We start from the raw sequence: 111,066 nt of genomic DNA on the forward strand, positions 1-111,066 counted from the left end.
CGACACATTCACCGCGACCACACCGCCGATGGTGCTTTCGCCGGAAACGCCCAGCAGCGCGCCCCACCGCGCGGGCTCAAACGGCAACCGCTGCCCCTCGGCGGCAATCGCGGCCTCGATCTCGGCCAAGGGCGTCCCCGCGCCGACCACCAGCGTCAAGGCACCCGGCTCATAGAGCGAGATGCCCGAAATCCCGACCTCCAGTACCTCGCCCACACCGCGACCGACCGGCCGCGTCCCACCACCGACCACATCCAGTGGCCCCGAGGCTGCACGGATCGCCTCAGCCAGTTGCCCCTCGCTCTCAACCTTCATCCTGCCCTGCCTTCAATGTGGTTCAAATATCCTCGGGGGTCCGGGGGCAGACAGCCCCCGGCTCTCTCAACCGGCGCGCCGCCCGGCACTCACATGCAGCGGAAACACCTTGGCGGCATTCAAAAGCCAATCCGGATCGAACACATCCTTGACGCACATCTGCGCCTCCAGATCGGGTGCGTCGAACTGCACCTCCATCAGGTCGCGCTTCTCGATGCCCACACCGTGCTCGCCGGTCAGACAACCGCCCGCCTCGACGCAAGCCTTCAGGATCTCGGCACCGAGACGCTCGCACTGCTCCTGCTGGCCGGGCTCGTTGGCATTATAGAGGATCAACGGATGCATATTGCCGTCCCCGGCGTGGAAGACATTGGCGACCTCCAGCCCGTATTCGACCGACAACTCACCGATCCGCCGCAACACCTGCGGCAGGGCCGAAACCGGGATCGTCCCGTCAAGGCACATGTAATCGCCAATCTGCCCCATCGCCCCAAAGGCCGACTTGCGGCCCAGCCAGATGCGCTTGGCCTCATCCTCGCTCTGCGCCTCGCGGAACTCGACCGGATCATGCCGCATCGCGATCTGCCGGATCAGACCCAGTTGCTCGGCAATCTCGGCCTCGGACCCCTCGCATTCGACAATCAAGAGCGCCTCGCAATCGGGATAGCCCGCATGGCAAAACGCTTCGGTCGCGACGATGCAGGGGCGATCCATGAACTCGATCGCCACCGGCAGGATCCCCGCGCGGATGATGTCGGCCACACAGGCCCCCGCGATCTCGTTCGAGGAAAACCCGATCAGCACCGGACGCGCGCCTTCGGGCTTGGGCAGAATGCGCAAAGTGGCCTCGGTCACGACACCCAACTGCCCTTCCGAGCCGCAGATCAGCCCGAGCAGATCGAGCCCCCCGGCATCGCAATAGGGCCCGCCGATCTCGACCACCTCTCCCGCCATGGTCACCAGCTTGACGCCCAGAAGGTTGTTCGTCGTCACCCCGTATTTCAGGCAATGCGCCCCGCCCGAGTTCATCCCGATATTGCCCGCAATCGCGCAGGCCAGCTGGCTCGACGGATCAGGGGCATAGAACCAGCCATCGGCCTCGATCGCTCCGGTCACCGACAGGTTGGTGCGCCCCGCCTCGACCCGCACGAAGCGGTTGTCGTAATCGACTTCAAGCACCCGGTTCATTCGCGCCAGACCCAGCACCACCGAATCCTCCGAGGGCATCGAGCCCCCCGCAAGGCTTGTGCCCGCCCCACGCGGCACGACCGGCACGCCCTCGGCCGCGCAGATCTTCAGCGTGGCGGCGACCTCTTCGGTCGTACGCGGCAAAACCACCGCCATCGGCTGGCAGCGATAGGCCGACAGCGCATCGCATTCATAGGCGCGGGTCTCGGCAGGATCGTCGATCACCGCATCTGCGGGAAGCACCGCGCGCAGCCGCGCAACGATTGCCGCCTTGCGGTCCAGAACGCGCCGGCTGGGAATGGGCATATCCATGGGCAACCTCCTCCGTCCGGTAAGAAATTATAACCAATTTTACTATATAGCAAGCATTGAGTCCGCCCGTGACGCCCTGCGCATGGAGAATCTGCTGTAAATCGGGCCACGCGAGCTTGCCGCCTTCGGGCTGCTCGTCGCGTCATGGCTCTGGATTGGCCCGGCGATCGAGCATTCCGCGCCGCTCCGCGCCTCGGTCGGCACGCTCACGGGGGCTACCGGCGCGAGCGGATACTCCAGCCGCGCATCTTCGACAGCGCCATGGTGGGCGGGCCGCAGAAGTCCACGACCTTCTTCGCCTCGACCGCACACATCGCCATCGGCGATGGGCTGGCGATGATCAAGAACCCGCCGGTCTGAGCCTCAGGAACGCGCGCGCCCGCGCCCCTCGCGCAGCCATGCCGCGACGCTGAGCAGAGCCGCCATCACAAGCCAGGCCCAGGCGGGCAGTAGTGGCACGACGCGGATATCGGTGGTTGCCGCAGCCTCGCGCGGGGTGATTCCGATCCAGCCGCGCCCGGTGGCGGGGCGGCCTGCGCGCACGGTCCGCACCGTCGGGATGCCGTCCGACAGACGCGTCACCGCGCCCCCCGAGGCCGCAAGCGCCGCCGCCAGAGGCTCGGGTGAGGCGATCGGCTCATCATATTCGCGCGGGCTTGCCGGGCCGAGGGCCGCCACGCGTTCCAGATCACCCTGTGCCAGCCGGTAAAGCCCCGCCTCGGGGGCCACAAATCGCGCGGTGAAGCGCCCCGGTGCGGTTTCCTGCAAGGCAATCTCGCGGGTGGAACCATCTGGCAGCGTCATCTGCACCGGATCGGCCTGCCCCTCCATCGTGCGCCGCACGACGGTCAGCGCCATGCTGCCCGGCTCGACCTCGGCAAATAGCGCCTCTTCCTCAAGCTCGGGTTCTTTCATTTCCCAGTGCGCGATGCGGCGCAGCAGTTCAAGCTGCGGCCCGCCTCCCTCATAGCCACGATCCCAGAGCCATGCGTGGTCCGACGCCAAGAGCGCCAGCCGCCCCTCGCCCGCCCGCGACAGCACCAGCAGCGGCGCACCGCGCGCGCCCTGCATGACCACCTCGCCGGTCGGGTCGGTCAACTCGATCTGGCGCAGCCAGCGCCCCCAATGCGGGCCATCGTCGCCTTCTACCCCCGGCGCGCCCTCCAGCCCGGCCGTCACCGGATGGCGCAGGCCAAGGTCGGTCGGGCGCGGCAGGAACGGCTCGGACAGCACGCGGCCCGTGGGACGCGCGGGCAGGATATCGGCGAGATCGGTCTGCCAGAGACTCTCGACCGTCGCATATTCGGGACCGGCGGCAACCAGAACGGCACCGCCGTTCAGAACATAGTCGCGGATGTTCTCGAAATAGGCCGAAGGCAGGATGCCCCGCTCGCCGTAGCGGTCGAAGATGATCAGGTCGAACTCATCGATCTTGTCGATGAACAGCTCTTGCGTGGGGAAGGCGATCAGCGACAGCTCGGCCACCGGCACACCATCCTGCTTTTCGGGCGGACGCAGGATGGTGAAATGCACGAGATCCACACCGGGGTCGGACTTGAGCAGGTTGCGCCAGGTGCGCTCGCCCGCGTGGGGCTCACCAGAGACCAGCAGCACCCGCAGCCGGTCGCGCACGCCGTTGATCTGCACCACCGCGTCATTGTTGCGCGTCGTCAACTCGCCCTCGACCGGCAGGACCGAGAATTGCACGACGTTCTGCCCACCATGGCGCAGGGTCAGCGGCAGTTCCAGATCGCGCCCGACGCTAACCTCGTATTCTTTCGGCTCCTCGCCCTCGATCGAGATCGACACGGTCGCGCGACCGCCCACCTCGGCGGGCACGGCACCGACATCCTCGACCCGCAGCCGGATCGAGACCGGCTCGCCGATGATACCGAAGGCGGGGGCGGTCTGGATCACCAGCCGACGGTCCCAGTCTTGCGGCGCACCGGTCAGCAGCAGGTGCAGGGGCGCGGGAAGGTCGGGGATCAGGGGTGCGTCATGCACCTGCCCGTCACTGATCACGACCGCCCCGGCCACGCGCGCGCGGGGTTCGGCGGCCAGTGCCTCGGCCAACGCCGCGCCAAGACGGGTGCCGCTGTTCTCTTCGCCATCGGGCACGGTGACGCGCCGCAACTCGGTTCCCGGCAAGGCGCCGATGCGCGCCTCCAGCGCCGCCACCGCCGCATCGGTCTGCGCAGCGCGCCCGCCAAGCCCCTGCGAGGCCGAGCGGTCATCCACAAGCAGCACGATATCGGACAGCGCCTCGGTCTCTTCGCGTTGCAGCGACGGCCCCGACAGCGCGGCCAGCAGTACCATGGCCGCCACCCCGCGCAGCGGCCAGCCGGGCAGCCCACGCCAGAGCGCGAGCGCCAGCAGCACAACCGCCAGCCCCGCCCCCGCACCAAGCACCGCCCAGGGCAGAAGCGGCGCGAAGATGACCGAAAGCCCGCTCATTGCCCAAGCCTTTCCAGCAGCGCAGGCACATGGACCTGGTCGGATTTGTAGTTCCCGGTCAGTACATGCATCACCAGGTTGACGCCGAAACGCAGCGCGATTTCGCGCTGGCGATCCCCGCCCGAGCCGCGCCCGATCGGGAACATCGGCAGGCCGCGCGCGTCCTCGGCCCAGGCGGCGGCCCAATCATTGCCACCGATCACCACTGGCGTGACGCCATCGTTGAGATTGCGAAACGGCATCCCCTCGGCACGCTCGGCATCTGGGGGCGCGGCCTCGACCCAGATCGGGCCGTCATAGCGGCCGGGGAAGGTTTGCAGCAGGTAGAACGTTCGCGTCAGGACATGATCGCCCGGAACCGGTTCAAGCGGCGGAATATCGAGCGGCGCGGCCAGCGCCTGCAACCGCCGCGCGGCGGGCGAGGCAGAGCCGACCCCCGACAGATCGGCATCGCGCGTGTCGAACAGGATCATCCCCCCGCCGCGCAGATAGCGGTTCAGCCGGGCATAGGCCTGCGGCGAGGGCGCGGGCTGATCGGCAGTGACGGGCCAGTAGATCAGCGTGAACAGCGCCAGATCGTCATGTTCGATATCCAGCGTCATTGGCGCAGACGGCTCGACGGCGGTGCGCGCAAAAAGCGTGTCCGAAAGGCCCTGCAGCCCCGCCAGCGCGATCCGGTCGACCTCGGGGTCACCCGTGGGCATATGCGCCAGCACGACGTTGGAGGCCGCCGCAATCGCGCGCTCGGGGTCCATCGTGGTTTCCTCGGCGCGCAGGCCCGTGCCGGGGGCCATACCAAGGCCAAGCGCCAGCAGAACCACCATCGCCCGCGCCATACGCTGCCCGCGCAACCGCCCCGAGACGGCAAGCGCGGCAAGGATATCCAGCGCCAACAGCCCAAGCGCCGCCAGCAGCAACCAGCCCTTGAGCGGCATGGCGCGCGGCGCCTCGCCCCCCTCGACCGGCACATCGAGCGGCCAGAGCGCGGGGGCAAGCTCCCGCCCCGGTGCAAGCGCATTCAGCGCGACCGAGCGATCCTCGGCCGCATAAAGCCCCGGCGGCAGGGCTGGCCCCGCACCGGCGCCCGCCAGCGCCTCGCCCAGATCCTCGCCGGGGATGCCCGCCCTTGCCTCGGCGCCCTCAAGCCGCCCGAACGCGTCGATCAGCTTGACCGCGCGCCATGTCGTTCCTGCCAGCTCGGCCTGCCCCGGCTGCGCCGGACGCGCCGAGATCGCCAGGCGTTCAAGCATCTGCGGGAAAAGGCCCGAGAGCGGCAGGCTGGACCATTCCGCATTGGCCGAGACGTGGAACAGCACAACCTCGCCCTGCCCGAAGCGCGCGCGGGTCACAAGCGGCGTGCCATCGGCCAGCGCGGCGATGGTGCGTTCGGCCAGTTCGGGGCCGGGCTCGGCCATGACCTGTGCGCGCACCGTCACATCGTCGGGCGGCGTCAGGCCGAAGAAGGGCGATGCCTCGGGGAAGGACGCAAGCTGACGCGGCTCGCCCCAGCTCATCGTGCCACCGACCGAGCGCCCGCCCGCCCGCAGCCGCACCGGCAGAAGCGGATCGTCACCGCTTTCGGCCGCCGCCATCCGGGGGCCAGCAAAGCGCAAGAGCAGACCGCCCTCCTCGACCCATTCGGCAAGGCGGTCGGGTTCGGCCAGCGTCGCGACATCGGCCAGTACGATCACATCGGGCTTGGCGATCAGGATATCGTCAAGCGTGCCTTCGATCAGATCCGCGCTCGGCGCCAGCGCCTGTTGCAGGTAGTGCAGCGGCGAGAGCAGCGCGAGCCCCTCGCGCGTGGGCGCGCCGCCGATCAGCGCAACCTTGCGGCGCTTGACGGCATCGTCGGTCAGGCTGACCGCCCCGGCGCTGCGCAGGGCTGTGACCTCGAAGCGCGTCACGCGATTGCGCAGCTCGGGCGGCAGATCGAAGACCGCCTCGGCCCGCGTCGCGGCGCTAAGCGAGATCTCCTGCCGCGCCAGTTCGCGTTCGATCCCGGCGGGGTCGAGGCCGACCGCCGTTACCTCGACCGGGAAGGGCACCGGCGCCGAGGCGAGAGCAGGCACATGCACCTCGGCCTCGACAATGCGGGCCACACCGAGTGCCAGAACCGGCACGGCGGGCTGCCACACACGCAGGGCACCGCGGTCGCGCAAGGCGTCGCTCAGCGCCTCGCGGCCGGGGCGCGCAAGCCCGTCGGACAGCCAGAGCGTCTCGAAACGCCCCTCGGGCAGCGGCGGCACATCGGCGCCCGGCTCCCACGGGGCGGGTTTCAGCCCGGCAAGACCCGGCACCAGATCACCCGGCGCTGAGAAGGGCAGCGGGCGCGGCGGCGGATCGCTGAGCATCAGGATCGCGGCCGGGCGGCCGGCACCTTCGGCCTCGCTCAGCGCCTCGTTCATCCGGGCCACCCGACGCGACCAGTCGCGCGCCGAGGCCCAGGAGCCATCCTCGACGATCAAGAGCGGTTCCTGCCCCGGCACGCTCACGACCGGGTTCAGAACCGGGCCGGCGAAGCCCACAATCGCGGCCGCCAGCGCCAGCATCCGCAGCGCCAGAAGCCACCAGGGCGTGCGCTCGGCCTGCACCTCGTCATCGGCCAGCCCCAGAAGCAGCGCGACGCCGGGAAAGCGGCGGCGGATCGGCGCGGGGGGCACGGCGCGCAGCAAGAACCACAGCACCGGCAAGGCCGCCAGCCCCAGCAAGAGCCAGGGCGCGGTAAAGCCGATGGGGCCGAGAATGGTCATCCCCGCCTCCGCTCAAGCGCGGCCCAAAGCCACAGCAGCGGCACCTGCGCGGGATGGCCGGTGTGATGCGTCGCGAATTGCCAGCCCGCCGCACGGGCAAGTCCTTCCAGCCGGTCGCGCCGCTCTGCCAGCCGCGCCAGATAGCGCGCGCGCAGATCGTCGGCCTTGCGGGTCTCGTGGCTCAGGCTGCCACCCATGCTTTCGAAAATGGTGCGGCCGTGGAACGGGAATTCCTCTTCGGCGGGGTCGAGCACCTGAAGCATCACGCCCGACACGCCACGATCGGCCAGCGCGGCAAGTGCGGCCTCAAGTGGGGCCAGATCGCCGAGGAAATCCGACAGCATCGCCACGCGGGCATAGGGCGCAACGCCCGCGATCTGCGGCATGCCATAATCGTCTTCGGACACGTCTTCGGACAGCAGCCCGGCCAGCGTCAGCAGTTGCGCGCGGCCGGGGCGCGGCGGCGCGAGCGGGCCGGTCAGGCCCACGCGTTCGCCCGCGCGCACCATCAGCACCGCCAGCGCCAGCGCCAGTAGTCGCGCCCGCGCGCCTTTCGTGGGACGCGACCGCGCGCCCTCGGGGGCACCGCTGAACCGCATCGAGGCCGCATCATCGACCCAAAGATGCACCGATTGCGCCAGTTGCCATTCCCGCTCGCGAACGAATTGCTGGTCCGAGCGGGCCGAACGGCGCCAGTCCACCCGTCGCGCTTCATCGCCCGAATGGGCGGGGCGGTATTGCCAGAATTCCTCGCCCGGGCCGACGCGGCGGCGGCCATGCCCGCCCATCTGAACCGTTGCGGCAAGCTGTTCGGCGGCCACCAGCAGCGGCGGCAGGGCCGAGGCGGCACCCTCGGCCGCGCGGCGCAACTCAAGCGCCGCGGTCTGGGGTTTGGCGTTCACTCGGCGGCCTCAGCCTGACCCGAGACCTGCGCGGCGACGCTGGCAATGACCGAGGCAAGGTTTTCGCCCCGCGCGCGGGCCGCGAAATTCAGCGCCATACGATGCGTCAGCACCGGGCGCGCCATGGCCAGAACATCCTCGACCGAAGGCGCAAGGCGGCCATTGATCAGCGCGCGCGCGCGCGCCGTCAGCATCAGCGCCTGCGCGGCGCGCGGCCCCGGCCCCCAGGCCAGCGCCTCATTGACGATGGCGGCGCTGTCGGCCTCGCCGGGACGGCAGGCGCGCACCAGATCGAGGATCAACTCCAGCACGCTCTCGCCCACCGGCATGCGGCGCACGATTTCCTGCGCGGTGATCAACTCATCTGGCGTAAAGACGGCATGGGCCTCGGCCATCGAGGCGCCGGTGGTCGCCAGAAGAATGTCGCGCTCGGTCGCGCGGTCGGGGTAATCCACGTCGATCTGCACAAGGAAGCGGTCTAGCTGCGCCTCGGGCAGCGGATATGTCCCTTCCTGCTCAATCGGGTTTTGCGTGGCAAGCACATGGAACGGGCGGCCAAGCGGGTGATGCACCCCGGCGATGGTCACCTCTTTTTCCTGCATGGCCTGCAACAGCGCCGATTGGGTGCGCGGGCTGGCGCGGTTGATTTCGTCCGCCATCAGAAGCTGGCAGAAGACAGGGCCGGGAATGAAGCGAAACGCCCGGCTGCCGTCGGCGGCGGTTTCCAGCACTTCCGAGCCAAGAATATCGGCAGGCATCAGGTCGGGCGTGAACTGGATCCGGCTGGAGCTGAGCCCCATCACGGTCGACAGCGTATCGACCAGCAGCGTCTTTCCCAGACCCGGCAGGCCCACCAAAAGCGCGTGCCCGCCCGACAAAAGCGCAGAGAGCACCAGCTCCACCACGCGCTCCTGCCCGATGAAGCGGCGGTTGATTGAGGCCCGCGCCAGACCGAGCTTTTCCCCCAGACGCTCGATTTCAGCGACAAGATCGGCAGGCTCGGACATGACAAAGGCTCCCCAGAGGTTATATCGTCAGGAAAACAGATATTTGTTCCGGACCCAAACGCAAAGCGACCATGACCGACGATCAGCCCCCACAAAATGCCGTGAAAGCCCCATCGGCCGAAGGGCTCGCCCAGGCGGCGGGCAAGGCCTCGAAAAAGGGGCCGCCGCCGGTGCACCTTTGGAACCCGCCCTTTTGCGGCGATCTGGATATGGAGATCCGCCGCGACGGCACATGGTTCTACCTTGGCACGCCCATTGGGCGGCAGCCTCTGGTGAAGCTGTTCGCCTCGATCCTCAAGCTTGAGGACGGCAAGTATTTCCTTGTGACCCCGGTCGAGAAGGTGGGCATCCGTGTTGTCGATGCGCCTTTCGTTGCGGTCGACTGCACCGTTTCGGGGGCGGGTGAGGCGCAGGATCTGACCTTCACCACCAACGTCGGCGATAGCGTCACCGCGGGCGCCGAGAACCCGATCCGCGTGGTGCGCGCACCCGATGGCGAGCCCTCTCCCTATGTCCATATCCGGCGCGGGCTTGAGGCGCTGATCGACCGCAAGACCTTCTACCGGCTGATAGACATCGCAGTTCCGGGCCCGCATGAGGGGCAGGACTGGCTCGGCCTGTGGTCAGGCGGGCAGTTCTTTCCGGTGATCCCGATGGCCGAGCTGTGACGTGCCGCGATTTGCCGCCAACCTGACATTCCTGTTCACCGAGAGGCCATTCCTTGATCGCTTCGCCGCCGCCCGCGCGGCCGGGTTCGACGCGGTCGAGGCGCTGTTTCCTTACGATCACCCGGCTGGGGATGTGCGCCGATGCCTTGACGCGGCCAGCCTGCACCTTGTGCTGATCAACACGCCTGCCGCAGACTGGGCCGATGGCGGGCGCGGCTGCGCGGCCATTCCGGGGCAGGAAGACCGCTTCCGGCGCGAGTTCGCGCAAGCCGTGGACTATGCCGAGGCGCTTGGCGCGGGGCTTGTGCATATCATGTCGGGGCTGGCCTCAGGCCCCGAGGCGCGGGAATTCTATCTGCGCAATCTCGAATGGGCGGCCGCGCAGGTACCTGCGCAGCGCCTGACCATCGAGCCGATCAACCCGATCGACATGCCGGGCTATTTCCTGAACGATTTCGCGCAGGCCGAGGCGATCCTGAATGAACTCGCCGCGCCGAACCTGCATCTGCAATTCGACGCCTACCACGCTCATCGGATCATCGGTGACGTGACCTCCGCCTAGCGGCGATACGGCCAGCGCGCCGCGCATATCCAGATCGCAGGTTATCCGGGGCGGCACGAACCGACGGGCGGTCTGATCGGCTATCCCGCCTTCTTCTCGCAGCTTGATGCCGAAGGTTACGTCGGCCATGTCAGCGCTGAGTATTTCCCTGCGGGCGATACTGCCGAGGGGCTTGGCTGGTTCAGTAAGGCGAAGGGCTAGGACAGGCGCCCTCGTGATCCGCGCAGCCGCGCGCGGGCGTTTCGGGTTCCAGCGTGACATGGGTCAGGCCCATCTCCTCGGCCAGCATCTGCTTGGCCCGCGCGATCACCTCGGCGAAATCCGCACCCTCGGTCAGCACCAGATGCGCCTCGAGCGAGCTGCGCTTCTCGTCGATCTGCCACAGGTGGACGTGATGCACGCTCTCGATACCCTCCAGCGCGGTCAGGCGGCGGGTGACGTCAGTCCCGTCGCGCCGCTCGGGCGCGCCCAGCATCAGGATGCGCAGCACCGGGCGCAGATCGCCCGCCACATGCCACAGGATGAACAGCGAAATCCCGATGGTCAGGAGCGGGTCCACCAAGCGCCAGTCGTAGAGAAGGATCAGCACGCCCCCCACGATCACCGCGACCGAGGCGCCGGCATCGGCCAGGTTATGCATGAAAGCCGCGCGGATATTCAGGCTGTCCTTCGAGAGCCGCCAGGTCAACGCCGCCGTGCCCAGGTCGATCACCAGCGCAAGACCCGCCAGCCAGACCACGATCCAGCCATCGACGCCGGGCGGATCGATCAGGCGCCCGGCGGCCTCGGTCATCAGCCAGATCGCAACAATGATCAGCGCGACGTAATTCACCAGCGCGGCGACCACCTCGGCGCGCGCCCAGCCAAAGCTCATGGCGGCATCGGCCCCGCGCCGTGCCAGCCGCCGCGCGCCGAAAGCCAGCACCAGCGCCGCCGCGTCCGAGAAGTTATGCACCCCGTCGGCAATCAGCGCCACCGATCCGGCAATCAGCCCACCCGCGATCTGCGCGAAGGTCAGCCCAACGTTGATCGCCACCGCCCAGGCAACCTGCCGGTCGCCCGCATCGGGGCTGATGTGATGGTGGTGGTGATGACCGTGGTGGTCATGATCGTGGGGCATAGGGTCACTCTACCGGGATCGGGGGCGAAGTCACCCGCAGCTTTGCCGCATCTGTGCACCGGTGAACAGGGGCCGATGCCGTGCCTGTTTTGGACGGGCCAACACGAATGCGCGATCACCCGGCCTTCCGCAAGCTCGGGCGCCCCGCGACGATCCTGTCAGTTACGCTTCCCCTTCAGTCTGATGCTGGCAGTGCGGACGACCCGCGCCTGACTGGCCCTCAGTGCGCCTCGGCCCAGCTGGCGCCGGTGCCGGCATCGACGACAAGCGGCACCGACAGATGAACTGCCGGATCGGCCGCCCCCTCCATCGTTGCACGCGCGGCCGCGATCAGCGCCTCGGTCGCGCCTTCCTCGACCTCGAAGATCAATTCGTCGTGCACCTGCAAGAGCATGGTCGCGGGCAGTCCGCGGATCGCGTCAGGCATACGCACCATGGCGCGGCGGATCACGTCAGCGGCGGCGCCCTGAATCGGCGCGTTGATCGCGGCGCGCTTGGCGAAACCCGCGCCTGGCCCCTTGGCGTTGATCTCGGGCGTGTGGACGCGGCGACCGAACAGCGTTTCTACAAAGCCGTTTTCCTTGGCGAAAGCCACGGTGTCGTCCATGTATTTGCGGATGCCGGGGAAACGCTCGAAATAGCGATCGATGAAGCCCTGCGCCTCGGCGCGCGGAATGCGCAGGTTGCGCGCTAGGCCAAAGCCCGAGATGCCGTAGATCACGCCGAAATTGATCGCCTTGGCCTGACGGCGGATCATCGGGTCCATGCCCTCGATCGGCACGTTGAACATCTCTGACGCCGTCATCGCGTGAATATCCAAGCCCTCGCGGAAGGCCTCTTTCATCGCAGGCAAGTCGGCGACATGGGCAAGGATGCGCAGCTCGATCTGGCTATAGTCGAGGCTGACGATCTTCATTCCCGGCCCGGCCACGAACGCCTCGCGGATGCGGCGGCCCTCATCGCTGCGCACGGGGATGTTTTGCAGGTTCGGATCGGTCGAGGCCAGACGCCCGGTGTTCGCGCCTGCGATGCTGTAGGACGTATGCACGCGCCCGGTTTCCGGGTTCACATGGCCCTGAAGCGCGTCCGTATAGGTCGATTTCAGCTTCGAGATCTGCCGCCAGTCGAGCACTTTCGAGGAAAGCGCGGCCGCCTTGGGCTGATCCTCCATCGTGGTGATGTCCTCAAGCACATCGGCGCCGGTGGAATAGGCGCCGGTCTTGCCCTTGGTCCCGCCCGGAACACCGATCTGGTCAAAGAGGATCTCGCCCAACTGCTTGGGCGAGCCCACGTTGAAGGGCTGGCCCGCAAGGTCCTGAATTTCAGCCTCCAGCCCGGCCATTTTCTGGGCAAAAGCGTTCGACATCCGCGCCAGAACCTGCGCATCGACGCGCACGCCCGCCATCTCCATATCGGCCAGAACGGGCACCAGCGGGCGCTCTTCGGTTTCGTAGATCGTGGTGGCGCGGGCGCGGTGCAGCATCGGCTTGAAGCGGGCCCACAGGCGCAGCGTGATGTCGGCATCCTCGGCCGCATAGGCCACGGCCTTGTCGATCTCGACCTTGTCGAAGGTGATCTGCGCCTTGCCCGTTCCCAGCAATTCCTTGATCGGGATCGGGCGATGATCGAGATAACGCTCCGACAGCTCATCCATACCGTGGTTATGCAGCCCCGAGAACATCGCGTAACTCATCAGCATTGTGTCGTCGAAAGGCGCAACGCGGATGCCGTGGCGAGCGAATATCTTGAGGTCATACTTCATGTTCTGCCCGATCTTGAGGATCGCTTCGTCCTCAAGCACAGGTTTGAGCAGCGCCAGCGCCGCATCCAGATCCATCTGCCCCGGCGCGCGGGCGGTGCCGCCGAAAAGATCGTCGCCCCCTGTGGTATGGCCAAGCGGGATATAGGCGGCCTTGCCTGCGACCGAGCAGATCGACACGCCGACCAGATCGGCACGCATCTCGTCAAGGCTGGTGGTTTCGGTATCGACGGCAAGCCAGCCCAGGGCGCGGGCCTCGCTCAGCCAGGCTTGCAGGGTTTCACCATCGCGGATGCAGACATAGGCCGAGGTATCGAAGGGCGCCTCAGGCACGGCCGTGGGTTCCAGGCGCGGCTGCGGGGCGGCACCTGCGGCCCAACGCGCGGCGGCATCGACCCCGGCGGGTTCCATCGGCGGCAGGGTCGGTGCCTCGACCCCGAAGCGATCCGCGACGCGCTTGGTCAGCGTGCGGAACTCCATGAGGTTGAGGAATGCCATCAGCTCTTCGGGGTTCGGATCCTTGACCTCAAGGCTCTCCAGCGTGAAATCGAGCGGCGCGTGATCGTCCAGCGTCACAAGGCGCTTCGAGACCCGGATCTGGTCGGCGAAGTCGATCAGTGTCTGGCGCCGCTTGGGCTGCTTGATCTCTTCGGCGCGGGCCAGAAGGGATTCCAGATCTCCGTATTCGTTGATCAGAAGCGCCGCCGTCTTGATCCCGATCCCCGGCGCGCCGGGCACGTTATCCACCGAGTCGCCCGCCAGCGCCTGCACGTCGATCACCCGATCGGGGCGCACGCCGAACTTGGCCTCGACCTCATCGGGGCCGATGCGCAGGTTCTTCATCGCATCGAGCATCTCGACCCCACCGCCGATCAGCTGCATCAGATCCTTGTCCGACGAGATGATGGTGACGCGCCCGCCGGCCTCGCGGGCCTCGCGCGCAAGGGTGGCGATAATGTCGTCGGCCTCGAAACCCTCGGTCTCGATACAGGGCAGGTTAAAGGCGCGCGTCGCGTCGCGGGTCAGGGGGAACTGCGGGCGCAGATCCTCGGGCGGCGGCGGGCGGTTGGCCTTGTATTCGGGGAAGATCTCGTTGCGGAAGGTCTTGGAGCTATAGTCGAAGATCACCGCCGCATGAGTCGGCGCATCGGGGCCCTTGGCCTCTTCGATATAGCGAAAGATCATGTTGGCAAAGCCCGCGACGGCCCCCACCGGCAGCCCGTCCGACTTGCGCGTCAGCGGCGGCAGCGCATGATAGGCGCGGAAGATGAAAGCCGAGCCGTCGATCAGATGCAGATGGCAGCCTTTGCCGAATGCCATGGGGTCCTCCGTGTCGCGTTGACCCGTTCTGCCATAGCCCGCGCCGGGCCGAAACCCGCAAACGAAAAGCGGCCCCGAAGGGCCGCCTGCGAACCGATCAAAGGCGATCAGTGATCGTCATGCGCGTGATCGCGGTCGATCACGAATTTCTTGTCGCAGTAGGGGCACTCGACCTCGCCGCTGTCATGCGGGATGGTCAGGTAGACGCGCGGATGGCCCAAGGCCCCCTCGCCGCCGTCACAGGCGACCTTCCAGGTGGTGACAACTTGGGTCTCGGGGGCGGCGATGGTCATGAGCTGGCTCCGGCAGTCTGGTTCGACCGCGCATATTAGCGATTGTGCCCTTCGGGGCAAGAGGGTGCGGCCGGTTCAGCCGCGCGAAAGCATCCGCCCCAGAACCCGACCGGCCAGAATATGCATGTGGAAATGCGGCACGTCCTGTACGCCATGCTCGCCCGAGTTGGTGATCGCGCGGAAGCCCATGCCACCCTCGCCAGGTTCAATCCCCAGCATTTTGCAGACCTGCCCGGCGGTGCGGTAGAAGTCGAGGACCTCCGCATCGCTTGCTTCGTTCGAGAAATGATCGAAGGTCGCGTAAGGCCCCTTGGGGATCACCAGCACATGATCGGGGGCCTGCGGAGCGATATCGCGGAACGCCAGCGTGTGCTCGGTCTCCAGAACGGTGTTGTTCGGGATCTCGCCGCGCAGGATGCGCGCGAAGATATTCGTCGGGTCATAGGCATAGGCCACGGGGGAATCTCCTCAGTCCAGAAACAGATATTCGGTTGCGGCGATCTCATGCGCAAGATCGCGATCGACACCCAGAAAGCGCGCGATCGGCAGGGCGTTTTCGCGCGGCGTGGCGCCCTGCCGAATGTGCTCAAACGCGGGGAAACCGGCATCGCGCATCCGGTCGCTTTCGAACTTCAGATCGAAGCGGATGGTCGGCAAGAGCCGCGCGATCACCCCGGCGGGCGATTGCTCTCCGGCAAGCCCCACGCGGCGGGCATGGCCGATCAGGTAATCGTCGGTGAAATCGCATTCAATCTCGAGGATACGCGCATCCACCCGGTCGGCGGAAAGATCGCGCAGCAGTTCGAACTCGGCCGGGTCCACGCAGATCAACAGGCGGTCGGTGCGGTGATAGTCGAACAGCATCCGCAACAGCGCCCTGCGATGACGGTTGCGCTTGGAAAGCGTAGTCTCGATCCCGCCAAGCGCCGGCAAGGGGCACAACTCGTTGAACAGGTATTCGACGCGCGGGATGCCCGCCCTGGCGCCCGCCTGTTCGACCAGCCGCTTGGCGACATGCCATTTCTTGCACACAACGACATAGAGCGTCCGCTCGCGACCAAGCGAGGATTCGACCTCCCAGAAGCGCGGCACGAACCGACGCCCGATGCGCCCGCGTCCGGTCAGGAAGGAATACAGTGCCCGCCCCTCGCCCGAGATCGAAAAGGCGCGCGCCGTCTCGTGCCACAGCGCCCCAAGCCGCGTCTTGAGATCAGCCGCATCCGGGCTGATTTTGCGGGCAAACAGAAAATCCTGCCCCAGCAGCAGATCGTAGTGATCGTTATAGAAGGTCACCGGCATCCCGTAGTCGGTGAACATAAGGAAGGTCGGCGTGCGGCTGCGGATCTCCCGGTCGGGCACGAGATGGCGCACGAGGGTCTGAAAGAAGGTCTCGTCCGGGATCCAGGTCGTCTTGAAGAACCGCATCACCGCAGGGCGGGCGCGGCAGAACTCCAGCACCGCCTCGACGGTCTGGCGGCGCAGGCACCACCATTGCGAGCCGATCATCATCTGAAGATCCTCAGGAACCTTGCGGGTCATCCCAAGCGCGCGCTGGATCTCGTAGGTCTTGTAGAACAGCCACTTGCTCTGGCGCTCGTTGAAGACGTGACGGTAGATCAGCCGGTCCTCGCGCATCCCGGTCTTGATCCAGCCCGAGGTGAAGAAATCGACGCTTTCGATGTAATCAACATCCTCGGCATCGAGGAAGTCATGCACATATTCCGCCGTCTTGATCGGCAGGCAATCGCCCGAGATCATGTAGAAATGCGTCGCCTGCGGGAAGGCATCGACCGCCGCCTTCAGCGCCTCAAGGGTCGCCGCGACAAGGCTCCACTCCCCCCAACCGCATTTGACCCTGCGGCGCGCGAAGGTGATCGCCGGATCGTCCGCCAGCGCCGTCTGAATACGCGCGAAATCGGCCTGACTCGCGCGGGCATCGAAGTGGATCGAGACAAAATCGCCCTCGGAGGACAGCCTGCGCGCCTGGGAAATGACCCCCTCGGGGTCCTTGTGGGTCAGCAGGATGAACGCGATCTTTGCCATATCGAACGTGGTCTGCGCCGGTTGATGAAGTTGCGGCGTCTAGATAATGCCAGTCACCGTTGAAATGACAGGGGTTCTCTGCTCTTTAGGGAAGTATTTACGACGTTCCACCATTGTCCGGACTCGGAACGCTTGAGGAGTGTATTGATGGGTTTTCCCGGCACCTGGATGACCGAAAGTGAAAGTGTGGTTTACCGGGTTGTCCCGAAATGCGCCTGCTCGACCATCGGTCAGATCATGTATTACTCGGATCACGGGCGCTTTTTCGACGGGGACATCCACGACTCGACGACCGGCCTGCACAAATGGGCGCAGGAGCACAGCCAGCCCCTGATCGAGGCGAATGTGCGCGCGCACAAGTCCTTTGCCTTCACCTGTGTACGCAATCCCTATGCACGCATCCTGAGCTCGTTCTTCGACAAGATTGCGGGCATTCAGCGCAATGGCAAACGCTACCGCGGCAACCTCGTGCCGCAACTCGCGCAGAAATACGGGATCGACGTCGGGGCGCCCGAGGATGGGTTCGAGTTCGACCAGATCAAATCCTTCCGCCGCTTCCTGCTGTTCGCCCGCGATACCATACGCTGGCGCAAGCCGATGGAGCCCGACATCCACTGGTCGGCGATGTCGGGCCATATCGCGACCTTCATCGCGAATGGCGGCCGCTACGATCAGATCATCTTCACCGAGAAGTTCAACGAGGGGATGCAACAGGTGCTCGACCGGATCGAGACGCCGGTCACCGTCGATCTGACGCACATACCGCGCTTCAACGAGTCCGAGGGACACGGCCCCAAGCGGGTGCATAAGGTCAGCGACTATTTCGACGATCTCTCGCGCCATCTGATCTGGGAAATCTACAAGAAAGACTTCCAGCTGTTCCGCTACGATTTCGACGATCCGGACAACAAGATGCCGACCGCAGAGGTCGACCTCGCCGAGGTGCACGCCAAACTGGGTCAGTAAGCTTGGGCTGGCCGAGGAAGGGGGGCTGTCTGCCCCCCTCTGCGCTGCGCGCATTCACCCCCCGAGGATATTTGCACAAAGCCGAAAAGGCGAAACGCCTCCTTAACCATTTCGCGCCAGTCTTGGGGTGCGGCACAGGCGGGGACGCCGATGACCGTCAAAGACGAAAGCACCTGACCTTCGGCAGTGCATAGCCGCAGGTCAGGTGAGCCCTCATCTCTTTCGGCTTTGTCGAAATATCCCGGGGGTGAGCGCGTTTCGCGCGAGGGGGCAGCGCCCCCTGGAACGCCATCAAACCGCGATATTGTCGATCAGGCGCACATCGCCAAGATAGGCAGCGACCAGCATCCGGCCCGGCGCAGAGAACGTCTCCATCGGGTGCAGGCCTTCGACCGAGCGAACCTCGAGATATTCGATATCGTGGAAACCCGCGGCGAGAATCTCGGACTTGGCCTGTTCAAGCGCCGATCCGATCGGAGCGCCCGCGCGGATCTGCTCGGCCGCCGCAGTCATGATCCGGTGCAGCGCCGGGGCTTGCGCGCGCTCGGCTTCCGACAGGCGAACATTGCGCGACGACATGGCAAGCCCGTCGGTTTCGCGGATGGTCGGGCAGCCTATGATGCGGATCGGGATGTTCAGATCCTCGACCAGCCGCCGCACGACCTGAAGCTGCTGCCAGTCTTTCTCTCCGAAGAAGGCACGGCCCGCCTGAGTCATGCCAAAGAGCTTGCTGACCACCGTCGCAACGCCATCGAAATGCCCGGGGCGGAAGGCGCCTTCCAGCGGCTCAGAAATCCCCGACACCGAGACCTTGGTGGCGAAGCCGTCGGGATAAACCTCATCCACGCCGGGCGCAAACAGGACATCCACGCCCTCAGCCTCCAGCATGGCCAGATCGTGTGCCTCATCGCGCGGATATTTGTCGAGATCCGAGGCGTTGTTGAACTGCATCGGGTTGACGAAGATCGTCACGATCACGCGGTCCGATTGCTTGCGCGCCTCGCGCACCAGGCTCATGTGGCCGTCATGCAGCGCCCCCATGGTCGGCACCACGCCGACCAGCATCCCAGAGCGTTTCCACGCCGCCACGCGGTCGCGCAGCTCAGCCGAGGTGCGGATAATCTGAGTCATTTCTTCACCTCGTCTGCAAAGACATGTTCGGGGGCAGGGAAGGCGCGGGAGCGCACCTCGGCGGCATAGGCGGCAATAGCGGCCTCGCCCTGCTCGCCGAGCGTTCCGTAGCGTTTGACGAATTTGGGTTTGAAGGCGGTGAAGAGGCCCAGCATGTCGTCCACCACCAGCACCTGACCGTCGCAGCCCGCGCTGGCGCCAATGCCCACGGTCGGGATCGAAATTTCGGCGGTGATCGCGTCGGCCAAGCTCGCAGGCACCTTTTCCAGCACGACAGCGAAAGCGCCAGCCTTCTCCACCGCGATGGCATCCTTCATCAGTCGTGCGCCATCTTCGCCCCGGCCCTGCACCTTGTAGCCGCCAAACACGTTCACCGACTGCGGCGTGAGGCCGATATGCGCCATCACCGGGATGCCACGCTGCACGAGAAACGCGATCGTCTCGGCCATATGCTGCCCGCCTTCCAGCTTGACCGCCCCCGCGCCAGTCTCGGACATCAGCCGGGCCGCGTTGCGGAAGGCCTGCGCGGGGCTTTCCTCATAGCTGCCGAAGGGCATGTCGATCACGAGACAGGCGTTTTGCAGCCCCCGCGCCACCGCCTTGCCGTGCAGGATCATCATCTCCATCGTCACGCCAAGCGTCGAGGGCAGCCCGTGCAGCACCATACCGACCGAGTCCCCCACCAGCACCAGATCGACATGAGCGTCCATCATGCGCGCCATCGGCGTCGTGTAGGCGGTCAGGCAGACAATCGGCGCCCCGCCCTTCATCGCAGCAATATCGGACGGCATCTTCTGCCGCGTGGTTCCCGTGGCACTCATGGCAGTCTCCCTCTCTCCCTTGACAGGCAGGCATAGCGCCCCTGCCCCCATATTGCAAAGATAGAAATGCCGCAGCGCAGCACCAACCGGGAGAATGCCGCCCTGTTTCCCCCTTGGCCGTGGGGCGGCAAACGCCTTGATCTGAAACGGGTTCGGACCGATCATCGCAAGCATCATCATGCCACAACCTTGGGAGTTTCGCATGACCAACCGTCTGCTTACCGCCGCCGCCGCGCTCGCGCTTTCGGCCAGCGGCGCGCTTGCCGCGCCCGATGCGATCACGCTTGGCATGGTGCTCGAGCCGCCGAACCTTGACCCGACCGCAGGGGCCGCAGCGGCAATCGACGAGGTGGTCTATGCCAATCTCTTCGAAGGGCTGACACGCTTTGCACCAGACGGATCGGTCCTGCCCGCGCTGGCACGCAGTTGGGATGTGTCGGAGGATGGCAGCAGCTATACCTTCCACCTTGCGCAGGGGGTGACCTTCCATGATGGCAGCGCCTTCGACGCGGAGGACGTGAAATTCTCGCTCGACCGCGCACGGGCCGAGGATAGCGCGAATGCGCAGAAGGCGCTCTTCAAGGGGATTGCCTCGGTCGAGGTAATTGACCCCGCGACGGTGAAGATCACGCTTTCCGCGCCGGACGGCGCGTTTCCCTTCAAGATGGCCTGGGGCGATGCGGTGATCCTCGCGCCCGAAAGCGCCGCCGAGGCCGCGACCCATCCGGTCGGCACCGGCCCCTTCCAATTCGGCGAATGGGCGCAGGGCGATCATGTCACCCTCACCGCCTATCCCGGCTATTGGGGCGACAAGCCTGCGCTGAATAGCGCGACCTTCCGCTTCATCTCGGACCCGACGGCGGCCTTCGCCGCGATGATGGCGGGCGACGTCGACGCCTTCCCGAACTTCCCCGCACCCGAGACGCTGATCCAGTTCCAGTCCGATCCGCGCTTCAAGGTCATCGTCGGCTCGACCGAGGGCGAGACGATCCTGGCGATGAACAACCGCAAGGCGCCGCTTGACGATATCCGCGTGCGCGAGGCGATCGCCCATGCGATCAATCGCCAGGACGTGATCGACGGCGCGATGTTCGGCTACGGCACGCCGATCGGCTCGCATTTCGCCCCGCACAATCCCGATTATCAGGATCTGACGGCCCTGTCGGCCTATGACCCGGAAAAGTCCAAGGCCCTGCTAGCCGAGGCCGGTGCTGACGATCTGACCCTGCGCCTTGCCCTGCCCCCGCCGACCTATGCCCGGCGAGGTGGTGAGATCATCGCCGCCCAGCTTGGCGCCGTCGGCATCAAGACCGAGATCAGCAACCTCGAATGGGCGCAATGGCTGGAGCAGGTTTTCAAGGGCAAGGATTTCGACCTGACCATCGTCAGTCACACCGAGCCCGCCGACATCAACATCTACGCCCGCGACGATTACTACTTCGGCTATGCCATCCCGGCGTTTCAAGAGCTGATGGCTGAACTCGACCGCACCACCGACGCGGGCGAGCGCAGCCGGATCAACCATGCCGCGCAGGAAATGATCGCCGCCGATTTCGTCAACGGCTATCTCTTCCAGCTTGCCAAGACCGGCGTCGCCAATGCCAAGATCGAGGGGCTGTGGGAGAACTCCCCCACCCAGGCCAACGACCTGACCGCCGTTCACTGGGTAGACTGACGCCCGCCAGATACGCCAACCTGCGCGGATTTCCCCCATCGAGGGGGAAGTCCGCGCGCCGGTGGGCCACCCTCGATGGGTGGCCCGCCGGCAACTCCCCTGACACCTGAAAGAAGAAACATGCTGATCGAAGCCCTGACCCCGAGCCTTGCCGAACCCGAAACCTCGCGCCCCGATGCCGAGAAAGTCCTTGCGGGCGACCCTGTGCATACCACCTGGAATGTCGAGGATGACCGCGGCCTGTACTGCGGCATCTGGCAATCGACCCCCGGCAAGTGGCGCATCAGCTACGACGAATGGGAATATTGCCGCATCCACGAGGGCCGCTCGATCATCGCGGGCGACGACGGCTCGCAGCTTGAGGTCGGGCCGGGCGACGCTTTCGTGATCCGTCCGGGCTTTACAGGCACCTGGGAGGTGCTGGAGACGACCCGGAAGGATTACGTCATCCTCGTGCGCTGATCAGTCGAGGCCCTGCAACTCGCGCTCGCGCGCGTCGATGCTCGAGAGCGTCAGCAGATAGGGCTCGGCTTCGACCCCGGAGGCCTGCGCCTCGGCAGCAGCAGCCGCGGCGGCATGGGCGTGCGCCTCGGCCAGGGCCGGATCGACGATCAGCCCCGCTTCCCAAGCTGCCTGATCGGCTGCAATCGCCGCGGTGTCCGAGGCCGACACAAGGTAGCCCGAGTGCAGCTCGACCATCGGGCCTTCCATCTCGAGGCTTTCCTCATAGGAGCGCACGCGCACCTTAGTGCCCAACTCCATCTCGTCATACATGTCGATGATGTCCTGGTTGAACAGCCGGATACAGCCCGCCGAAGTGGCCTTGCCGATCGAACTCGGGTCCATCGTGCCATGGATGCGATACATCGTGTCGCGCCCGCCGCGGTAAAGATACAGCGCCCGCGCACCGAGCGGATTGTCCAGCCCCCCCGGCAAACCACCCGCCAGCGGGCCGTAGATCTCGGGGTCTTGCCGGATCATGTTCTTGGTCGGCGTCCAGGAAGGGTATTCCTCCTTGCGCCGGATCACCGCATCGCCACGGAAGCCACGCCCCTCCTTGCCCACGGCGATGCCGAAACGCATGGCCTTGCCCGGCTCGACAACGTGGTAAAGCAGCCGCGCGAAGGGATCGACGACGAAGGTGCCGGGCTCTTCGGGGCCGTTATAGGCGACCCAACGGCGGCGGTTGCGTTCGTTCAGATAGGCGGGATTGACCGCGGGGATCACGCGCTCTCCGTCCTGACGCGCACGGTATTCAGGCGGTACGCCCGCGCTCGAAAGCGTTGTGCCAGAGGTGTTCGGCGCGCCGCAGGCGGCAAGGCCCACCACGGCCATGAGCAGTGCAAGCGGGCGCAAACTACGGGCGAAACTGCGGATCACGGCGGCATATCCCTCGAAACTGATTACGAATCCCGAACAGGATCCGACCAATCTGCGCAGATGGTCAAGCCCGCGTCTATGCGTCAACCCCCGCACAGGCCCGCGAACCCCGCCCGTGGCAAAAAAGCCCGCGCGAGGAATGCCTCGCGCGGGCCGACTTCAAACCGTGCCGGGATCAGTCGAGCTTGCCGATCGAGAAGAACAGCGTCTCGCCCGAGCTGTCATCGACCCCGTCGTTGTCGGAGACGATAAAGCCCTCGCCCGCCGCGTCGATGGCAAAGCCCTCGACCTTGTCCACGACATAGCCGCCGAAGGATTTCAGTTCCGGGATCAGGTCGCGCACTTCTTCCTTGGTCACCACGGGCAGTTCGCCGCCAAGCGCCGCAGGCTGCATCTCGGCCAGCTTCACGCGGAAGATCTTCTTCACCGCCGCCAGATCGCCCAGCTGGTTGTCGCGCTCGACGATATAGGCGTGATCGCCATGCAGGGTGATCTCGGACAGGCCCATCCAGCCCGCGCCCTTGGCTTCGAGCGGATAGCGCACCGCGCCCCACTCACCGCTGTCGGTGTTATAGGCCACCAGTTTGACCATACCTGCCGGATCGTCCTTCCACTCACGCTGAACGGCCATCCACAGCGTATCGCCGCGCTTGGCGATGCCTTCGAAGCCGAAGCGGACCTCGTTGGCCGACAGTTCGGCGGGCAGGCCGATCTGCTCCTTGATCTTGCCGTCCTGATCGACATGCACGATGCCATGCGGGATCATCTTGTCGCTGCGCCCTTCGGAGGCCAGCCAGAAGCCGCCTTCACCGTCAAGCGTGATGCCTTCAAGGTCCATCAGCTGCGCCGGAGCGCCATCGCGGGTGACCACGGTGGCCTTGGTGATGCGCGCGGGCTTGGTGGTCGCGTCGATGGTGAAGATCGAGGGCGCGGCCGAATAGAAGCTGTCCGACACACCATAAAGGATACCGGGCTTCTCGGCATCGGCGACGAGACCCGACAGCGCGCCCCAGCCGATCATCTGCTCGGCGCCAGCCGAGGTGATCGTGGGATAGGCCGCGGGGGCCTCGGTGCGTTCAAACAGCATGACATGGGCGCGCGCGCCGCCATCGGCGCCAAGGTCGGTCTCATTGGCCGAGACCAGCAGGTTGCGCGCGGGGATCGCGGCATAGCCTTCGGGGCCGATGCCCGAGGGCAGCAGTTGCAGCAGCTTCGGCGCCGCCAGATCGCTCACGTCATAGACACCGACGACCGAGCCGCGCTCGGATCCGATGAAGACCAGCGGCTTGCCGTCGAAGATGCCGAATTCGACCGACTCGGGCTCGACGCCCTTCTTGCCAGCGCGCTTGTCGGGGAAATGGCCGATCTCGGCCACGGCATGTTCAAAGGTGTTGCCGCTGTCGTAAACGACGGTGCCGTCCTTCTTGAAGATCGTCCAGCCGCGCGAGCCGCCTTTCCAGTCGCCCTCGTTGGCGGTGGCGAAGTGATCCTCGTCGATCCATTTCACCGCGTCGGGTTCACGCGGGATGTCGGTGAGGCTGCCGGTGAAGTCGATCTTGCCATCTTTCTTGGTGTCCACACCCTCAAGGCTGACGCTGCCTGCGCTGAAATGGCTGGCGACCTCGCCATCGGCGCCGATCACGATGATCGCGTTGTTTTCCTGCATGGTCACAACGATCTCGCCTGCGGCGTTGACGTCCACGAACTCGGGTTCGGGGTCATCACCGGCGACGGCGGCCAGACCGGTCACGTCGATCTTCTGCATCGCGTCGCAATCGGCCAGCCCGTCCTTGAGCGGAAGCTTGACCACATAGCCTGCCGGCATCTGCGGCAGTTCGCCGTCGTTCAGGTCCTCGTCGCGCTCGTTCTCGATCGCAACGGCCAGGAACGATCCGTCCTTCGCGCGCGCAATCGAATCCGGCTGACCGCCCAGATCGCAAGAGGCAACCTCGGCCCTGGTGCCCAGATCGACCATCGCCAGGCGGCCCGAGGGCGCCACGTAGCTTTCCGAGGTGTTGACGCCGACAAAGGCGGTATGGCCGATCACCGCGACCGAGGTCGGCTCGCCGTTCACGTCGATATTGCCAAGCGCCGTCGGAGCCTTGGGGTCGGCGATATCGACCAGACCGATCGCACCCAGCGGGCTGTCGGTGTAAACGAGCATCATCCCGTCTTCGGTCGCCGCGATGATCTCGGGCGAGGTTTCACGGGCGCGATCCTCGCCCTCGGCCATATTGGCCGGGGTCGCGAAAGCGGCGATGCGGTTGAAGTTCATCTCGGCCGCCGCAGGCATGGCGGCGCAAAGCGCGAGGGTCGAGCTGACGGCGAAAAGGCGTGGTGCGAACATTAATCGTCCTCCTGACGGAAATTGCGCGGACGATGGGACAGCGATGCGACAGATGCCTGACAGTGCCGCAAAGCTTTTGTGACACGCGCCCCGCAGAATCGGCCCGTTTCATGCTATGATCGCGCGTCCCCGGCCCGGCTGCGGGCATCCTGACCCGCTCGGTCGCGGACAGAGAGGGAGGAACCATGTCCAAATTCATCGTGACCGGCAGCTATTCCGCTGCCGCAATGAAAGGCATGATCGCCCATCCAAGCGATCGTGAAAGCGCCACCCGTGCCCTGGTCGAGGCTGCGGGCGGCAAGCTTGTGACCTACCTGCTGACGACCGGTGATCATGACTTCATGATGATCGTCGAGACCGATGACGTTCGGAAGATGCTGCCCGCCCTGATGGTCGCGGGGGCCTCGGGCTCGGTCAACGGGCTCAAGACCGTGCAAGCCTTCACCTCGGCCGAGTTTACCGCGGCGCAGAACGCCGCTGGTGATATCATGATGCGCTACTCGGCACCCGCGCAAAGCTGAACGGCCGGGTCCGCGGACCACCCGCGGACCCGAAGTTCTTACCCGACCACGTTGAACGCCGGACCATAGGGATATTTGGTGATGTCCTCGGCGCCGTCCTCGCCGATGACCAGAATGTCGTGCTCGCGGTAGCCGCCCGCGCCGGGCATGCCTTCGGGCAGGGTCAGCATCGGCTCCATCGAGATCACCATGCCGGGTTCCAGCACCGTGTCGATATCCTCGCGCAGCTCCAGCCCCGCCTCGCGGCCGTAGTAATGGCTGAGCACGCCGAAGCTGTGGCCGTAGCCGAAGGTGCGGTATTGCAGCAGGTCGCGCTCGGCGAAGAAATCGTTGATCTTGGCGGTAACCTCGTCGCAGCGCGCGCCCGGCACAAGCAGGCTCATGCCATATTCATGCGCCGCGACGTTGGCCTCCCAGATCTTCAGGCTGGCCGGGTCCACCTCGCCCACGAACATGGTGCGTTCCAGCGCGGTGTAATAGCCCGAAATCATCGGAAAGCAGTTGAGGCTGAGGATATCGCCGCGCCGCAGTTTGCGCCCGGTGACCGGGTTATGCGCGCCATCGGTATTGAGGCCGGACTGAAACCACACCCAGGTGTCGCGATACTCGGCGTCGGGGAAGCGTTTGGCGATCTCGGCCTCCATCGCGTCGCGGCCCGCCATGGCCACGTCGATCTCGCGCAGGCCCTCCTTGATCGTGTCGTGGATGGCAAAGCCGCCCACATCGGCCACCGCCGCGCCATGCTTGATCAACTCGATCTCGGCGGCGGATTTGACCAAGCGCTGCGCCATTGTCGCGGGGGCGATGTCCATGCCGCGCTTGGGCTTGAGGACGTGGTTGAACTTCTCTGCGTTCACCATGGTCAGGTGATCGGCCTCGACCCCCACTGCCTTGCCGGTGCCGATGATATGCGCCACTGCGCGCCAGTAGTTGTCGCGCGCCCAGTCGGTATAGGTCAGCGCCTCGCCATGGCAGCGCCGCCAGGGCTGGCCCGCGTCGATCCCCGCCGAGATCACGACCGAGCGGTCGCGCGTTACCACCAGCCCGTAGGGGCGGCCAAAGCTGCAATAGAGAAAGCCCGAGTAATAGGCGATGTTATGCATCGAGGTCATGAGGCAGGCGTCGAGGCTGTGCATCTCCATCAGGTCGCGCAGACCTTCCAGACGGGCCTCGTATTCCTCGGGGGCGAAGGGCAGCGGCGCCTTCTGGCCGTTCTCGCAGGTGTAGAATTCGGGTCTTTGCATTGTCGTCTCCGTAGGGGCCAGGGGACCCCGAAAGATCCCGGCGTACAGGACGTCCGGCGGTTGCCCGCAAGTCACCGGGCCCTTGGCCCTCTGGCGACGCCATCGCCGCGACTCGCGCAGATGCTGCCGCAAGCTGCGCCGCCGCGCAATCCCCTGCGAAATGGCCGGCCGCGCGCGAGGGGCCTTGACCATCCGGTCCGCTCGGCGGAACCTGCCCGCGATGGGCCGCTATATCCTGAAACGCATTGCCTCGTTGATTGCCTCGCTGATTGTGGCGAGCCTTGCGATTTTCGCGCTGATCGAGGTGACGCCGGGCGATCCTGCCGCCTTTATGTTGGGGCTGAACGCCGCGCCCGAGACGGTCGCCGCGCTGCGCGACCAGCTTGGCCTGAACGAGCCCCTGCCACTGCGCTACCTGCATTGGGTGGGCGGCATGCTGAGCGGCGATTTCGGGCTGAGCTATACCTACAAGGTGCCGGTGGCCGAACTGGTGGGCGACCGACTGAAGATCTCGCTGCCCTTGGCGCTGATCGCGCTCGCGCTGTCTACGGCACTGGCGCTACCAGCCGGGTTGATCGCCGCTGCGCGACGGGGCAAGGCGGCGGATGCGGCGGTGATGGGGGCTACGCAGCTTGGCATCGCCGTGCCGAACTTCTGGTTCGCGATGCTGCTGGTCTTGCTGCTCGCGGTGCGCTGGCGGCTGTTCCCGGCGGGGGGCTTTCCGGGCTGGTCCGACCCGCTCGCCGCGCTGCGCGCCCTGACCCTGCCCGCCATCGCGCTGGCGCTGCCACAAGCGGCGATCCTTGCGCGCGTGCTGCGTTCGGCCCTGATCGAGACATTGGGGCAGGACTATATCCGCACCGCCCGCGCCAAGGGCCTGAGCCGACAGGCCGCGCTGACCCGCCATGCGCTGCGCAATGCGCTGATCCCGGTGCTGACAATCCTCGGGATGCAGTTTTCGTTCCTCCTGGCAGGCGCGATCATCATCGAGAATGTCTTTTACCTGCCGGGCCTCGGGCGGCTGATCTTCCAGGCGATCACGCAGCGCGATCTGATCGTGGTTGAATCCGTCGTCATGCTGCTGGTCTTTGCCGTGATCGCGGTCACCTTCTTGACCGACCTCGCCTATGCCGCCGTGGACCCGCGGCTAAGGAGACCGGCATGAGACCCGCGCTTGTGCTTGGGGCGGCACTGTCCGCGCTCGCGTTGGTCGCGGCGCTGATCTCGCTGACCTGGACGCCCTATGACGTGACCGCGTTACAGATCGGGGCGCGACTGCAGCCGCCCTCAGAAGCGCATTGGTTGGGCACCGATCATTTCGGGCGTGACATCCTGTCGATGATCATGGCGGGGGCGCGCACCTCGCTTGCGGTGGCGCTGGTCGCGGTGGGGATCGGCATGGGGCTTGGCGTGCCCTTAGGCCTTGCCGCCGCCGCGCATCGGGGGCGCTGGCTTGATGAGGCGATCATGCGCGGGAACGACCTGATCTTTGCCTTCCCCTCGCTGGTGATCGCCATCCTGATCACCGCCGTTTTCGGCCCCTCGGCTCTGAACGCGATCATCGCCATCGGCATCTTCAACATACCCGTCTTTGCCCGTGTGGCGCGCGCGGGCGCGCTCAGCCTCTGGACGCTTGATTACATCCGCGCGGCGCGGGTGGCGGGCAAGCATCGCACCCGCATCTCGGTCGAGCATATCCTGCCCAATATCGCGAACCTCTTGATCGTGCAGGGGACGATCCAGTTCAGCCTTGGGATTCTGGCCGAGGCGGGGCTGAGCTACGTGGGCCTTGGCGCGCAGCCGCCGACGCCTAGCTGGGGCCGGATGCTGGCCGAGGCGCAGACCATGGTGGTGATGGCGCCGCATGTGGCGCTGTTTCCGGGCCTTGCGATCGTCGCCACCGTGCTCGGGCTGAACCTTCTGGGCGACGGGTTGCGCGACGCGCTTGACCCAAGGCTGCGGGGGCGCGTGGCATGAGCCTTTTGTCGCTCGAAACCCTCTCGGTCCAGATCGGCCCCACGGCGATCCTGCGCGAGGTCTCGCTGTCGCTGGCGCCGGGCGAAATCGTCGGGCTGGTGGGCGAGTCTGGTTCGGGCAAGTCGATGACCGCACTTGCGATCATGGGGCTTTTGCCGCCGGGCGCGCGGGTCTCGGGCGCCGTCCGGCTGGAGGGTCGCGAGATCACCACCCTGCCCGAACGCGCGCTTTGCCGTCTGCGCGGCAACGAGGTCGGCATGATCTTTCAAGAGCCGATGACCGCCCTCAACCCGCTGATGACCATCGGCGATCAGGTGGCCGAGACGCTGATGGTCCACCAAAAAATGCCACGCGCCGAGGCGCTGGCGGTGGCCCGCGACCGGCTGGATCGCGTGGGCCTGACTGCCCCGCGCTTCCCGCTCGATCTTTATCCGCATGAGCTCTCGGGCGGCCAGCGTCAGCGCGTGGCCATCGCGCTGGCCATCGCGCTGCGCCCGCGCCTGCTGATCGCGGACGAGCCCACGACCGCGCTCGACGTCACCACCCAAGCCGAGGTGCTAAGCCTGCTGCACGATCTTGCGCGGTCTGAAGGCATGGCGCTTTTGCTTATCACCCATGACCTTGCCGTGGTCGCCGGCATGGCGGACCGGGTGGCGGTGATGCAGGCGGGCCAAGTGGTCGAGACCGGCTTGACCGAGCGGCTCTTTCGCCGCCCCAAGGCACGCTATACCGCCGATCTGCTGGCGGCCTCGACCCACCATCCTGCCGCCGCCCGCGCACCCAAGACCGGCACGCCGCTGCTGACGGTCAGCGCCGCGACCCGCAGCTATCGCCTGCCGCGCCCCAAGCCCTTCGCCCCCCACCCCGAGCTGCGCGCCGTCGATAACGTCAGCTTCACACTGAACGCGGGGGAATCGCTCGGGCTCGTGGGCGAGTCCGGCTGCGGCAAATCCACCCTGACCCGCGCGATCCTTGGGCTTGATCCGCTGGCCTCTGGCGCGATCACGCTTTCGGGCCATCCGGTCAGCCCCGAAATGCCCAGCCATGCCCGCGCCGATGTGCAGGTGGTGTTTCAGGACCCCTACAGCTCGTTCAACCCGCGCCAACGGGTCGAGCGGCTGGTCGCCGAGCCTTTCCACCTGACCGGCCGCCCCGCCGACTGGCGCGACCGCGTGGCCGAGGCGCTGCGCGAGGTGGGCCTTTCGCCCGACGACCGCGGCAAGTTCATCCACGAATTTTCGGGCGGGCAGCGCCAGCGCATCGCCATCGCCCGCGCGCTGATCACCCGCCCCAAGCTGATCGTGCTGGACGAGGCGGTCTCGGCCCTCGACGTTCGGGTGCGCGCGCAGGTGCTTGATCTGCTGGCGGGGCTGCAACGCAGCCACGATCTGGCCTACCTGTTCATCTCGCATGACCTGTCTGTGGTGCGCGCGGTCACAACCCGCTGCCTTGTGATGCAGGCGGGCAAGATCGTCGAGCAGGGCCCGACCGAGGCGCTCTTTACCGCCCCGCAACACGCCTACACCGCGCGGCTTCTGGCCGCCGCGCCGCAAATTCCGCAAGCATGGACGGAGGAGAGACATGCAACCGCTCTGGTTTGACCCGGCCGAGATTCTGATTGGCGGGCAGTGGCTGCCCACCGCCGATCGCCTGCCGGTCGAGAACCCCTCGACCGGGGAGACCTTCGCCGAGATTGCGCGCGGCACGCCCGCTGATATCGACGCGGCCGTCGCGGCGGCCCAAGGCGCGCTTGCGGGCGATTGGGGCGCGCTAACGGCGGCTGAACGCGGGCGCGTTCTCATGCGCATGTCCAGCCTGGTGCTGGAGCACGCCGAGGCGCTGGCGCAGGCCGAGGCGCTTGACGTTGGCAAGCCGCTGAAACAGGCGCGCGCCGATGTGGTGGCGCTGGCGCGGTATCTGGAATTCTACGGCGGCGCGGCGGACAAGGTGATGGGCGAGACCATCCCCTATCTGAACGGCTACACCGCCTACACGCTGCGCGAACCCCATGGGGTGACGGCGCATATCGTGCCCTGGAACTACCCGATGCAGATCATTGGCCGCTCGGTCGGGGCGGCGCTGGCGATGGGCAATGCGGCGGTGCTGAAACCCGCCGAGGAGGCCTCGCTGACCGCGCTGGCCTTCGGGCGGATCGCCTGCGCGGCGGGGCTGCCCGCGGGCGCGCTGAATATCGTCACGGGTCTGGGCGAGGAAGCAGGGGCGGCGCTGTCCTCGCATTCCGGCATCAACCATCTCAGCTTTACCGGCTCGGTCGCCGTGGGGCAGATGATCCAGGCGGCGACGGCGGCGAATGTCGTGCCGGTGACGCTGGAACTGGGCGGCAAGTCGCCGCAACTGGTGTTTGCGGATGCGGATTTGGACCGGGCGCTGCCATTCCTGGTCAATGCAGGCATCCAGAACGCGGGTCAGACCTGCTCGGCCGCCTCGCGCATCCTGGTCGAGCGCAGCCGCTATGACGAGGTCGTCACCCGCATGGCCGAGGCCTATCGCGCCCTGCGCGTGGGGCCTGCGCTGGCCGATCTCGACCTCGGGCCACTGATCTCGGGGCGGCAAAAGCAGATCGTCGAGGGCTATCTGGCACTGGCCGCCGATCTTGAGATCGCGGCGCGCGGGCAGGTCGTGGCCGATGCGCCTGCGGGCGGGCATTACGTCGCGCCTACGCTGATCGCGGGCGGGCATGGCGCGCATCGCCTCGCGCAAGAGGAAATCTTTGGTCCGGCGCAGCTTGTCATCCCCTTCGAGGGTGAAGACGAAGCCACCGCCATCGCCAACTGCACCGATTACGGGCTGGTTGCTTCGGTTTGGTCCGAAAGCGGGCCGCGCGCGATGCGCATGGCCAGACGCTTGCGGGCGGGGCAGGTTTTCCTGAACAATTACGGCGCGGGCGGTGGGGTCGAACTACCCTTCGGCGGCACCGGCAAATCCGGCCATGGCCGCGAAAAGGGGTTCGAGGCGCTCTATGGTTTCTCGGCGCTGAAGACCGTCGCGGCGTGGCACGGCTGAGGGAGGATGACATGAGACTGGAAGGCAAGACGGCAATCGTGACGGGGGCGGCCTCGGGGTTCGGGGCGGGCATTGCGCGGCGCTTCGTGGCCGAGGGTGCGCAGGTGATGGTTGCCGACCTGAACGGCGCGGCGGCAACCGCGTTCGCCGCCGAGATCGGCGCGATCCATTGCGCGGTTGATGTAAGCCGGGGCGAGTCCGTCGCCGCGATGACCGAGACCGCGATGCAGGCCTGGGGGCGGATCGACATTCTGGTGAACAACGCGGGCACCACCCACCTGCCCGCCTTTATGGAGGAGGTCTCGGAGGCCGACTTCGACCGGGTCTTCGCGGTCAACGGCAAGTCGGTCTATCTGACCGCACGCAGCATCGTGCCACATATGAAAGCCGCCGGATGCGGGGCGATCCTGAACGTGGCCTCGACGGCGGGCGTGTCACCGCGCCCCCGGCTGAACTGGTACAACGCTTCGAAGGGCTGGATGATCACCGCGACCCGCGCCATGGCGATCGAGCTGGCCCCCTTCGGCGTGCGCGTGAACGCGATCAACCCGGTGGCCGGGGAAACGCCGCTGCTGAAGAGCTTCATGGGCGAGGACACCCCCGAGGTGCGCGCGAAGTTCTTGGCCACGATCCCGATCGGGCGCTTCTCGACGCCCGAGGACATGGCGAATGCGGCGCTCTTCCTGTGCTCGGACGAGGCGTCGATGATCACCGGCGTCGCGATGGAAGTGGACGGCGGACGCTGCATCTGAGGGGGACGCGATGAGACCGGGGCCAAGAAATCTGATCACCGATGTGGCGGGGCTGCGCGTGGGCAATGCGCAGGACGCGGGGCTGCGTTCGGGCTGCACCGTACTGGTGGGCGAGCGCCCCTTCGTCGCAGCCGTGCATGTGATGGGCGGCGCGCCCGGCACGCGCGAGACAGACCTGCTGGCCCCCGACAAGCTGGTGCAAGAGGTGGACGCGCTGGTGTTGTCTGGCGGGTCTGCCTTCGGGCTTGATGCGGCCTCGGGCGTGACCGAGGGGCTGCGGGCGATGGGGCGCGGCTTTGCCGTGGGCGACATGCGCGTGCCAATCGTGCCTGGCGCGATCCTGTTCGACCTGCTCAATGGCGGCGATAAGGGTTGGGCCGCCAACCCCTATGCGCCCCTTGGCCGCGCGGCGCTGGAGGCCAGCGGTTCTGATTTCGAGATCGGCACGGCGGGCGCGGGTTACGGCGCGATGACCGGAAACCTCAAGGGCGGGCTCGGCTCGACCTCGGCGGTGTTGGAGAACGGCATCACCGTCGGCGCGCTGGTGGCGGTCAATGCGCTTGGGCAGGCGACGGTTGGCGAGCAGCCGCAGTTCTGGGCCGCGCCATGGGAATTGCAGGGCGAATTCGGCGGGCTTGGCGCTGCGGCCTCCTACCCGGCGGCGCATGAGCCCGCACCGATGAAGCGGATGGGCGAGGCCACCACCATCGCCATCGTCGCGACCGACGCGATCCTGACGCAGGCGCAGGCGCAACGTATGGCGGTCGCGGCGCATGACGGAATGGCGCGGGCGCTTGTGCCCTCGCACACGCCCTTTGATGGCGATCTGGTCTTTGCGGCAGCGACCGGTGCGCGCGCCCTGCCCGATCCGGTCGCCGACCCCTTCGTCCTGGGCCATGCGGCGGCCAGTTGCCTTGCACGCGCCATCGCGCGCGCCATTCATGCCACAACCCCCATGCCCGGCGATCTGCAACCCTGCTGGTCGGCACGATTCCGCGCCTGACCTGCCAGTTTGGCAAGCGCACCGCCCTCTTCGGCAAGCGCGGCGGCCCTATCTGACCATTCGGACGGATGGACAAGGCCCCTCTGCGCGTGCTTCCCTCTCTCCATGCCCAAATTCCGGGAGGATGACCCATGCTCGATACCAATACTGATCTCAAATCCCTGCTCAAGGACCCCTCACTGCTGGCCACCAAGGCCTATGTCGCCGGCGAGTGGATCGACGCCGATGACGGCGCCACCTTCGAGGTGACCAACCCCGCCCGTGGCGACGTGATCTGCTCCGTGCCCGACCTGTCGCGCGCCGAGACCGCCCGCGCCATCGAGGCCGCTCAGGTCGCGATGAAAGACTGGGCCGCACGCACCGGCAAGGAACGCGCCGCGATCATGCGCAAGTGGTTCGAGCTGATGATGGCGAACCAGGAAGACCTCGCGTTGATCCTGACCGCCGAGATGGGCAAGCCCCTGCCCGAAGCGCGCGGCGAGATCGCCTATGGCGCCTCGTTCATCGAATGGTTCGGCGAAGAGGCCAAGCGCATCTACGGCGAAACCATCCCCGGCCACATGCGCGACAAGCGCATTCAGGTGATCAAACAGCCGATCGGCGTCGTGGGTTCGATCACGCCGTGGAACTTCCCCAACGCCATGATCACGCGCAAGGCCGGCCCGGCGATCGCCGTGGGCTGCGGCTTTGTCTGCCGTCCGGCCTCGGAGACCCCGCTCTCGGCGCTGGCGATGGCGGTTCTGGGCGAACGCGCGGGCCTGCCCAAGGGCATCATGTCGGTCGTGACCTCGTCGCGCGCCTCGGACATCGGCAAGGAGTTCTGCGAGAACCACGCCGTGCGCAAGCTGACCTTCACCGGCTCGACCGAAGTGGGTCGCATCCTGCTGCGCCAGGCCGCCGATCAGGTCATGAAATGCTCGATGGAACTGGGCGGCAACGCGCCCTTCATCGTGTTCGACGACGCCGATCTGGATGCGGCGGTCGAGGGCGCGATGATGTCCAAGTTCCGCAACAACGGCCAGACCTGCGTCTGCGCCAACCGCATCTACGTGCAGGCCGGTGTCTATGACGCCTTCGCCGAAAAGCTGGCCGCTGCAGTGCGCAAGCTGAACGTGGGCGACGGGCTGAACGAGGGTATCACCACTGGTCCGTTGATCTCGGACAAGGCCGTGGCCAAGGTCGAGGAGCACATTGCCGACGCGCTCAAGGGCGGCGGCAAGGTCGTGGCCGGCGGCGTGCGCCACGCGCTTGGCGGCACTTTCTTCGAGCCGACCGTCGTCACCGGCGTCACGCAGGACATGAAGGTCGCGACCGAGGAAACCTTTGGCCCCGTTGCACCGCTGTTCCGCTTCGAAACCGAGGAAGAGGTGGTCGAGAAGGCCAACGCCACGATCTTCGGCCTGGCGTCCTATTTCTACGCCCGCGACATCGGCCGCATCACCCGCGTGCAGGAAGGCCTCGAATACGGGATCGTCGGCGTCAACACCGGCATCATCTCGACCGAGGTTGCCCCCTTCGGTGGCGTCAAGCAGTCGGGCCTGGGCCGCGAAGGCTCGCACCACGGCTGTGAGGATTACCTTGAAATGAAATACATCTGCCTGTCGATCTGACGACTGGCAAAGCGACGCAAGGCGGCCTTCGGGCCGCCTTTTTTCATGCCTGCCCTGCAAAGAAAAAGGCCGCCCGAGGGGCGGCCCTTGCGTTCGTGGGGGGCGAGGATCACTTGTCCTCGTCTTCCTCGTCGTCGTCATCGTCATGCGGCAGGTTGAAGAAGCTGTCCGCATTCGAGAAGTCCTTGGGCTCGGCCTTCTCTTCATCGCCACCACCCAGGGTGAAGTTCTCCAACCCTGCGATCGCGGTCGGCAGGCGCGGCTCGGTCGCCATGCCAAGCGACTGCTCGGTCGAGACCAGCTTGCGGCGCTCGTCATCGCTCATCACGCCGTCGGCCGCGCGCTTCTTGGCGGCTTTCTGCACCTCGGAATCCAGTTCCGACTGGCGGCAAAGGCCAAGCGCGACCGGGTCGATCGCGGTCATGTTCTGGATGTTCCAGTGCGTGCGCTCGCGGATCGAGGCGATGGTCGGCTTGGTGGTGCCCACCAGACGCGCGATCTGCGCATCCGCGAGTTCGGGGTGGAACTTGACCAGCCACAGGATCGCGTTCGGGCGATCCTGACGCTTGGACAGCGGGGTGTAGCGCGGGCCACGGCGCTTGTCCTCGCCCACGGCAGCGGCGTTGAACTTCAGACGCAGCTTGTAGCCGGGGTCGGCCTCGCCCTTGTCGATTTCTTTCTGGTCGAGCTGGTTCGAGGCGATCGGGTCAAAACCCTTCACGCCAGCGGCCACGTCGCCATCGGCAATGCCCTGCACTTCAAGTTCGTGCATCCCGCAGAAATCCGCGATCTGCTTGAAGGTCAGCGTCGTGTTGTCCACCAGCCAAACGGCGGTCGCCTTGGACATCAGGGGCTTGTTCGTCATCGGAGCCATCCTTTACAAATCTCTCCCGTGCCGAGAAACCGGCTGCGGCCCAGGTCATTCCCGGCCGCGGTCCATTTCTGGTGGGGAATTGAGCCGTATATAGTGCCGAAAACGTCCGGAGAAAAGAGAAAATGAAGCGATTCGCTCTGGCCTGCCTGATGCTTTGGCCGCTGAGTGCGCAGGCCGAGGGCGAACGGGCGGGCGATTTCGACTATTACCTGCTGTCGCTCTCATGGGCGCCGGGCTGGTGCGCGACCGATGGCGCGGGCCGCGATGTCGCGCAATGCGATCCGGCGAATGACGCGACCTTCGTGCTGCACGGGCTCTGGCCGCAATATGAGACCGGCTGGCCCAGCTATTGCCGCACCACCGCCCGCGATCCCTCGCGCGCGCAATCGGCGGCGATGGAGGATGTGATGGGTTCGGATGGCGCGGCCTGGTATCAGTGGAAAAAGCACGGCCGCTGCGCGGGGTTGAGCGCCGAGGATTATTACGCCACGGCCCGCGCGGCCTATGAGAGCGTGACGATCCCCGAGGTCTTCTCGCGCCTCGACCGTGACATCCGCCTGCCCGCAAGCGTGGTCGAAGAGGCCTTCCTTGAGGCCAACCCAGATCTGTCCCGCGACCAGATCACCATCACCTGCAAAGCGGGACGGATTCAGGAGGCACGGATTTGCCTGACCAAAGACCTTGAGCCCCGCAGATGCGGCAGGGATACGATCCGCGACTGCACCATGCGGGACGCGCTGATGGAGGCGGTGCGTTAACGCACCTTCAGCACGATCTTGCCGATATGGGCGTTGCTTTCCATCCGCGCATGGGCGGCGGCGGCATCGGCCAGCGGGTATTCGCTGTCATGGATCACCCGCAGCTTGCCCGCGTCGATCATCGGCCAAACCCGGTCGCGCAGTTGTGCCGCAATCTCGGCCTTGGCGGCGTCTGATTGCGGGCGCAGGGTCGAGCCGGTGATCGTCAGCCTCCGCAGCATGATCTGGGCAAAGTTGATCTCGGCCTTGGGGCTTTCGAGGAAGGCGATGAAGACCATCCGCCCATCATCCGCCATCGCCTTGATATTGCGCGCGATATAGCTGCCGCCGACCATATCGAGGACCAGGTCGGCCCCGCCCTCGGCGCGCAGCAGCTCAACGAAATCCTGCTCTCGGTAGTTGATCGCGGTTGCGCCCAGATCGGCGCAGGCTGCGCATTTCTCGGCCGAACCGGCGGTGGCAAAGACCCGCGCGCCAAGCGCCGAGGCGATTTGGATCGCTGTCGTGCCGATACCGGATGAGCCGCCATGCACCAGGAACCGCTCGCCCGCCTTCAGCCCGCCGCGCATGACGATGTTGGACCAGACGGTGAAGCAGGTCTCGGGCAGGCAGGCGGCGTCGCGCAAACTGACACCCATGGGCACCGGCAGCGCATGGGCGGCAGGCGTTACGACATACTCGGCATAACCGCCGCCGGGCAGCAGCGCACAGACCGGATCACCCACCTGCCAGCCCGCGACATCGGGCCCAAGCGCGGCCACGCGCCCCGAACACTCCAGCCCCGGCAGGTCCGAGGCACCGGGCGGCGCCTTATAGGCGCCCGCGCGCTGCAGCGCATCGGGGCGGTTTACGCCCGCATAGGCCACCTCGATCAGGATCTCGCTCGGCCCTGGCATCGGCACAGCGCGCGTCGTGCTCTTGAGCACCTCGGGGCCGCCCGGAGCGGTGATCTCGACCGCCGTCATCATCTGCGCCAAAGTCATTTATCGCCTCCCGTCCGGCCCGGCAGATCCGGCGCCGTGGGGGCCCTCAGCGACCCCAGAAAATCCTTCACCAGGGGCAAGCCCATGACCTTGCCCTTGACCTTCTCGAACTGCATCACGTTCTCGATCCGATGATCGAGGAACTCGCGCGTCTCACGGTGATCCTCGCTCTCGTCGCCCAACCAGAAGAGCACCGTCGCGGAATAGACACCCGACAGCGTCATACGCTTGGTGTACCAGTTGAAATCCTCGCTCGTGTCGCCAAGCGCGCGCCAGATCCGGTCAGTTGTTTCCCAGATCAGCTTGCTGCCCGTCGCCGCGTGCTGCGGCAGCGCGAACAGCGCAGCCCCCCTGCGCACCATCTCGCGGTCGGCCACCTCTAGGCGCAGCCGCACCGCGGCGGCGATCTTGTCGCGAAACTTGAACCCGGTGAAATCGGCCGCGGCAATCGCGGCCTCCATCGCACGGTCACCCGCGCGGTGATAGGCTACCGCCAGATCGACCGCTCCACGCGGGCAGACCACACGCGCCAACCCCGGATCAACCCCCAGATCGGCAACCGCAGCCTTGAACGCAGGCTCCGACCAGCCATCGAAGGGCACGTGCGGCTCGATCGCGGCAAGCAGTTCGGCCTGTAGCCGATCCACGTCCAAATGGTCGTTTTTCATGGAGTTTTTCCTTCCGCGCGGGCAGTAGACAAAGCGGGGCTTCCCTGCTATATGGCCGCTTCCTGCACTCTGATGCAACTCTAACTTAGGAAGGTGGTGACACCACATGCAGGTCAGCGTTCGCGACAACAACGTCGAACAGGCGCTTCGTGCTCTGAAGAAAAAACTTCAGCGCGAGGGGGTTTTCCGTGAAATGAAGCTCAAGCAGCATTTCGAGAAGCCTTCGGTTAAGAAAGCGCGCGAGAAAGCTGAAGCCGTCCGTCGTGCCCGTAAACTGGCACGCAAGAAGGCCCAGCGTGAAGGCGCTCTCTAAGCTCCTGAAAATGCTGGCGGTTTATCCGCACCGATCAACCCCCGTGGCCCGGCCATCGGGGGTTTTTTGGTTCTCACGCGGTCGTGAATTGCGCTTGTGTCGCGGCCGTACTCAGGGTTCCGCATCATGCCCGATTTCGGCCCCGTCTTTCATCATCTAGGCCTGATTCTGCTGGCGCTCGGGGTCACCATGCTCGCCCCCGCCGGGCTGGACCTGTCGCTTTCCGATCCGAACTGGGCGCAGGTCTTCGAAGCCGCGATCATAACGATTCTCTTCGGTGCGCTGCTGGCGCTTGCCTCGCGGGTGGATCGAGGCAAGGGGCTGACGCTGCGCCAGGCCTACCTGCTGACCGCTGCGATATGGTTGATCGTTCCGGCCTTCGGCGCGCTGCCCTTCATCCTTGGCATGCCCGATGTCAGCTATGCCGACGCCTATTTCGAGGCCGTCTCTGGCATCACCACCACCGGTTACACCGTGTTCGTCAAGCTTGAGGAGCTGCCAAGATCGGTGGTCCTGTGGAGAGGCATGCTGAACTGGATGGGCGGACTGGGCATCGCCTTCGTCGCGATGATCTTTCTGCCGGTCATGCGTATCGGCGGGATGCGCTATTTCCAGACAGAAGGCTTCGACACGCTTGGCAAGATTCTGCCGCGCGCCCGCGATATCGCGATCTCGCTGCTGCAGATCTACACGGGCCTGACGATCCTGTGCGCGCTGATCTTTCTGCTCTGCGGGATGCCGGTGCTCGATGCGGTGGTCCATGCCATGGCGGCGATCGCAACGGGCGGCTTTGGCACCTATGACGCGAACTTCGCGATCTGGTCGCCCGCCGCGCAATATGCGGGGCTGGTGTTCATGCTTCTGGGCGCGATGCCCTACATCCGTTTCTTCCAGCTGATGCAGGGACAGCCCAAGCCGCTCTGGCGCGACTCGCAAGTGCGCGCCTTCCTGCGCTGGTTCGTCTATTTCTGCGTGATGATGTCGGCCTATCGCGCGGTCCGCGAAGATACCTCATTCGAGCAGATCTTCCGCGAAACCGCGTTCAACTTCGCCTCGGTGTTGACCGGCACCGGCTTCGGCGTTTCCGGGATCGAGACCTGGGGGCCCTTCGCGCTGGTCCTGGCCTTCCTGCTGGGCTTGGTGGGCGGCTGCACGGGGTCCAGCTCGGGCGCGCTTTCGGTGTTTCGGGTGCAGATCGTGCTGGCAGCCATCGGCACCAGTGTGCGGCAGCTTCACTCCCCCCATCGGGTTATTCAGCCGCGCTACGATAGCAAGGCGCTGGATGAAACCACGCTTTACCCACTGATGCTGCATGTCACCGGCTATATCCTGACGCTTGGCGTGCTCTCGGTCGCGATGTCCATGGCCGGGGTTGATCTGACCTCGGCGCTGTTCGCGATCTGGGGCTGCATCGGCAATATCGGTTTCGGCATCGGGCCGATGGTCACGCGCACCGGAACCATGGTCGATTTCAACGACACGGCGACCTGGCTGATGACGCTGGCGATGCTGCTGGGGCGGCTTGGCTTGCTGGCAATCCTGGTCTTGGCCCTGCCGCGCTTCTGGCGCGACTAGACGGGCAGTGCGGTGGTCTTGAAGACCGTGCGCAACGCAAAGCTCGACTGCATCCCCTGCACGCCCGGCAGCCGCGCCAGCTTGGCGCGGTGTATGCGCGCGAAATCCTCGGTATCCTCGGCCACGACCTTCAGCAGGTAATCGGCCGAGCCCGCCATCAGGTGGCATTCCAGCACGTCGGGGATTTTCTTGACCTCGCGTTCGAAGGCCTCAAGCACCTCATCGGCCTGCCCCGACAGGGTGATCTCGACAAAGACCGTTGTCGGACGCCCGAGTTTGCGGGTATCGAGCAGCGCCACGTAATCGCGGATATAGCCGTCCTCCTCCAGCCGCTGCACCCGGCGATGGCAGGCCGAAGCCGAGAGATTCACCCGCTCGGACAGTTCCGCATTCGAGATGCGGCCCTGCTTTTGCAGCACGGTCAAGATTCGGCGATCTGTGGCGTCAAGCGTCATGATTGCGCAATTTTCTCCGGCCAAAATGGCGTTAATCCGAACATATCATCGGAAATAGCCTAAAATCGCAACAGGAATTCAATACAATTGCGGCGAAAAGCGCGCAGGATTGTCCGCATACAGATCGCGATGATCTAGGGAGGATACCAAATGAAAATCGGATGCGTGCGCGAAATCAAGCCGCAAGAATTCCGCGTGGGCATGACGCCGGGCGCGGCCACCGAGGCCGTTGCGAACGGCCATGAAGTGCTGATCGAGGCTGGCGCGGGCATGGGCTCGGGCTTCGCAGATGCCGACTATGTCGACGCGGGCGCCCAGATCCTGCCCGACGCCGCTGCCGTCTTTGCCGAAGCCGACATGATCGTGAAGGTCAAGGAGCCGCAGGCTGTCGAGCGTGCCATGCTGCGCCCCGGCCAGATCCTGTTCACCTACCTGCACCTGGCCCCCGATCCGGAGCAGACCAAGGACCTGATCAAATCGGGTGCCACCTGCATCGCCTATGAAACCGTGACCGACCGCAACGGCGGCCTGCCGCTGCTGGCACCGATGTCCGAGGTTGCGGGCAAGCTGGCCCCGCAGGTCGGCGCCTACACCCTGCAAAAGGCCAATGGCGGCCGCGGAGTGCTGATGGGCGGCGTTCCGGGCGTTGCCCCGGCCAAGGTCGTCGTGATCGGCGGCGGCGTTGTGGGCACCCATGCGGCCCGCGTGGCTGCCGGGATGGGCGCCGATGTGACCGTTCTCGACCGCTCGCTGCCGCGCCTGCGCCAGCTTGACGACATGTTCGGCAAGACCTTCCGCACCGCCTACTCGAGCCGCGCCACCACGGCCGAGCTTGTCTCGCAGGCCGATATGGTCATCGGCGCCGTGCTGATCCCGGGCGCCGCCGCGCCCAAGCTGGTGACGCGCGACATGCTCAAGACCATGAAGCCCGGCGCGGTCATCGTCGATGTCGCGATCGACCAGGGCGGCTGCTGCGAGACCTCGCACGCCACCACCCACCAGGACCCGATCTACGAAGTCGATGGCGTGATGCACTACTGCGTGGCGAACATGCCGGGCGCGGTTGCCCGCACCTCGACGCTGGCGCTTGGCAACGCGACGCTGCCCTTCATGCTGGCGCTGGCCAACAAGGGCTGGAAGCAGGCCTGCTACGAAGATCCGCACCTGCTGGCCGGTCTGAACGTGCACGCGGGCCATATCACCTGCCCGCCGGTGGGCGAGGCGCTCGGGATGCCGTTCATCACCGCGCACGAGGCGCTGTCCGTCTAAGCGAAAGGCCCGGTCAAAAGACCGGGCCTTTTCCATTCTGCGATCCGAGTGGCTTACTTTTGCAACGCGTCGCGGATCTGCATCAGAACCTCCAGCTCGGTCGGGCCCGCGGGCGCGGCCGGCGCGGGTTCCTCGGGCGCGGCGGCCGCGTCCTTGATGCGGTTGACCGCCTTGACCAGCAGGAACACCACGAAGGCGATAATCAGGAAGTTGATGACCGCCGTGAAGAAGGCGCCATAGGCGAAGACCGGCGCACCCGCTTCGCGCGCCGCAGCCAGCGACGGGAACTCACCCTCGCCCAGATTCACGAAGAGATTGGAGAAGTCGAGCCCGCCGGTGACAACCCCGATGATCGGGTTGATCAGGTCCGAGACCAGCGAAGTCACGATCGCGGTAAAAGCCGCGCCGATGATGATACCGACGGCCATGTCCATGACATTGCCCTTGGCGATGAAATTCTTGAACTCTTTGATCATTTCTTGCCCCTGAACAGTGCCGCGTCGTTTGGTCGCGACCCGTAAGGGGTAGCATGATTCCAAACCGACTGCATCTTTACCGTAGGGGGAATTTCGTGCCTCGCATCCCCGCGTCAGGAGATTTTCATGTTCGACCTTGCCCGCCATCCCGTCACGCAACGCTGGCCCGCAACCGATCCTTCGGCGATCCAGCTTTACTCCCGCCCCACCCCAAACGGGGTCAAGGTGTCGATCATGCTTGAAGAGATCGGGCTGCCCTATGAGGCCCATCACGTCCGGTTCGAGGAGCGCGAGCAATTCTCGCCCGAGTTCACCGCGCTGAACCCGAACAACAAGATCCCGGCGATCATCGACCCGAACGGCCCCGGCGGGCAGCCCCAGACCCTGACCGAGAGCGGCGCGATCCTGATTTACCTGGCCGAGAAGACCGGGCGCCTCCTGCCCGCGCAGGATCGCTATCCGATCCTGCAATGGCTGATGTTCCAGATGAGCTTCGTCGGCCCGATGTTCGGCCAACTGGCCTATTATCACACCGGCGCCGGGCGCGAGATCGAAGACCCGCGCCCCAAGGAGCGCTTCCGCGCCGAGGTCGAGCGCGAACTCAAGCTGCTCGACGCAGCGCTTGAGGGGAAGGAGTGGATCGTCGGGGATTACTCGATCGCGGATATCGCCATCGCACCCTGGCTGCGCGCGCTTCGTGACGGCTACAAGGCGGCGGATATCGCGGGATGGGATCAGTTGTGCAACGTGCCCGGCTATCTCGACCGGTTCCTGGCCCGCCCGGCGGTGCAGCGCGGGTTGAACGCGCCCCGGCGCGACTAACGGTCAGCCGGGCATCGCCGAACGCAATTGCGCGCGGGCCTGCGCCATCCGGGCGCGGGCGCGATCACGCTCATCGGCATGGAAAGCGCGCTCCAGCGGCAGCGTCTGTTCAAGCGAGGCCAGATCGTCGCGCAGCGCGGCAAGGGCGGCTTGCAGGGCCTCGGCTTCGGATGCGTTGGCCCGTTCCTGCGCGGCAGAAAACTGATCCAGAAGCGCGCGCAAGGCAGCCACGCGCCCCGTGGCCACCGCCTCGGCCGCCGCGCAGCGGGCCATGTCGCCAGCCGCGCGCGAAAACTCTTCGACCGCAGCGTCGATTGCATCCTCGGGCAGGGTGAACACCCGCCCGATACCGATCCAGTTCGCCCCGTCAGACATTATCCCCCCGCAGATCGTTTCTGCGGGCAGGCTCTCAGATCAAAGTGAACAAGTGGTGAACGGAGCCCGACTCAGGCGGGCTGGCGCAGGATCTTGCACATGGGTTCGAACATCTCGGCATTGGCCGCGATGACCGAGCCGCTTTCGAAGATGTCGCGCCCCTCGCGCACCGGGCCGATGAACCCGCCGGCTTCCTTCACGAGGATCAGGCCCGCAGCCATATCCCACGGATTGATGCCGCGTTCCCAATAGCCCTCGTAGCGGCCTGCGGCCACATAGGCGAGGTCAAGCGCCGCCGAGCCGAAGCGGCGCACACCGGCGCAGACCGGCATCAGACGCGCAAGGTCTTGCAGCGTGGCGGGCAGGGTCGATTTGCCACCGAAAGGCACACCGGTCGCAAAGATCGACTCGATCATGTTGCGGCGGCCCGAGACGCGCAGCCGGGTCTCGTTCATGAAGGCGCCAAGACCCTTTTCGGCGTAGTAAAGCTCATCCTTCGCCGCGTCGAAGATCACCCCGGCGACAACCTCGCCCTTATGCTCAAGCGCGATCGAGACGGCCCAATGCGGCAGGCCGTGCAGGAAGTTGGTGGTGCCATCGAGCGGATCGACGATCCAGCGGCGGGTCGGGTCTTCGCCCGCATCCTCGCCGGTTTCCTCACCCAGCCAGCCATAGGACGGGCGCGCGCCGCGCAGCTCTTCCTTGATGATGCGCTCGGCCTCGCGGTCGGCTTTCGACACGAAATCCCCCGGACCCTTGGACGAGACCTGAAGGTTCTCGACTTCGCGGAAGTCCTTGACCAGCGAGCGGCCAGCCTTGCGGGCTGCCTTGATCATCAGGTTGAGGTTTGCGCTGCCTTGCATCGGGGGGCTCCTTTGGCTCAAGGGCTCGCCATACACAAGGCGCGCCGAGATTCCAAGGGGTCAGGTGCCGGTGATGAACTCGGATCGCTTGGGTAGAAGGATCGTCAACACGCCCATCGCGGGAAGGGCCGAGCAGATCAGGTAAACCATGCGAATGCCGTAGTGGTCGGCCAGCACGCCAAGCGCCGCCGCGGCGATCCCGCCCATGCCGAAGGCGAGACCGAAGAAGATGCCCGCCACCATGCCCACGCGGCCCGGCAGCAGCTCTTGCGCGAAGACGACGATGGCCGAGAAGGCCGAGGCGAGGATCAACCCGATCAGCACCGACAGCACGCCCGAGGCCACCAGCCCCACATGCGGCAGCGCCAGCGTGAAGGGCAGAACGCCCAGGATCGAGATCCAGATCACCGTCATCGGCCCCCAGCGATCCGCCACCGGCCCACCCAGCACCGTGCCCGCCGCCACCGCGCCGAGGAATAAAAACAGCATCAGCTGCGCCGAGCGGGTATCCACCGCGAAGGTCTCGATCAGGTAGAAGGTGTAATAAGAGCTGATCGAGGCCATGTAGATATTCTTGGTGAAGGTCAGGAAGGCCAGCACCGACAGCGCCACCACGACCCGATTGCGCGGCAGCGGCAGGGTCTTGTCGCCCGCCCGGCGCACCCGATCGCCAAGCACGCCGCCATACCAGCGGCTGACGCGTACCAGCACCGTGCCCGCGATTACCGCCAGAATACCAAACAGCGCAACCGATCCGCGCCCCAGCGGAAGCACGATGAAGGCCGCCAGCAAGGGCCCGATGGCCGTGCCGAAATTGCCGCCCACCTGAAACACCGATTGCGCAAGCCCAAAGCGCCCGCCCGAGGCCAGGCGTGCCACGCGGCTGCTTTCGGGGTGGAATATCGCCGAGCCGATCCCGATCAGCATCGCACCCAGGATCAGCACCGGGTAGCTCGGCGCAAAGGCCAGCACCAGCACCCCGCAGAAGGTCGAGGCCGAGGCGACCGGCAGTGACCATGGCTGCGGGCGCGCATCGGTGAAGATCCCGATGGCGGGCTGCAACAGCGAGGCCGTGCCCTGAAAGGCCAGCGTCATCATCCCGATCTGCCAGTAATCGAGCGCGAAATCCGCCTTCAGCATCGGGTAGATCGCCGAGAGCATCGACTGCATCACATCATTGAGCATGTGACACAGGCTGATCGCGATCAGGATCGGGAAGACGGTCGCGCTGGTGGCGCGGGTCGGCTGCGGAATGGCGGTCATCGGAATGTCCCTCGGATTGCAACCGATGTAGGACGCACCTGCCCCCTCGTCACGCACAGAATTGTGCCGATTACATCAGGCGCGCTGGAGCTTGACCGGCTCGGTCCGTGCCAGACGCAGGAAATGCGCCATATAGGGCTCGGTCGCGTCTTCCTCGCGCGTGGCAGCATAGAGGCGCTTGGTCAGGCCCTTCTCGGTCACCGGGCGGGTGATGTAGTCGGGCTGGTATTTCACCTCGCGCAGCACCCAGTCGGGCAGCACCGACACACCACGCCCCGAAGCCACGAGCATCAGAATCACGGTCGTCAGTTCGACCTTGCGATGGGCCTTGGGTTCCACCCGCGCCGGGGTCAGCAGCTGCGTGAACACATCCGAGCGCGAGCGGTCCACCGGATAGGTGATCAGGGTCTGGTCCGCGAAATCCTCGGCCACGACATAGGGCTTGGCGGCAAGCGGGCTGTTCGAGGCGGCGATGAAGGTGGGCGAATAGTCGAAGAGCGGGTTGAAGACGATGCCCTCGATCTTTTCCGGGTCGGAGGAGATCACCAGATCGACCTCTTCACGCGCCAACGCGGGCAGCGCGTTGAAGGCTAGGCCCGGGCGGATGTCGATGTCGATCTCGGGCCAGGCGCGGCGGAATTGTTCGAGCACCGGGAAAAGCCAGTCGAAACAGGCGTGGCATTCAATGGCGATATGCAGCCGCCCGGCGCGGCCCTTGCGCAGGGCGTCGAATTCCTGCTCGACCGCGTCGATCTCGGGCAGGATGCGCTCGGCCAGTCGAAGCAGCTTCATCCCCGCCGCCGACAGGCGCAGCGGTTTCGAGCGGCGCACGAACAGCTCAACCCCGGCCTGATCCTCAAGCCCTTTCACCTGATGCGACAGGGCCGACTGGGTGATATGCAGTATCCCCGCCGCGCGCGCGAGGCCGCCAGCGTCATGGATCGCCTTGATCGTCCGCAGGTGTCGAAACTCAAGATGCATCTTGTTGCGCGCCTCATAACCTTCTTGAGGATTATGAATTTGTCTCACATCCCAGAATCAGGCACAAGGGGCGCAACGAAAGGATGCCATCATGACCACGCCGAAGATCAGCTTTGAGTTCTTCCCCCCGCAGACGCTGGATGCGTCGTTCCGCCTGTGGGAGACGGTGCAGATGCTGGCTCCGCTGCAACCGAACTTCGTGTCGGTCACCTATGGCGCGGGCGGCACCACCCGCAAGCTGACCCATGAAGCGGTTGGCACCATCCACAAGAACTACGGTCTGAACGTCGCCGCGCACCTGACCTGCGTCGATGCCACCAAGGCCGAGACGCTGGAGATCGTGAATTCCTACGCCGAGGCCGGCGTGACCGAGATCGTGGCGCTGCGGGGCGATCCGCCGAAGGGCTCGACCGGTTTCGTGCCGCATCCCGAGGGCTTTGCCTCCTCGGTCGAGCTGATCGAGGCGCTGGCCGCCGACGGTCGTTTCGCCATCCGCTGCGGCGCCTACCCCGAGCCGCACCCGGAAGCCGCCGACACCTTCGCCGATGTGCGCTGGCTCAAGCGCAAGGTGGAGGCTGGCGCGACCTCGGCCATCACCCAGTTCTTCTTCGAGGCCGAGACCTTCTTCCGCTTCCGCGACGCCTGCGAGAAGGAAGGCATCAACGCCAAGATCATTCCGGGCATCCTGCCGATCCAGTCGTGGAAAGGCGCCAAAGGTTTCGCGCAGCGCTGCGGCACCTCGATCCCGACCTGGGTGGAAGAGGCTTTCGAGGCCGCGACCCGCGACGGGCGCGAGCAGCTGCTGGCCACCGCGCTGTGCACCGAGCTTTGCGACGACCTGATCCGTGGCGGCGTGGAAGATCTGCATTTCTACACGCTCAACCGCCCGCAGCTGACGCGCGATGTGTGCCACGCGCTTGGCGTGGCACCGGCGACGGTGCTCGAAAACGTCGCCTGAACGGTCGTGACGTAACGGAACTTGCGCAAGGGGGCTTCGGCCCCCTTTTCGCTGCCGACGCGCAGGTTACGTTGCGGCAAAGGGAGAACCACATGACCGATCCGCTATTTGCCGAAAGCCCCGCCGATTTCCTGAGCATCGAGGAGATTCGCGCGGTTTCCGGCTATGAACATATGCGCAAGATGCTGGCCGGCGAGGTCCCCACGACGACCCTCGCGCGCAGCGCGAATTATCGGTTCACTGCGGTTGAGCGAGGCCGGGTTGAAGTCACGGGCACCCCCCTCTTTCAGCATTCGAACGCTTTCGGCGGGGTGCATGGCGGCTGGTACGGGGTGATCATGGACACCTGCATGACCTGCGCCATCGTCTCGGGCCTGCCGCGCGGGCAGTATCAGACGACGCTCGAATACAAGGTCAACATGCTGCGCGCGATCCCGATCGGCACCGAGATCGTCGGCATCGGCGAGGTGATGCATATCGGCCGTTCAACCGGGGTCGCCCGGGGCGAGATCCGCGGCGTCGCCGACGGTAAGCTCTACGCCACCGGTTCGACGACCTGTTTCATCATGGGTGACCCGATCTGAAACGCCAGCCCGGCGTCGCAGGACCGAAGGCAGCAGGATCGTGCGCCAGTTGCGCCGCGAACCGATGGCGCTTTCATGGATCCGTTCAGACGGGTCACGGCCCACGACACGCGGCGCGCGGAACAGGAAGAGCCGGCCCCAACTGCGCCACGATCCAACGGAGGGCGCCTGCGGGTCGGTCGGGAATTCCTCTTGCCAGCCCGCGGGCAGCGTCAGGCCAAGCTCCTCGGCGCGCTCGAGCATCCAGACAAGCGGGATATTGGCCAACGGTCGCGCCGCCTCAAATCCGTTGAGTTGCCCGCCGATATCGCCATGGCTGCCGCGGAACCAGACCTGCTCGATCCGGTCGGCGCCGGTTTCCCCGGTGCCCCAGATCAAAGGCTCCAGCACCGAGCGCGTCTCATCGAGCGCCAGCGCCTGATAGCCGTGATTGACCGAGGGTCCGAGGTTGTGATCGTGAAAGCGGTAGCGCGGCTCGCTCAGCACCCACAGGAACGGGACCTGTATCCCAAGCGCCATGACCGTGTCGAACACGCCGACCATCTCGATATGCGTTTCGGAATGGCAAAACTTGCGGCGAAAGACGGGCGCGACGCGGGGCGGCTCGACCGCCTCATAATAGCGCCAGGCGAGATGGACGTTGCGCTCGGTCGCGTGATCGGTGCGCAGCAGGCCCACGCGGTCGATCAGCCCGGCCAGCGAACGCGCGGCAAAGCCCCCGCGCGAATAGCCCAGCAGAAAGATCCGGTCTCCGGGCCGGTAGCGCATAGCAAGCCAGCCATAGGCGCGCAGGATCTGCCAGTTCACCCCCCAGCCCAGCCAGACATCGCGCAGCTCGCGCCACTCGCGCCATTGCAGACCCTTACCGTAATAGAGCGACAGCCTCGGGTTCGAGCGGCGCAGGAAGCGGTAGAGAATGCCAACGGAAGTGATGCGCTCGGGGTTGAGTGTGCCCATCGTGCCATCGAGCAGGATCACATGATCGACCGGCTCGCGCCCATGTACCTGCGGAGAGGCCGCGGGCTCTCCGGTGCCACGCCGCCGGAACGCGGAAAAGATGTGCTCGATCACGCCCCGCATGAGCACACCGCTTTCCGACTGACCACGCCTTCGGACATCCCACCGACCAAATTGAAAGGACCTTACCCTTCACTATAGGGCAAGGTCCCTTGCAGGTCATTTACGATGTGGTGAAGAGACTTAACCGACCAGCGAAAGGGCGGTTTCGATCTCGCACTGACCAAAGCCATTGAAGCGCGTGTTCGTGGCGGTGCTGTAGGCGCCCATGCCCTTGAACACGAGGTAATCGCCCTCGGCCAGATCGCCCGGCAGCGGCAGCTCACCCGGCAGCCGGTCGAGCGAGTCGCAGGTCGGTCCGAAGACGACGCGGCGGATCGGCGCGGCCATGCGGGGGCGGCCATCGGGGGCATGGACCGAGACGCGGTCGATATTGCCGATCTGCGGCATCTCGGTGAGGTTGCCGTAAACCCCGTCATTGAGGAAGACATGCGCCTCGTCGCGCAGCGCCTTGACGCGGGCGATCAGGCTGAAGGACTCGGCCACCATGCCACGCCCCGGCTCGCACACCAGGATCGGGCGGTCGGCGCCGAAGGCCTCGGTTGCGACGCGGTCGATCAAGGCGAAGATGTCTTCGAGCGCGGGGGCCAGCGCCTGCTGGCGATGGCTGGGGAAGCCGCCGCCGACGTTGAGACGGTGCGCCTTGACGCCCGCCTCGGCGCAGATCGTTGCGGCCGCGCGGATATAGGTATCCCAGGCCATCGGATCGGTGCATTGCGTGCCGGGGTGGAACGTGAGCGAGGGGATGAAGCCCGCCGCTGCCGCGCGACGCAGCAGAACCGCCGCGACCTCGGCGGTTGCGCCGAATTTGGCGCCAAAGTTATAGGCCGCGCCCTCGACCGGCAGCTTGAAGCGCACCGAGATCTCGCAGCCGTCGGTCGGAACCATGCCGATCAGCTTGTCGAGTTCCGAGACAGAATCGACCGACCAGGTCTTGACCCCGGCCGCGACGGCATGGGCGATCTCATCGCGGCCGCGCACCGGATTGTGGTAATGCAACGCCGCGCCGGGTGCGAGGCGACGAACGAGGTCAATCTCCCAGGGCGAGGCCACGTCAAAGCCCGTCACCCCCGCCGCGGCGAGGTTCTGGATCACCATCTCGTCGGGGTTCGACTTGACCGCATAGGTCACGACCCCCGGAAAACCCTTGATAAAGCGCCGGGCAGTCGCCTGCAGCGCGGCCGGTGCGAAAACCAGCACCGGATGGTCCGGCCGCTTGAGCCGGATGACCTCGGCGGGATTTGCCCAGATCGTGTTCGACAGTCCCATTGGTTTCTCCCTTACCCAATGAGTAGCAGCCTTCTCTTGCCCCATAGCGGGTTCGGAGAGCGCTTACGCGTTTCAACCAAGCCCAGGCAGGTGCGTTTGAGCCGCCCTTTTCCTGTCCTTTCATGTTGCGGCAGGTGCTGTACAATCTCACCGATCAAATAGGTATATTCGTCGGAAATTTTCGTTATAATGACGAAAATTTCGGTCATATTTTTGGGTGTGGATGATGGATGAGCTGGATCAGGCGATTATCGGGCTGTTGTCCTCGGATGCGCGGATGTCGCTTTCGACGCTGGCGCGGCGGCTGAAGGTGGCGCGCTCGACGGTTCAGGCGCGGCTGGAGCGGCTGGAGACGAGCGGCGTGATCGCAGGCTACACGGTCAAGCTGGGCGAGGCTGCGCGGGCGGGCCGCCTGCGCGCGAGCGCCCTGCTGGAGATCGAGCCGCGCGCCCAGGCCGCGATCCTGAGCCGTCTGAAATCCATCCCCGAGGTCGAGCGTGTGCTGACGACCTCGGGGCGGGTGGACCTTTTGCTGCAACTGGCGGTGAGTTCGACCCAGCAGCTGGACAAGGTGCTCGACGATATCGGGGGGATCCCCGGGGTGCAAAGCACCGAGAGCCTGATCCATCTGTCGACAAAGCTTGATCGCGCGGTCTGAAGGCAAGGCCGGGGGCTTCGCGCCCCCGGACCCCCGCGGGATATTTTGACCACATTGAAGGGGGGCGGGGTGTCCGGGCCATGCGGGAAAGGCTTTTCCTTGTCTGGCCTGCGCGCTAAAGAGCCTCAAGCCGAATGAGGACGTGACCGATGACGATGGAAAAGACCTTCGATGCGCGCGAGGCCGAGCCGCGTATCTATGCGAAGTGGGAAGAGGCGGGGGCCTTCAAGGCGGGGGCCAATGCCTCGCGCGAGGAGACCTTCTGCATCATGATCCCGCCGCCGAACGTCACCGGGGCGCTGCATGTGGGCCATGCCTTCAACAACACCATTCAGGACATCCTGACCCGCTGGCACCGGATGCGGGGCTATGACACGCTCTGGCAGCCCGGGCAGGACCATGCCGGTATCGCGACGCAGCTGATGGTCGAACGCGAGTTGGCGAAATCGGGCCAGAAGCGCACCGATTTCAGCCGCGAAGAGTTCCTGGGCAAGGTCTGGGAATGGAAGGGCAAATACGGTCAGACGATCATCAACCAGCTCAAGCGGCTGGGGTCGTCCTGCGATTGGTCCCGTAATGCCTTCACCATGTCGGGCGCCCCGAATGCGCCCGAGGGTGAAGAGGGCAATTTCCATGACGCGGTGATCAAGGTCTTCGTGGAGATGTATAACAAGGGCCTGATCTACCGCGGCAAGCGGCTTGTGAACTGGGACCCGCATTTCGAGACCGCGATCTCGGACCTTGAGGTCGAGAATATCGAAGTTGCCGGTCACATGTGGCACTTCAAATACCCGCTCGCGGGTGGGGCGACCTATACCTATGTCGAGAAGGACGCCGAGGGGAACGTGCTCTTTACCGAGGAGCGCGACTATATCTCGATCGCTACGACCCGCCCCGAGACGATGCTGGGCGATGGCGCGGTGGCGGTGCATCCCTCGGACGAGCGTTATGCGCCGATCGTGGGGATGCTGTGCGAGATCCCCGTGGGGCCGAAGGAGCATCGCCGCCTGATCCCTATCATCACCGACGAATACCCCGATCCGACCTTCGGCTCGGGCGCGGTGAAGATCACCGGCGCGCATGACTTCAACGACTATCAGGTGGCCAAGCGCGCGGGCCTGCCGCTTTACCGGCTGATGGACACGCGCGGGCAGATGCGCGCGGATGGCGCGAGTTATGAGGACTGTGCCACCCGGGCGATGGAAATCTCGCGCGGGGCCGCGTTCACCGAGACCGAGGTCGATACGCTGAACCTGGTGCCCGAGGAGCTGCGCGGCCTTGACCGTTTCGAGGCGCGCAAGGCGGTGGTCGAGGCGATCACCCGCGAAGGTCTGGCCGTGATGGTGCCCGCCACCGATCCGCGCCTTGGCAAGGCGGCTGGCAAGGCCCCGGCCGAGGGCGAGGAAGGCGGCGAAGAGGAGGCCAGCCTCGTCGCGCTGGTCGAGGCCAAGCCGATCATGCAGCCTTTCGGTGACCGCTCCAAGGTGGTCATCGAGCCGATGCTGACCGACCAGTGGTATGTCGATGCCGAGAAGATCGTGGGCAAGGCGCTGGACGCGGTGCGCAATGGCGACACGGTGATCCTGCCCGAGGCGGGCGAGAAGACCTATTACCACTGGCTGGAGAACATCGAGCCCTGGTGCATCTCGCGCCAGCTTTGGTGGGGGCACCAGATCCCGGTGTGGTATGGCCTCGACCTGTCGGCGCCGGGTTTCAAGGATGATGAGGGCGACGGCGCGCTCGATGAGGTGGAACTGGGCCGCCTGTTGCAGGAAGGCGGAATGCTTCACCGCAATGACGTCTACCACTGCGCCGCCGGCTTCGACGACGTGGTCGAGATGTTCCGCGACGACATTGCCGACATTCCGACCCCTCTCAACCATGCGCGCATGATTGAGGTGGCCGACAAGCAGGCCGCAATCGAGGCCCTGGCATCAAGCCTGGCGGATTACGCCGTAAGCCAGGACCCGACGCATCTGGTCTATCCTGTCTGGCGCGACCCGGACGTGCTCGACACCTGGTTCTCCTCGGGGCTCTGGCCGATCGGCACGCTTGGCTGGCCGAACTGGGATCAGAGCACCTCGAAATACTTCCCGACCGATGTGCTGGTCACGGGCTTCGACATCCTCTTCTTTTGGGTTGCCCGGATGATGATGATGCAACTGGCCGTGGTCGATCAGATCCCCTTCCACACCGTCTATCTGCACCAGCTTGTCCGCGACGAGAAGGGCAAGAAGATGTCGAAGACGGCGGGCAACGTGATCGACCCGCTCGAGATCATCGACGAATACGGCGCCGACGCGCTGCGCTTTACCAATACCTCGATGGCGGCGCTTGGGGGGGTGCTCAAGCTCTCGAAGGACCGGATCGCGGGCTATCGCAACTTTGGCACCAAGATCTGGAACGCGACCCGCTTTGCCGAGATGAACGGCGTCTTCGAAGGCCCGGCCCCGGCAGGCATCCCGCAGCCCACGCATACCGTGAACCGCTGGATCATTGGCGAAACCGCCAAGGTGCGCGAGAGCGTCGATGCGGCCTTCGCGGCCTATCGCTTCAACGACGCGGCGCAGGCGCTTTACGGCTTTGTCTGGGGCAAGGTCTGCGACTGGTATGTCGAGTTCGCCAAGCCCCTCTTTGACGGTGAGCAGGCCGAGGAAACCCGCGCGACCATGCGGTGGGTGCTTGAGCAGTGCTACACCATGCTGCACCCGATCATGCCCTTCATCACCGAAGAGCTGTGGGAACTGACCGCGCCGGAAGGTGGCCGCGCCAAGATGCTGGTGCATGGCGACTGGCCGAGCTATGGCGCCGAGCTGGTCGATGCCGAGGCCGACCGCGAGATGAACTGGGTCATCGACCTGATCGACGCGATCCGCTCGTCGCGCACCCAGATGGGCGTGCCCGCGGGCCTCAAGCTGCCGATGGTTCTGGCCGAGGCCGACGCGGCCGCCCGTGCCGCCATTGCCCGCAACGAGGCGCTGATCCTGCGTCTGGCGCGCGTCGACTCGGTCACCGAGACGGCGATCCCGAAGGGGGCGATCTCGATCCCGGTCGCGGGTGCGCTGTTCGGCCTGCCGCTGGAAGGCGTGATCGACATTCAGGCCGAGAAGGCGCGGCTGGAGAAGTCGCTGGCGAAGCTTGAGAAAGAGGCAGGCGCGCTGCGCGGCCGTCTGGGCAACCCCAAGTTCATCGAGAACGCCTCGGAAGAGGTGGTCGAGGAGGCCCGCGACAACCTTGCCGCCCGCGAGGAAGAGGCCGCCAAGGTCGCCGCCGCGGTCAAGCGTCTGGCGGAGCTTGGCTGACATCATGCCAGGCTGGCTGGCGCGGCTATGGATGCGGCTGAAGCACTTCCTGCGCCGCGAGGATGAGCTGGCGCGCTACCGCGCGCTGGCAACCACCCTGCGCCCGACGCGGCCGCTGGTGCGCTCTCTCGCGCCACGCCGTTCCCCGCCGGCGCTGATCCTCACCGAGGAAGACCAGCGCGCGGCGAATGCGCGTGTGTCGGAACTGCTGCTGCGCCAGGTCCAGCGCAATCTGCACGACCGCGAATAGCGCCGGGCCGGTGATCAGGCGAAAGCCGGGGCGCGCCCCTGAAGATTGGCGGCCACGACCTCCATCTGGTCAGGCTTGCCGATCAGATCGACCTGCTCGCGGCTTTCGGCCAGTAAGACCTGCGCGGCAGGCGCCGCGTAGGCCGTCGAGATCAGCCGCTTGGCCGCACGGATGGCCGAGGGGCTGCGCGCGGCGATCGCCTCGGCCAGTTGCGAGGCACGGGCAAAGGGGTCTTCGGCCAGTTCGGTCACCAGCCCCCAGTCTAGCGCCTGCGGCGCCTTGATCTCTTCGGCGGTATAGGTCAGACGGCGCAGCACATCGGGGCGCACCAGTTCGGGCAGCGTCACCATGCCGCCCATGTCGGGGATCAGGCCCCATTTCATCTCCATGATCGACAGGCGTGTCGCGGGGGCGGCCACGCGAATGTCGGCGCCCATGGCAAGCTGGAAGCCCGCGCCGAAGACCACGCCATGCAGCGCCGCGATCACCGGCACCGGCAGCGTGCGCCAGATCAGCGAGAAATGCTGGAAACGGTTCGCCTCGCCATGGCTGCGCGGCATGATCAGCTCTTCGGCGCCCCCCATGGCAAGACGCGCGAAGTTCGACACATCGAGCCCGGCGCAAAAGGCACGCCCCTCGCCCGCCAGAACCACCGCGCGCAGATCGGGCATCGCGGCCAGTTCCTCGCCTGCCGCGATCAGTTCCTCGATCATGTCGAAGGTGACGGCGTTCATCTTCTCGGGGCGCGAGAGCGAGACATAGGCGATGCCGCCCAGAACTTCGATCGTGACAGTGGCCATGGGATCCTCCTCTTTGAGACCAATATAAGGGCCGTCCGCGCAGGCGCGAGATGGGTGCGACCATTGGTGACGCAACGAAATTCCCTTGCCGGGTTTCGGCTTTGCCCGTAGCAATTTCGCCATGACCGGACCTCGCTTCACCCCGCTGATCGCCTCACTGCCCTCGACCGTGCCCTTCGTCGGCCCCGAGACGCAGGAGCGCCTGCGCGGCCGCCCCTTCGAGGCGCGGCTTGGCGCGAATGAAAACGGCTTCGGCCCCTCGCCGCGCGCGATCGCGGCCATGGCGGCGGCGGCGGGCGAGGTGTGGAAATACGGCGACCCCGAGAACCATGACCTGAGAGCGGCGCTGGCCGCGCATCACGGCTGCCGCCCCGAGAATATCATTGTGGGCGAAGGGATCGACGGGCTTCTGGGCTACCTTGTGCGGCTGGTGATCGAGCCGGGCGATACGGTGGTGACCTCGGACGGGGCCTATCCGACCTTCAACTACCATGTCGTGGGCTTTGGCGGCGTTCTGCACAAGGTTCCCTACCGCAACGACTGCGAGGACCCCGAGGCGCTGCTGGCCAAGGCCGCCGAGGTTGCGCCCAAGCTGATCTACATCGCCAATCCCGACAACCCGATGGCCTCCCACCACCCCGGCGAGACCATCGCACGCATGGTCGAGCGCGTGCCCGAGGGGAGCCTTCTGGTGCTCGACGAGGCCTATGTCGAGCTTGCCCCCGAGGGCACGGAGGCGCCGATTGACCCCGACGATCCGCGCGTGATCCGGATGCGCACCTTCTCGAAAGCGCATGGTATGGCCGGCGCGCGGGTGGGCTATGCTATCGGCGCGGCACCGCTGATCGCGGCCTTCGACAAGATCCGCAACCATTTCGGCATGTGCCGGATCAGCCAGGCGGGCGCGCTTGCGGCCTTGCAGGATCGCACCTGGCAGGCCTTCATGCGCCGCCTCGTGGCGGCCTCGCGCGATCAGATCGCGGCGATTGCGCGCGAGAACGGCCTGACGCCTCTGCCCTCGGCCACCAATTTCGTGGCCATCGACTGCGGCGCTGACGGGGCCTTTGCCCGCGCGGTTCTGGCCGAATTGACAGCCGCCGATATCTTTGCCCGGATGCCCGGCGTGGCACCGCTTGATCGCTGTATCCGCATCTCATGCGGACCCGAGGCCGAGATGGCGGCCTTCGCCGCCGCCATGCCCGGCGCACTGGCCCGTGCCCGCGCGGCACAGGCGCGTTAAGGCCGATCACGAACCCCTCGCTGCTTGGTGATTTGCGCGGAGCGCCGCGCGAAAGCACCCTCCTGCCAACGCGAACAGGAGATGAAAATGAGCAGAATCAATCGCGCCCGTCGTATTGCCTTGCTGAGCCCGCTGGCCTTCGCGCTGGCCTTTGGCGCCTATGCGCAGGAAAGCCCTACCGGATCGACGATGGGGAGCGTGCAGGCTACCGCCGATGCCGCGCCCTCGACCCCGGCCTATCTGGCGGCCAATGCCAAGATGCATGCCAACATGGCCGTGCCTCTGACCGGCGACGCGGATGTGGATTTCGTGCGTTCGATGATCCCGCACCATGAGGGCGCCGTCGAGATGGCCAAGATCGTCAGCGAATATGGCGACGATCCCGAAGTGCGCAAACTGGCCGAGGAAATCATCGCGGCGCAGGAAGTCGAGATCGCCTGGATGGTCGAGTGGCTCGAAAAGAACGGTCAACCCTAAGCCTTGGCGAATAGCCCCCGCACGTGGCAGCGGGGGCTTTGGCCGCGGCGGGGCCCCGTCCCCCGGCCCCGCCGCGCGCCCTTATTTCGTCGTGGCGGCAAGAACCGCCGCAGCTGCCGCGATCCCGCCCCGCCCATGCGGGATCGAGAGCGCCTGAAGCCCCGCCTCCATCACTGCAAGCGCGCCAAGCGTCATATGCGCATTGACATGGCCCATATGGGCCACGCGCAGATAGTCGCCCGCATCCGGCGCGCCCGGCTCGGTCATGCCCAAGCCAATGCCGAGGGTTACGCCCGCCTCGCGCTCACACCAGGCGCGCAGCTGGTCCGCGCCACCGTTGCCGATGCGCGCCGCCGTGACCGCATTAGAGCGCGCGGCGGGATCGAGGATGTTCAGGCGGAACTCCCCGCCCTGCCCCCAGGCATCGAAGGCCGCCCAGACCGCACGCGCCAGCGCCGCGTGCCGCGCCCAGACCTGCGGCAGCCCTTCTTCGTCGAGCAGCATCTTGAGCGACTCAGCCAGGCCATAAAGGTGATGGGTCGGCGCGGTGCCGGCGAAATGCAGATAATAGGCCTCGGCGAAAAGGCGCGGGTGCCAGTTCCAATAGGGCGTTGCCAGATCGGAGCCCTTGCTGGCCGCCACCGCCTTGTCGGAGACCCAGACAAAACCCAGACCCGGTGGCACCATCAGCCCCTTCTGGCTGGCCGCGATCATCACATCGACGCCCCAGTCGTCGAAGCGGAACTCGTCGCAGGCGAGCGAGGCGATGCAATCCACCGCCAACAGCGCGGGATGCCCCACCGCATCGATCACCGCACGCATCGCGGCAATATCGTTGCGCACGCTTGAGGCGGTATCGACATGGGTCACCAGCACCGCCTTGATGCGCCGTTCGGTATCGGCGCGCAACGCGGCCTCCAGCCGGGCGGGGTCGGCGGGCGTGCGGCGACCAAAGTCGATCATCTCGACTTCTACCCCCATACCGCGTGCGTGTTCCGCCCAGGAGATACCAAAGCGCCCGGTGGCGAGCACCAGCGCCTTGTCGCCCTTCGAGAACATGTTGGCGATCGCCGCCTCCCATGCGCCATGACCGTTCGAGATGTAGATCGCGACATGCGAGCTGCTCAGCGCGACTCGGCGCAGATCGGCAAGTACCGTCGCGGTGAGGTCCACGATCTCGCCCTCATAGATATTCGGCGCGGCGCGGTGCATGGCGCGCAGCACGCGGTCAGGCATGGTCGAGGGGCCGGGGATGGCCAGGTAGGGGCGGCCGTGGGCGAGGCTCATGAGGGGTCTCCGTGGGCTGATGGACCAAGCGGTAAAGAACGCCGCGAGCGCGGTCAACGCCCGGCGGCGGACAGTGGCTTTGCGCGGCTTGCTTGCCCGCAGGGGCGGTTTCGCGCTAGACCGCGTGAAACGCGCGCCTTTCGCGCCCTCAACCGACAGGCTTGCCTTGGCCAAGAGCACCGACCCCTATTCTTCGCGCAACCTCTTTGCCCGGCTGTGGACAGGCTATCTGCGCCGCCATTGGGCCAAGATGGCGCTGGCCATGCTGCTCATGGTCATCGAAGGCTCGACCCTTGGCGGGCTGAGCTGGATGCTGGAGCCGCTTTTCGACCGCGTCTTCGTTGCCGGGCAGGCCAGTCTGATCTGGTGGGTGGGCGGCGCGATCATGGGGTTGTTCGTCATACGCGCAGTGACCTCGGTCGCCTCGCGCACCCTGATGTCGAGCATCGCGCTTGGCACCTCGACCGCGATGCAGGCCGACCTCTTGCGCCATATCCTGAAGCTCGACCAGCGGTTCTTCCAGCACAACCCGCCCGGCGCGCTGATCGAGCGCGTGCAGGGCGACACCACCGCTGTGCAGGGCGTTTGGTCCGTCTTCATCACCGGGGCGGGGCGCGATGCCATCTCTCTTCTGGCGCTCTTCGGTGTGGCGATCTCGATCGACCCGGTCTGGACGCTTGCCGCGCTTGTCGGAACACCGCTTCTGGTGCTGCCCACGGTGATGGCGCAGCGCTACATTCGTCGCAAGACCGGGCAGATGCGACAAAACTCGGGTCTGCGCGCGACGCGGCTCGATGAGGTGTTTCACGGCATCAACGCGGTCAAGCTGAACCGGATGGAGGATTACCAAGCCGGTCGATTCGAACGCCTTGTGGCCATCATCCGCCGAGCACAGATCAAGATGGCGGCCTCGCAATCGCTGATCCCGGCCCTGGTCGATATCATCACGGGCTTTGGCTTCTTTGCCGTTCTGGTATTGGGCGGGCGTCAGATCATCTCCGGTGAACGCACCGTGGGCGAGTTCATGTCTTTCTTCACGGCAATGGCGCTGGCCTTCCAGCCGATGCGGCGTCTGGGTGGCCTTGCGGGCACCTGGCAGGCGGCGGCGGCCAGCCTTGAGCGGCTCTACAGGCTGTTCGACACGCCGCCCTCGATCACCAGCCCGGCAGTGCCCGCCGCCCTGCCCGCCTCGACCGAGATCCGGCTTGAGGATCTGCGCATGGCCTATGACAGCACGCCGGTCCTGCGCGGGCTGAGCTTTACGGCCGAGGCCGGCAAGACCACCGCTTTGGTCGGCCCCTCGGGGGCGGGCAAGAGCACGGTCTTTGCGCTGCTCACGCGGCTGATCGACCCCGACGAGGGGCGCATCACCATCGGCGGTGTGGATATCCGAACGCTCGATCTGGCGGCGCTACGCGGGATGTTCTCGACCGTGGCGCAAGAGGCCGCGCTGTTCGACGAGACGATCCGCGAGAACATTCTTTTGGGCCGCACCGATGTGCCCGACGAGCGGCTGCAGGAGGCGCTGAACGCTGCCTATGTGACCGAGTTCACCGCGGCCCTGCCCACCGGCATTGACACGCCCGCCGGGCCGCGCGGTTCGGCGCTATCGGGCGGGCAGCGTCAGCGCGTGGCCATCGCCCGCGCCGTGCTGCGCAACGCGCCGATCCTGCTCTTGGACGAGGCGACCTCGGCGCTCGATACCGCGTCCGAGGCGAAAGTCTCGCAGGCGCTCGACGGGCTGTCGCAGGGCCGCACGACGCTGGTCATCGCGCACAGGCTGTCGACGGTGCGCACTGCCGACAAGATCGTGGTCATCGTCGCCGGGCAAGTCGTCGAGGAAGGCACGCATGAGGAGTTGCTGGCCAAGGGCGGCACCTATGCGGGCCTGTGCCGGATGCAACTGGTCGAATAAGGCACGCCCCCTATATCGGGGGCAGGAGGCATCATGGGTGAACGCGCGATCTACGAGATTTCCGGCAAAGACCGGGAACATTTCCTGCAAGGGCTGGTCAGCAATGACGTCCGCCAGTTGGCTCAGGGGCCGGTCTATGCCGCGCTCTTGACGCCCCAGGGCAAGTATCTGGCCGATTTCCTGCTGGTGCCGAGGGGCGAGACGATCCTTCTCGATATCGACGCCACGATCGCAGAGGCAACGGTGCGGCGACTGTCGATGTACAAGCTGCGCGCGGATGTGCAGATCGCGCCTTCGGCGCTGAAGGTTTTTCGCGGCACCGGCCCTGCCCCCGACGGCGCGGTGCAAGACCCGCGCCATCCGGCGATGGGCTGGCGGCTTTACGGCGATCAGAGCGGCGAGGACGGCACCGATTTCGACGCGATCCGCGTGGCCCATTGCATCCCCGAGACCGGGATCGAACTGACCCCCGAGACCTACATTCTCGAAGCCGGGTTCGAGCGTCTGCACGGCGTCGATTTCCGCAAGGGCTGTTACGTCGGTCAGGAAGTCACCGCGCGGATGAAGCACAAGGTCGAGTTGCGCAAGGGCCTCGCCTCCGTGCACATCGAGGGTGCTGCGCCCGTGGGCACCGAGATCACCGCTGATGGGCGCGGGGTCGGTACGCTCTTCACCCAATCGGGCGGAAAGGCCCTTGCGCATCTGCGTCTTGACCGTGCAGAGGGCGAGATGCGGGCGGGCGAAGCGCGGATCTGGCGCGACCTGGCCTAGCCACGGCATCGTTAGCGTTCACGATTGCGTTAGCCATGCATCCAAAGCATGGATCGGCATGATCGCGCGTTTGCGCCCCCTCGGCAGCGGTTTCCTCTGCGTCGCAGCGTCACACGGCTGTCAGATACCTTTTTTCATTGAAGAAAAGCTTGATCGGTTTTGCTGGATGCATATATATGGCCGGTCGCTGAAAGCGGACTCGACTAAATACGGTAACCACCATGCAAAAAATGCATGGCAGCCATACCTTAGGGGCTGTATCGAATCGGGACCCATCCGCCCTAGATGACCTGCACGCCAGGAAACGTAAGAGCAATAACAAAGGACGAAATAATGCGCGATTTCGTTGACGGCTCCGCATTCAACTATGAGCAAGGCCAACGCGCCCGCAAACTCTTCGCGGCCGTGGTGCTGGCAGCGCTCGACGATGCGATTGCCGATGACAAGAAATACGGGAATGGCCCCGAGCAGATCGCCCGGTGGGCACGTTCGCGCGACGGTCGGGAAGTGCTGTCCTGCGCCGGGATCGACCCGAACGAGCGCGTGGTGAAGGGCCTCATGGAATTCGTCGCCAAGGGTGTGCGGACTTCGGTCGCGCTGTCGCGCGAGGAAAGCGAACGCCGCATGGCTGCGGACGAGGCGGAAGCCGCCTGAGTTTCAGGGCTTCCCCAATGGCAAAAGGCGCGCCTGTCGGGCGCGCCTTTTGCATTTCAGGGGGATGGCGTCATTCGAAGTCGCGGCTGACCAGGACGCGCTGGATCTCGCGCCGGACAAGCTTGCGGACATTGCGGGTGATACGCTCGCCGAGTGCGCCCTGCAATTCCTGCCGGATGATCTCGGTCACCAGATCGCGCAGCGCATCTTCGTCGATCGAACTGGCAATCGCCATCTCATCGGCAAAAAGGCTGTCGGACTGCTCTTCATCGAAATGCGGTTCAGGTGCCGCTTCGCCGGTTCCCGCAACCAGTTCAGCGAGTTCATCACCATCGGCCTCAAAGGGATCGCCCTCTTCGGGCTCAAACTCCCCGCCTTTGTCGGCGACGGCGGCCTGCATCTGCGCCAGGCTGCTTTCCAGACGGCTGAGTTCTTCGCCCAGATCCTCGGGCACGACCAGAGGCGCCTCAAGCACCAGCGGCGCGTCCGGGGCGGGCTCGATCCGCTGCGCCGGCGTCAGGAGAAGAAGATCCGCCTCGCCCTCCGATTCGGGCGCGGCCGCAACCTCGGGCTCCGGCGCGGGTTCTGCCGCTGGCTCCGGAGCGGGTTCGGCCATCGCAACGGGTCGCACCACGGCCTTGACCGGCGCCGCAGCCGAATTGTCCTGCGACAGCAAGCGGCGGATGGACGATAGAACGTCCTCGATCTCGATTTGCTTTCCGGGTTCAGACATCATGCCTCAATCCTGCGATCGCTTCGCGTTTCTGTCCAGCCCCCAAGCGGGCAAAATCGCATATTTGCGCAAGGATCCGCGCGCCCGCACTAAATGCAGGCCGCGCGGGCGTGCGAGCTTCCTCAGTTCTTGCCGATAGCCTGCAGCACGCGATCCAGGCTCTTGCCTTGCGTGCTGGTGTAGGGCGCGTTGCGCACCGCATTGTAATAGGCCGCCGGATCATAGGTCGGAATGCCGAGCTTGAGGTCTTCCACAGTCAGAAGACCCATAGCCGACAAAAGTTGATAATAGGCTACCTGCAACTGGGCCTCGGCATCGATCCGCGAGGCGCGGGCGTCGAGCAGGTCCTGCTCGGCATCCAGCACGTCAAGCGTAGTGCGCGCGCCCAAGGTCGCCTCTTCCTTGACGCCATCATAGGCGATCGAGGCTGCCTGGATCTGCTCGTCGTAGGCGCGCATCTGGGCGCGATAAACATCGATCTGCGCCCAGGCCTGTGCCACGCCCTGCGCCAGTTCGACACCGGTCTGCGAAAGGGTTGCACGAGCCTGATCGCGGTTGGCAAGGGCCTGGCGATGCGCAGCCGGAAGCGCGCCACCGGAATAGAGCGTCTGGCTGAGCCCGATGCCCACCCCTTCGGTGGCATAGCCGCCCTCGGCATAGTTATAGGAAATCGAGCCCGTCACCTGCGGCATCCGCTGAGCGGCCGCGGCCAGAACACCCAGTTCGGCCATGGTCACGTTATGTTGGACCTGCTTGACCGCCGGGTGGTTGCGCTGCGCGATGGCGGTGGCTTCTGCGATGGACTTGGGCAGTTGCGGCGCTTTGGGCAGCGCCGAGACCCCGGCGGGATAGTGACCGATCGCGGCCTTGTAAGCCTCACGCGCGACCTGGTAGCTGCCGCGTGCTGCCGCCAGCGACGCCCGCGCGGCAGAAAGTTGCGCCTCGGCCTGCGACACGTCGGTCTTGGTAACCTCACCAACCTCGAAGCGGTCTTGCGCGGCCTTAAGCTCTTCGCTGATCACGCGCACCGAGTTTTCGTTGATCGCGACCTGCTCGGCACTGCTCTTGACGCTAGTATAGGCCGAGATCGCCGACAGCAGCACGCTCTGCTCAACCGAACGCAGCGCTTCGCGCGTCGCGAGAACAGCTTCCTTCTTGATGTCCAGCGCCAGACGGTTGCGGCCGAAATCGAACAGTGTCATCTGCGCCGCCAGCGTCAACGAGCCCGCAACGCGGTCAGACGTCGGTCTGAGATCGGATTTCGAATAACCGTATTCCGCCGACCATTGCAGCACCGGGCGCAGTGCCGCAACGGCCCCCGCCACATCTTCGTCCGCGGCGCGTAGCGCGGCGCGGTTCTGCTCAAGCAGGTTCGAGTTGCGATAGGCCGAGACCAGCGCGTCGGACAGCGTTTCCGCCCCGGCCGCCAACGGCAACATCATCATACCAAACGTCGCCGCAGCTGCGAGCACGATGGGTTTCAGGGTCTTGCGCGTCATGCCTCGGTCCTCGTTTTCGATTCTTGAGCCTTGGCCTGGCGCCAAGGCAAACCGGCCGCAAGCGCGGCCCATTCTTCAATTCAAGCCGACCGACCGTGCCGCCAGGCCCCCGGTCAGAGCATAAAGCCTTTGCTCGCCTGGAAGCCCGGCAGAAGCGGGGCCGAGGCGTTGAACGCGTAGCGCCAGGTCACATCGCCGTCGATCTTGTGACCGATGCGAACGGTGCCGAGCGCGCCTTCGATGAACAATGCGGCAATACGACCACCTTCCTTGAGCTGGTCAAGAATCGCTTGCGGCACGGCCTCGACCGCGCCTTCAATGATAATCACGTCATAGGGGCCGTGCTTGGCAGAGCCCGCAGCCAGCTCTCCGGCCACGACAGCTGCGTTGTCAGCCCCGGCCTGCGCCAGCGTGGCCTCGGCCTGCGGCGCAAGATCGCCCTCTTCCAGCGCCACGACAGCCTCGGCCATTCGGGCGATCACGGCCGCCGAATAGCCAAGCCCGCAGCCGATATCCAGGATCAGGTCGGTACGCTGAATATCCAATGCATCCAGCATCTTGGCAAAGTTACGCGGCTCAAGCAGCACACGGCCCGGCGCGATCTCGACGTTCTCGCCGACATAGGCAGCCTCGCGGCGCGCGGCGGGAACGAACTCCTCGCGCGGAACGTTCAGCATGGCATCGATAATCGGGAATTTCGTCACGTCGTTGGGACGAACCTGGGTGTCCACCATCATCGTGCGGCGCGCGGCGAAATCTTGCATGTCTGAACTCATCGGTTTGGGCGTCCTTTGTGAGGTTTTGACACATAAGAATCGAGTGGGCAACATGCCGCAGCATTGGCCAAGCGGTTGTTGCGCACAAGTTTCACGCGCGAGCGGCATTCCGGCCCAATCTGCCCCTTGCGCGGCGCTGCGCATTCCATTAGTTCAAACGCACCTCAAGGCTGGCGGGTTGGCGGAGAGGTTACGCAGCGGATTGCAAATCCGTGAAGACCGGTTCGATTCCGGTACCCGCCTCCACTACTTAGCCATTTTGGCCGAGGCTCTCTCAACACAATTCTCAACATTCGCGCTCTGAGCGCTTTCCGCTCTTTGTTTTCCGGCGAAGCCTGATCGCTGCAATGCGACGGAAATCTTTAGCTCCGGTTCGTATTGGCCAGCGCCGGCTCAACCCGCTGCCCGCCCTCTAGCAGCACGTCTCGCGCGTCCGCCGCTTGAGCATCTGGCTTCATGCAATGCCGATCGCAGGCACACCAAGAGAACCTGCCGGAAAGCTTTTTCTTCCGTAAGGGAACTTCGTGCTTGCAAGATTGGTGAAATGCTGCTTGCAATGTCAGAAAGCTAACAGTGCCTGCCTGGAGTAAGCGCCCTGACACCCCCCGCCCACCAACCGCTGCGCGCAAGGCTTGTTCAGGCAGCCGAGACGGGATCGCCGTCGATGCGGGCGATTGCCAGCTTCATGCTCGCGCAATTCTCGGACCTGCCGTTCGAGACGGCGGCAACCCTCGCCGCCAAGATCGAGGTGAGCGAGGTCAGCATCGGGCGGTTCTGCCGGGCGATCGGCTATGCCAACTTCAAGGACCTCAAGGATCACCTGAAGGACGACATCGGCGAGCAGCCCTGGTTGATCAAGGACCGCCTTCAGGCGCTGCGCAGCACCTCCGGGCAGCGCGACGAGCGCCTGTCGCAAGGGCTTGAGGCCGAGATGGCCGGGTTGGTCGGCGTTTACGAACTCGCGCGCACGCCCGAATGGCAAGCGGCGGTCGAGCGGTTCACCAAGCGCGCGCGCGTGCTGGTGACGGGCTTTCAGACCGAGCGCGGGCTGGCGCAATACTTCGCCAGCCAGATGCAATATGTGCGCCCCGGCGTGCAGCTTGTGGATCTGTCGGCGGGGAACTTCGCCGAGGTGCTGGTCGAGGGCACCGCGCCGCAGGACACCTGCCTCGCCATTTTCGAGGCCCGCCGCTATTCGCGCCAGGCGCTGGTCCTGGCGCGCGAGGCCAAGGCGCGCGGCATCGCAGTCACGATCTTCACCGACCGCTACTGCGCCTGGGGCGCGGATTACGCCGACGAGGTCTTCATGGTGGCGACCCAGTTCAACCAGTTCTGGGATTCGACCGCGCATCTGGCGCTGCTTGGCAACCTGATGATCAACGACATCTTCCTCGCACGGGGCGAGGGGGCCGAAGCCCGGCTCAACGAAATCGCGCGGCTTTACGGCGCGTTCACAGGCCATGTCGGCAACCCGCTGACACCGGTCGCCCAATAACCAATCAAAACAGCCTCCAACAACAGGGAAACATGATGACGATCGCTACCAAACTTCTTGCCTGCTCGCTCGCCTTCGCCACGCTGGCAGGCGGCGTTCAGGCCGAAACGCTGCGCCTTGGCACCGAGGGCGCCTACCCGCCCTTCAACTACGTCACGCCCGACGGCAAGGTCGAAGGCTTCGACGTCGAGGTCGGGCTGGAGCTGTGCAAGCGCATCGGCGCCGAATGCGAAGTGGTCGCGCAGGACTGGGACGGAATCATTCCGGGTCTGCTGGCCAACAAGTACGACTTCATCATCGCCTCGATGTTCATCACCGAAGAGCGCAAGCAGCAGGTGGCCTTCACCGAACCCTATTACATGGCGGCGATGACCCATGTCGTGCCGAAGGAATCGGAGATCACCGAATTCACCAATGACGCGCTCAAGGATATGGTCGTGGGCGCGCAGGCGGGCACGACGCAGGCCGACTATGCCGTGCAGATGTATCCCGATGCGGACGTGCGCCTTTACCCGACGCAGGACGAGGCCAGCCTCGACATGGCCTCGGGCCGGCTTGACGTGATGGTGGGCGATATGCTGCCGCTGCTCGATTTCGTCGAGAAGACCGAGGACGGCGCCTGCTGCAAGCTGGCGGGCGAGCCGATCACCGACCCGGCCTTTGTCGGCGAGGGCGTGGGCATCGCGCTGCGTCAGGAAGACAACGACCTGCGCGAGCGTCTGAACAAGGCGCTTGAGGAGATCCGCGCCGACGGCACCTATCAGGCGATCAACGACAAGTACTTCACCATCGACATCTACACGATGAAGTAATCGGGCTCCCGGCGAGAGGCGGCATGTGATGATGGAGTTGTTCTCCTACGGCCCCCTCGGCTGGGGCGACGAAATCCTTGCGGGGCTTTGGGTGACGATGCGCCTTGCGCTGACCACCCTGCCCGTGGGGTTACTGTTGGGGTTTGCGGTGGCGGCGCTGTCGCTGTCGCAGATCCCGGCGCTGCGGGCGATCGGCGTGGGCTATACCACGCTGATGCGCGGCCTGCCCGAGATCCTGACCTTGTTCATTGTCTATAACGGTCTTGGGCTTGGGCTGAACCGGATGATGGCCTGGATTGCGCCCGATGCCGGGCCGATCGACTTCCCGCCCTTCGCGGCCGGGGTGATCGCGCTCGCGCTGGTCTTCGGGGCCTTCGCGGCCGAGGTTCTGCGCGGCGCTTTCCAGGCCGTGCCCGAGGGGCAGATCCTGGCAGGCCGCGCCATCGGCATGTCGGCGCGCAAGATCTTCTGGCGCATCAAGCTGCCGCTTCTGTGGCGCTACGCGCTGCCCGGGATGGGGAACCTGTGGCTCAACCTGCTCAAGGACACGGCGCTGGTATCGGTCATCGCGCTTGATGATCTGATGCGCGCGACCAAGGTGGCCGTGGGCGTGACCAAGCAACCCTTCACCTTCTACCTCGTGGCCTGCCTGATCTACTGGCTGATGTGCCTTTTGTCCGAACTGGTTCTGGCGCAGCTTGAGCGGCGCGCCAACCGTGGCCTACGGAGGGCATGAGATGGCATTCTTCGACACGCTGGCCGCCAACCTGCCCAAGCTGCTCGACGGCACGGTGACCACGCTTGCGCTGACCGGCTTGGGGGCGGCCATCGCGGCTGCGGCCTCGCCGGGGCTGGCGCTGCTGCGCGCCAACGGGCCGCTTCCCGCGCAACTTGCGCTGCGAGCCTATATCTCCTTCGTGCGCGGCACACCGCTTCTGGCGCAACTGTTCCTTGTCTTCTACGGCTCGGGCCAGTTCCGTGCTGAGCTGACGGCGCTTGGTCTGTGGGGCTTTTTCCGCGACCCGTTCAACTGCGCCGTTCTGGTATTCGCGGTGAACTCCTGCGCCTATCAGACCGAGATCCTGCGCGGCGGAATTCAGGCCGTTGCCGTGGGCGAGATCGAGGCCGCGCGCGCCGTGGGCATGTCGCGCCCCACGATCCTGCGCCGGGTGGTGTTCCCCCATGCCTATCGCATCGCCTGGCCCGCGCTTGGCAATGAGATCATCTTGCTGATGAAAGCCTCGGCGCTCGCCTCGATCGTGACCGTGTTCGACCTGATGGGCCGCACCCGGCAGATCTTCTCGCGCAGCTTCGAGTTCTCCGTCTATTTCCAGGCCGCGGTGCTCTACCTGATCATCACCGCCTGCTTCGTCTATCTGTGGCGCTTCGCCGAGCGCCGCATGTCGCGCCACATGGCGGCCCCGGGCCGCGCGTAAGGAACCTGACAATGCAGCCTCAAACCCCGCAAGACCTGGTCCTTCACGCCCAGGACATCCGCAAGAGCTTCGGTGCGCATGAAGTTCTTAAGGGCATCTCCCTGCAAGCGCGCAACCATGATGTGATCTCGATCCTCGGCGCCTCCGGCTCGGGCAAATCGACCTTCCTGCGCTGCCTGAACTTCCTTGAAATCCCCAGCTCGGGCAGCGTCGCGGTTCATGGCGAGACGATCGCCTTCCGCAACGGCCGCATCGGCGATCAGCGCCAGATCGAGCGGATGCGCCAGCACCTTGGCATGGTGTTCCAGCAGTTCAACCTCTGGACCCACCGCACCGTTCTGGAAAACGTGATGGAGGGGCCGGTGCAGGTTAAGCACAAGCCCAAGGCCGAGGCGCGCGATCAGGCCGAAGCGCTTCTGGCGCGCGTGGGTCTGGCCGAGCGGATGCACCACTACCCCTCGCAACTCTCGGGCGGGCAGCAACAGCGCGTGGCGATTGCCCGGGCGCTGGCGATGGAACCCGACGCGATCCTGTTCGACGAACCGACCTCGGCGCTCGACCCGGAACTGGTGGGCGAGGTGCTCAAGGTGATGCAGGATCTGGCCGCCGAAGGGCGCACGATGATCGTCGTCACGCATGAGATGGCCTTCGCGCGCGAGGTTTCGACCGAGGTGGTGTTCCTCCATCAGGGCCTCGTGGCCGAACAGGGCCCGCCCGAAAAGCTGTTCAACAACCCCGAGAGCGAAGTCTTCGCCCGTTTCATTTCCAAAATCCGTTGAGAACCCAAATGACCGTTCCGTTTACCGGGCTCAAGATCGAGTCCGCCGAGCTGCGCATTGTCAACCTGCCGCTGGTGACGCCCTTCAAGGTGTCGAACCAGACGCTGACCGACAAGACCTTCCCCGTGCTGATCCTGCGCGGCGAAGGCGTCGAGGGGTTCAGCGAGGGGGTGATGGACCCCTTCCCCGACTATCTCGAGGAAACCATCCCCGGCGCGCTTGGCTTTCTGCGCGACCTGATCTTGCCGCAGATCGTCGGCAAGCGCTTTGGCAACCCGGCCGAGCTGGCAGCCCTGCTGGCGCCCTGGCGCGGCCACCGCATGAGCAAGGCTTTGGTCGAAATGGCCTTCTGGGATCTGTGGACCAAATCGCTCGGCCTGCCGCTGAAAGCGGCCCTTGGGGGCGTGCGCGATGCGGTGCCGGTGGGCGTCTCGCTTGGCATCACCGCGATCGACACCACGGTTGCGCGCGTAGCCGAGGCCGTCGAGGCGGGCTACAAGCGCATCAAGCTCAAGGTCGCGCAGGGGCACGACCTGGCGTTGCTTGAGGCGGTGCGGCGCGCCTATCCGGACGTCAAGCTGACCGTCGATGCCAATACCGCCTACGGGCTGGCCGATCTGGCCACGCTGCGCGCGATGGATGCTTTCAACCTCGATTACATCGAGCAACCGCTGGCCGTGGACGACATTCACGACCATGCGCTGGTGCAGCGCGAAATCGCCACGGCCCTCTGCCTTGACGAGTCGATCCGCACCCCGGCCGATTGCCGCAAGGCGCTGGCGGCCGGGGCGGCGCGCGTCATCAACATCAAGGTCGGGCGGGTCGGCGGCTATGCGGCGGCGCGGGCGATCCACGACGTCTCGGAGGCGTTCGGGGCGCCGGTCTGGTGTGGCGGCATGCTGGAAAGCGGCATCGGGCGCGCGCATAACATCCACCTCGCGACGCTGCCGAACTTCACCAAGCCGGGCGATACCTCCTCGGCCAGCCGCTATTTCCACCGCGATATCATCAACGAACCGCTTGAGGCCGCAGATGGCCTGATGCCGGTGCCGGGCAACGGGCCGGGCGTCGGCGTAACGCTCGACCGCCCCTTCCTCGAAACCGTCACCCGGATGACCGAGGAGTTCCGCGCATGAGCACCGAAGTCACGCTGCGCGAGTTGAACGGGCTGGACGAACTTGCCCAGGCCGAGCGTTTTCAGGTCGAGGTCTGGGGCGAGGGCGAGCGCCCCGACAATTCGGACATCATGCTTTCGCTGCAGCACGAGGGCGCGCTGCTGGCGGGCGCCTTCGCGGGCGATCGGATGCTTGCCTTCCTGTTCGGCTTTCCGACGGTGACGCCGGGCTTGCAGCACTCGCACCGGCTGGCGGTTTCGCCTGAGGCGCGCGGGCTGGGGCTTGGTGCGCGAATGAAGTGGTTCCAGCGCGACTGGTGCCTTGCGCGCGGTATCACCCGGGTGCGCTGGACCTACGATCCGCTGCGCGCGATCAATGCCGGGCTGAATATCGGCGTGCTCGGGGCCAACGCGGCGGAGTATTTTGTCGATTATTACGGGGCAATGCCGGGCATCAATGCGGGGCTGCCCTCGGACCGGATCATGGCGCATTGGCAGCTTGACGCACCCGAGGTCGTGGCGCGCGCCGAAGGCCGGGCCCCCGCCCTGCCCGCCGATCTTGAACCCGTGGCGATCCCGAGTGACATCGACGCCTTGATGGCCGCCGATCCGCAGGCGGCTCTGGCCGCGCGGCTGCGGCTGCGGGGCGTGCTCCAGCCCGCCTTCGCTGCCGGACAGGCCATCCTTGGCTTTGACCGCGCAACGGCGCGCTATCTGCTTGGATCACCTTGAGCAGAGATGGTGCGGGCGGCCGGACTCGAACCGGCACGGGCTTGCGCCCAAGGGAGTTTAAGTCCCATGCGTCTACCATTTCGCCACGCCCGCACGGGTTCTGGCTAACCCGCGGCAATGACGGGGGCAAGCCCCGTCAGCGACCCTCGAAGACCGGGGCGCGTTTTTGCAGGAAGGCGGTGACGCCCTCGTGGAAATCGCGGCTCCGGCCCAGTTGGCCCTGCAACTCGGCCTCAAGCGAAAGCTGCGCGGGCAGGTCATTTCCGTAGCCCTCGCGCAAGGCGCGCTTGATCGCGCCATAGGCGGCGGTCGGCCCGTTGGCCAGATGCGCGGCCCGCGCGCGCCAATGTGCAGCGAACTCGGCGTCGGGCACCGATTCCCAGATCATGCCCCATTGCGCGGCCTGATCCGCCGTGACCTTGTCGGCAAACAGCGCCGCCCCCATGGCCCGCGCAAAGCCCACCTGACGCGGCAGCCAGTAGGTGCCGCCCGCATCGGGCATCAGGCCGATCCGCGTGAAGGCCTGCAGGAAAGCCGCCGATTGCGTGGCGATCACCACATCCGCCGCTAGCGCAAGGTTCGCCCCTGCCCCCGCCGCCGCGCCATTCACCGCCGAAATCACCGGCAGCGGGCAATCGTAGATCGCCATCAGCATCGGCTCGTATTCCTCGCGCAGCACCTTTTGCAGATCGAACGCGCCCGAGGCCGCCCCGTCCGCCAGATCCTGCCCGGAACAGAAGGCCCGCCCCTCACCGGTCAACACAACGACCCGCGCCTCGGCTGCGGCGCGGCGCAGCGCGTCGAGGATCTCGGCGCGCATCGCGCTGTTGAGGGCATTCATGACCTCGGGGCGGTTGAGCGTGATCACCGCCATGCCTTCGGTCAGCTCATATCGGATTGCCTCGTAGTTCATGCGTGTCCTCCCTCGCCTTTGCGCCACATTAGCGGCGCGATACGGCGGGGGAAGCGGAACACTGCGTCACTTGCCGGGCTCGTCCTTCATCAGCTCTTTCAGGCGTGCCTCTTCCTCAGCCGAAAGGCCGGTGCCGGGGCCATCCTCGCGGCGGCGACCGCGCAGGTAGACGAAGGCGCCGCCCATCGCGATCAGCAGCGCGACCGGCCCGAGGTAATAAAGGATCAGGTTCGCGCCGGTCTTTTCCGGCTCGAACAGGACATATTCGCCGTAGCGGTCGGTGATGTAGTCCAGCACCTGGCTGTCAGTATCGCCCGCGACCAGACGTTCGCGCACCAGCAGGCGCAGATCGCGCGAGACCTCGGCGTTCGACTCGTCGATATTCTCGCCCTGGCAGACCGGGCAGCGCAGCACCTGGCTGATCTGGCGCGCGCGGGCCTCCATCGCGGGATCGGGCAGCACCTCGTCGGGCTGAACCGCGAATGCGGGGCTGGCCAGCAAAAGGCAAAGGGCAAGACGTTTGAGCATGGCTTACTCCGCAGGAACGGCGTTGGTAGCGGTACGGCGCGCCCCGGCGGCCACGCGGTAGCGCCGGTCGGTCAGGCTAAGCAGACCCCCGAAAGCCATCATCAGACAGCCCGCCCAGATCCAGTTGGCGAAGGGCTTGATATAGGTGCGCACGGCCCATCCGCCATTGGCCTGCTTGTCGCCGATCACCAGATAGATGTCACGTAGGAAGCCATTGTCGATATCGGCCTCGGTCGTCGGCATCGCCTGCACCGGATAGGAGCGCTTCTCGGGATGCAGAACGGTGATCAGCTCGCCGTCACGCTCGACCTTCAGGGTGCCGGTGGTCGAGACATAGTTCGGCCCGTCGAATTGCTCGACACTTTCAAGCGTGATCGCATAGCCCGAGACCTCGAAGGGCTCGCCAATCTGCGCCACGCGGATATCCTCGACCTGACCGGCCATCAGCAGGCCGATGCCGGCAAAGACGATGCCAAGACCCGAATGGGCGGTGCATTTGCCCCAGTCGGCACGCGGCAGGCGCAGGATACGCGCAGGCGTGCGGCCAGCGCGTTGCCAGATCTCGGCCAGCGCGCCGAAGACCAGCCATGCCCCCAGCCCCGAGGACACCAGCGCCAGAAGCGAGCGCCCGGTTTCAAACGTCCAGGCGAGCCCCGTACAGGCCAGCGCCAGCACCAGTGCCGGGACGAGCGGGCGCACCAGCTTACCCAGCTTGGCGCGCTTCCAGGGCATCATCGCGCCGATCGGCAGCAAGATCGCCAGAATGATCATGAAGGGGGTGAAGGCCTTCTCGAAGAACGGAGCGCCCACCGAGAGCTTGCGGCCCCAGGCCATCTCGGCCACCAGCGGCCAGACGGTGCCCACGAACACAACCAGCGCAGAAACCGCCAGCAGGATGTTGTTGATCACCAGCGCGGTTTCGCGCGAGACCATCGAGAAGACGCCCTTGGCCTGCATCGAGCTTGCGCGGGCGGCATAAAGCGTCAGCGCGCCGCCGACGAAGAAGGCCAGGATCGCGAGGATGAAGATACCGCGCTCGGGGTCATTGGCGAAGCTGTGCACCGAGGTGATGACGCCCGAACGCACGATGAACGTGCCGATCAGCGAGAAGCCGAAGGCCATGATCGCGAGCAGGATCGTCCAGCTTTTCAGCGCCTCGCGCTTTTCCACGACGATGGCCGAGTGCAGCAGTGCCGCCGCGAGCAGCCAGGGCATGAACGAGGCGTTCTCGACCGGGTCCCAGAACCAGAAGCCGCCCCAGCCAAGCTCGTAATAGGCCCACCACGAACCAAGCGCGATGCCGATGGTCAGGAATATCCAGGCGGCCAGCGTCCAGGGCCGCACCCAACGCGCCCAGGCGGCGTCTACGCGCCCCTCGATCAGCGCGGCGACCGCGAAGGAGAAGGCCATCGAGAGCCCCACATAGCCGAGATAGAGGAACGGCGGGTGGAAGGCGAGGCCGGGGTCTTGCAGCAGCGGGTTGAGGTCTTGCCCGTTGAAAGGCGGCTCGGCCAGACGGGTGAAGGGGTTCGAGGTGAACAGGATGAAGCCAAGGAAGGCCGCTCCAATCCAGGCCTGCACCGCCAGCACCCGCGCCCTGAGGCGCGGCGGAAGCGCGCCACCGAACCATGCCGCGGCCGCGCCAAATAGAGCCAGAATGAGCACCCACAAGAGCATCGAGCCCTCGTGGTTCCCCCAGACGCCCGACACCTTGTAGAGCATCGGCTTGTCGGTATGCGAATTCGAAAAGACGAGTTGCAGCGAGAAGTCCGAGGTGACGAAGGCGTAGGTCAACGCCCCGAACGACAGCGCGACCAGCAGGAACTGCGCAGAAGCCGCAGGATCGGCCACGGCCATCCAGCCGCGCCAGTTCTTGTGCGCGCCGATCAGCGGCACCAATCCCTGAACGATGGCCACGCAAAACGCGAGGATAAGGGCGAAGTGGCCTAGTTCTGCAATCATGGTGTCCTCCTGTTCGCGGACGCGATCATAGAGACCGAACGCGTCCGGGCCAAGGAGGATGCGCGCGATTGTCGCGCCCTACACGGCATGGTGAGGTGGGCGGGGTCATCCCCGCCCGTTCAGAGCCGCGCCGAGGGCTTGCGCGAGGACAGCTGCAGGTTGGTCTCGCTGCGCAAAACGCCCTCGAAGCGCCGGATCGCCAGTAGGGTTTCGTCCAGATCCGGCAGGCTGCGCGCCCCGATCTCGACAATCAGATCCCACTGACCGTTGGTGGTATGCACGGCCTGCACCTGCGGCAGGCCAAGCAGGCGCTGCACGATGCGCTCGGTTCCGCGACCGTCGATCGACAGCATCATCAGACCGCGCACGGGCGCCGCGGCGACGTCCGAACGCGTGAGAACGGTGAAGCCCGAGATTTCCCCCCGAGCTACAAGCCGCTCGATCCGGGCGCGCACAGTGGCGCGCGAGAGGCCGAGCTGCCCTGCGAGGTCCGAAACCGCCGCCCGACCGTCGCGCCTAAGCGCGGCGATCAGCCGTTGATCGGTTTCGTCCAGTCGTTCGACGCGCGGCCCCTCCCCCCACATGGCCTTAGCCTTTCGCCGCGATGATCGAGGCTTCGAGGACATCGAGCGCCTCGTCGAAGATCGCGTCCGGGATGGTCAGCGGTGCGAGGAAGCGGATCACGTTGCCATAGACGCCGCAGGTCAGCAGGATCAGGCCACGCTTGAGTGCCTCTTCGCGGATGCGGTTGGTCATCTCGGGGTTCGGCGTGTCGGTGCCGGCCACGTTGAACTCGACCGCGTTCATGAAGCCCGGACCGCGGATATCGACGATCTCCGGAACCTGGTCGCGCATACCGGCCAGACGCTGCTTGAGGCGGCCGCCCAGACGCTCGGCGCGGGCGCAGAGGTCTTCCTCTTCGATCACGTCGAGCACCGCGTGCGCTGCTGCGATACCGAGCGGGTTACCGGCATAGGTGCCGCCCAGGCCACCCGGGTTCGGGCTGTCCATGATCTCGGCGCGGCCGGTCACGGCCGAGATCGGCAGACCGCCGCCCAGGCCCTTGGCCATGGTGGTGATGTCGGCGGCAACGCCGTGGTGCTCCATCGCGAAGAGCTTGCCGGTGCGGGCAAAGCCGGTCTGCACCTCGTCGGCGATCAGCACGATGCCGTTGGCATCGCAGATCTCGCGCAGGCGCTTCATGAAGCCTTCCGGAACCGGGTAGAAACCACCCTCGCCCTGAACCGGCTCAACGATGATCGCGGCGACGCGCGACGGTTCGATATCGGCCTTGAACAGACGCTCGAGCGCGCCGATCGCCTCATCGCCCGAAACGCCGTGCAGCGGGTTCGGGAAGGGCAGGTGCCAAACGTCGTTCATCATCGGGCCGAAACCGGCCTTGTAGGGCTGGACCTTGCCGGTCAGCGTCATGCCCATGAAGGTGCGGCCGTGGAAGCCACCCGCGAAGGCGACAACGCCGGCGCGGCCGGTGTAGTGACGCGCGATCTTGATCGCGTTTTCAACGGCTTCGGCGCCGGTGGTCGCGAAAATGGTCTTCTTGGCGAAATCGCCCGGAACCTTGGCGTTCAGGCGCTCGGCCAGGGCCACGTAATTCTCATAGGGCACGACCTGGTGGCAGGTGTGGGTGAACGCGTCGAGCTGCTTCTTGACCGCTTCGATCACCTTGGGGTGACGGTGGCCGGTGTTCACCACGGCGATACCGGCCGCGAAGTCGATATAGCGCGTGCCGTTCTTGTCCCACAGCTCCGCGTTCTCGGCACGCTCGGCATAGATCTGGGTGGTCATGCCGACGCCCTTGGCGATGGCGGCGTTCTTGCGGGCGGAAAGTTCCGGCGAGGTTTGAACAGTCATAGTGAAGCTCCGATTCGAGATACTCCAACATCGCACTTTGCATTTTTTCTGCAAGAAATTTTTTGACCTATTTGATGACCCGCTGCATATTGCCGGTATAAGGCTTGGAAAATGACCGACTCGACCGCCCAGACCCCGGATGAACCCCTGTTTCGCGTGACCGAAGCGGCGCGCGCCGTGGGCGTTGCACCCTCGACCCTGCGCCTGTGGGAAACGCAGGGCCTTATCGCGCCGACGCGCCGTGCCTCGGGGCAACGGCTTTACTCGGCGGCAGATGTCGCGCGGTTACAGCGCATCACCTTCCTGCGCCGCGAAAGCGGGCTGAACCCGGCGGCGATTCGCGCCGCGCTTGAGGCCGAGGGCAGCGCGCCCCCTGCCCCCGAGATCCTGAACGAAAAGCTTGGTGCCTCGCTGCGCCATCTGCGTCAGGTGCGCGGCGAGAAGCTTGACGATGTCGCGCAGAAGATGGGCGTTTCGGCCTCGGCGCTCTCGACGCTGGAGCGCACCGGCGCGGGGGTCAGCTTCAAGACGCTCGCGGATCTCGCGCGTTATTACGGCACGACGGTGTCACGGCTTTCCGATCAGGACGAGCCCGGCGGCGCGGTGGTACGTTCGGGCGCCGCGCGGCTATGGCCGATGCCGGTCGAGGGCGTGCGTGTCGAGGTGCTGGCCGAGGGCCGACGCCAGATGGACTGTCACCGTTTCATTCTCTCGCCCGGCGCGACCTCGCAGGGCGGCTATGACCACGAGGGCGAGGAATTCATTACCGTAATTGACGGGCGCTTTCGCATCACCCTCGACGGCGAGGAAGTGCACGAGCTTGGCCCCGGCGACTCGATCTATTTCGAAAGCCGCCGCCCGCACGCCTGGGCCAATGCGGCCGACGGCCAGACGATCGTCATCTGGGTCAACACCCCACCAACGTTCTGAGCACGCTTGCGTGAGCCGCCTTGCAGGCACTGGCCCAGACGGTCATGCTTGGCGCGCCCCAAGAAAGGAAGCCCGATGCGTCTTGCCATGATCGCCCTTGCCGCCCTGTCGCTGACCGCCTGCCGCGAGGAGAGCAAGGCCGACGCGCTTGCCGCCCTGCCCGTCGGCACCGAATGGCAGGTGCGCGAGATCGCCGGGCAGCCCGTCGCGGCGGAGGTCAGCGTGACCCTTGCCCGCAGCGATGAAAGCACGATCACCGGAAACTCTGGCTGCAACCGCTACAACGGCCGCATCGAGACCCGCGAGGGCAAGCTGCATATCAGCGCCCTGGCGGGCACCCGCATGATGTGCCCGCCCGCGCAGATGGAGGCCGAGCAGGCCTTCCATTCGACCATCGGCCGGGTCGATCAGGCGCGGCTGAACGGCGCGACGCTGGAACTTCTGACCGGCGAGACCGTCGTCATACGGGCGGAGAAATAACGCCCCCGGCCTCCTGCACGGCCTCCATCGCGACATAGGTCGAGGTCGCCGCGACATGCGGAAGGGCCGAGATCTTCTCGCCCATCACCCGGCGATAGTCCGAGATGTCGCGGGAGCGCACCTTGAGCAGGTAATCGAACCCGCCCGCGACCATGTAGCACTCCTCAATCTCGGGCAGGGCGCGGACCGCGCGGTTGAAGGCGCGCAGAGCGGCCTCGCGCGTGTCGCTCAGGCGCACTTCGACGAAGGCCACATGCGCAAGCCCCATGCGGATCGGGCTGAGCAGCGCGCGATAGCCCGAGATCACCCCGCTTTCCTCAAGCCGCTTCACCCGCGCCTGCACCGGTGACTTGGTCAGCCCGACGCGGCGCGCAAGCTCGGTCATGCTCAGCCGCCCCTCTTCCACAAGGGCGGCCAGAATCTTGCGGTCGTAGCTATCCAGATCGGGCAGGTCATTTGGCATGTGTTTACCCTCAAGATCAGTCGATTTGCCTGCGTTCTGGCCATCATCGGTCAAATCGCCCGGCACATTCACTGTATTCTGGGACAAAGCCAAATCCCCTTCAAGGTCAGTCCCATGATTCACTCGACGTTGCCGCCGACCCTCGAACAGATCGACGCGCTCACCCTCCAGCCCGAAGCGCCGCTGCTGCGCCATCTGGCGAACGAAGCCGCGCTGGATGGCGCTGCGCGGGCCCGCATCTCGGGCAAGGGCGCCGAGCTTGTGCGCCGCATCCGCGCCGAGGCCCGCCCCGGCCTGATGGAGGTGTTCCTTGCGGAATATGGCCTGTCGACCGAGGAAGGCATCGCCCTGATGTGTCTGGCCGAGGCGCTCCTGCGCGTGCCGGATGCGCCCACCATGGACGCGCTGATCGAAGACAAGATCGCGCCTTCGGACTGGGGCAAGCATCTGGGCCACTCGGCCAGCTCGCTCGTCAACGCTTCGACCTGGGCACTGATGCTGACCGGCAAGGTTCTGGAAGAGCGCGGCCCCGGCCTTGCGGGCGCGCTGCGTGGCGCCGTGAAACGTCTGGGCGAGCCGGTGATCCGCACCGCCGTGTCGCGCGCGATGAAGGAAATGGGCCGCCAGTTCGTTCTGGGCGAAACCATCGAAAGCGCGATGGAGCGTGCCGCCAAGCATGAGGCGCAGGGCTATTCCTACAGCTACGACATGCTGGGCGAGGCCGCCCGCACCGCCGCCGACGCGCGCCGCTACGAAGCCTCCTATGCCAAAGCGATCGAGGCCATCGCCAAGCGCTGCAAACCCGGCCAGCTGCGCGACAACCCCGGCATCTCGGTCAAGCTCTCGGCGCTGCACCCGCGCTACGAGGTGGCGCAGGAAGCGCGCGTGATGGCGGAACTCGTGCCGGTGGTGACCCGCCTTGCCCGCATGGCCGCCAAGGCCGACATGAGCTTTACCATCGACGCCGAAGAGGTCGATCGCCTTGTGCTGTCGCTGCGCGTGATCGAGGCAGTTCTGTCGGATGCCGAACTGGCGGGCTGGGACGGTTTTGCCATCGTCGTTCAGGGCTACAGCCGCCGCGCGGGCGCCGCGCTCGATTGGCTGCACGCGCTGGCCGCACGGCTTGATCGCAAGATCATGGTGCGCTTGGTCAAGGGCGCCTATTGGGACGCCGAGGTCAAACGCGCCCAGGTTCAGGGCCTGCCCGATTTCCCGGTCTTCACCCGCAAGATCTCGACAGACGTGAGCTATATCGCCAACGCCCGCAAGCTGCTGGCGATGTCCGACCGCATCTATCCGATGTTCGCGGGCCACAACGCGCATACCGTCGCTGCCGTGCTCGACATGGTCGCCGAGATGGGCACCGACAAGCGCGACTTCGAATTCCAGCGCCTGCATGGCATGGGCGAGCGTCTGCATGACATCGTGCTGAAATCGGAAAACACCCGCTGCCGGATCTACGCCCCCGTCGGCGCGCACCGCGACCTGCTGGCATACCTCGTGCGCCGCCTGCTGGAGAACGGCGCGAACTCAAGCTTCGTGAACCAGATCGTGGATGAGGACGTCTCACCCGAGGAAGTCGCGGCCTGCCCCTTCGCCGCACTTGAAGGCCTCAGCACCGTCGAGAACCCCGCGCTGAGCCGCCCTGCCGATCTGTTCCCCGGCCGTAGCAACTCGCAAGGCCACGACCTGAGCCAGACCGGCACGCTCGCGGCCATCGAGACCGCGCGCGCGCCGCTTGCCGCGGGGCTGCTGCCCGAGGCAAGCCCGCTTGTGGCGGGCGACTGCGCCCCCATGGCCGCCGAAGAGGTGAAAAACCCCGCCACCGGCGAGGTTGTGGGCCTTGTGCGCCCGGCCTCGGCCGCCGATATCGAGGCCGCGCTTGGCAATGCCCGCCCCTGGCAGGCCGATGCCGCCGCGCGCGCTGCGGTTCTGAACCGCGCCGCCGACCTGTACGAGGAAAACTACGGCCAGATCTTCGCCGTCATCGCCCGCGAGGCTGGCAAGAACCTGCCCGACGCGGTCGCCGAAATCCGCGAAGCTGTGGACTTCCTGCGCTACTACGCCTCGCAGACCTCGGAGGACACCACCCCGCGCGGCGTCTTTACCTGCATCAGCCCGTGGAACTTCCCGCTGGCGATCTTCACCGGCCAGATTGCGGCGGCGCTGGCCGCTGGCAACGCCGTGTTGGCCAAACCGGCCGAGCAGACCCCGATCATCGCCGCCCTTGCCGTGCGCCTGATGCATCTTGCCGGTGTCCCGCGCGAAGCGCTGCAACTGCTGCCGGGCGATGGCCCGACCGTGGGCGCACGCCTGACCTCGGACCCGCGCGTCAATGGCGTGTGCTTCACCGGCGGCACCGATACCGCGCAGGCGATCCGCCGCGCGATGGTGCAGGCGATGGACCCGGGCGCGCCCCTGATCGCCGAAACGGGCGGGATGAACGCGATGATCGTCGACTCGACCGCCCTGCCCGAGCAGGCGGTGCGCGACATCCTCGCCTCCTCGTTCCAATCGGCGGGTCAGCGTTGCTCGGCCCTGCGCTGCCTCTATGTGCAAGATGAAATCGCCCCGCATCTGACCGAGATGCTTTTCGGTGCGATGGACGAGCTGCGCATCGGCAACCCCTGGGATCTGAGCACCGACGTCGGCCCCGTGATCGACGCCGAGGCAGAGGCCACCATCCGCGCCCATATCGCCAAGGCCCGCGCCGAGGGCCGCGTGCTGAAGGAAATGGACCTCCCCGAGGGGCTGACCGGCCATTTCGTCGCGCCCACCGTGATCCGCATCGACAGCATCGCGGATCTGGAGCGCGAGATCTTCGGCCCGGTGCTGCATGTCGCGACCTTCGATGCCGAAGACCTACCCAAGGTGATCGACGCGATCAACGCCACCGGCTACGGGCTGACCTTCGGGCTGCACAGCCGCATCGACAACCGCGTGCAGGAGGTGACCGAAGCGCTCAATGTCGGCAACCTCTATATCAACCGCAACCAGATTGGCGCGGTCGTGGGCAGCCAACCCTTCGGCGGCGAGGGCCTGTCGGGCACCGGCCCGAAAGCAGGCGGCCCGGAATACGTGGCACGCTTTGCCCAACCTCAGGCCAAGCCGCACCGCCCGGCGCTCGAGCGCGAGATGCCCGGCCCGACCGGCGAGTCGAATCGCCTGACGCTGCACCCGCGCCCCGCGCTGCTCTGCATGGGCCCCGGCGCTGACAAAGCCGCGGCGCAAGCCGCTGCCGTCACCGCGCTTGGCGGTGTTGCCGAACTGACAACGGATCTCGCCCCCGAGGCGCTTGCGACCCGTGAAGGTTTCTCGGCCGCGCTCTGGTGGGGCGACCGCGAAACCGCGCGCGCCTGTGCCCAGGCCCTTGCCAGCCGCAAGGGGCCGATCCTGCCGCTGATCACCGAGATGCCCGACGCAGCCCATTGTTTCCACGAGAGACACATCTGCATCGACACCACGGCAGCAGGCGGCAACGCGCAGCTCTTGGCCGCAGCCGGTAACGCTTGACGATAGGTCGCGGATCGGCACACTCGCCGCATGTTTCCGATCCGCGACCATAACCCTTCAAGCAAGACGCCCTATGTGACCTGGGCGATCATTGCGCTCAATGTGGTCATATTTGCCCTGACGCTGCCTCTGGCCGGGGATATGCAGGCGCTGTGGATCAACGGCGCGCTCTATCCGGCCGAGGTGACGCAAGGCCGCGCGCTGCACGGGCTGGTCACCCATATGTTCTTGCACGCGGGCATGATGCACCTGGCGGGCAACATGCTTTTCCTGTGGATCTTCGGCGACAACCTCGAAGAGCAGCTTGGCCATGTCGGCTTTCTGCTTTTCTACCTTGCCGGGGGGCTGGCCGCCGCCTTCGCGCAGATATTGGCCGAACCCTATACGACCATTCCAATGGTCGGGGCCTCGGGCGCGATCGCCGGGGTGATGGGGGGCTATCTGCTGCTGTTTCCCCGCGCGCGGGTCGATGTGCTGTTCATCTTCATCATCTTCTTCCGCATCTTCGCCATTCCCGCTTGGGTCGTCCTAGGCGTCTGGTTCGGGATGCAACTGTTCAACGGCACCGCCTCAGGACTGACCGACGGCATCGCCTACTGGGCGCATGCCGGAGGGTTTGCCGCAGGTCTTCTGCTGATGGTGCCGCACTGGCTGCGCCTCGGCGGGGCGATCTTCTGGGGCCAGAACCACGGCCGCCCGCCGCACCCCGAGGCCGAGTATCACCGCACCACCATCCCCGCCGTGCGGCGACGGCACTGAGCTGGGACCGCGATTGCCCTATTCACACGTGCGGCCTGCCACAAATGAAAAGGCCCCCCGAAACGGGGGGCCTTTCGCATTCCAAGCGTGCGCTTATTTGCGCAGCGTGCCGCCGGTGGCCTTGGTGACCTTGTCGATGATCTTGGCCGACACGGCCTCGATCTCGGCATCGGTCAGGGTCTTGTCGCGCGGCTGGATCCGCACCGAAAGCGCAATCGATTTCTTGCCCGCGCCCATCTGCTCTTCGGCCTTGGCGCCGGTGAACTGGTCGAAGACCGAGACCGCCTCGATCAGCGCCTTGTCGGCCCCATAGGCAGCGTTGACCGCGGTGATCACCTCGGTGCCGGTGTCGACCACGAAGGCGAAGTCACGCTCGACCGCCTGCAGGTCCGAGATCGCCAGCGCCGGGCGCGTGGGAGTCTTGACCTTCGGGAAGGGCACGTTCTCAAGCCGGATGGTGAAGGCCACCGCCGGACCTTTCACACCCATCTCGCGCAGCACCTTGGGGTGCAGCTCGCCGAAGGTCGCCAGCACATTGGGGCCAAGCGCGATATTGCCCGCGCGGCCCGGATGCCACCAGGCATCAAGCTTGCGGTTGACCTGCGCACGTGCGGGCGCGCCGATCGCGGCCAGCGCGGCCTCGGCATCGGCCTTGGCGTCATAGACATCGACCGGACGGCGCGAACCCCAGGGATCGCGCGGCGCCGAGGCACCGACCAGAAGGCCCGTGGCCACCGTCACCTGATCGCCCGGCTCGCCACCCGAAAAGACCGGCCCCACCTCGAACAGCGCGAGATCGGCAAAGCCGCGCGCCTGGTTGCGGGCAGCAGCCTGCAACAGGCCCGGCAGCAGATCGGGGCGCATATGCGTCATCTGCGACGAGATCGGGTTCTCGATCCGCGTAGCCTCGGCCCCGCCGCCAAACAGCGCGGCCGATTTCGCGTCGATGAAGCTGTAGGTCACGCATTCGTTGTAACCAAGTGCTGCGATGGTTCGGCGGGTGGTCTTCTCGCGCACCTGGCCCGGCGTCAGGATCGGCTCGGGCACGCCCGAGGTTTCCCGCGCCATCGGCTTGCCCTGCAACTTGGTCAGCGAGGCGATACGCGCCACTTCCTCGACCAGATCGGCCTCGCCCAGAACGTCGGGGCGCCAGCTCGGCGCGGTCGCCATGTCGCCGTTCAGCGTGAAGCCAAGCGCCTCAAGGGTGCGGCGCTGCTCGGCCTCGGGGATCTCCATGCCGACAAGGCTGATGACCCGCGCCGGGTCCAGCCGATAGGCGCGGGTGGTGGCCGGGACGGCGCCGTCCATGACCACTTCCGAGGCCTCGCCGCCGCACAGATCAAGCACCATCTGCGTCGCCAGCTCCAGCCCCGGCAGGGTGAAGGCCGGGTCCACGCCGCGCTCGAACCGGTAGCGCGCGTCCGAGTTGATGCGCAGCGCGCGGCCGGTCGCAGCAATGGTGATCGGGTCCCAATAGGCGCTTTCGAGGAAGACATCGACGGTCTCCTCGGTACAGCCCGAAGGCTCACCGCCCATGATACCCGCAAGGCTTTCCACGCCATTGTCGTCGCAGATCACCATCTGGCCTTCGCGCAGCAGGTAGGTCTTTTCGTCGAGCGCCTGCATCTCCTCGCCGCCCTTGGCGGGCACGATGCGCAGATCGCCCTTCACCTTGGCCGCATCGAAGACGTGCAGCGGGCGGTTCAGGTCATAGGTGAAGAAGTTGGTGATATCGACCAGCGCCGAGATCGGCCGCAGCCCGATGGCGATCAGCCGCTGTTGCAGCCAGGCGGGGCTCGGGCCATTCGTCACGCCACGGATCAGGCGGCCAGCGAACAGCGGGCAGCCCTTTTCCTTCAGCGCGGGGTCGATCTGCACCTTGATCGGGCTTGCGAAGCCGCCCGGCACTGCCTCGATTTCCAGCGGCTTGAGCACACCCAGCCCCCGCGCGGCCAGATCGCGCGCGATGCCGCGCACGCCAAGCGCATCGGGGCGGTTCGGGGTGATCTTGATGTAGATCATCGGATCGACCGCCTCGGGGCGGTTCTCGGCCAGCCAGTCGACAAACCGCTCGCCAACCTCGCCCGAGGGCAGCTCGATGATGCCGTTATGCTCGTCTGACAGTTCCAGCTCGCGCTCCGAGCACATCATGCCGTGGCTCTCAATACCGCGGATCTTGCCCACGCCAAGCGTGACGTCGATGCCCGGGACGTAATCGCCGGGCTTGGCGAGGACGACCGTGATCCCCTCGCGCGCGTTCGGCGCGCCGCAGACGATGGTCTTTTCGCCCTCATTGGTCAGCACCTTGCAGACCCGCAGCTTGTCGGCGTCGGGGTGCTTTTCGGCATGCAGCACCTTGGCGAGGGTGAAGCTTTCCAGCTTGCCCGCCGGGTTGGCGATTTCCTCGACCTCAAGGCCAAGGTCGGTCAGCGCATCGGCGATCTCGTCCACCGAGGCGGTGGTGTCGAGGTGGTCTTTCAGCCAGGAGAGGGTGAATTTCATAGTTCGATCCCCGTATGTTGGGAGATTTTTTTCTTCAGAAAACCAAGCGCCAAAGCCTTCACAATTTCTAAGCTAGCACTGCCGCCGGTCTCAGCTACAGCCGACTTTGTCTTATCCCAGACGCCTTGGTCTCGGACGGCATCCAGATAGTCATGTCCGGCCCAGGTTATGCTAAATGGCTGCTCCAACCATCTCGCGAGTCCCCTTTCGAGGTGTCCGGCATCGGGTCGGACTTTCACTGTCGGAAACATAAGGAGTCCAGCTTGGGCCATGAGCTTGATCTGATAGCGATCAAAATCCGAAAATCGGGCGCTAGAAGGCTCAAAGCGCTCCTCTGACGAGGCCTCGCACTCAAGCAAAATGGACCGAATGCGCTCCAGATCCCGATTCACTTACTCAACCCCCCGAACACCGTCGGCAGGTCGAGTGCGGCGAAGCCGTAGTGGCGTAGCCAGCGCAGGTCGCTCTCGAAGAAGGCGCGCAGGTCGGGGATGCCGTATTTCAGCATCGCCAGACGGTCGATCCCCATGCCGAAGGCAAAGCCCTGCCACTCGGCCGAGTCGATGCCGCCGGCTTCCAGCACCTTGGGGTGCACCATGCCCGAGCCAAGGATCTCCATCCACGAGTTGCCTTCGCCGATCTTGAGCTGGCCACCCTCCCACGAGCAGCGGATATCGACCTCGGCCGAAGGCTCGGTGAAGGGGAAGTGCGAGGCGCGGAAGCGCAGCTCGACCGAGGGCACCTCGAAGAAGGTCTTGCAGAACTCTTCGAGCACCCATTTCAGGTTCGCCATCGAGATGTCCTTGCCAAGCGCAAGGGCCTCCACCTGGTGGAACATCGGCGTGTGGGTCTGGTCCATGTCCATGCGGTAGACGCGGCCCGGCGCGATCACGCGGATCGGCGCGCCGGTCTTTTGCATGGCGCGGATCTGCACCGGCGAGGTGTGCGTGCGCAGCACATGCGGCGGGCGCGGGTCGGCGGCGTCGCGCGCCATGAAGAAGGTGTCGTGCTCTTGCCGGGCCGGGTGCTCGGGCGCGATGTTGAGCGCGTCGAAGTTATACCAGTCGCTCTCGATCTGCGGGCCCTCGGCCACGGCAAAGCCCATGTCGGCGAAGATCGCGGTGACCTCGTCCATGACCTGGCTGACCGGGTGGATGGTGCCCGTGCGGCGCGGACGGCCGGGCAGCGTGACATCAAGCCATTCGTTGCGCAGGCGCGCGTCCAGCGCGGCATCGGCCAGCGCCTCTTTCTTGGCGCGCAGCGCGGCGTCGATTTCGTTTTTCAGCACGTTCAGCGCGGCGCCGGTGGTCTGGCGCTCTTCCGGGCTCATCTGGCCCAGTTCGCGCATCTTCAGGCTGATCTCGCCCTTCTTGCCAAGCGCGGCCAGGCGCAGCTCTTCCAGCGCGGCCTCGTCAGCGGCCTGCGCGATCCCGTCGAGATATTTCGCCTTGAGCACGTCGAGCGCGTTCATCTGGTCTCTCCTGTCTGGTCGGGGGAGTGCTAGCCCCGCCCCGGCCCGATTTCAAGCGTATGAAAGAAAAACCCCGCGACGGCAAAGCGCCGCGCGGGGTTCAAAGTGCAATCCCTCAGATGGGGAGATTACGCAGCCGCGGCAGCCTTCGCCTTTTCGACGATGGCGCCAAACGCTTCCGGCTCGTGGATGGCGAGATCGGCGAGAACCTTGCGGTCCACTTCGATGCCAGCCAGCGCGAGGCCGTTGATGAAGCGCGAATAGGTCATTTCGGCGTCGAAGGCGCGGACAGCGGCGTTGATACGCTGGATCCACAGCGCGCGGAAGCTGCGCTTGCGGGCCTTGCGGTCGCGGGTCGCGTACTGGTTGGCCTTGTCGACGGCCTGGGTGGCGGTGCGGAAGTTGCGCGAGCGGGCCGAGTAGTAGCCTTTGGCAGCCTTCAGAACTTTCTTGTGCGAGGCGTGGGTAACCTTGCCGGATTTAACGCGGGACATTGATCAGCCTCCAGTTCAGCGGTTGTAGGGCATGTATTTCTTGACGATCTTTGCGTCCGCATCGGACAGGATCATCGTGCCCGCGCTGTCGCGGATGAACTTGGTGGTGCGCTTGATCATGCCATGGCGCTTGCCGGCCGGACCTGCGATAACCTTGCCGGTCGCGGTAAACTTGAACCGCTTCTTGGCAGCTGATTTCGTCTTCATCTTGGGCATTTCCATCTCCTCTTTCGAGTGTGTATTCACGCGACTCGGCATGCCACTCCGGCCGGCCGCGCGGGCTCATAGAGGGCGCCTGATATAGCCGCCCTCCCTGTTTGGCAAGGGGGTATGCGCACAAATCTACAGCAGGATGCGCCCGATCACCGACAGCACCACATCCGGGACCTCTCCCATCGTGTAGCCGCCGGGTTTCATCATCGCCGCGTAGATCAACAATCCCCCCCCCACGACCACCGCCAGAATTGCGGCATGTGGAGGGCGGCTGTTGGCAAATGCCGAGACGCCCGAGGGAATGGACAGCAGAAAAATAACCACCCCAAGGGCGAGCAACGTATCCATGTCAATCATGGCCGAGCCCTCGCTTACCCCTAGGTAAGCTTACTCCGGATCGGTGCGGAAAATCAATCTTTCGTCGCAGGGCGCCACGCGCAGGATGTTCGTCGTGCCCTGCACGTTGAAGGGCACGCCCGCGGTGACGACGATCTGGTTGGTTTCGTCGGCAAAACCGAAATCGCGCGCCGCGCGGGCCGCGTTGACGACCGCCATCTTGAACCGCTCGACCTCGTCGCAGCGCACGGCATGCACGCCCCAGGACAGGCAGATCTTGCGCAGGGTCTGCACCACCGGCGACATGGCGATGATCGGCACGCGCGGGCGCTCGCGCGCGATGAGCGAGACGGTCTTGCCCGACTGGGTGTAGCAGCAGATGGCCGAGATATCGGTGGCCTCGGCGATCTCGCGCGCGGCGGCCACGATGCCGTCGGCGACGGTCTGGCGAACCACGGTGCGCGAGGCCTCGATCACCTCGCGATAGGTCGGGTCGTTCTCGACCGATTGCGCGACCGAGTTCATGGTGGCGACCGCATCGACCGGGTAGCGACCGGCGGCGGATTCCGCGCTCAGCATGATTGCGTCGGTGCCCTCATAGATCGCGGTGGCGACGTCCGAGACCTCGGCGCGGGTCGGCATCGGGCTTTCGATCATGCTCTCGAGCATCTGCGTCGCGACGATCACGGGCTTTGCCGCCGCGCGGCAGCGGCGGATCAGGCGCTTCTGGATCGGCGGCACGGCGTGGACCGGCAGTTCCACCCCCAGGTCGCCACGCGCCACCATGATCCCATCCGAGACCTTGAGGATCTCGTCGAAGGCTTTCACGGCGGCAGGCTTTTCGATCTTGGACAGGATGGCCGCGCGGCCGCGCGCCAGCGCACGCGCCTCGATCACGTCCTCGGGGCGCTGCACGAAGCTGAGCGCCAGCCAGTCGGCGCCCATCTCGCAGGCGAACTCCAGATCGGCCCGGTCCTTGTCCGAAAGCGCGGCCAGCGGCAGCACCACGTCGGGCACGTTCACGCCCTTGCGGTTCGAGATCGTACCGCCCGTCGTCACGGTGCAATTGGCGAAATCGGGGCCGCATTCATCCACCCGCAGGCGGATCTTGCCATCGTTGACCAACAGCGTGGCGCCGGGTTCGAGCGCGGCAAAGATCTCGGGGTGCGGCAGGCAGACACGATGCCCCTCGCCCTCGGTCGGGTCGAGATCGAAACGGAAGGGCACGCCCTCTTCCAGATCGGCAGCGCCAGCGGCAAAGGTGCCAACGCGCAGCTTGGGGCCCTGAAGGTCGGCCAGCACGGCGATCGGACGCCCGGTATCGGCCTCGATCTGGCGGATGATATCGTAGCGCGCCTTCTGCTCGGCATGGGTGCCGTGGCTCATGTTCAGGCGGAACACGTCGGCTCCGGCCTCAAACAGCGCGCGAATGGTGGTGTAGTCCGACGATGCCGGCCCCAGAGTGGCCACGATCTTGACATTGCGAAGGCGTCTCATGCGTCCTCGTTCCTCATATTGACAAAATTTTTCGTGGGCCGGGCACAGCTATGGCGCAAAATGTCGCACAGAGCAACTGGCCTGCCCGCTAGAACTCGCGTATTTCTCGTCTGACGATTTTGGACGACGAGAGTATGACGCCCCACCCCGCCTACCGGACCGCTGGCACCGAGCGACCCTCGCGCTGGCTGGTGACCGTGGACCATGCCACCAACACCATTCCCGATTGGGTCTGCGGCGACTCTCTGGGGATCGCGGCGCAGGACATGGCGCGCCATATTGCCTATGACGTCGGCGCGCTCGGGCTGGCCGAGCGGCTGGCCGCACGGCTGGATGCGCCGATGATTTCCACCGACTTCTCGCGCCTCGTGATCGACCCGAACCGGGGCGAGGATGACCCGACGCTGGTGATGCGGCTCTACGACGGCACGGTGATTCCGGCGAACCGGAACGCCTGCGCGGAGCAGATCGAGCAGCGCTTGGCGCGGCTTTACCGCCCCTACCACGCCGCGCTGGCCGATATCGCGGGTGCCCGGACGGATCGGGTGATCTGCGCGGTGCATTCCTTCACGCCCTGCCTGCGCGGGCGCCCCCCGCGCCCCTGGCAGGTCGGCATCCTCTATTCGCACCGGGATGAGCGGCTGGCCAAGCCGTTGATCGCGGCGCTCGCGGCGCAGGGCCTGTGCGTGGGCGACAACGAGCCCTACTCGGGCCATCTTGACGGCGATTCCATCGACCGGCATGCGCTGACACCGGGCCGCCCGAATGTGCTGATCGAGTTGCGCAACGATCTGATCGCGCAGCCTGACGGCCAGATCGCCTGGGCAGACCGGCTGGCGCCGGTGCTCGATCAGGTGCTGCGCAACAGCGGGCTTTAGGCGCCCAGCCCATCGCGGTGATTCGCCCTTGAAGGGTTTGCACGACGTGACGGGCGCTGTAGCCCGTTGAAATTAACGAATTCTTTACAACCCTTTGGCGTGCGCCTCCACGCCTCTGGTCCAATCCTTTCGGTTCGCGCCTATTGCGCGCCAGGCGCGAACAATGCGGGGCGCGCGGGCCCACAAATCCCTTGCCGCATGTTCTCCCCAGCGTCATCGTTTTTGCATAGAGTAAGGATTATCTCATGTTCGCGTTATTTCTCGCATTAAGTGTGGCACTCACGCTGCTCCTTTGGGCAGAGCTGGGATGCCCCCGCCTGGGGATCGCGCCGCTGCGCCGGCGTTCCCCGTCACCGACGCCGGAAGATGCTCCGGCGCCGCAAAAGCCGACGATCACCAAGGACGAATTACCGTCCCCCTCGGAAGCTCTGCGTTTTGCCGAGCGTCAGGCCCGCCGCAACACCCGTCTTATCGAACAGCCCGACCCGCTCACGGTCGAACCCGCCCACATCGCCGAGCCCAGAGAGAACCCCGACGAGGCAATGTGGAAACGGCTGGAAGCCATGCTGCACGCGCCCGAACAGGCCCCTCGCCCCGCCGCCACGGTCGCGGCACAGGACCTCGCCCCGACACGCGACGCAGATGACGACCTGCCGCGGATCGACGATCTCGCGCCCGGCGAGCGGCTGGAGCTTGAACTCGACGGCCCCGCGCCGCGGCGTGAAAGCATCCGCTTCGAGCAGGTGCAAGGCCGCCGCCGCACCCGCGTGGTGATCGAGGACGAGGCCATCCTGATCCTCGACAACACCGATGCAGCAAGTCTGACCCCGGATCTCTTCCAGTTCCGCGCGCCGCGCGCCGTCTAAGACGGCCCGGCAACGGAAAACCCCGGCCAGGGCTGTGGCCGGGGTTTTCTCATTTTCAGAAGGCTACTGCGATCAGATCGCGGCCTTGAGGCTCTCGTCCAGATAGATCTCGCGCAGGCGCAGCGACACCGGGCCGGGTTTGCCCGAACCAAGCGCCACGCCGTCGACCTCGACCACCGGCATCACGAAGGCCGAAGCCGAGGTGAAGAATGCCTCGTCGGCCGCCTGAGCTTCGGCGATGGTGAAGGGGCGCTCGACGATCTCCATCTGCGCTTCGGCGGCATATTTCAGCAGCGAGGCGCGGGTGATCCCGTGCAGGATGTCGTTCGACAGCTGGCGGGTGATGATCTTGCCGTCCTTGACGATATAGACGTTGTTCGACGAGCCCTCGGTGACGAAACCGTCCTCGACGAACCAGGCGTCCTGCTTGCCCGCCTTCTCGGCCGCCATCTTCACCATCGACGCGTAGAGAAGCTGCACGGTCTTGATGTCGCGGCGGTGCCAGCGCAGATCGGGAACCGAAATCACCGAGATCCCCTTTTGCACCTTGGGGTCATCGGCCAGACCGGGCTTCGACTGAGTGTACAGCACGACAGTCGGCGGCGTGCCCTCGGGCGGGTAGTGGAAATCGCGATCGCCCGCATTGCCGCGGCTGACCTGCAGGTAGATCATGCCCTCGTCAAGTTCATTGCGCTTGATCATCTCACGGTGGATCTCCAGCCACTCCTCGCGGCTGATGTCGCAGACGATCTCTAGCTCGGCCAGCGAGCGGTTGAGGCGTGCGACATGACCATCAAACTCCAGGATCTTGCCGCCCAGGACCGAGGTCACCTCGTAGACGGCATCGCCCATCACGAACCCACGGTCGAAGATCGAGACGCTTGCCTCTTCCTCCGGCAGATATTGACCATTGAGATAGACAGTCCGGCTCATTCGTCTCTCCTTGCTCAGCCCCAAAGCCCGGCCTCGGGCGGGTAAACCTTGCCCTCGGCATAGGCCAAGGGGGTGGCACGGTCTTCGGCCAACAAAAGCGGCCCGTCAAGGTCAACATACTCTGCGCCCTGCGCAACCAGCACCGCAGGCGCCATCGCAAGGCTCGAGCCCACCATGCAGCCGACCATGATCTGATAACCCTCGGCCCGCGCCAGATCACGCAGGGCCAGCGCCTCGGTCAGCCCACCGGTCTTGTCGAGCTTGATGTTCACCATGTCATACTTGCCGCGCAGATGGCCCAGGCTCGCGCGGTCATGACAGCTCTCATCGGCGCAAACAGGCACGGGCCGCGCAATCCCTATCAGCGCCGCGTCATCCGCGGCGGGCAAGGGCTGCTCGACCAGCGCGACACCCAGACGGACCAGATGCGGAGCCAGATCCTGATAGACCTCGGCGCTCCAGCCCTCGTTCGCGTCTACGATGATCCGCGCCTTCGGCGCCCCGGCCCGCACCGCTTCCAGCCGCGCCATATCGTCGGGCGTGCCCAGCTTGATCTTCAACAGCGGGCGATGCGCATGACGCGCGGCCGCGGCCTGCATCTTCTCGGGCGTATCGAGCGAGAGCGTATAGGCACAGGTCATCGGCCCCGGCGCGGGCAGCCCTGCCAACTCCCATACCCGCTTGCCCGCAAGCTTCGCCTCCAGATCCCACAGCGCACAATCGACCGCATTGCGCGCGGCCCCCGGCGCCAGCGCGTCTTGCAACTCGGCCCGCGTGATCCCGGCGGGAAGCGCCTCGATCTGCGCCGCCACGCTTTCCAGGCTCTCGCCATAGCGCGCATAGGGCACGCATTCGCCGAAGCCCACGGCACCGCCGCGCGCCACCCGCACCGTCAGCACCTTGGCCTCGGTCCGGCTCCCGCGCGAGATGGTGAACACCTCGGCCAGCCGGAATACATCCGCCGTCACGGAGATCATCGCATCCCCCTTCTTCTTGGCTCAAATACCTCCGCCGGAGGCATCCGCCCCCGGCCACATGCGCAGCCTCTCAGATCGCGTCCAGCGCGTCCACCAGCTTGGCGGCGCCAAAGCGGAAGGGGTCGGTGGCGGGCAGGCCCATGTCTGCCTCAACCTGCGCCAGATAGGCCAGGGCCTCGGCCTCGGGCATATGCTGGGTGTTGACCGACACGCCCACCACCTGACACGCGGGGTTCGCAACCTTCGCCAGCGCCAGCGCCGTATCGCGCACCGCCTCAAGCGAGGGCAGCTTGTAGCCCGGCAGGCCGCGCATATGGGCACGGGTAGGCTCGTGGCACAGGATCAGCGCATCGGGCTGGCCGCCATGGATCAGCGCCATGGTCACCCCCGAGTACGAGACGTGGAACAGACTGCCCTGCCCCTCGATCAGATCCCAGTGATCGGCGTCATTGTCCGGCGTCAGATACTCGACCGAGCCCGCCATGAAATCCGCGATCACCGCATCGAGCGGCACACCGTCACCGGTGATCAGGATGCCGGTCTGCCCCGTCGCGCGGAAGCTTGCCTTCATGCCGCGCTCGCGCATCTCGCGCTCCATGCAAAGCGCCGTATACATCTTGCCGACCGAGCAATCGGTGCCCACCGCCAAACACCGCTTGCCGGTGCGCTTGATCCCGTTGGCGATCGGGTACTGGACCGAGGGCACGCGCACGTCATGCAACTGACGCCCGCAGGCGGCGGCAACGGCCACCAGGTCGGGTTCGTCGCGCAGCAGGTTGTGCAGCCCCGAGGCCAGATCGAACCCCTCCTCCAGCGCCTGCACCAGAACCTTCTTCCAGGCCGGGCTGATCACGCCACCACGGTTCGCCACGCCGATCACCAGCGTCTTGGCGCCGGCGGCCTTGGCGGTGGCAAGGTTCATATCCGCCAGCCCCATATCGGCCTTGCAGCCCTCCAGGCGATACTGGCCAAGCGCGAATTCCGGGCGCCAGTCCTTGATCCCCTGCGCCACCTTGACTGCCAGTTGATCGGGCGCGTCGCCCAGGAACAGAAGATATGGGGTCTCGATCATGGACATGGCGTTCTCCGATTGGGCAACATTGTTGACTTAGAAACAAAATAGCGCGCCGCACGGGGATTTTTTCGATAATTGTCGCTTACAATCTAATCATTGCCGAAGATTTCACGACCATCATGAAATTCGGCGCACTATTATCCCGACCAAACTGAAAACCGATCAAGTTTCTGTCGCAAGCGCAGCAACGATTCTGCGCCCGCGAAATGCGCTTGAAACCGCATGCGCAATATTATATCCCGCCAGCAACCAAACTCGAAACATCATTGCGAGAGAGATCATGAGCTTCCGCGTTCAGCCCGCCGCCCCAGCCCGTCCTAACCGCTGCCAGCTCTTTGGCCCCGGCTCGCGCCCGGCGATCTTCGAGAAGATGGCACAGTCGGCCGCCGACGTGATCAACCTCGACCTTGAGGACTCGGTCGCCCCCGACGACAAGCCGCAGGCGCGCCGCAACATCATCGAGGCCTCGCACAATATCGACTGGGGCAACAAGTATCTCTCGGTCCGCATCAACGGCCTCGACACGCCGTTCTGGTATCGTGACGTGGTCGAACTGCTCGAAGACGGCTCGGAACGCATCGACCAGATCATGATCCCCAAGGTGGGTTGCGCCGCCGACGTCTATGCCGTCGATGCGCTTGTCACCGCGATCGAGGCCGCCAAGGGCCGCAAGAAGCGCATCTCGCTTGAGGTCATCATCGAATCCGCCGCAGGTATCGCCCATGTCGAGGAAATCGCAGCCTCCTCGCCGCGCCTTCAGGCCATGAGCCTCGGCGCCGCCGACTTCGCGGCCTCGATGGGCATGGCCACGACCGGCATCGGCGGCACCCAAGAAAATTACTACATGCTGCGCGAAGGCGCGAAATACTGGTCGGACCCGTGGCACTGGGCGCAGGCCGCCATCGTCGCCGCCTGCCGCACCCACGGCATCCTGCCCGTCGATGGCCCGTTCGGCGATTTCTCCGATGACGAGGGCTTCCGCGCGCAGGCGCTGCGCTCGGCCACGCTCGGCATGGTCGGAAAATGGGCGATCCACCCCAAGCAGGTCGCGCTGGCCAACGAGGTCTTCACCCCGTCGGAAGCCGCAGTGACCGAGGCGCGCGAGATCCTCGCCGCGATGGAGAAGGCCAAGGCGGAGGGCGCCGGCGCCACCGTCTACAAGGGCCGCCTGGTCGACATCGCCTCGATTCGTCAGGCCGAGGTTATTGTCAGACAGGCCGAAATGATTAAGGGTTGAGCTCTTCATAAAGAATCGAATCCCGGAGCAGAGGGGAGGGGAGGCCCCGCTGCATGAGGGAACAGGGACGCCCCGGCCTGACGGTCGGGGCGTTTCCGTTACAGCGTCGTTACGTTGACGTAAGAATCTCTTCCCCTCGCGTCAGTTGCATTTCCCCGCCAGCGTCGTCATATAGGCCACGCACCGAAACGGAGGGATCCGATGACGACCTATCTCGAGTTCGAAAAGCCGCTTGCCGAGATCGAGGGCAAGGCAGAAGAGCTTCGCGCTCTGGCCCGCCAGAACTCGGAGATGGATGTCGAAAAAGAGGCCGCAGCGCTCGACAAGAAGGCCGCGCAGCTGCTCAAGGATCTCTACAAGGATCTCAGCCCCTGGCGCAAATGCCAGGTCGCGCGTCACCCCAACCGCCCGCATTGCCAGGACTATATCGACGCGCTCTTCACCGAATTCACCCCGCTGGCAGGCGATCGCAACTTCGCCGACGACCATGCGGTGATGGGGGGCCTCGCGCGCCTCAACGATCAGCCCGTCGTCGTCATCGGCCATGAAAAGGGCCATGACACCGCCAGCCGCATCACCCGCAACTTCGGCATGGCCCGCCCCGAAGGCTACCGCAAGGCGATCCGCCTGATGGACATGGCCGACCGTTTCGGCCTGCCCGTTGTGACGCTGATCGACACCCCCGGCGCCTATCCCGGCAAGGGCGCAGAAGAGCGCGGCCAGTCCGAGGCGATCGCGCGATCGACCGAGAAATGCCTGCAGATCGGCGTGCCGGTTGTGTCGGTGATCATCGGCGAGGGCGGCTCGGGCGGTGCTGTGGCTTTCGCCACGGCCGACCGCATCGCCATGCTCGAACATTCGGTCTACTCGGTGATCTCGCCCGAGGGCTGCGCCTCGATCCTGTGGAAGGATGCCGAGAAGATGCGCGAGGCCGCCGAGGCGCTGCGCCTGACCGCGCAGGATCTCAAGAAACTCGCCATCATCGACCGCATCATTCAGGAGCCCCTGGGCGGCGCGCAACGGGATCGCCCGGCAGCCATCGCAGCCGTGGGTTCGGAAATCGCGCTGATGTTGGCCGAGCTGAAGGGCAAGAAGCGCGGCGAGTTGATCAATGAGCGCCGCAAGAAGTTCCTCGACATGGGCTCGAAAGGGCTTGCCGCTTGAGCCCGTGAGGGCGATGCGCTTCACAGGCATCGCCGCACTTGGGCGGGCCTAAGCCTTACCGCACCACGAAGCCCGCTTCGGCCATCAGCGCATCCGAGGCTGGCTCGATCTCTGCCTCAAGCCGCTCCATGAACTCGGACACCTTCAGCCCCGGCGGGATGACCGGCAGGAACTCGATCACCGCCACGCCGGGCTTGCGCAGCACGCCGTGGCGCGGCCAGAACACCCCCACGTTGGTTGCGGCTGGAATACAGGGCTGCTGGAGTTCCTTGTAAAGCGCACCCGCACCGATCTTGTACTCGCGTTTGACGCCGGGGGCGACGCGCGTGCCCTGCGGGAAGATGATCAGCTGACCGCCCATCATCCGGCTCTCGCGGACCTTGGCCAGCATCGAGCGCACTGCAGCGCCCCGCTTGCCGCGATCAACGGGAATGCAGCCGATCAGATAGGCATACCAGCCGACGAAAGGCGTCCAGACCAGTTCCTTCTTCATGATGAACTTGCCGCGTGGCACGGCGGCATAGATCATCAGGATGTCGAGAAAGCTCTGGTGCTTGGAGGCGACCAGCACATCGCCCGAAGGCACTTCGCCACGGATCTCGGTGCGCAGCCCGACGATCCAGCGCGCCGAATGGCACACCCATTTGCAATAGGCGCGACACACCCAGATCGCCCCGTCCCGCCCGCCGATCAGCGCAACCGGAAACAGGCCCACGGCGATCACCGCCAGCATGATGTACATCTGCACGATAAAAACGATGGAACGCAGATATTGCACAACGATCATCAGCGAATTCCCTTCAGCATACGCAGCGCCGCAGCGCGGGTGGCCACATAGGCGACCACGGCCGCCAGCGGCGGAATCACCAGCGGCCAGAGCCAGCCCGCTCCCGCAAAACCTAGCCCGGTCAGGAAGGCGCCTGCCTCGTCGGTCGCGGGCAGCAGCGCAATCGCGATCATTCCCGCCGCTGTTCCAAGCACCGCCCCCGCCAGCCCGCGCAGCGTGAAGCGCCGCACGAACGCCTTGGCGATAAACGCGTCGCGCGCGCCCACCAGACGCAACACCCGGATCACCTGCCCGTTCGCCGCCAGCGCGGCCTGCGCCGCCAGCGTGATCATTCCCGCCATCGCCCCGCCGATCAAGACCAGAGACAGAAGCCCGAGCATCCGCAGCCGCTCGGCCGCCGCGACCAGCGGGCGGCGCCAGCGGGTGTGGTCATCCAGAATCGCGCCCGGCACCTCGGCGGCAAGGCGCAGACGCAGCCCCTCGGCGTCGATGCCCTCGGCGGTCTCGGTCACCTCGATCAGCTGCGGCAGCGGCAGGCTGTCGACCGGCAGGTCGGGCCCGAACCACGGCCCGAGCAGCGCCTTCATCTCTTCGGATTCCAGCGCCCGATAGGTTGCGATACCGGGCGTCGTGGACAGCACGGCCAGCACCGCCTGCACCTGCGCCTGCATCTGCTCGGCCGGGGCAGAGATACGAATCGTGGCGGAGCGCGCCAGCGCCTCGGACCAGCGGTCGGCCAGGCGCCCGGTCGCCAGCGACAGCGCCAGTGCGAAAACAGCAAGGAAGGCCATCGCCGCCGCCGTCAGCAGCGTCAGCCGCGCGGTGAACCCGGTGGGGGGCACAACCCGGCCAGCCGCCGACAGATCGCCCCGCAGAAAAGCCAGCGCCACCCGCATCACAGATCCGCCCCTGCCAGTTGCAAGTGGCGGTTCGCGATACGCAGCACCCGCGCCGCGACCTCTTTCTTCGCCATGCGGATCAGATTGAGATCATGCGTCGCGATCACCACGGTCTTGCCCATCTTGTTCAGCTCGACCAGCAGCGACAGCAACCGCAGCGACATCTCCCAGTCGAGGTTGCCGGTCGGCTCATCGGCCAGGATCACGTCTGGCGACATCATCACCGCGCGGGCCAGCGCGGCGCGCTGACGCTCGCCGCCCGACAGCTGCGGCGGCAGTGCCTCGGCCTGGGCGCGCAGCCCGACCCAGGACAGCAACTCGCGCAATTCGCCTTCATTGACGCTGCGTGCCGTGGCGGTCAGCGGCAGGGCCACGTTCTCGGCGACCGAAAGATGATCGAGAAACTGGCAATCCTGATGCACCACGCCGATGCGCTGGCGCAGGCCCGCGATCTCGTCGCGCCCGAGGCCGCGCACATCGCTGCCAAACAGGCTCAGTTGCCCAGCCGAGGGCAGCAATTCCGCGTAACACAGCTTGAGAAACGTCGTCTTGCCCGCGCCCGACGGGCCGGTCAGAAAGTGAAACGACCCCGGCACAAGTTTGAGCGTCATCTCCGAGAGCAGCTCGCCCCCGCCATAGCTCATTGCCACATTTTGCAGCTCGATCACTGCACAGCCCCTTTGTTCGCGCTAATCCGGTTTGCAATAATCCTGTAGGTGCCGCAAACCCTTGGATATTGGCCACGCGCTTGCTACAACATATGCAAGTGAATTGCCAGAATGGCGATCGGAGGGGCAAGAGGTAGGTTATCGGTATGCGGCTGGTCTGCCCGAATTGCGCAGCGCAATACGAAGTTGATGATGCGGCCATCCCCGACACCGGGCGCGAGGTCCAGTGTTCGGCCTGTGGCAAGCTTTGGTTCCAACCCGGAAAGGCCTCTGCCGAGGCGCCGGCCCCTGCGGTCGCGCCTGCGCCCGAGGCTGCGCCGGAGCCCGCGCATGAACCCGAACCGGAGGCAACCGCGCAGCCGGAGCCTGAATCGCACCCCGAGGAACCCGCCGAGGAGGATGGCATCGCGCCAGCCCCCGTTGCTGGCCAGACCCCGCGCCGCCAGCTCGACGACAGCCTGCTTGCGATCCTGCGCGAAGAGGCCGAGCGCGAAGCCGCGCAGCGCCGCACCGAAGGCCTGCCGATCGAAACCCAGGAAGAAATGACGCTGGAGCCGGCGGCCGCCCAGGCCGCCTCGCGCGCGGCGGCCAAGATCGCGCAGATGCAGCGCGGTCCCGAAGGCGAGGTCGCATCGCCCGACGAAGAGGCGCCCGAGGATCAGGGCGCGGCATCGCGCCGCGAGCGCCTGCCCGACATCGAAGAGATCAACTCGACCCTGCGCGCAAGCTCGGACCGGATCGACCTCGACGTGTCCTTCGATGCACCGCAAACGCTGGCACGGCAACGCTCGGGCTTCCGCTTGGGCTTTTCGCTGGTGCTGCTGATCGGGCTGATCGTGGTGGTGCTGTATACATCCGCGCCCAAGCTGCAGGTATTGGCCCCGCCGCTCTCGCCCATGCTGGAGCGCTATGTGGCCAGCGTCGATGCAGGCCGCGTCTGGCTTGATGGCCAGTTGCAGGGCGTGATCCTCAAGCTGCGCGACGACCCCGCTCAATAATCCCTAGAACGCGTCGAGCAGGCGACGCAGGTAGTCGAGTTCATCCTCGGGGCGCAGCCGCTCGCCCGAGCGGCGCCGAATTTCATCGAGCAGATCGCGCGCCCGGCGATAGACGTCGTCAGCGCCCAACATTTCATCCTGCGCACCGAAACGCTCGCCATTGCCGAGGCTGCGGCCAAGCGGATCGCGCGGCGCCTCGCGCGCGCTGTTGCCGCCAAGCGCATCGCCCAACCGACGCTCCCCATCCGTGCCCGGATTACCCTGCTGGCGCCCGGCCTCTTCGGCCAGCGCCTCGCCCAAGGACCGCATCCCCTCGCGCAGAGCCTCGATCGCATCCGCCTGCCGGTCGATGGCAAGGCCATTATCGCCGTCGCGCAGCGCCTGCTCGGCCTCTTCCATGGCACGCCCGGCCTCATCGAGTTGCTGGCGCGCGGTATCGCCCGGCTCGTTGCCAAGGCGCGGCATCAGGCCCTGCTGACGCCCCAACTGCTGACGCAGGGAGTGCTGGCGTTTCGCAAGCTCATCCGCTCCGGTCCCGCCCTGCCCCTGCTCACCCTCGCCCGCGCCGGGCTGCTCGGGTTCGGCGCCCTCGCCGAAACCCTCCTGCATCTGGCGGAACGAATCGTCCGACAGCTTTTGCTGCTCGCGCAGGGTCTCCGCCAGATCCTGCATGGACTGGTTGCCGGGCATATTGCCCTCGCCGCCCTGTCCCTGCGTGACCTTGAGGTTCTCCATCATCCGCGCAAGCTGATCGAGCAGCTCCTGCGCCTCGGCCATCCGGCCCTCTTCCATCAGGCGCTGGATCTCGTCCATCAGCTGCTGGATCTGGTCGCCGGTGATCTGCTGGCTGGGTTGCTGCTGGCCGAATTGCGGCCCTTCCTCTGGCGGCGCGCGCTCAGCCAGCATCTGGATATAGCGGTCGGTCGCCTCTTTGAGTTCCTGCATCAGCTTGGCGATCTCATCCTTCGAGGCACCGTTGCGGATTGCCTCGGACAGGCGTTCCTGCGCCTGCTGCATCGCGGCCAGCGCATCGGCAAGGCCGCCATCCTCCAGCAACTCGGCCATCTGCCAGAGCGCCTCGGCCACCTCATCACGCACCTCGGGAGTCAGCGGCCCGGTCTCAAGCCGCTGCACCGTCATGCGCAGCATCAGGTAGATGTCGTATTTCGGGATGAACTCATCGGGGCGGTAGGACACGGCGCGCAGCCATTGCGCCACACGCACCCGATTCTCGCGCGACCAGAGAAGATCGCGGCGCGCCTCGATCAGCGCCGAGGCCAACGGGTCGAAGAACCGCCGCCCGGGCAGTTCAAGCGCCTGCGCACCCGTGCTGCCGGTCTGGCCGCGCCCGTCCTCGACCTCCAGCGTCAGCTTCACCGGCAGGTTCGCCCAGGGGTGACGGGCGGCATCTTCGGCCAGCGTTTCGATGAAATCCGCGCGCGATCCCGAGATTGGCAGGGGCAGATCGAAGACCAGATCCTCGCGCGGCTCGGGCGCGAGTGCGAGGCCGTAAAGCCGCGGCACGGCGTCAAGGTCGAGGCTGACCCGCGCCCGCCCCGCCGTCACGGCGTAGTCGTCGACCGCGTGGAAAGGCTGCGCCAGCTTGCCATCGGCGCGGCGCTCGGCCAGACCGACAAGCTCCACGCTTGGCGTCTCATCGGCCAGCACCGTCACCTCGAACCGCCGCCCGCCGGGGCCGCCGACCTCGACGATGCCGGAGCGTTCAACAATGAACTCGCGCTTTTGCAGCGTCTCGCCGGTTTCAGCCTCGGGCAATGCCGCGGGGCTGGAGACTGTCTCCTCGAACGGGATCGCGCCTGCGGGGCCGTAGAAGCGGAAGGCCATGCGGCTGCCTTCGGGCAGGGCGATCAGATCGCCGTCGAGCGAATTGAGATAGAGCCCCGGCTTGCCGGTATAGCGCGGCGGCTCGGCCCAGCCTTCCCAGCTCGGGCCCATCGCGGCCTCTGCGCTGCCGGGCACACCGGGTGCCTGCACATCCAGAACCCGGTCGGGCGCGCCGAACAGAAGGGCCAGCACCAGCGCGGTCAGCGCCGTCAGCCGCAGCGCGAAAGGGTCACGCGGCGCAAGATCGGGCGCGGGGACTACGGCGCGTGCGCCCGCCGCGCGGGCGGCCATGCGGGCCAGATGCGCCTCCCACAGGGCACGGCTGGCGGCGTCGGTGCCACCCAGAACCATCGCGTCGCTCAGCGCGGTCAGCGGCCGCCCTGGCAGGGTCGCATCAAGGCGCGCCACGGCCTCGCGCGGCGCAGGCCAGCGAAAGCGCCACGCGCCCCAGACAAGCGCGATCACAAGCGCCGCCGCCCCCGCCCAAAGCGCAGCGCCAAGCCATCCCGCAGGCAAATAATCTTGGAGCCGGAACGCCGCAGCCGAAAACCCGAGCGCGGCAAGGCTCAGCACCGGCCAGAAGGCGCGCAGACCCCGCTCGAGCACCATTCCCGCCCGCGTCAGGGCAAGCGGACGGCGCAGCGCCTCAAGCGGCGCGGGCGTTACGGGGCGGGCGCGTTTCGGCATCGTTCCTTTCCGGCTCCGACGCCAAATCGCTCAGAGCCACTCGGGGATGCTATCGCGGGCCAGCATTTCCTCAAAGCTCGGTCTGCGCCGAATGACAGCGAATTGATCCCCGTTCACCAGAACCTCGGGGATCAGGGGGCGCGAGTTATATTCAGATGACATCACCGCGCCATACGCCCCGGCAGAGCGGAAGGCGACAAGATCGCCCGCGTCAAGCGGCGTCAGCGCGCGGCCTTTGGCGAAAGTGTCGCCCGTTTCGCAAACCGGGCCGACCACGTCAAAGGGCTGCGCCTCAGTTCCCGGCGCGGGTTCCACCACGGGGATGATGTCGTGATGCGCGTCATACATCGAGGGCCGCACGAGGTCGTTCATCGCCGCGTCCACGATCAGGAAGTCGCGCCCCTCTCCCTGCTTGAGATAGATGACCGAGGTCACCATGATCCCGGCATTGCCGGAAATCAGCCGCCCCGGCTCGATCTCGATCTCGCAACCCAGATCGCCCACCGTGCGCCGGATCACCGCGCCATATTCCAGCGGCAGCGGCGGAGCGGCGTTCGAACGCTCATAGGGAATACCCAGACCGCCGCCCAGATCGAGGCGGCGAATGTCATGCCCGTCTTCGCGCAGCGCCAGCGTGAGTTCGCGCACCTTGGTGAAGGCCGCCTCGAAAGGCGCCAGATCGGTCAGCTGCGAGCCGATATGCACATCGACGCCGACCACCGAGATGCCCGGCAGCTTGGCGGCCATCGCGTAGACCGCGCGGGCCTTGGCGATCGGGATGCCGAACTTGTTCTCCGACTTGCCGGTCGCGATCTTCGCATGGGTCTTGGCGTCCACGTCCGGGTTCACCCGGATCGCGATCGGCGCACTCACGCCCAGTTCCGAGGCGACCTCGGAGATCGCCAGCAACTCGGGCTCGGATTCGACGTTGAATTGGCGGATGCCGCCCTCCAACACCAGCCGGATTTCCTCGCGCGTCTTGCCGACGCCGGAAAAGACGATCCGCTCACCCGGCACACCGGCAGCCTTGGCGCGCCGATACTCGCCGCCCGAGACCACATCCATCCCCGCGCCCAGATCGCCAAGAACCTTGAGCACCGCGAGGTTCGAGTTCGACTTGATCGCGAAGCAGACGAGGTGGTCCATCCCCTCGAGCGCCTCGTCGAAGAGGCGAAAGTGGCGGGTCAGCGTGGCGGTCGAATAGACGTAAAACGGCGTGCCGACGGCGGACGCGATCTCGGGGATCGCAACATCCTCGGCATGAAGAACGCCATCGCGGTAAAGGAAGTGGTCCATCGGGTGACCTTTCTCGGGGCAGGTTCGTGTGGCGCAGTAGCAGCAGCGCGGCCCCTGCGGCAAGCAGGATCAGCGGCTGGCGGCAACCTCGCCCGGTGGAATCGGCGCGCCATCGACGCCACAGGCCGCCAGAGCCAGCACTGCAAGGATCACAAGGCTCTTCATGGGGTCACCCTCAGTCCGAATCCGCCGATATCGGTGCTGAACGTCGGATAGACGCGGTTGTCGCTGACGCTGTATTGCGCATCGAGACGCGGTTGCGAGCATCCGGTCAGCAGCGCCAGGGCAATCAGCGACAGCGTTCTCATCCCAGCAGTTCCTTCCAGCGGGCGATTTGCAGGCGCACCTGATCGGGCGCCGTTCCGCCGTAAGATTGCCGCGACGCGACCGAGTTGTGAACCCCGAGCACATCGAAGATCGCCGAAGTGATCGCACCATTGACCGACTGCATATCGGCAAGCGTCAGGTCGGGCAGATCGCAACCCTTCGTTTCCGCCATCGCAACCAGCGTGCCGGTCACATGGTGGGCATCGCGGAAGGGCAGACCGGCCTCGCGCACCAGCCAGTCGGCCAGGTCGGTCGCGGTCGAGAAGCCCGACGAGGCCGCTGCTTCCAGCTTGTCGCGGTTGACGGTGAGGTCCGAGATCATCCCCGCCATCGCCGCCAGCGCCAGCATCAGGTTGTCAGCCGCGTCAAAGACCTGCTCTTTGTCTTCCTGCATGTCCTTGGAATAGGCAAGCGGCAGCCCCTTCATCACCGTGAACAACGCCACGGTCGCACCAAGGATGCGCCCGATCTTGGCGCGGATCAGCTCGGCCGCGTCGGGATTGCGCTTTTGCGGCATGATCGACGAGCCGGTGGACCACTTGTCCGACATAGCGACGAAGCGGAACTGTGCCGAGGACCAGATCACCAGCTCTTCGGCCAGACGCGACAGGTGCACCGCGCAGATCGAGGCCGAGGACAGGAACTCGAGCGCGAAGTCGCGGTCGGACACGGCATCAAGGCTGTTCGCCATCGGCCGGTCGAAATCGAGCGCCTTGGCGGTGGCGAAACGGTCGATGTTAAAGCCAGTGCCAGCAAGCGCTGCCGCACCAAGCGGGCATTCGTTCATCCGCTTGCGCGTATCGCTGAAACGGCCCAGATCGCGGGCGAACATCTCGACATAGGCCATCATGTGATGGCCCCAGGTCACCGGCTGCGCGGTTTGCAGATGGGTAAAGCCTGGCATGACCCAATCGGCGCCAGCCTCGGCTTGGCCGATCAGGGCGCGGATCAGCGCATCGAGCCCCGAAATCGCCGCGTCGCACTGATCGCGCACCCAAAGGCGGAAGTCCGTCGCCACCTGGTCATTGCGCGAACGTGCGGTGTGCAGCCGGCCCGCCGGTTCGCCGATGATCGCCTTCAGTCGCGCCTCGACATTCATGTGGATGTCTTCCAGCACGGTCGAGAACGGGAAATTGCCGCCCTCGATCTCTGACAAGACCGTGAGCAGGCCTTCCCGGATCGCCTCGGCGTCTTTATCACTGATGATACCTTGTGCGGCAAGCATCGCCGCATGGGCCCGGCTGCCGCGGATATCCTGTGCGTAGAGCCGCTGGTCGAACCCGATAGAGGCGTTGATTGCCTCCATGATCGCGTCCGGTCCGGCAGTGAAGCGCCCGCCCCACATGGCGTTCGAGGATTTATCCTTGCTGTCGGTCATGGTCTGGCCCTTTGTCGGAGGCAAAATGCTGCGGTTTCTCGTCCTTTATCTCGCCCTGAGCCTGGGTGCAAATGCCGCGGCCGCCGCCGACCTCGAAGCGCTGAAGGCGGGCGAGATGCGCAAGCTGGTCGTCTTCGAAGAGCCCCTGCCCACGCCCGATCTGCCCTTCGTCGATGAAACCGGCGCCGAGCGCAGCCTCAAGGAGTTCCACGGCAAGGTGATCTTGCTGAACTTCTGGGCCACCTGGTGCGCACCCTGCCGCGAAGAGATGCCGTCGCTCGACCGTTTGCAGGCCGAGATGGGCGGCGCGCGTTTCCAGGTTGTGACCCTGGCCACGGGCCGCAACCCGCTGCCCAAGATCCAGAAGTTCTTCGAAGAGGCCGGGGTGACCCGCCTGCCGATGTTCAAGGATGAAAAGCAGTCGATCGCGCGGGCCATGGGCATCGCGGGCCTGCCCGTCACCGTGATCATCGACGCCGAGGGGCGCGAAGTCGCCCGGTTGATCGGTGGCGCCGAGTGGGATGCGCCGGAAGCCAAGGCGATCTTGCAGGCGGTCATCGACGGCTAAGGCGCCATTTCACGCTTCGTCAATTATTTTCGCGGCTTTACATCTTCTTAGCAGGTTTGCGGGAATCTGGCCCCGACCTCGAAGGAGTCTGTGATGCCGAACCGCGATCTTCCGCCCCAAGCGCCCCCGAGCCCGGATACGGCCAGCCCGCTGGATTTCGCCGTGGCGCAGCGTGACCGCGAAACGATGCGCATGGTGCGCGACGCGGTCAACCGGCGCGATGTCGTGCTGGCGTTCCAGCCGATCTTTCAGGCCGAGGCGTCCGAAACCCCCGCTTTTTACGAGGCGTTGATCCGCGTGCTGGACGAAACCGGCCGCATCATCCCCGCGCGTGAGTTCATCGGCGCGGTAGAGAGCACGGAACTCGGCCGCCAGCTTGACTGCCTGTCGCTTGAGATGGGGCTGTTCTCGCTGGCCGAAGACCCCAGCCTGCGGCTCGCGGTGAACATGTCGGCGCGCTCGATCGGCTATCCGCAGTGGATCAAGACGCTCGAGGAAGGGCTGGCGGCGGATGAAACCGTGGCCGAGCGGCTGATCCTAGAGATCACCGAAAGCTCGGCGATGACGATGCCGGAACTCGTCAGCGTCTTCATGCAGGGCCTGCGCGCACGCGGCGTCAGCTTCGCGCTGGATGATTTCGGCGCGGGCTACACGTCGTTTCGCTACCTGCGCGAGTTCTATTTCGACATCATCAAGATCGACAGTCAGTTTATCCAGGGCATCGCGCAGAACCCCGACAATCAGGTTCTGACCGAGGCGCTGCTCGCCATCGCGCAGCATTTCGACATGTTCACCGTCGCCGAAGGCGTCGAAGCGCCCGAGGATGCGGCCTTCCTGCGCAGCATCGGAATCGACTGCATGCAGGGTTACTATTTCGGCGCACCCAGCATCTTGCCGCCGTGGAAAGCCGAAACTTCGACCCAGATTCGGGCATGATTTTGGCATTCCTTGCGGTTGAGCGGAGTTGTAGCGCTAACCGCGCAAGATAATTGCGCAACGGTTCGCAACCCATAGCTAATGTGCTTGACCTGACCTGTCCTTGAGGCATTCTGCGCAGCAGAAACGGGGCCGCGGCCCCCTAATCCTACTGAGGAGAGGATCTATGACCAACGTCGTCATCGTCTCGGCGGCCCGTACCGCCGTCGGCAGTTTCAATGGCTCGTTCGCAAACATCCCGGCGCATGAACTCGGCGCCGCCGTGATCGAAGCCGCCGTGGCGCGCGCGGGTATCGAAAAAGGCGAGGTCTCGGAAACCATTCTCGGTCAGGTGCTCACCGCCGGTCAGGGCCAGAACCCGGCCCGCCAGGCGCATATCAATGCCGGCCTGCCGATCGAGTCGGCCGCCTGGTCGATCAACCAGGTCTGCGGCTCGGGCCTGCGCACCGTCGCGCTCGGCGCCCAGCACATCCAGCTCGGCGACGCCTCTATCGTGATCGCGGGCGGTCAGGAAAGCATGTCGCTCAGCCCCCATGTCGCGCATCTGCGCGCGGGCCAGAAGATGGGCGACATGAAGATGATCGACTCGATGATCAAGGACGGCCTGTGGGATGCGTTCAACGGCTACCACATGGGCCAGACCGCCGAGAACGTCGCCAACCAGTGGCAGATCTCGCGCGAGGTGCAGGACGAGTTCGCGCTGAACTCGCAGCTCAAGGCCGAGGCCGCGCAGAAAGCCGGCAAGTTCAAGGACGAGATCGCGCCCTTCACCGTCAAAACCCGCAAGGGCGACCTGATCGTGGACAATGATGAATACATCCGCCACGGCGCAACGCTGGAATCGATGCAGAAACTGCGCCCGGCCTTCGCCAAGGACGGCTCGGTAACCGCGGGCAACGCTTCGGGCATCAACGATGGCGCCGCCGTCGTTCTGCTGATGACCGAGGAAGAGGCGGCGCGCCGCGGCCTGACCCCGCTGGCCCGGATCGCCTCCTACGCAACCGCCGGCCTCGACCCGACCATCATGGGCTGTGGCCCGATCCCGTCGTCGCGCAAGGCGCTGGAGAAGGCTGGCTGGAAGGCCGCCGACCTCGACCTGATCGAAGCCAACGAAGCCTTCGCCGCGCAGGCCTGCGCCGTCAACAAGGACATGGGCTGGGATACCTCGAAGGTGAACGTGAACGGCGGCGCCATCGCCATCGGTCACCCGATCGGCGCCTCGGGCTGCCGCATCCTGAACACGCTGGTGTTCGAGATGAAGCGTTCGGGCGCCAAGAAAGGCCTCGCCACGCTCTGCATCGGCGGCGGCATGGGCGTTGCCATGTGCCTTGAAGGGCTCTGATAGCACCTTTTTTGCCGCAAGCGCAAAAGGGGCGCGCAATAATGTTGCGCGCCCCACTCAATTTCGGTAACAGCGTTTCAACGACATACGATCCAGAGGAGGAATCATGTCCCGAGTTGCTCTTGTCACCGGTGGTTCGCGCGGTATTGGCGCGGCCATCTCCATTGCCCTGAAGAACGCCGGCTACACCGTCGCCGCGAACTACGCTGGCAATGATGAAGCCGCCGCCAAGTTCACCGCCGAAACGGGCATCAAGACCTACAAGTGGTCGGTTGCCGATTATGACGCCTGCGCCGCAGGTATCGCTCAGGTCGAGGCCGATCTCGGCCCCGTCGAAGTGCTGGTCAACAACGCGGGCATCACCCGTGACGCGATGTTCCACAAGATGACCCCGCAGCAGTGGAAAGAGGTGATCGACACCAACCTGAGCGGCGTGTTCAACATGGCGCACCCGCTGTGGTCGGGCATGCGCGACCGCAAGTTCGGCCGCATCATCAACATCTCGTCGGTCAACGGTCAGAAGGGTCAGGCCGGTCAGGCCAACTACTCGGCCGCGAAATCGGGCGATCTCGGCTTCACCAAGGCTCTGGCTCAGGAAGGCGCGCGCGCCGGCATCACCGTGAACGCGATCTGCCCCGGCTACATCGCGACCGAGATGGTACGCGCCATCGACGAGAAAGTGCTGAACGAGCGCATCATCCCGCAGATCCCCGTCGGCCGCCTGGGCGAGCCGGAAGAGATCGCACGCTGCGTGGTCTTCCTGGCCTCGGACGAAGCCGGCTTCATCACCGGTTCGACCATCTCGGCAAACGGCGGCCAGTTCGTCGTCTGATCTGCGCTTAGTGGCAAGCTTCGGGCCGTCCCTGAACAGGGGCGGCCTTTTTCGTTGGCCGGGCCAACGTGATCTGCGCCATGGCCGACCAGAGTCGGCGAAACGCCTCACGACGCAGGCAGTGGGCGCGGACCATAGCCCGCTCTTGCCGCGGCGATGTGGGGATTTGCAGCATTTGCGTCTCCATCAAGAAAATCTCCATACCCACAAGATCTCAGCTTTGAATAATTGGCACAAACGAGTTAAATTCAGCACTGAAACAAGAATATCTTAATTGAAATGAATCCGGACAATCTGCCCCTGACTGCCCTGCGGGCCTTTGAGGCCGCCGCCCGCCACCTCTCGTTCCAGAGCGCGGCAGAGGAATTGCACGTCACCCCCGCGGCGCTTTCCTTTCAGATCCGGCAGCTTGAAGAGATCCTGGGCCAGCCCGTCTTCATTCGCGCCCACCGCTCGGTTTCGCTCAGCGAGGCGGGGCAACGCCTGCTACCCGGCGTGCGCGACGGGATGGAAAGCCTGCGCCGCGCCTGGCGCAGCGCGCTGCGCCCGCCACAGGGCCAGTTGGTCAATGTCACCGCAGGGCCCGCATTCACCTCGAAATGGCTCGCGCCGCGTCTTTTTGCCTTCGCCCGCGCCCACCCCGAGATCGAGTTGCGTTTCAGCGCGACCTTCCGGCTGCTTGACCTGCGCCACGACGATATGGATGTCGCGATCCGTTTCGGCCCGGATCGCGCCGAGGGGCTTTATAGCGGCGTTCTGCTACGCGAATGGCTGACGCCGATGATGACACCCGAACTTGCCGCCGAATTCCCGACGCCCGAGAGCCTGCGCCACGCGCCCCTTTTGCACCACGACGAAAGCCCGTTCATGAATCCGACGATCGACTGGCCGGGGTGGTTTCGCGCGGCAGGCCTTGACGCGGCGCCCTCGGGCGGGCCGCAGTTTTCACAGGCAGACCATGCGCTCGATGCAGCGATCAGCGGCGCCGGCGTCGCCCTTGGCCGCCATACGCTGGCCTCCGAGGCGCTGCGCAATGGCCAGCTGGTTGCCCCCTTCGCCGTGGCTCTGGTGGCGCGCGAGAGTTATCGCTATCTCTGCGCGCCAGAGGCCGAGTCCCGCACTCCCGTCCGCACCTTTCTGGACTGGTTGCAGCAGGAGGCCGCCGCGATGACCGAGCAGGAGGCAGACCGTGACTTCCGAACCAAATGGTAGGCTGCGCGCCACCCTGATCGGCTTCAGCGCGGTGGCGCTTTGGGCGCTTCTGGCGCTGTTTACCGTGGGCTCGGCCCCGGTGCCGCCGCTGCAACTGAACGCGATCTGCTTTGCCATCGGCGGCGCGATCGGTTTGATATGGGTCGCAACGACCGAGGGATTTGGTGTGCTCACCCGAATCTCGTGGAAGGTCTATGCTTTCGGCACGGCGGCGCTCTTCGGCTATCACCTGCTTTATTTCTCGGCGCTGCGCCTTGCGCCCCCGGCCGAGGCCAGCCTGATCGCCTATCTCTGGCCGCTGCTGATCGTCATCTTCTCGGGGTTGCTGCCGGGCGAGCGGCTGCGCGCACTGCATATCATCGGCGCGCTGGTCGCCTTTGCGGGCGCCGCAATGATCGTCGCGCGCGGCGGCGTGGCGGCCAGCACCGAATCGCTGCCGGGCTACGGGCTTGCCTTTCTTTGCGCCTTGACCTGGTCGAGCTATTCGCTGATCTCGCGCCGCCTGGGGGCCGTGCCGACGGCGGCGGTCGCGGTCTATTGCCTTGCGACGGCGGCCCTGTCGGGTGTCGCGCATCTGGCGCTGGAAGAAACGCTTTGGCCCGCGACAACGCGCGGGTGGGTTTCGGTTCTGGCTTTGGGGATCGGGCCGGTCGGGCTGGCCTTCTATACCTGGGATATCGGCGTCAAACGCGGCGATATCCAGATGCTTGGCACGGCCTCTTACGCGGCCCCCTTGCTTTCGACCCTTGCGCTGGTCGCGGCGGGCGTCGCAGCCGCCAGTCTCCTAC

Annotated in this window: 105 protein-coding genes, 2 tRNA genes and 1 pseudogene (2 of these 108 only partly in view); 52 read left to right on the forward strand and 56 right to left on the reverse strand. The window is 65.6% G+C overall.

What is annotated here, in order from left to right; genetic code table 11:
• Together N3C64_RS11200 and N3C64_RS11205 are read right to left on the reverse strand one after the other, a co-directional pair.
• Positions 1-315, reverse strand: the beginning of a protein-coding gene (locus N3C64_RS11200; protein ID WP_260014443.1) for an FAD-binding protein. 759 nt of this gene lie to the left of the window's left edge; only the first 315 of its 1,074 coding nucleotides appear in the window; it begins with the start codon at positions 313-315; its stop codon lies beyond the left edge, outside the window.
• Positions 316-381: 66 nt separating this feature from the next.
• The gene (locus N3C64_RS11205) at positions 382-1,815 is read right to left on the reverse strand and encodes an FAD-linked oxidase C-terminal domain-containing protein (RefSeq protein WP_260014445.1); all 1,434 of its coding nucleotides are present in this window, start codon (positions 1,813-1,815) and stop codon (positions 382-384) included.
• A gap of 144 nt (positions 1,816-1,959) precedes the next feature.
• On the opposite strand from N3C64_RS11205, the gene N3C64_RS11210 reads away from it, so the two are divergent.
• Positions 1,960-2,175 (forward strand): DUF599 domain-containing protein, encoded by a 216-nt coding sequence (locus N3C64_RS11210; RefSeq protein ID WP_260014447.1) that lies wholly within the window; start codon positions 1,960-1,962, stop codon positions 2,173-2,175.
• 3 nt (positions 2,176-2,178) lie between these two features.
• Here the strand turns inward: N3C64_RS11210 and N3C64_RS11215 are convergent, their stop codons facing one another.
• The 4 genes from N3C64_RS11215 to N3C64_RS11230 are packed head-to-tail and all read right to left on the reverse strand — an operon-like array spanning position 2,179 to position 8,931.
• A complete protein-coding gene (locus N3C64_RS11215) occupies positions 2,179-4,269 on the reverse strand; it encodes a hypothetical protein (RefSeq protein ID WP_260014449.1) in 2,091 nt (696 codons plus the stop codon).
• The gene (locus N3C64_RS11220) at positions 4,266-7,022 is read right to left on the reverse strand and encodes a DUF4159 domain-containing protein (protein ID WP_260014451.1); all 2,757 of its coding nucleotides are present in this window, start codon (positions 7,020-7,022) and stop codon (positions 4,266-4,268) included. The genes N3C64_RS11215 and N3C64_RS11220 overlap by 4 nt, the downstream gene beginning before the upstream one ends.
• Positions 7,019-7,924, reverse strand: coding sequence for a DUF58 domain-containing protein (locus N3C64_RS11225; RefSeq protein WP_375546111.1), 906 nt, complete (start codon positions 7,922-7,924; stop codon positions 7,019-7,021). The genes N3C64_RS11220 and N3C64_RS11225 overlap by 4 nt, the downstream gene beginning before the upstream one ends.
• On the reverse strand, positions 7,921-8,931 hold the full coding sequence (locus N3C64_RS11230) for an AAA family ATPase (protein WP_260014453.1): 1,011 nt from the start codon (positions 8,929-8,931) through the stop codon (positions 7,921-7,923). Before N3C64_RS11230 ends, N3C64_RS11225 begins: the two co-directional genes overlap by 4 nt.
• Positions 8,932-9,002: 71 nt before the next feature.
• On the opposite strand from N3C64_RS11230, the gene N3C64_RS11235 reads away from it, so the two are divergent.
• Positions 9,003-9,599, forward strand: coding sequence for a DUF1285 domain-containing protein (locus N3C64_RS11235; protein ID WP_260014455.1), 597 nt, complete (start codon positions 9,003-9,005; stop codon positions 9,597-9,599).
• A 1-nt stretch (position 9,600) separates the two neighbouring features.
• Positions 9,601-10,362 (forward strand): annotated as a pseudogene (locus N3C64_RS11240) (hydroxypyruvate isomerase family protein).
• Here the strand turns inward: N3C64_RS11240 and N3C64_RS11245 are convergent.
• The 5 genes from N3C64_RS11245 to N3C64_RS11265 form a co-directional block, all read right to left on the reverse strand.
• Entirely contained in the window at positions 10,343-11,281 is a 939-nt protein-coding gene (locus N3C64_RS11245) for a cation diffusion facilitator family transporter (protein ID WP_260014457.1), read from the reverse strand. The pseudogene N3C64_RS11240 and the gene N3C64_RS11245 sit on opposite strands and share 20 nt — an antisense overlap.
• A gap of 220 nt (positions 11,282-11,501) precedes the next feature.
• Positions 11,502-14,360 carry a DNA polymerase I gene (gene polA, locus N3C64_RS11250; RefSeq protein ID WP_260014458.1) on the reverse strand — a complete coding sequence of 953 codons (2,859 nt, stop codon included), beginning with the start codon at positions 14,358-14,360 and terminating at the stop codon, positions 11,502-11,504.
• Between the two features lie 107 nt (positions 14,361-14,467).
• Entirely contained in the window at positions 14,468-14,653 is a 186-nt protein-coding gene (locus N3C64_RS11255) for a zinc-finger domain-containing protein (protein ID WP_218630592.1), read from the reverse strand.
• A 75-nt stretch (positions 14,654-14,728) separates the two neighbouring features.
• The gene (locus tag N3C64_RS11260; protein WP_218630593.1) at positions 14,729-15,109 is read right to left on the reverse strand and encodes an HIT domain-containing protein; all 381 of its coding nucleotides are present in this window, start codon (positions 15,107-15,109) and stop codon (positions 14,729-14,731) included.
• 12 nt (positions 15,110-15,121) lie between these two features.
• A complete protein-coding gene (locus N3C64_RS11265) occupies positions 15,122-16,696 on the reverse strand; it encodes a DUF5928 domain-containing protein (RefSeq protein ID WP_260014459.1) in 1,575 nt (524 codons plus the stop codon).
• Positions 16,697-16,843: 147 nt separating this feature from the next.
• Here N3C64_RS11265 and N3C64_RS11270 point away from each other — a divergent pair, with 147 nt between their 5' ends.
• The gene (locus tag N3C64_RS11270; RefSeq protein WP_218630595.1) at positions 16,844-17,662 is read left to right on the forward strand and encodes a sulfotransferase family protein; all 819 of its coding nucleotides are present in this window, start codon (positions 16,844-16,846) and stop codon (positions 17,660-17,662) included.
• Positions 17,663-17,953: 291 nt separating this feature from the next.
• Here N3C64_RS11270 and panC read toward each other — a convergent pair whose 3' ends face one another.
• Complete coding sequence (gene panC / locus N3C64_RS11275; RefSeq protein ID WP_260014460.1) at positions 17,954-18,793, reverse strand: pantoate--beta-alanine ligase; 840 nt, start codon at positions 18,791-18,793, stop codon at positions 17,954-17,956.
• On the reverse strand, positions 18,790-19,614 hold the full coding sequence (gene panB, locus N3C64_RS11280; RefSeq protein WP_260014461.1) for a 3-methyl-2-oxobutanoate hydroxymethyltransferase: 825 nt from the start codon (positions 19,612-19,614) through the stop codon (positions 18,790-18,792). The genes panC and panB overlap by 4 nt, the downstream gene beginning before the upstream one ends.
• Positions 19,615-19,816: 202 nt before the next feature.
• Between panB and N3C64_RS11285 the strand changes: the two genes are divergently transcribed.
• Both N3C64_RS11285 and N3C64_RS11290 read left to right on the forward strand, forming a co-directional pair.
• Entirely contained in the window at positions 19,817-21,289 is a 1,473-nt protein-coding gene (locus N3C64_RS11285) for an ABC transporter substrate-binding protein (RefSeq protein ID WP_260014462.1), read from the forward strand.
• 120 nt (positions 21,290-21,409) lie between these two features.
• On the forward strand, positions 21,410-21,751 hold the full coding sequence (locus tag N3C64_RS11290) for a cupin domain-containing protein (protein ID WP_260014464.1): 342 nt from the start codon (positions 21,410-21,412) through the stop codon (positions 21,749-21,751).
• Here N3C64_RS11290 and N3C64_RS11295 read toward each other — a convergent pair whose 3' ends face one another.
• Together N3C64_RS11295 and N3C64_RS11300 are read right to left on the reverse strand one after the other, a co-directional pair.
• Complete coding sequence (locus tag N3C64_RS11295) at positions 21,752-22,669, reverse strand: L,D-transpeptidase (protein WP_260014465.1); 918 nt, start codon at positions 22,667-22,669, stop codon at positions 21,752-21,754.
• A gap of 175 nt (positions 22,670-22,844) precedes the next feature.
• Complete coding sequence (locus N3C64_RS11300) at positions 22,845-25,016, reverse strand: esterase-like activity of phytase family protein (RefSeq protein WP_260014466.1); 2,172 nt, start codon at positions 25,014-25,016, stop codon at positions 22,845-22,847.
• A gap of 185 nt (positions 25,017-25,201) precedes the next feature.
• Between N3C64_RS11300 and N3C64_RS11305 the strand changes: the two genes are divergently transcribed.
• Positions 25,202-25,537, forward strand: a complete 336-nt coding sequence (locus tag N3C64_RS11305) for a GYD domain-containing protein (protein ID WP_260014467.1) — start codon at positions 25,202-25,204, stop codon at positions 25,535-25,537.
• A gap of 38 nt (positions 25,538-25,575) precedes the next feature.
• Here the strand turns inward: N3C64_RS11305 and N3C64_RS11310 are convergent, their stop codons facing one another.
• Complete coding sequence (locus N3C64_RS11310; protein ID WP_260014468.1) at positions 25,576-26,781, reverse strand: aminopeptidase P family protein; 1,206 nt, start codon at positions 26,779-26,781, stop codon at positions 25,576-25,578.
• Between the two features lie 220 nt (positions 26,782-27,001).
• Between N3C64_RS11310 and N3C64_RS11315 the strand changes: the two genes are divergently transcribed.
• The 7 genes from N3C64_RS11315 to N3C64_RS11345 all read left to right on the forward strand — a co-directional run bounded on the left by N3C64_RS11315 (position 27,002) and on the right by N3C64_RS11345 (position 35,147).
• Positions 27,002-27,946: an ABC transporter permease gene (locus N3C64_RS11315; protein ID WP_260014469.1), complete on the forward strand. Its 945-nt coding sequence runs from the start codon at positions 27,002-27,004 to the stop codon at positions 27,944-27,946.
• Positions 27,943-28,758 (forward strand): ABC transporter permease, encoded by an 816-nt coding sequence (locus tag N3C64_RS11320; protein WP_260014470.1) that lies wholly within the window; start codon positions 27,943-27,945, stop codon positions 28,756-28,758. Before N3C64_RS11315 ends, N3C64_RS11320 begins: the two co-directional genes overlap by 4 nt.
• A complete protein-coding gene (locus tag N3C64_RS11325) occupies positions 28,755-30,359 on the forward strand; it encodes an ABC transporter ATP-binding protein (RefSeq protein WP_260014471.1) in 1,605 nt (534 codons plus the stop codon). The genes N3C64_RS11320 and N3C64_RS11325 overlap by 4 nt, the downstream gene beginning before the upstream one ends.
• Positions 30,340-31,782: an aldehyde dehydrogenase family protein gene (locus tag N3C64_RS11330; protein WP_260014473.1), complete on the forward strand. Its 1,443-nt coding sequence runs from the start codon at positions 30,340-30,342 to the stop codon at positions 31,780-31,782. The genes N3C64_RS11325 and N3C64_RS11330 overlap by 20 nt, the downstream gene beginning before the upstream one ends.
• Positions 31,783-31,793: 11 nt before the next feature.
• Entirely contained in the window at positions 31,794-32,534 is a 741-nt protein-coding gene (locus tag N3C64_RS11335; protein ID WP_260014475.1) for an SDR family oxidoreductase, read from the forward strand.
• Between the two features lie 10 nt (positions 32,535-32,544).
• The gene (locus N3C64_RS11340; RefSeq protein ID WP_260014477.1) at positions 32,545-33,537 is read left to right on the forward strand and encodes a P1 family peptidase; all 993 of its coding nucleotides are present in this window, start codon (positions 32,545-32,547) and stop codon (positions 33,535-33,537) included.
• Between the two features lie 131 nt (positions 33,538-33,668).
• Positions 33,669-35,147, forward strand: a complete 1,479-nt coding sequence (locus tag N3C64_RS11345) for an NAD-dependent succinate-semialdehyde dehydrogenase (RefSeq protein WP_218630609.1) — start codon at positions 33,669-33,671, stop codon at positions 35,145-35,147.
• Positions 35,148-35,256: 109 nt separating this feature from the next.
• Here the strand turns inward: N3C64_RS11345 and N3C64_RS11350 are convergent, their stop codons facing one another.
• Positions 35,257-36,012 carry a DUF1013 domain-containing protein gene (locus tag N3C64_RS11350; RefSeq protein ID WP_260014480.1) on the reverse strand — a complete coding sequence of 252 codons (756 nt, stop codon included), beginning with the start codon at positions 36,010-36,012 and terminating at the stop codon, positions 35,257-35,259.
• Positions 36,013-36,143: 131 nt separating this feature from the next.
• Here N3C64_RS11350 and N3C64_RS11355 point away from each other — a divergent pair, with 131 nt between their 5' ends.
• Positions 36,144-36,779, forward strand: coding sequence for a ribonuclease T2 family protein (locus N3C64_RS11355; protein WP_260014482.1), 636 nt, complete (start codon positions 36,144-36,146; stop codon positions 36,777-36,779).
• Here the strand turns inward: N3C64_RS11355 and N3C64_RS11360 are convergent.
• Positions 36,776-37,762, reverse strand: a complete 987-nt coding sequence (locus tag N3C64_RS11360) for an NAD(P)H-quinone oxidoreductase (protein WP_260014484.1) — start codon at positions 37,760-37,762, stop codon at positions 36,776-36,778. The two genes, N3C64_RS11355 and N3C64_RS11360, sit on opposite strands and share 4 nt — an antisense overlap.
• A complete protein-coding gene (locus N3C64_RS11365; protein ID WP_260014485.1) occupies positions 37,759-38,430 on the reverse strand; it encodes a COQ9 family protein in 672 nt (223 codons plus the stop codon). The genes N3C64_RS11360 and N3C64_RS11365 overlap by 4 nt, the downstream gene beginning before the upstream one ends.
• Positions 38,431-38,536: 106 nt before the next feature.
• On the opposite strand from N3C64_RS11365, the gene rpsU reads away from it, so the two are divergent.
• Together rpsU and N3C64_RS11375 are read left to right on the forward strand one after the other, a co-directional pair.
• A complete protein-coding gene (rpsU, locus tag N3C64_RS11370) occupies positions 38,537-38,743 on the forward strand; it encodes a 30S ribosomal protein S21 (RefSeq protein WP_011748553.1) in 207 nt (68 codons plus the stop codon).
• A gap of 126 nt (positions 38,744-38,869) precedes the next feature.
• On the forward strand, positions 38,870-40,318 hold the full coding sequence (locus tag N3C64_RS11375; RefSeq protein WP_260014497.1) for a TrkH family potassium uptake protein: 1,449 nt from the start codon (positions 38,870-38,872) through the stop codon (positions 40,316-40,318).
• Here the strand turns inward: N3C64_RS11375 and N3C64_RS11380 are convergent.
• Positions 40,315-40,773, reverse strand: coding sequence for an Lrp/AsnC family transcriptional regulator (locus N3C64_RS11380; protein ID WP_218630615.1), 459 nt, complete (start codon positions 40,771-40,773; stop codon positions 40,315-40,317). The genes N3C64_RS11375 and N3C64_RS11380 overlap by 4 nt on opposite strands.
• A gap of 150 nt (positions 40,774-40,923) precedes the next feature.
• Between N3C64_RS11380 and ald the strand changes: the two genes are divergently transcribed.
• Positions 40,924-42,042: an alanine dehydrogenase gene (gene ald, locus N3C64_RS11385; RefSeq protein ID WP_218630616.1), complete on the forward strand. Its 1,119-nt coding sequence runs from the start codon at positions 40,924-40,926 to the stop codon at positions 42,040-42,042.
• 53 nt (positions 42,043-42,095) lie between these two features.
• Here the strand turns inward: ald and mscL are convergent, their stop codons facing one another.
• Positions 42,096-42,518: a large conductance mechanosensitive channel protein MscL gene (gene mscL, locus N3C64_RS11390; RefSeq protein ID WP_218630617.1), complete on the reverse strand. Its 423-nt coding sequence runs from the start codon at positions 42,516-42,518 to the stop codon at positions 42,096-42,098.
• A 126-nt stretch (positions 42,519-42,644) separates the two neighbouring features.
• Here mscL and N3C64_RS11395 point away from each other — a divergent pair, with 126 nt between their 5' ends.
• Positions 42,645-43,340 (forward strand): glutathione S-transferase family protein, encoded by a 696-nt coding sequence (locus N3C64_RS11395; RefSeq protein WP_260014499.1) that lies wholly within the window; start codon positions 42,645-42,647, stop codon positions 43,338-43,340.
• 3 nt (positions 43,341-43,343) lie between these two features.
• Here the strand turns inward: N3C64_RS11395 and N3C64_RS11400 are convergent, their stop codons facing one another.
• The 4 genes from N3C64_RS11400 to N3C64_RS11415 form a co-directional block, all read right to left on the reverse strand.
• Complete coding sequence (locus N3C64_RS11400) at positions 43,344-43,715, reverse strand: hypothetical protein (RefSeq protein WP_260014500.1); 372 nt, start codon at positions 43,713-43,715, stop codon at positions 43,344-43,346.
• Positions 43,716-43,786: 71 nt separating this feature from the next.
• A complete protein-coding gene (locus N3C64_RS11405; protein WP_218630620.1) occupies positions 43,787-44,578 on the reverse strand; it encodes an inositol monophosphatase family protein in 792 nt (263 codons plus the stop codon).
• Between the two features lie 60 nt (positions 44,579-44,638).
• Complete coding sequence (locus N3C64_RS11410) at positions 44,639-45,841, reverse strand: MFS transporter (RefSeq protein WP_260014501.1); 1,203 nt, start codon at positions 45,839-45,841, stop codon at positions 44,639-44,641.
• Between the two features lie 75 nt (positions 45,842-45,916).
• A complete protein-coding gene (locus N3C64_RS11415) occupies positions 45,917-46,822 on the reverse strand; it encodes a LysR family transcriptional regulator (RefSeq protein ID WP_218630622.1) in 906 nt (301 codons plus the stop codon).
• Between the two features lie 91 nt (positions 46,823-46,913).
• On the opposite strand from N3C64_RS11415, the gene metF reads away from it, so the two are divergent.
• Positions 46,914-47,780: a methylenetetrahydrofolate reductase [NAD(P)H] gene (metF, locus tag N3C64_RS11420; protein ID WP_260014502.1), complete on the forward strand. Its 867-nt coding sequence runs from the start codon at positions 46,914-46,916 to the stop codon at positions 47,778-47,780.
• Between the two features lie 92 nt (positions 47,781-47,872).
• Entirely contained in the window at positions 47,873-48,364 is a 492-nt protein-coding gene (locus N3C64_RS11425; protein WP_218630624.1) for a PaaI family thioesterase, read from the forward strand.
• Here the strand turns inward: N3C64_RS11425 and N3C64_RS11430 are convergent.
• Both N3C64_RS11430 and N3C64_RS11435 read right to left on the reverse strand, forming a co-directional pair.
• Complete coding sequence (locus N3C64_RS11430) at positions 48,266-49,444, reverse strand: T6SS phospholipase effector Tle1-like catalytic domain-containing protein (protein WP_260014572.1); 1,179 nt, start codon at positions 49,442-49,444, stop codon at positions 48,266-48,268. The genes N3C64_RS11425 and N3C64_RS11430 overlap by 99 nt on opposite strands.
• A gap of 120 nt (positions 49,445-49,564) precedes the next feature.
• Entirely contained in the window at positions 49,565-50,710 is a 1,146-nt protein-coding gene (locus N3C64_RS11435; RefSeq protein ID WP_260014503.1) for a type III PLP-dependent enzyme, read from the reverse strand.
• Between the two features lie 226 nt (positions 50,711-50,936).
• Between N3C64_RS11435 and N3C64_RS11440 the strand changes: the two genes are divergently transcribed.
• The 3 genes from N3C64_RS11440 (at position 50,937) to N3C64_RS11450 (ending at position 54,920) form a co-directional block, all read left to right on the forward strand.
• Entirely contained in the window at positions 50,937-51,368 is a 432-nt protein-coding gene (locus N3C64_RS11440) for an Lrp/AsnC family transcriptional regulator (RefSeq protein WP_218630646.1), read from the forward strand.
• A gap of 149 nt (positions 51,369-51,517) precedes the next feature.
• Positions 51,518-54,670, forward strand: coding sequence for a valine--tRNA ligase (locus N3C64_RS11445; RefSeq protein WP_260014504.1), 3,153 nt, complete (start codon positions 51,518-51,520; stop codon positions 54,668-54,670).
• 4 nt (positions 54,671-54,674) lie between these two features.
• A complete protein-coding gene (locus N3C64_RS11450; protein ID WP_218630627.1) occupies positions 54,675-54,920 on the forward strand; it encodes a hypothetical protein in 246 nt (81 codons plus the stop codon).
• A gap of 14 nt (positions 54,921-54,934) precedes the next feature.
• On the opposite strand, the gene N3C64_RS11455 is transcribed toward N3C64_RS11450, so the two are convergent.
• The gene (locus N3C64_RS11455; protein ID WP_260014506.1) at positions 54,935-55,720 is read right to left on the reverse strand and encodes a crotonase/enoyl-CoA hydratase family protein; all 786 of its coding nucleotides are present in this window, start codon (positions 55,718-55,720) and stop codon (positions 54,935-54,937) included.
• Between the two features lie 121 nt (positions 55,721-55,841).
• Between N3C64_RS11455 and N3C64_RS11460 the strand changes: the two genes are divergently transcribed.
• Complete coding sequence (locus tag N3C64_RS11460) at positions 55,842-56,960, forward strand: pyridoxal phosphate-dependent aminotransferase (protein WP_260014508.1); 1,119 nt, start codon at positions 55,842-55,844, stop codon at positions 56,958-56,960.
• 87 nt (positions 56,961-57,047) lie between these two features.
• On the forward strand, positions 57,048-57,437 hold the full coding sequence (gene copM, locus N3C64_RS11465) for a CopM family metallochaperone (protein WP_260014510.1): 390 nt from the start codon (positions 57,048-57,050) through the stop codon (positions 57,435-57,437).
• An 81-nt stretch (positions 57,438-57,518) separates the two neighbouring features.
• On the opposite strand, the gene N3C64_RS11470 is transcribed toward copM, so the two are convergent.
• On the reverse strand, positions 57,519-58,724 hold the full coding sequence (locus tag N3C64_RS11470) for a pyridoxal-phosphate-dependent aminotransferase family protein (protein WP_260014512.1): 1,206 nt from the start codon (positions 58,722-58,724) through the stop codon (positions 57,519-57,521).
• Between the two features lie 250 nt (positions 58,725-58,974).
• On the opposite strand from N3C64_RS11470, the gene N3C64_RS11475 reads away from it, so the two are divergent.
• The 3 genes from N3C64_RS11475 to N3C64_RS11485 all read left to right on the forward strand — a co-directional run bounded on the left by N3C64_RS11475 (position 58,975) and on the right by N3C64_RS11485 (position 62,064).
• The gene (locus N3C64_RS11475; protein WP_260014573.1) at positions 58,975-60,639 is read left to right on the forward strand and encodes an ABC transporter ATP-binding protein; all 1,665 of its coding nucleotides are present in this window, start codon (positions 58,975-58,977) and stop codon (positions 60,637-60,639) included.
• Positions 60,640-60,672: 33 nt separating this feature from the next.
• A complete protein-coding gene (gene ygfZ / locus N3C64_RS11480) occupies positions 60,673-61,410 on the forward strand; it encodes a CAF17-like 4Fe-4S cluster assembly/insertion protein YgfZ (protein ID WP_260014513.1) in 738 nt (245 codons plus the stop codon).
• A 333-nt stretch (positions 61,411-61,743) separates the two neighbouring features.
• Entirely contained in the window at positions 61,744-62,064 is a 321-nt protein-coding gene (locus tag N3C64_RS11485; RefSeq protein WP_218630633.1) for a DUF6280 family protein, read from the forward strand.
• A gap of 70 nt (positions 62,065-62,134) precedes the next feature.
• Here N3C64_RS11485 and N3C64_RS11490 read toward each other — a convergent pair whose 3' ends face one another.
• The 3 genes from N3C64_RS11490 to N3C64_RS11500 form a co-directional block, all read right to left on the reverse strand.
• Positions 62,135-62,800, reverse strand: a complete 666-nt coding sequence (locus N3C64_RS11490) for a hypothetical protein (protein WP_260014515.1) — start codon at positions 62,798-62,800, stop codon at positions 62,135-62,137.
• A 119-nt stretch (positions 62,801-62,919) separates the two neighbouring features.
• Complete coding sequence (locus tag N3C64_RS11495; RefSeq protein WP_218630634.1) at positions 62,920-64,296, reverse strand: TolC family outer membrane protein; 1,377 nt, start codon at positions 64,294-64,296, stop codon at positions 62,920-62,922.
• Positions 64,297-64,409: 113 nt separating this feature from the next.
• The gene (locus N3C64_RS11500; protein ID WP_218630635.1) at positions 64,410-65,060 is read right to left on the reverse strand and encodes a protein-L-isoaspartate O-methyltransferase family protein; all 651 of its coding nucleotides are present in this window, start codon (positions 65,058-65,060) and stop codon (positions 64,410-64,412) included.
• A 184-nt stretch (positions 65,061-65,244) separates the two neighbouring features.
• Between N3C64_RS11500 and N3C64_RS11505 the strand changes: the two genes are divergently transcribed.
• From N3C64_RS11505 to N3C64_RS11540, 8 genes are all read left to right on the forward strand, one after another.
• A tRNA-Cys gene (locus N3C64_RS11505) sits at positions 65,245-65,318 on the forward strand.
• A 373-nt stretch (positions 65,319-65,691) separates the two neighbouring features.
• Positions 65,692-66,567, forward strand: a complete 876-nt coding sequence (locus N3C64_RS11510) for a MurR/RpiR family transcriptional regulator (RefSeq protein ID WP_260014576.1) — start codon at positions 65,692-65,694, stop codon at positions 66,565-66,567.
• A gap of 35 nt (positions 66,568-66,602) precedes the next feature.
• Positions 66,603-67,379, forward strand: a complete 777-nt coding sequence (locus N3C64_RS11515; protein WP_260014517.1) for an ABC transporter substrate-binding protein — start codon at positions 66,603-66,605, stop codon at positions 67,377-67,379.
• Between the two features lie 28 nt (positions 67,380-67,407).
• The gene (locus tag N3C64_RS11520) at positions 67,408-68,115 is read left to right on the forward strand and encodes an ABC transporter permease (protein WP_218631146.1); all 708 of its coding nucleotides are present in this window, start codon (positions 67,408-67,410) and stop codon (positions 68,113-68,115) included.
• A 1-nt stretch (position 68,116) separates the two neighbouring features.
• On the forward strand, positions 68,117-68,815 hold the full coding sequence (locus N3C64_RS11525) for an ABC transporter permease (RefSeq protein WP_218631145.1): 699 nt from the start codon (positions 68,117-68,119) through the stop codon (positions 68,813-68,815).
• Positions 68,816-68,826: 11 nt separating this feature from the next.
• Positions 68,827-69,594 carry an ABC transporter ATP-binding protein gene (locus N3C64_RS11530; RefSeq protein WP_260014518.1) on the forward strand — a complete coding sequence of 256 codons (768 nt, stop codon included), beginning with the start codon at positions 68,827-68,829 and terminating at the stop codon, positions 69,592-69,594.
• Between the two features lie 8 nt (positions 69,595-69,602).
• The gene (menC, locus tag N3C64_RS11535) at positions 69,603-70,730 is read left to right on the forward strand and encodes an o-succinylbenzoate synthase (RefSeq protein ID WP_260014519.1); all 1,128 of its coding nucleotides are present in this window, start codon (positions 69,603-69,605) and stop codon (positions 70,728-70,730) included.
• Positions 70,727-71,440: a GNAT family N-acetyltransferase gene (locus N3C64_RS11540; protein WP_260014520.1), complete on the forward strand. Its 714-nt coding sequence runs from the start codon at positions 70,727-70,729 to the stop codon at positions 71,438-71,440. Before menC ends, N3C64_RS11540 begins: the two co-directional genes overlap by 4 nt.
• A gap of 7 nt (positions 71,441-71,447) precedes the next feature.
• On the opposite strand, the gene N3C64_RS11545 is transcribed toward N3C64_RS11540, so the two are convergent.
• The 6 genes from N3C64_RS11545 to N3C64_RS11570 form a co-directional block, all read right to left on the reverse strand.
• Positions 71,448-71,533 (reverse strand) — tRNA-Leu (locus N3C64_RS11545).
• A 43-nt stretch (positions 71,534-71,576) separates the two neighbouring features.
• The gene (locus N3C64_RS11550; RefSeq protein WP_260014521.1) at positions 71,577-72,353 is read right to left on the reverse strand and encodes an enoyl-CoA hydratase-related protein; all 777 of its coding nucleotides are present in this window, start codon (positions 72,351-72,353) and stop codon (positions 71,577-71,579) included.
• A 66-nt stretch (positions 72,354-72,419) separates the two neighbouring features.
• Positions 72,420-72,881, reverse strand: coding sequence for a cytochrome c-type biogenesis protein (locus tag N3C64_RS11555; RefSeq protein ID WP_218631140.1), 462 nt, complete (start codon positions 72,879-72,881; stop codon positions 72,420-72,422).
• A gap of 3 nt (positions 72,882-72,884) precedes the next feature.
• Entirely contained in the window at positions 72,885-74,843 is a 1,959-nt protein-coding gene (locus tag N3C64_RS11560) for a heme lyase CcmF/NrfE family subunit (RefSeq protein WP_260014522.1), read from the reverse strand.
• 119 nt (positions 74,844-74,962) lie between these two features.
• Positions 74,963-75,397 (reverse strand): Lrp/AsnC family transcriptional regulator, encoded by a 435-nt coding sequence (locus N3C64_RS11565; RefSeq protein ID WP_375546114.1) that lies wholly within the window; start codon positions 75,395-75,397, stop codon positions 74,963-74,965.
• Between the two features lie 34 nt (positions 75,398-75,431).
• Positions 75,432-76,715: a 4-aminobutyrate--2-oxoglutarate transaminase gene (locus tag N3C64_RS11570; RefSeq protein WP_260014524.1), complete on the reverse strand. Its 1,284-nt coding sequence runs from the start codon at positions 76,713-76,715 to the stop codon at positions 75,432-75,434.
• Positions 76,716-76,826: 111 nt separating this feature from the next.
• On the opposite strand from N3C64_RS11570, the gene N3C64_RS11575 reads away from it, so the two are divergent.
• Both N3C64_RS11575 and N3C64_RS11580 read left to right on the forward strand, forming a co-directional pair.
• Positions 76,827-77,645, forward strand: coding sequence for a MerR family transcriptional regulator (locus N3C64_RS11575; RefSeq protein WP_260014526.1), 819 nt, complete (start codon positions 76,827-76,829; stop codon positions 77,643-77,645).
• A 75-nt stretch (positions 77,646-77,720) separates the two neighbouring features.
• On the forward strand, positions 77,721-78,125 hold the full coding sequence (locus tag N3C64_RS11580; protein ID WP_260014527.1) for an META domain-containing protein: 405 nt from the start codon (positions 77,721-77,723) through the stop codon (positions 78,123-78,125).
• Here N3C64_RS11580 and N3C64_RS11585 read toward each other — a convergent pair.
• Positions 78,106-78,588, reverse strand: a complete 483-nt coding sequence (locus tag N3C64_RS11585; RefSeq protein WP_218631153.1) for an Lrp/AsnC family transcriptional regulator — start codon at positions 78,586-78,588, stop codon at positions 78,106-78,108. The genes N3C64_RS11580 and N3C64_RS11585 overlap by 20 nt on opposite strands.
• 114 nt (positions 78,589-78,702) lie before the next feature.
• Between N3C64_RS11585 and putA the strand changes: the two genes are divergently transcribed.
• A complete protein-coding gene (putA, locus tag N3C64_RS11590; protein ID WP_260014528.1) occupies positions 78,703-82,101 on the forward strand; it encodes a bifunctional proline dehydrogenase/L-glutamate gamma-semialdehyde dehydrogenase PutA in 3,399 nt (1,132 codons plus the stop codon).
• A 30-nt stretch (positions 82,102-82,131) separates the two neighbouring features.
• Positions 82,132-82,860 carry a rhomboid family intramembrane serine protease gene (locus tag N3C64_RS11595; protein ID WP_260014529.1) on the forward strand — a complete coding sequence of 243 codons (729 nt, stop codon included), beginning with the start codon at positions 82,132-82,134 and terminating at the stop codon, positions 82,858-82,860.
• 93 nt (positions 82,861-82,953) lie between these two features.
• Here the strand turns inward: N3C64_RS11595 and pheT are convergent, their stop codons facing one another.
• From pheT to pyk, 7 genes are all read right to left on the reverse strand, one after another.
• Positions 82,954-85,362, reverse strand: a complete 2,409-nt coding sequence (gene pheT / locus N3C64_RS11600; RefSeq protein WP_260014530.1) for a phenylalanine--tRNA ligase subunit beta — start codon at positions 85,360-85,362, stop codon at positions 82,954-82,956.
• Complete coding sequence (locus N3C64_RS11605) at positions 85,359-85,754, reverse strand: DUF2513 domain-containing protein (RefSeq protein WP_260014531.1); 396 nt, start codon at positions 85,752-85,754, stop codon at positions 85,359-85,361. Before N3C64_RS11605 ends, pheT begins: the two co-directional genes overlap by 4 nt.
• On the reverse strand, positions 85,751-86,833 hold the full coding sequence (pheS, locus tag N3C64_RS11610; protein ID WP_260014532.1) for a phenylalanine--tRNA ligase subunit alpha: 1,083 nt from the start codon (positions 86,831-86,833) through the stop codon (positions 85,751-85,753). The genes N3C64_RS11605 and pheS overlap by 4 nt, the downstream gene beginning before the upstream one ends.
• Before the next feature lie 128 nt (positions 86,834-86,961).
• Positions 86,962-87,327 carry a 50S ribosomal protein L20 gene (gene rplT / locus N3C64_RS11615; protein ID WP_218631129.1) on the reverse strand — a complete coding sequence of 122 codons (366 nt, stop codon included), beginning with the start codon at positions 87,325-87,327 and terminating at the stop codon, positions 86,962-86,964.
• 15 nt (positions 87,328-87,342) lie between these two features.
• Positions 87,343-87,543: a 50S ribosomal protein L35 gene (gene rpmI, locus N3C64_RS11620; RefSeq protein ID WP_097068479.1), complete on the reverse strand. Its 201-nt coding sequence runs from the start codon at positions 87,541-87,543 to the stop codon at positions 87,343-87,345.
• Positions 87,544-87,669: 126 nt separating this feature from the next.
• Positions 87,670-87,897, reverse strand: a complete 228-nt coding sequence (locus tag N3C64_RS11625) for a hypothetical protein (protein WP_233676552.1) — start codon at positions 87,895-87,897, stop codon at positions 87,670-87,672.
• Positions 87,898-87,927: 30 nt separating this feature from the next.
• Positions 87,928-89,373 (reverse strand): pyruvate kinase, encoded by a 1,446-nt coding sequence (pyk, locus tag N3C64_RS11630; protein ID WP_218631128.1) that lies wholly within the window; start codon positions 89,371-89,373, stop codon positions 87,928-87,930.
• A 134-nt stretch (positions 89,374-89,507) separates the two neighbouring features.
• Between pyk and N3C64_RS11635 the strand changes: the two genes are divergently transcribed.
• Positions 89,508-90,251, forward strand: coding sequence for an N-formylglutamate amidohydrolase (locus N3C64_RS11635; RefSeq protein ID WP_260014538.1), 744 nt, complete (start codon positions 89,508-89,510; stop codon positions 90,249-90,251).
• 245 nt (positions 90,252-90,496) lie between these two features.
• A complete protein-coding gene (locus N3C64_RS11640; RefSeq protein ID WP_260014539.1) occupies positions 90,497-91,117 on the forward strand; it encodes a hypothetical protein in 621 nt (206 codons plus the stop codon).
• 72 nt (positions 91,118-91,189) lie between these two features.
• Here N3C64_RS11640 and N3C64_RS11645 read toward each other — a convergent pair whose 3' ends face one another.
• From N3C64_RS11645 to dgcN, 3 genes are all read right to left on the reverse strand, one after another.
• Positions 91,190-92,050 carry a D-amino-acid transaminase gene (locus N3C64_RS11645; RefSeq protein ID WP_260014540.1) on the reverse strand — a complete coding sequence of 287 codons (861 nt, stop codon included), beginning with the start codon at positions 92,048-92,050 and terminating at the stop codon, positions 91,190-91,192.
• A gap of 14 nt (positions 92,051-92,064) precedes the next feature.
• The gene (dgcA, locus tag N3C64_RS11650; protein ID WP_260014541.1) at positions 92,065-93,027 is read right to left on the reverse strand and encodes an N-acetyl-D-Glu racemase DgcA; all 963 of its coding nucleotides are present in this window, start codon (positions 93,025-93,027) and stop codon (positions 92,065-92,067) included.
• 70 nt (positions 93,028-93,097) lie between these two features.
• Positions 93,098-94,099 (reverse strand): N-acetyltransferase DgcN, encoded by a 1,002-nt coding sequence (dgcN, locus tag N3C64_RS11655; RefSeq protein WP_260014579.1) that lies wholly within the window; start codon positions 94,097-94,099, stop codon positions 93,098-93,100.
• 283 nt (positions 94,100-94,382) lie between these two features.
• Between dgcN and N3C64_RS11660 the strand changes: the two genes are divergently transcribed.
• Positions 94,383-95,339, forward strand: a complete 957-nt coding sequence (locus N3C64_RS11660) for an L-malyl-CoA/beta-methylmalyl-CoA lyase (RefSeq protein WP_218631123.1) — start codon at positions 94,383-94,385, stop codon at positions 95,337-95,339.
• A gap of 201 nt (positions 95,340-95,540) precedes the next feature.
• Positions 95,541-96,503, forward strand: a complete 963-nt coding sequence (locus N3C64_RS11665) for an acetyl-CoA carboxylase carboxyltransferase subunit alpha (RefSeq protein ID WP_218631122.1) — start codon at positions 95,541-95,543, stop codon at positions 96,501-96,503.
• A 55-nt stretch (positions 96,504-96,558) separates the two neighbouring features.
• Here the strand turns inward: N3C64_RS11665 and N3C64_RS11670 are convergent, their stop codons facing one another.
• The 3 genes from N3C64_RS11670 to N3C64_RS11680 are packed head-to-tail and all read right to left on the reverse strand — an operon-like array spanning position 96,559 to position 98,857.
• Positions 96,559-97,293 (reverse strand): lysophospholipid acyltransferase family protein, encoded by a 735-nt coding sequence (locus N3C64_RS11670; protein ID WP_260014581.1) that lies wholly within the window; start codon positions 97,291-97,293, stop codon positions 96,559-96,561.
• The gene (locus tag N3C64_RS11675) at positions 97,290-98,186 is read right to left on the reverse strand and encodes a cell division protein FtsX (RefSeq protein WP_260014542.1); all 897 of its coding nucleotides are present in this window, start codon (positions 98,184-98,186) and stop codon (positions 97,290-97,292) included. Before N3C64_RS11675 ends, N3C64_RS11670 begins: the two co-directional genes overlap by 4 nt.
• Positions 98,186-98,857, reverse strand: a complete 672-nt coding sequence (locus tag N3C64_RS11680; protein WP_218631120.1) for a cell division ATP-binding protein FtsE — start codon at positions 98,855-98,857, stop codon at positions 98,186-98,188. Before N3C64_RS11680 ends, N3C64_RS11675 begins: the two co-directional genes overlap by 1 nt.
• 146 nt (positions 98,858-99,003) lie before the next feature.
• Here N3C64_RS11680 and N3C64_RS11685 point away from each other — a divergent pair, with 146 nt between their 5' ends.
• Positions 99,004-99,855, forward strand: a complete 852-nt coding sequence (locus N3C64_RS11685; RefSeq protein ID WP_260014544.1) for a zinc-ribbon domain-containing protein — start codon at positions 99,004-99,006, stop codon at positions 99,853-99,855.
• A 3-nt stretch (positions 99,856-99,858) separates the two neighbouring features.
• Here the strand turns inward: N3C64_RS11685 and N3C64_RS11690 are convergent, their stop codons facing one another.
• The 4 genes from N3C64_RS11690 to argH form a co-directional block, all read right to left on the reverse strand.
• A complete protein-coding gene (locus tag N3C64_RS11690; RefSeq protein ID WP_260014545.1) occupies positions 99,859-102,387 on the reverse strand; it encodes a DUF4175 domain-containing protein in 2,529 nt (842 codons plus the stop codon).
• A 30-nt stretch (positions 102,388-102,417) separates the two neighbouring features.
• Positions 102,418-103,683: a diaminopimelate decarboxylase gene (lysA, locus tag N3C64_RS11695; protein WP_260014546.1), complete on the reverse strand. Its 1,266-nt coding sequence runs from the start codon at positions 103,681-103,683 to the stop codon at positions 102,418-102,420.
• A 161-nt stretch (positions 103,684-103,844) separates the two neighbouring features.
• Positions 103,845-103,991, reverse strand: coding sequence for a hypothetical protein (locus tag N3C64_RS11700; RefSeq protein ID WP_260014547.1), 147 nt, complete (start codon positions 103,989-103,991; stop codon positions 103,845-103,847).
• Positions 103,988-105,388, reverse strand: a complete 1,401-nt coding sequence (gene argH, locus N3C64_RS11705; RefSeq protein ID WP_260014548.1) for an argininosuccinate lyase — start codon at positions 105,386-105,388, stop codon at positions 103,988-103,990. Before argH ends, N3C64_RS11700 begins: the two co-directional genes overlap by 4 nt.
• Before the next feature lie 25 nt (positions 105,389-105,413).
• On the opposite strand from argH, the gene N3C64_RS11710 reads away from it, so the two are divergent.
• The 6 genes from N3C64_RS11710 to yddG form a co-directional block, all read left to right on the forward strand.
• A complete protein-coding gene (locus N3C64_RS11710; protein ID WP_218631114.1) occupies positions 105,414-105,956 on the forward strand; it encodes a TlpA family protein disulfide reductase in 543 nt (180 codons plus the stop codon).
• Positions 105,957-106,049: 93 nt separating this feature from the next.
• On the forward strand, positions 106,050-106,892 hold the full coding sequence (locus tag N3C64_RS11715; protein WP_260014549.1) for an EAL domain-containing protein: 843 nt from the start codon (positions 106,050-106,052) through the stop codon (positions 106,890-106,892).
• A 166-nt stretch (positions 106,893-107,058) separates the two neighbouring features.
• Positions 107,059-108,234: an acetyl-CoA C-acetyltransferase gene (locus N3C64_RS11720; RefSeq protein WP_260014550.1), complete on the forward strand. Its 1,176-nt coding sequence runs from the start codon at positions 107,059-107,061 to the stop codon at positions 108,232-108,234.
• 106 nt (positions 108,235-108,340) lie between these two features.
• A complete protein-coding gene (phbB, locus tag N3C64_RS11725) occupies positions 108,341-109,066 on the forward strand; it encodes an acetoacetyl-CoA reductase (protein WP_218631111.1) in 726 nt (241 codons plus the stop codon).
• A gap of 279 nt (positions 109,067-109,345) precedes the next feature.
• A complete protein-coding gene (gene gcvA, locus N3C64_RS11730; RefSeq protein ID WP_260014552.1) occupies positions 109,346-110,278 on the forward strand; it encodes a transcriptional regulator GcvA in 933 nt (310 codons plus the stop codon).
• Positions 110,256-111,066 carry the 5' portion of an aromatic amino acid exporter YddG gene (gene yddG / locus N3C64_RS11735; protein ID WP_260014554.1) on the forward strand. 68 nt of this gene lie beyond the right edge of the window, so the window shows 811 of its 879 coding nt (coding positions 1-811); its start codon is at positions 110,256-110,258; its stop codon lies beyond the right edge, outside the window. The genes gcvA and yddG overlap by 23 nt, the downstream gene beginning before the upstream one ends.

Origin of the sequence: Sedimentimonas flavescens, assembly GCF_025154035.1 — a bacterium.
Classification (GTDB): domain Bacteria; phylum Pseudomonadota; class Alphaproteobacteria; order Rhodobacterales; family Rhodobacteraceae; genus Rhodobacter; species Rhodobacter flavescens.

What these genes read in the sequence shown, in the direction of transcription:
- N3C64_RS11205 (WP_260014445.1), bottom strand. Translation starts at nt 1,815, where the DNA reads ATGGATATGCCCATTCCCAGCCGGCGCGTTCTGGACCGCAAGGCGGCA.
- N3C64_RS11210 (WP_260014447.1), top strand. Translation starts at nt 1,960, where the DNA reads ATGGCTCTGGATTGGCCCGGCGATCGAGCATTCCGCGCCGCTCCGCGC.
- N3C64_RS11215 (WP_260014449.1), bottom strand. Translation starts at nt 4,269, where the DNA reads ATGAGCGGGCTTTCGGTCATCTTCGCGCCGCTTCTGCCCTGGGCGGTG.
- N3C64_RS11220 (WP_260014451.1), bottom strand. Translation starts at nt 7,022, where the DNA reads ATGACCATTCTCGGCCCCATCGGCTTTACCGCGCCCTGGCTCTTGCTG.
- N3C64_RS11230 (WP_260014453.1), bottom strand. Translation starts at nt 8,931, where the DNA reads ATGTCCGAGCCTGCCGATCTTGTCGCTGAAATCGAGCGTCTGGGGGAA.
- N3C64_RS11235 (WP_260014455.1), top strand. Translation starts at nt 9,003, where the DNA reads ATGACCGACGATCAGCCCCCACAAAATGCCGTGAAAGCCCCATCGGCC.
- N3C64_RS11245 (WP_260014457.1), bottom strand. Translation starts at nt 11,281, where the DNA reads ATGCCCCACGATCATGACCACCACGGTCATCACCACCACCATCACATC.
- polA (WP_260014458.1), bottom strand. Translation starts at nt 14,360, where the DNA reads ATGGCATTCGGCAAAGGCTGCCATCTGCATCTGATCGACGGCTCGGCT.
- N3C64_RS11255 (WP_218630592.1), bottom strand. Translation starts at nt 14,653, where the DNA reads ATGACCATCGCCGCCCCCGAGACCCAAGTTGTCACCACCTGGAAGGTC.
- N3C64_RS11265 (WP_260014459.1), bottom strand. Translation starts at nt 16,696, where the DNA reads ATGGCAAAGATCGCGTTCATCCTGCTGACCCACAAGGACCCCGAGGGG.
- N3C64_RS11270 (WP_218630595.1), top strand. Translation starts at nt 16,844, where the DNA reads ATGGGTTTTCCCGGCACCTGGATGACCGAAAGTGAAAGTGTGGTTTAC.
- panC (WP_260014460.1), bottom strand. Translation starts at nt 18,793, where the DNA reads ATGACTCAGATTATCCGCACCTCGGCTGAGCTGCGCGACCGCGTGGCG.
- panB (WP_260014461.1), bottom strand. Translation starts at nt 19,614, where the DNA reads ATGAGTGCCACGGGAACCACGCGGCAGAAGATGCCGTCCGATATTGCT.
- N3C64_RS11285 (WP_260014462.1), top strand. Translation starts at nt 19,817, where the DNA reads ATGACCAACCGTCTGCTTACCGCCGCCGCCGCGCTCGCGCTTTCGGCC.
- N3C64_RS11290 (WP_260014464.1), top strand. Translation starts at nt 21,410, where the DNA reads ATGCTGATCGAAGCCCTGACCCCGAGCCTTGCCGAACCCGAAACCTCG.
- N3C64_RS11300 (WP_260014466.1), bottom strand. Translation starts at nt 25,016, where the DNA reads ATGTTCGCACCACGCCTTTTCGCCGTCAGCTCGACCCTCGCGCTTTGC.
- N3C64_RS11305 (WP_260014467.1), top strand. Translation starts at nt 25,202, where the DNA reads ATGTCCAAATTCATCGTGACCGGCAGCTATTCCGCTGCCGCAATGAAA.
- N3C64_RS11310 (WP_260014468.1), bottom strand. Translation starts at nt 26,781, where the DNA reads ATGCAAAGACCCGAATTCTACACCTGCGAGAACGGCCAGAAGGCGCCG.
- N3C64_RS11315 (WP_260014469.1), top strand. Translation starts at nt 27,002, where the DNA reads ATGGGCCGCTATATCCTGAAACGCATTGCCTCGTTGATTGCCTCGCTG.
- N3C64_RS11320 (WP_260014470.1), top strand. Translation starts at nt 27,943, where the DNA reads ATGAGACCCGCGCTTGTGCTTGGGGCGGCACTGTCCGCGCTCGCGTTG.
- N3C64_RS11325 (WP_260014471.1), top strand. Translation starts at nt 28,755, where the DNA reads ATGAGCCTTTTGTCGCTCGAAACCCTCTCGGTCCAGATCGGCCCCACG.
- N3C64_RS11330 (WP_260014473.1), top strand. Translation starts at nt 30,340, where the DNA reads ATGCAACCGCTCTGGTTTGACCCGGCCGAGATTCTGATTGGCGGGCAG.
- N3C64_RS11335 (WP_260014475.1), top strand. Translation starts at nt 31,794, where the DNA reads ATGAGACTGGAAGGCAAGACGGCAATCGTGACGGGGGCGGCCTCGGGG.
- N3C64_RS11340 (WP_260014477.1), top strand. Translation starts at nt 32,545, where the DNA reads ATGAGACCGGGGCCAAGAAATCTGATCACCGATGTGGCGGGGCTGCGC.
- N3C64_RS11345 (WP_218630609.1), top strand. Translation starts at nt 33,669, where the DNA reads ATGCTCGATACCAATACTGATCTCAAATCCCTGCTCAAGGACCCCTCA.
- N3C64_RS11350 (WP_260014480.1), bottom strand. Translation starts at nt 36,012, where the DNA reads ATGACGAACAAGCCCCTGATGTCCAAGGCGACCGCCGTTTGGCTGGTG.
- N3C64_RS11355 (WP_260014482.1), top strand. Translation starts at nt 36,144, where the DNA reads ATGAAGCGATTCGCTCTGGCCTGCCTGATGCTTTGGCCGCTGAGTGCG.
- N3C64_RS11360 (WP_260014484.1), bottom strand. Translation starts at nt 37,762, where the DNA reads ATGACTTTGGCGCAGATGATGACGGCGGTCGAGATCACCGCTCCGGGC.
- N3C64_RS11365 (WP_260014485.1), bottom strand. Translation starts at nt 38,430, where the DNA reads ATGAAAAACGACCATTTGGACGTGGATCGGCTACAGGCCGAACTGCTT.
- rpsU (WP_011748553.1), top strand. Translation starts at nt 38,537, where the DNA reads ATGCAGGTCAGCGTTCGCGACAACAACGTCGAACAGGCGCTTCGTGCT.
- N3C64_RS11375 (WP_260014497.1), top strand. Translation starts at nt 38,870, where the DNA reads ATGCCCGATTTCGGCCCCGTCTTTCATCATCTAGGCCTGATTCTGCTG.
- N3C64_RS11380 (WP_218630615.1), bottom strand. Translation starts at nt 40,773, where the DNA reads ATGACGCTTGACGCCACAGATCGCCGAATCTTGACCGTGCTGCAAAAG.
- ald (WP_218630616.1), top strand. Translation starts at nt 40,924, where the DNA reads ATGAAAATCGGATGCGTGCGCGAAATCAAGCCGCAAGAATTCCGCGTG.
- mscL (WP_218630617.1), bottom strand. Translation starts at nt 42,518, where the DNA reads ATGATCAAAGAGTTCAAGAATTTCATCGCCAAGGGCAATGTCATGGAC.
- N3C64_RS11395 (WP_260014499.1), top strand. Translation starts at nt 42,645, where the DNA reads ATGTTCGACCTTGCCCGCCATCCCGTCACGCAACGCTGGCCCGCAACC.
- N3C64_RS11400 (WP_260014500.1), bottom strand. Translation starts at nt 43,715, where the DNA reads ATGTCTGACGGGGCGAACTGGATCGGTATCGGGCGGGTGTTCACCCTG.
- N3C64_RS11405 (WP_218630620.1), bottom strand. Translation starts at nt 44,578, where the DNA reads ATGCAAGGCAGCGCAAACCTCAACCTGATGATCAAGGCAGCCCGCAAG.
- N3C64_RS11410 (WP_260014501.1), bottom strand. Translation starts at nt 45,841, where the DNA reads ATGACCGCCATTCCGCAGCCGACCCGCGCCACCAGCGCGACCGTCTTC.
- N3C64_RS11415 (WP_218630622.1), bottom strand. Translation starts at nt 46,822, where the DNA reads ATGCATCTTGAGTTTCGACACCTGCGGACGATCAAGGCGATCCATGAC.
- metF (WP_260014502.1), top strand. Translation starts at nt 46,914, where the DNA reads ATGACCACGCCGAAGATCAGCTTTGAGTTCTTCCCCCCGCAGACGCTG.
- N3C64_RS11425 (WP_218630624.1), top strand. Translation starts at nt 47,873, where the DNA reads ATGACCGATCCGCTATTTGCCGAAAGCCCCGCCGATTTCCTGAGCATC.
- N3C64_RS11430 (WP_260014572.1), bottom strand. Translation starts at nt 49,444, where the DNA reads ATGCGGGGCGTGATCGAGCACATCTTTTCCGCGTTCCGGCGGCGTGGC.
- N3C64_RS11435 (WP_260014503.1), bottom strand. Translation starts at nt 50,710, where the DNA reads ATGGGACTGTCGAACACGATCTGGGCAAATCCCGCCGAGGTCATCCGG.
- N3C64_RS11440 (WP_218630646.1), top strand. Translation starts at nt 50,937, where the DNA reads ATGGATGAGCTGGATCAGGCGATTATCGGGCTGTTGTCCTCGGATGCG.
- N3C64_RS11445 (WP_260014504.1), top strand. Translation starts at nt 51,518, where the DNA reads ATGACGATGGAAAAGACCTTCGATGCGCGCGAGGCCGAGCCGCGTATC.
- N3C64_RS11450 (WP_218630627.1), top strand. Translation starts at nt 54,675, where the DNA reads ATGCCAGGCTGGCTGGCGCGGCTATGGATGCGGCTGAAGCACTTCCTG.
- N3C64_RS11455 (WP_260014506.1), bottom strand. Translation starts at nt 55,720, where the DNA reads ATGGCCACTGTCACGATCGAAGTTCTGGGCGGCATCGCCTATGTCTCG.
- N3C64_RS11460 (WP_260014508.1), top strand. Translation starts at nt 55,842, where the DNA reads ATGACCGGACCTCGCTTCACCCCGCTGATCGCCTCACTGCCCTCGACC.
- copM (WP_260014510.1), top strand. Translation starts at nt 57,048, where the DNA reads ATGAGCAGAATCAATCGCGCCCGTCGTATTGCCTTGCTGAGCCCGCTG.
- N3C64_RS11470 (WP_260014512.1), bottom strand. Translation starts at nt 58,724, where the DNA reads ATGAGCCTCGCCCACGGCCGCCCCTACCTGGCCATCCCCGGCCCCTCG.
- N3C64_RS11475 (WP_260014573.1), top strand. Translation starts at nt 58,975, where the DNA reads ATGGCGCTGGCCATGCTGCTCATGGTCATCGAAGGCTCGACCCTTGGC.
- ygfZ (WP_260014513.1), top strand. Translation starts at nt 60,673, where the DNA reads ATGGGTGAACGCGCGATCTACGAGATTTCCGGCAAAGACCGGGAACAT.
- N3C64_RS11485 (WP_218630633.1), top strand. Translation starts at nt 61,744, where the DNA reads ATGCGCGATTTCGTTGACGGCTCCGCATTCAACTATGAGCAAGGCCAA.
- N3C64_RS11490 (WP_260014515.1), bottom strand. Translation starts at nt 62,800, where the DNA reads ATGATGTCTGAACCCGGAAAGCAAATCGAGATCGAGGACGTTCTATCG.
- N3C64_RS11495 (WP_218630634.1), bottom strand. Translation starts at nt 64,296, where the DNA reads ATGACGCGCAAGACCCTGAAACCCATCGTGCTCGCAGCTGCGGCGACG.
- N3C64_RS11500 (WP_218630635.1), bottom strand. Translation starts at nt 65,060, where the DNA reads ATGCAAGATTTCGCCGCGCGCCGCACGATGATGGTGGACACCCAGGTT.
- N3C64_RS11515 (WP_260014517.1), top strand. Translation starts at nt 66,603, where the DNA reads ATGACGATCGCTACCAAACTTCTTGCCTGCTCGCTCGCCTTCGCCACG.
- N3C64_RS11520 (WP_218631146.1), top strand. Translation starts at nt 67,408, where the DNA reads ATGATGGAGTTGTTCTCCTACGGCCCCCTCGGCTGGGGCGACGAAATC.
- N3C64_RS11525 (WP_218631145.1), top strand. Translation starts at nt 68,117, where the DNA reads ATGGCATTCTTCGACACGCTGGCCGCCAACCTGCCCAAGCTGCTCGAC.
- N3C64_RS11530 (WP_260014518.1), top strand. Translation starts at nt 68,827, where the DNA reads ATGCAGCCTCAAACCCCGCAAGACCTGGTCCTTCACGCCCAGGACATC.
- menC (WP_260014519.1), top strand. Translation starts at nt 69,603, where the DNA reads ATGACCGTTCCGTTTACCGGGCTCAAGATCGAGTCCGCCGAGCTGCGC.
- N3C64_RS11540 (WP_260014520.1), top strand. Translation starts at nt 70,727, where the DNA reads ATGAGCACCGAAGTCACGCTGCGCGAGTTGAACGGGCTGGACGAACTT.
- N3C64_RS11550 (WP_260014521.1), bottom strand. Translation starts at nt 72,353, where the DNA reads ATGAACTACGAGGCAATCCGATATGAGCTGACCGAAGGCATGGCGGTG.
- N3C64_RS11555 (WP_218631140.1), bottom strand. Translation starts at nt 72,881, where the DNA reads ATGCTCAAACGTCTTGCCCTTTGCCTTTTGCTGGCCAGCCCCGCATTC.
- N3C64_RS11560 (WP_260014522.1), bottom strand. Translation starts at nt 74,843, where the DNA reads ATGATTGCAGAACTAGGCCACTTCGCCCTTATCCTCGCGTTTTGCGTG.
- N3C64_RS11570 (WP_260014524.1), bottom strand. Translation starts at nt 76,715, where the DNA reads ATGACTGTTCAAACCTCGCCGGAACTTTCCGCCCGCAAGAACGCCGCC.
- N3C64_RS11575 (WP_260014526.1), top strand. Translation starts at nt 76,827, where the DNA reads ATGACCGACTCGACCGCCCAGACCCCGGATGAACCCCTGTTTCGCGTG.
- N3C64_RS11580 (WP_260014527.1), top strand. Translation starts at nt 77,721, where the DNA reads ATGCGTCTTGCCATGATCGCCCTTGCCGCCCTGTCGCTGACCGCCTGC.
- N3C64_RS11585 (WP_218631153.1), bottom strand. Translation starts at nt 78,588, where the DNA reads ATGCCAAATGACCTGCCCGATCTGGATAGCTACGACCGCAAGATTCTG.
- putA (WP_260014528.1), top strand. Translation starts at nt 78,703, where the DNA reads ATGATTCACTCGACGTTGCCGCCGACCCTCGAACAGATCGACGCGCTC.
- N3C64_RS11595 (WP_260014529.1), top strand. Translation starts at nt 82,132, where the DNA reads ATGTTTCCGATCCGCGACCATAACCCTTCAAGCAAGACGCCCTATGTG.
- pheT (WP_260014530.1), bottom strand. Translation starts at nt 85,362, where the DNA reads ATGAAATTCACCCTCTCCTGGCTGAAAGACCACCTCGACACCACCGCC.
- pheS (WP_260014532.1), bottom strand. Translation starts at nt 86,833, where the DNA reads ATGAACGCGCTCGACGTGCTCAAGGCGAAATATCTCGACGGGATCGCG.
- rplT (WP_218631129.1), bottom strand. Translation starts at nt 87,327, where the DNA reads ATGTCCCGCGTTAAATCCGGCAAGGTTACCCACGCCTCGCACAAGAAA.
- rpmI (WP_097068479.1), bottom strand. Translation starts at nt 87,543, where the DNA reads ATGCCCAAGATGAAGACGAAATCAGCTGCCAAGAAGCGGTTCAAGTTT.
- N3C64_RS11625 (WP_233676552.1), bottom strand. Translation starts at nt 87,897, where the DNA reads ATGATTGACATGGATACGTTGCTCGCCCTTGGGGTGGTTATTTTTCTG.
- pyk (WP_218631128.1), bottom strand. Translation starts at nt 89,373, where the DNA reads ATGAGACGCCTTCGCAATGTCAAGATCGTGGCCACTCTGGGGCCGGCA.
- N3C64_RS11635 (WP_260014538.1), top strand. Translation starts at nt 89,508, where the DNA reads ATGACGCCCCACCCCGCCTACCGGACCGCTGGCACCGAGCGACCCTCG.
- N3C64_RS11640 (WP_260014539.1), top strand. Translation starts at nt 90,497, where the DNA reads ATGTTCGCGTTATTTCTCGCATTAAGTGTGGCACTCACGCTGCTCCTT.
- N3C64_RS11645 (WP_260014540.1), bottom strand. Translation starts at nt 92,050, where the DNA reads ATGAGCCGGACTGTCTATCTCAATGGTCAATATCTGCCGGAGGAAGAG.
- dgcA (WP_260014541.1), bottom strand. Translation starts at nt 93,027, where the DNA reads ATGATCTCCGTGACGGCGGATGTATTCCGGCTGGCCGAGGTGTTCACC.
- dgcN (WP_260014579.1), bottom strand. Translation starts at nt 94,099, where the DNA reads ATGATCGAGACCCCATATCTTCTGTTCCTGGGCGACGCGCCCGATCAA.
- N3C64_RS11660 (WP_218631123.1), top strand. Translation starts at nt 94,383, where the DNA reads ATGAGCTTCCGCGTTCAGCCCGCCGCCCCAGCCCGTCCTAACCGCTGC.
- N3C64_RS11665 (WP_218631122.1), top strand. Translation starts at nt 95,541, where the DNA reads ATGACGACCTATCTCGAGTTCGAAAAGCCGCTTGCCGAGATCGAGGGC.
- N3C64_RS11675 (WP_260014542.1), bottom strand. Translation starts at nt 98,186, where the DNA reads ATGCGGGTGGCGCTGGCTTTTCTGCGGGGCGATCTGTCGGCGGCTGGC.
- N3C64_RS11685 (WP_260014544.1), top strand. Translation starts at nt 99,004, where the DNA reads ATGCGGCTGGTCTGCCCGAATTGCGCAGCGCAATACGAAGTTGATGAT.
- N3C64_RS11690 (WP_260014545.1), bottom strand. Translation starts at nt 102,387, where the DNA reads ATGCCGAAACGCGCCCGCCCCGTAACGCCCGCGCCGCTTGAGGCGCTG.
- lysA (WP_260014546.1), bottom strand. Translation starts at nt 103,683, where the DNA reads ATGGACCACTTCCTTTACCGCGATGGCGTTCTTCATGCCGAGGATGTT.
- N3C64_RS11700 (WP_260014547.1), bottom strand. Translation starts at nt 103,991, where the DNA reads ATGAGAACGCTGTCGCTGATTGCCCTGGCGCTGCTGACCGGATGCTCG.
- argH (WP_260014548.1), bottom strand. Translation starts at nt 105,388, where the DNA reads ATGACCGACAGCAAGGATAAATCCTCGAACGCCATGTGGGGCGGGCGC.
- N3C64_RS11710 (WP_218631114.1), top strand. Translation starts at nt 105,414, where the DNA reads ATGCTGCGGTTTCTCGTCCTTTATCTCGCCCTGAGCCTGGGTGCAAAT.
- N3C64_RS11715 (WP_260014549.1), top strand. Translation starts at nt 106,050, where the DNA reads ATGCCGAACCGCGATCTTCCGCCCCAAGCGCCCCCGAGCCCGGATACG.
- N3C64_RS11720 (WP_260014550.1), top strand. Translation starts at nt 107,059, where the DNA reads ATGACCAACGTCGTCATCGTCTCGGCGGCCCGTACCGCCGTCGGCAGT.
- phbB (WP_218631111.1), top strand. Translation starts at nt 108,341, where the DNA reads ATGTCCCGAGTTGCTCTTGTCACCGGTGGTTCGCGCGGTATTGGCGCG.
- gcvA (WP_260014552.1), top strand. Translation starts at nt 109,346, where the DNA reads ATGAATCCGGACAATCTGCCCCTGACTGCCCTGCGGGCCTTTGAGGCC.